This window comes from Anaeromyxobacter sp. K, from assembly GCF_000020805.1.
Taxonomy (GTDB): Bacteria; Myxococcota; Myxococcia; order Myxococcales; family Anaeromyxobacteraceae; genus Anaeromyxobacter; species Anaeromyxobacter dehalogenans.
In genome coordinates this window covers 3,859,193-3,970,693 of the sequence record NC_011145.1, presented here as the reverse complement: position 1 = coordinate 3,970,693, position 111,501 = coordinate 3,859,193, and the positions used below count along the sequence as shown (strand labels likewise).

Here is a 111,501-nt window from a genome sequence, read left to right as displayed (position 1 = left end):
CGCCCGCGCGGCGCAGGGCGGCATCGGCGCGTCCAAGGCGGCCGCGAACTACGTGGCCAGCCTGCTCGCGGGCGAGGAGGCGAAGGCGCACGGGTACGACCAGGTGCTCTGGCTCGACGCCGCCCGGCACGCCGATCTCGAGGAGATCGGGACCATGAACGTGTTCGCGAAGCTCGGGGCGACCGTGGTCACCCCCGCGCTCGAGGGCACCATCCTCGCCGGCATCACCCGCGACTGCGTCATCACCCTGCTGCGCGACTGGAACGTGCCGGTCGAGGAGCGCCGGGTCTCGCTGGCGGAGCTGGAGCGCGCGCACGCCGCCGGGGCGCTGGAGGAGCTGTTCGGCACCGGCACCGCGGCGGTGGTGGCGCCCATCGGCGAGCTCGCCTGGGACGGCCGGCAGCTCGTCCTCCCCGCGCCCGGCCCGCAGTCGGTCGGCGAGCGGCTGCGCGCGGCCGTGCACGCCATCCAGCGCGGCGAGGCGCCGGATCCGCACGGCTGGCTCGAGCCGGTGTAGCGGGGAGGCGCGGCTAGATCGCGACTGGCGCCCGATCGACGAGCGTGCTCGCCTCCACCGCGCGCCCGCCGCGCAGGTAGAGGCGCGGCACGCGGGCGGAGATGCCGGCCAGGATCTCCCAGGAGATCGTGTCGGCGATGGTGGCGAGGTCGTCCGCGTCCACCCGCTCGTCGCCGTCGCGGCCGATGAGCGTCACCACGTCGCCGGCGGCCACGCCGGGCACCGCGGTGACGTCCACCATGCACATGTCCATGGCGACGCGGCCCACCACCGGCGCGCGGCGGCCGTGCACCAGCACCTGCGTCCGGTTGCCGAAGCTGCGCCGGTACCCGTCGGCGTAGCCGCACATCACCAGCGCCACGCGGGTGGGGCGGTTCGCGGCCCAGGTCCGGCCGTAGCCGACGGTGGCGCCGCGGTCCACGTCCGAGACGCGCGCCACCCGGGCGCGGAGCGACATCACCGGGCGCAGGTCGGCGTCGGTGCCGCACCAGGGCGCGGGGCGGTAGCCGTACAGCGAGAGCCCGCCCCGGACCGCCTCGAGCGCCATCTCGTGGTCGAGCAGGATGCTGGCCGAGGCGGCGCAGTGGCGCTCGGGCACCCACGGCAGCCGGCGCGAGGTCTCGCGCAGCACCTCGAACTGGGCGCGGGTGAAGCGCTGGTCGCCCTCCTCGGCCGCGGCGAAGTGGGTGAACAGGCCCTCGACCCGGAGGCCGGGGAGCGCGCGCGCCCGCTCGGCCAGGGCGACCAGCGCGTCGGGCGAAAGGCCGTGGCGGTTCAGCCCGCTCTCCAGCTCGAGGTGGATGGGGACCTCCGCGCCGCGGCGGCGGGCCTCGGCCGAGAGCGCCTCCACCAGGTCCATGGCGCCGACGGCGGGCCGGAGGCGGAGCGCGACCACCCGCGCCGCGTCGCTCGCCGGGGTGTTCCCGATGACGAGCAGCGGCGCCTCCACCCCGGCGCGGCGCAGCTCCTCGGCCTCGTCCACGCACACCACCGCGAGGCCGTGGGCGCCCGCCTCGAGCGCTGCCCGCCCGCACGCCACCGCGCCGTGCCCGTAGGCGTTCGCCTTCACCACGGCATAGAGGCGGGCCGGCGAGGCACGCGCGGCGAGGAGGCGAACGTTGTGGGCGAGGGCGTCGAGGTCGATCTCGGCCCACACGGGCCGGCCACCCCAGGTAGAGGGGACGATGGACATGGCGCGCATCTTAGCCCCCGCCGGAATTCTGGACAGGAGAAGGCGGCGCGCTGCGTCGGGTGGCGCCGCGCCGGGACGCGCGCGCGGGCGCCCGCGCGTGTTACCCTGCCGGCCCTTCGACCGGGCGTTCGGCCGCCCAAGCACGGGAGGAAGCGCATGAGCCGCAGCCGCTACCAGGATCTGTGTGAGTCGCTCGAGCAGGCGCGCGCCGGGTTCGCCGGCTACCGCTCCGAGTGCGTGCTGTTCGCCGCGACGCTCTCGCGCGGGCTCATCGAGTACTCGGGCTGGCCGCGGGAGCTGGTCGGCTACGAGCCGGTGTCGCCCGGCGCGAACGGCGAGCCCACGCAGAAGATCGAGGACGCCATCCACCTCGGCGAGGACGGCTTCTGGCACGTCGGGCTCCGGCTCGCGCTGGAGGAGCCGAAGGGGCGCGACTCGATCCTGCTCGAGATCCGCTTCAAGAAGCTCGAGACCCGCTACATCATCTCGCTGTTCGGGATGGAGGACTTCGAGATGGCGGAGCCGACGCCCGAGGCGCTCCAGCCGCTCCACGAGTCGATCCTGAACGCGGTGAAGCGCCACTACGACTACGGGCTGCGCCTGTTCCTCGAGAACGGCGGCCGCGGCCTGAAGATCCCGATCTCCACGCAGCGCCTGCTGGAGATGGCGCGCGGCGCCGGCGGCGCGGCGTAGCCCGTCCGCGCCGCACCCCTGAGCGTCTCCCGCGAAGCGCAGGCGGACGCGACGGCGGTGGCGTGACCCGTGGGCGGGTGCTAGCGTGCCGGGGTTCCGGTTCCACGCGCAGTGCACCCGTCCCACGGAGAGTCCCGCCATGCGCCTCATGCTCGCAGCCGCCGTCGCAGCCCTCGCCCTCGCCGGCACCGCCCGCGCGCAGGTCCCGTCCATGCCGTCCAGCGCCGACGTCGACGCCGCCAGGGCGAAGGCCGACGCGCACGCCACCGAGCACGCCACCGCCGCCGCCGCGAAGGCGGACGGCGAGGTGAAGCAGGCCGAGGCCAAGGCCGGCGCGAAGAAGGACGCCGCCGCCGCGAAGGTGAGATCGCACCGGACCGCCGCCGAGGCGAAGGCGCTCGAGGCGAAGTCCGCCGCGGAGGCCATGCAGCAGGAGCAGGCGGCGGGCGGCGAGGCCATGGCGCCGGTCGGCGAGCCGAAGGGGGTCGCCGAGGGCAAGGCGAAGGCCGAGGCCGCCGCCGCGAAGGGCCAGGAGAAGGCCGCCGCCGCGTCCGCGCACGGCAAGAAGAAGGGCCACCAGGCGGCCGCGAAGGCGAAGGCCGCCGGCGTGAAGGCGGGGCAGAAGGCCGACGAGAAGGCGTCCGACGCGGCCGTGAAGGCGAAGGCGGCCGCCGCCAGGGGCGACGAGAAGGCCGCCGAGGCGGCCGAGAAGGCCGAGGAGACCCGGAAGGCCGTCGAGGGGAAGTAGCCCGTCCGGCGCCACCGCTCGCGGCCGTCCGGCGGCCGCGGGCGGGCGCGCGCCGCCGGTCAGCCGCGCAGCGCGCCGTCCCAGGCGCGCGCCAGGTACGCGTCGATCCCGCCGCCGCCGGGCGTGAGCACGGTCTCGAGGTAGGCGTCGCGCTCCGCGGCCACGATCGCCAGATCCCACACGCAGAGCGACTCGCCCTCGCGCGCCGGCCGCCAGCCGGCGTCGTCGCCCACGATCACGCGCAGCGGCAGCTCGCGCTCGCGGTCCCACCACGCGATCGTGACCCGGTCCAGCTCCGGGAGCTGGTGCTCGAGGACGAGCCCCACGCCCGGCCGGTCGTGCTGCACCGCCGGCTCGGGGAGCGCCGACAGCGCCAGGCCGCGGCCGCTCCGGAAGCGCTCCTCCGCGAACGGCTCCCCGGCCTCGACCGACGCGTAGCGCTTCAGGCGGAAGCCGAGGTGCTCGACGAGGCCGCGGTAGCGGGTGACCGGCGGCGTGGGCGGGCGGGCGACGCGGAAGGGCATGGCGGGGCACCATAGCGGATGCGCGCCGCCGGGGGGAGGGGCGCCGCGTCAGCCGACGAAGCTCTCCTGGTAGCCGGGGTCCTCGATGCCGAGCGCGATCGCCGTGGGCTGCAGCGGCAGGTAGCAGTCGAGCATCACCGCCAGCTCGTTCGTGCTGCGCGTGCCGATCGACGCCTCGTAGGCGCCGGGGTGGGGGCCGTGCATGGTGCCGGCGGGGTGGTGGGAGATCGAGCCCGGGCCGACGCCGCGGCGGCTGGTGAACTCCCCCCGCACGTAGAACAGGATCTCGTCCACGTCCACCGAGGCGTGCGGGTACGGGCAGGGCACGGCCTCCGGGTGGAAGTCGGTCATCCGCGGCACGAACGAGCAGACCAGCGCGCCGCGCGCCGCGAAGGTGCCGTGCCACGTCGGCGGCAGGTGCACCAGCCCGGCCCGCGGCTGGAAGTTCAGGATGGGGAAGGCGAACGGGTAGAGCGCGCCGTCCCAGCCGACGACGTCGAGCGGCGACGCGTCGTAGCGGAACCCGTGGAACGCCCCGGCCCGCTTCACCACCAGCTCGCGGAGGCCCTCGTCCACCGGGCCCTTCAGCTCCACCCGCCGGAAGTCGCGGTGGGAGTAGGGGGCGTCCATGCGGAGCTGGCCGGTCTCGTTCCGCCACTGCGCCGGCAGGTGCATGCCGCCGGGGAACTCGAGCGACAGCCAGCGCTGCGGCCCGGCGTCGGGCACGAACCGGTGCAGCAGGCCCCTCGGCACGTAGACGTAGTCGTGCTGCCCGAAGCGCAGGTCGCCCATGGGCGAGCGCAGCAGGCCGCCGCCCTCCGCGACGAAGTAGAGGTCGTCGCCGTCGCCGTTCGCGAAGTAGACCGGGTCCTCGGAGGTGGGCGTCACCAGGCCGACCACCACGTCGGCGTTGAACAGGAGCGGGCGCCGCGCGTCCACCGGCGGCCCGCCGCGCGCCGCGAGGTCCTGGGTGCGGTAGTGGCGCTTCAGCAGCGCCCGCGCCGGCGCGGGCTGCGGCAGCGGGAAGCCGTTCCGGGCCTGGGCGGCGTGGACCGCGTGCGGCCGGTTGCGGTGGTAGAGCAGGGCGTACGGACCGTCGAAGCCGGCGCGGGTGTACGCCTCCTCGTGGAGGAGCCGGCCCTCCGCGTCGCGGAACGCGAGGTGGTGCTTGCGCGGCACCTCTCCCTGGACGATCCGGTCGAGCATCCGCTCAGGCCCGCCCTTCCTTCACCTGCTCGCGCTCGATGGACTCGAACAGCGCGCGGAAGTTGCCCGCGCCGAAGCCCTGGTCGCCCTTGCGCTGGATGATCTCGAAGAAGAACGGCCCGGCGTCGGGCTCGTGGTACAGGCCGGCCGCGTCGCGCAGGAAGATCTGCAGCAGGTAGGAGTGGTCGCCGGCGCCGTCCACCAGGATCTCGAGCTCCTGCAGCACGCGCGGGTCCTCGTCGATCCGGCCGATGCCGGTGCTGCGGATCCGCTCCGGCAGCGCCTCGTAGTACGTCGCCGGGGTGGGCATGAACTCCACGCCGCGGCCGCGCAGGCCGCGCACCGAGGAGAGGATGTCCTGCACCGTCAGCGCCGCGTGCTGCACGCCGTCGCCGCGGTGGTCCTCGTTGAAGACGTTGATCTGCGAGGACTTGAACGCGGGGCGCCACGGCTCGTTGTTCGCGAACTTCACGCCGGAGCGCGGCTCGCGCATCACCACCGAGCGCAGGCCCGAGCCCTTCTGCGCCTCGAGCGCGGCCCGGCGCGCGCCGGCCGCGTCCTTGGTGTGGAACTCGACCTCCCAGAACTCCTCCATGCCCATGACGTGCTCCATCCACAGGAGCGCCGGCTTCATGGTCTGGAAGTTGTTGGTGAGGTGGTCCACGTGGCCGAAGCCGAACGCGTTGCGCCCGCCCTCCGGCGCGGCGAGCGGCTCGATGCCCGGGTAGACGGCGCGGTAGCCGCGGCGCTCCACGAAGCGGAAGGTGGTGTCGCCGAGCGGGGTGGTGATGTTGAACGTGCGCAGCGTCCCCCCGTCGTCGCGGTGCTCCTGCACGTCGGTGATGGGCGTCGCCCCGCGCTCCTCCAGCAGCCGGAAGCAGCGGTCCGCGTCCTCCACCTGGAACACCACCGTGCCCACGCCGTCGGGGTGCTTGCGCAGCCAGCGCCAGGCGCGGCCGCCCTCGCCCACCGGCTCCGAGCACACCACCCGGACGTCGCCCGCCTCGAACACCGCCGAGCGCTGCCGGCCCTCCCGCTCCAGCGCGGGCGCGCTGCGGGCCACCTCCGCGAAGTCCATCTTCTGCGTGTAGAAGCGGCGGCTGCGCTCGAGGTCGTGCACGTAGTAGTGCAGCCCCTCGATGCGGACGATGCCGAGCGGCTCGAGCTGCGTCTTCTGCGAGGTCATGGGGTCCTCCGGTCGGGCGGCGGCGCGTCGGGCTGGCGGTCGGGGTGGGCGGCCTGGAACGGCGCGAGCGCCGCGCAGGCCTCGTCCACGCGGCGCAGCGTGGGGTAGGGCTCGAGGTCGAGCCCGAAGCGGCGCGCGTTGTAGAGCTGGGGCACGAGGTAGCAGTCGGCGAGGGTGGGCGCGTCGCCGTGCGAGAAGCGGCCGGCGCCGTCCCGGACCGCGGTCTCCAGGGCCGCGAGCCCGCGCGCGATGAAGAACCGGGCCCACTCGCGGTCCCACCCCGGCACCTTCTCGCGCAGCATCCGCAGCACGAGCGCGTTCTGCATCGGCTGCGTCCCGGAGTTCACGTGCTCGGCGAGCGCGCGCACACGGGCGCGGCCCCACAGGTCGGGCGGCAGCAGGGCCGGCTCGGGGTGGCGCTCCTCCAGCCACTCCAGGATGGCCATGGACTGCACCAGCAGGTGCGTCCGCCCGTCCTCCTCCACCTCCAGCACCGGCACCTGCGACATGGGGTTCCGGGCCTGGTGCGGCGCCTGGAACTGCTCCTGCGCGAGCAGGTCCACGGCGCGATACTCGTACGCGAGGCCCTTCAGCGCGAGGCCGAGGCGCACGCGCCAGGCGGAGGAGGAGCGCCAGTAGGAGTAGAGGCGGAGGGTCATGGCGCGCGCACCCGCTGCGAGATGGTGCCGAACACGTTCCGGCCCTCGCCGTCGCGGACCTCGATCCCGACGGTGTCGCCGGCGGCGAGGAAGCGCGTGCGCGGCGCGCCGCCGTCGATCATCTCGAGGGCGCGCTGCTCGGCGATGCAGGACCAGCCGCGGGCGCGATCGGCGTTCGAGACGGTGCCGCTCCCGAGGATCGTGCCCGCGGTGAACCCGCGGGTCCGGGCCACGTGCTCTAGGAGCTGGAAGAAGGAGAAGTGCATCTCCGGGCCGGCGTCCACCGTGCCCACCACCTGGCCGTTCCACCGCACCGTCATGCGCAGGTGCAGCCGGCCGTCGCGCCAGGCCGGGCCGACCTCGTCCGGCGTGACCGCGAACGGCGAGAACGCGGTGGCGGGCTTCGACTGGAAGAAGCCGAAGCCCTTCGCGAGCTCGCCCGGCACGAGGTTGCGCAGCGTGACGTCGTTCGCGAGGCAGAGCAGCCGGACGTGGCGGCCCGCGTCGGCGGCGCGGGTGCCGCGGGGCACGTCGCCGAGGATGCAGCAGACCTCGCCCTCGAGGTCGAGGCCCCAGGCCGGATCCGGGAGCGGGAGGTCGTCGGTGGGCCCGAGGAGGACGCCCGAGCCGCCCTGGTACACGAGCGGGTCGGTCTCGAGCGTGGGGGGCGGCTCGGCGCCGCGCGCCTTGCGCACCAGGCGCACGTGGTTGAGGTACGCGGAGCCGTCCACCCACTCGTAGGCCCGCGGCAGCGGCGAGTGGAGCGCGCGCGGATCGAGCGGGACGCCGGCGGCGCGCCCCGCGTCCAGCGACTCGGCGAGGGCCCGGAGCTTCGGCTCCGCCTCCTCCCACCGGTCGAGCGCGTCCTGCAACGTCCTCGCGGCGGGGCCGGCGTCGAGGAGGGCCTCGCCATCCCGGCGGACCACCATGAGCCGCCCATCGCGGCTGCCGTCACGTAGCGTCGCGAAGCGCATTATGGGTGCAACCTAGTAATGGGCGGCTCGACGGGTTGCGACCCGAGGATCGGGGCGCGGGCGGGCCCTGTCGGGGCGAACCGCGGGGCGTGGCGCATTGCGCCGTCGGCGCCGCGGCGGCTATGAACGGTCGGTGTCTGGCCTGACCCTGTCCGTCCACGGCTCCATCTCCGAGCTCCGCCCCGAGGACTGGGACGCGCTCCTCGAGCACGAGCCCGAGCGCGCCAGCCCGTTCGCCCGCCACGCGTTCCTGGCCGCGTGCGAGGAGAGCGGCTGCGCGACCCCTCGGACCGGCTGGGCGCCGCGGCACCTGGTGGCCCGGCGCGACGGCCGGATGGTGGCGGCCGCGTTCGCGTACGTGCGCGAGAGCTCGGACGGCGACTTCGGGCGCGACTGGGAGTGGGCGGCGGCGGCGGCGCGGGCGCGCCTCCCCTGGTACCCGAAGCTCGTCCTCGGGGTGCCGTTCACGCCCGCCACCGGGCGCCGCTTCCTGGTGGCCGCCGGCGAGGACCGCGCCGCCCTGGTGCGGGCCCTGCTGGAGCGGGCGCGGCGGCTCTGCGCGGAGGAGGGGCTCCACGGGCTCCACGTGCTGTTCCCGGGCGCGGACGAGGCGCGCGAGCTGGAGGAGGCCGGCCTCGCGCTCCGCGTGGACTTCCAGTACCACTGGCGCAACGCCGGATACGCCGACCCGGAGGCGTTCCTGGCGGCGTTTCCCTCCAAGCGCCGGAACGCCATCCGCCGCGAGAAGGCCGCGCCGGAGCGCCAGGGGATCGCGATCCGCACCGTGCGCGGCGACGAGCTGTCGCGGGATCCGGAGGGCTGGGCGCGCGACTGCTTCGCGCTGCACCGCGCCTCCACCGACCAGATGGCCTGGGGCATGCGCTTCGTGAACCGCGCGTTCTACGCGCGCGTGTTCGGCGGGCTGCCGGACGCGGTCGAGGTGGTCGAGGCGCGGCGGGAGGGGCGGCTGGTGGGGATGGCGTTCAACCTGGCCAGCGCCGAGGCGCTCTACGGCCGCTACTGGGGCTGCGTCGAGCAGCACCCGTTCCTGCACTTCAACGTGGCGCTGTACCACTCGATCGACGAGTGCATCCGCCGCGGCGTGCGCCGCTTCGAGGGGGGCGCGGGCGGCGAGCACAAGCTGGCCCGCGGCTTCGAGCCGGCCGAGACCTGGAGCGCGCACCTGCTGCTCGATCGCCGGCTGGACGCGCCCATCCGGCGCCACCTCGAGCTGGAGCGACCGCAGCGGCTGGAGGCGGTGGCGCGCTGGCGCGAGGAGCACCCGCGCCTGGGCGGGTGACCCCTCGAACCCGGCCGCTCATCCCGAGCCTCCGCTCATCGCGCGCGCAGCGCGGCCACCGGGCCGCGCGGAGTCGAGGGACGCTCAGGGCGAGCGGGGATCACGGGCCCACGCCAGCGTGATCTCGCGCCGCCAGGCGGCGCCGCCGTGCCCCGCGGCGAGGGCGCGGGCGTCCGCCAGCAGCGCCTCGAGCGCCGCCGGGCCGAGCGCCGGGCCCACGTAGGAGAGCGAGCGCAGCACCGCGTCGAGCGCGTCGGGCTCGAGCCGAACCTCGTCCTCGAACGGCTCGACCGCGGGGGCGGGGAGCCCGGCCACCGAGAAGAACAGCCCCACCGGCGGCGGGCGCGGGCGGGCCTTGAAGTTCGCCTGCGCGATGCGCTCCCCGAGCGCGCGGAGGAACGGCGTGTCCGCGAGGCGCGGCGTGACCACCGCCAGCGCGCCGCCCGGCGCGAGCAGGCGCGCGGCCTCGCGAGCGCCGCGGTCCGGGTCGATCCAGTGGAGCGCGTCGGCGATGACCACGAGCGCGAACGCGCCCGCCGCGAGGCCGGTCTGCTCGGCGGCGGCGTGCACCGGCTCGACGGCCGGGCCGGCCGGCGCCGGCGCGGCCGCGAGCGCGTCCAGCATGGCGCGGGCGGGCTCGACCGCCGAGACGCGCAGGCCGCGGGCGGCGAGCGCGCAGGCGAGGTGCCCGGTGCCGGCGCCGAGGTCCGCCACCCGCGCGCCGGGCGCGCCGGCGAGCGCCGCCAGCCGGTCCGTCAGCGACGCCGGGTAGCCGGGCCGGACGGCATAGTCCTCCGCCAGGCGGTTGAACACCCAGCGGCGCGGATCGTCGGGGGAGGCGCCTCGCCGGGACACGCCGGCCACGGTACCACGGGGAACGGGCGGGGCCGCGCGGCAAGGCCCGGGGGGAGGCCCGGACCGCGCGGCCCGCCTCCGGGCGCTACAGCCGCCACTCCACGCCCGCGATGGCGCGGACGTTCTCGTAGTCGAACCGGATGTCGTAGCCGGCGTCGGTGGCCGGGTCGGGCACGTAGTCCGGGTAGTTCGTGTCGCGCTTCACCCACTCCGCCTCGGCGACCGCGGACACGGCCGGCGTGAGCGCGTAGCGCGCGCCGGCGCGGAGCGCCACCCGGCGGTCGTACCGGCGGGAGCCGGAGTCGAGGCGGGCGGGGCTGGTGCCGTTCGCGCCGTACTCGAGCAGCCACGCCTCCACCCGGCCCTCCAGCGTGAGCCGGCCGGTCGCCGTCCAGTCCAGGTCGAGGCGGGGGTGCTGGCCGGAGTACGAGTAGTAGCCCTGGAACGGATCGTCCTGCACCACGTAGCCCCAGCGCAGCGAGGCGTCCAGCTGGCCACCGAGCCGCTTCAGCTCCACCTCCACCGACGGCTCCAGCTTGCTCAGCTTCTGGTCGGGGTTGGTGTAGCCGCTCGTCCCGCCGGTCCCGGCGTTGCGGGCCAGCAGGTCGAGGTCGTGACGGTGGGTGTAGTCGAGCCGGAACGCGGCCGCCCAGGACTCGCCGCCGAGGTAGCGCCAGGAGAGGTCCACCTGGTGCTGGACGTTGTCGCGGGGCGTGAGGTGCATCGGGTTCACGTCCGGCTGGAAGGCCGCCTCGCCCCGGTACGCGTACGAGACGTAGCGGTAGTGGAGCCGCAGGTGGCTGCGCGGCAGCGGGCGCGCCCAGAGCTGGCCGCCGACGTGCCACGCGAGGTAGCCGAACCGGTCGGTGGAGGCGAGCGCGCCGCCCGGCGCGCGCTGGTACAGGTCGGGCCAGCCGGGCCGGTACGCCCCGGACACGCCGACCTCGGGTCCAGCGCGGAAGCTGCGGGTGAGGCGGCGCTCCGCGGTCAGGTCCAGCGCGCCGGTGGTCTCGGACAGGTCCGCGCCGAACGTCTGGCGGTGCGCGAGCCGGAGGGGGACGCCGACGGTCCAGTCGCCGCCGCGCCACTCGGGCGCGAGCGCGCCCTCCACGATGCCGAGGCCGCCGGAGTCGCGCCGCACGCCCATGCCGTCGAACGCGCCGGCGTAGGCGCCGAGGCGGGCGTCGAGGGTCCAGCCGGACGCGTCGCGGCGGGCGGCGCGGCGGGTGCGGGGGGCGTCGGTCCCGTCCGGCGCGTCGGGGGCCGGGGCGGCGCCCTGGGCGGCGAGGACGAGGCCGGCGGCGAGCGAGAGGAGCAGGTTCATGGCTTCACCTCAGGGGCAGGCGCAGCCGGCGGCGGACAGCGCCGACGCGGCGAGCGCGGGGTAGGTGCTGGCGGCGAAGGCCGGGTCGCTCGCGACCAGCGTGGAGAGCGCGCCGGACGCGGCGCAGGCGCTCGCCGGCGACGCGTCGCCCGGGCGCAGGGCGGAGCAGTACGGGCCGGGCGCGGGCCAGGCCAGGTACGCCTTCAGCACGTGGTAGAGCGCGTTGTCGCGCCAGCTGCTCGCGCCGGCGATCACCGCGTGGAAGTCCGCCGAGGCCGCGCCCAGCTCGGGCGCCGGGTCGGCGGCGTAGACCGCGAGCGACTGGTGCGCGCGTCCGCGCCAGTACTGCGCCGCGTCGCGGTAGAAGCTGCCCGGGATCCCGAGGACCTGGCCGAACGCCGCGACGGCGGCGTCGAGCGAGGCGGTCCGGAGCGCCTGCCAGCCGGCGGCGGTCGAGTCGGACGGCTCCTCGAAGTGGCTGCGGCCCAGGTAGTAGCGGGCGTTGTCGAAGTAGCTGGAGGCGGCGGGGACCGCGGCGAGCTCCGCCTCGGCGCGGTCGAAGCTCGCCACCGCGGCGGCCTGCTCCGGCGTGCCGTCCGCCGGCGCGACCGCGCCGGTCTCGAGCGGGTGGACGGCGAGGTAGCCGAGCTCGTAGTCGGCGCGGCCCAGGTAGTAGGCGGCGTTGTCGGCCCAGGTGCCGGCGGCGCTGGCCTGCCGGGAGCGCCGGAACTCGTCCCACGCGGCCGCGTAGCCGGCCTGCACCGCGGCGGTGGAGGCGCCGGCCGACGCCTGCGCGATGGCCGCGAGCTGGAAGCGGGCGCGCCCCTCGAAGTAGGCGACCGCGTCCAGCAGCGGCGACGCGGGGAACGCCGCCTCGGCGGCGTCGAGCCGGTCGCGCGCGTCGGCGAAGTCGGCGGGGTCCGCGGAGAGCGTCCCCACCTCGTAGCTGCAGCGACCGTCGAGGTAGGCCGCGTTGTCGAGCCGGATGGACTGCGGGAACTCCACCGGGAGGCGCCGCAGGTCCGCCTGCGCCAGGCGGTACTCGGCGATGGCGTCCGCCGCCTTCGCGGCGGCGACCGCCGGATCGGTGGCGGCGCGGGAGGCGGCGGCCAGCGCGTTGGCGGCGTCGTAGTGGCCGAGCGCGGAGATGAGCAGCGCGTCGCCGGGGCGGGACGCGTCGAGCGGCACGCCGCCGGGGCCGCTGGCGCCACCCCCTCCGCCTCCGCCGCAGGCGGCGGTGGCGAGCAGGGCGGCGACGGCGAGGCGGGCGGCGAGTGCGGCGGGGCGTGGCATCGGGGCTCCGGGGGAACGCGGGGGAGGGAGGCTCAGCGGGCGGCGGCGCGCGGGGCGAGGGTGGTGCAGCGCGCGAGGAGCGGCGCCACGGCGGCATCCTTCGGCGCCTCGGCGAGCAGCGCCCGCGCGCGGGCCTCGCACCCGGCGCGGTCGCCCTCGCGGGCGGCGATCTCGGCGAGCGCGGCGCGGGCCGGGACGTCGCCGGGCACGAGGTCGAGCAGCTCCTCGAAGCGGGCCCGGGCCTCGGCGACGCGGCCGGAGGCGAGCTCCAGCTCGGCCGTCCTGCGCCGCGACGGCACGTGGTCCGGGTCGATGGAGGCCGCCTGGCGGAACGCGTCGCCCGCCTGGCGCGGGTCGCCGGCGTCGAGCAGCGCCAGGCCGAGGTCGTACCAGGCGGTGGCCGACCGCGGCGAGCGGGCCAGCACGCGGCGGTAGGCGGCGATGGCCTCGGCGGTGCGCCCGGCGCGCGCGGCGGTGACGCCCAGCGACAGCTCGGCGGCGTCGTAGCCGGGGCGCGCCTCCAGCGCGCGGCGGAGCGAGGCGACGGCCTCGTCGAGGCGGCGCGCGTCGGACTGGAGCTGGCCGAGCGCGAGCCAGCCCGGCGCGTGCCGCGGATCGAGCTCCACCGCCCGGCGGTAGGCGGCCTCCGCCGCCGCGGCGTCGCCGGCGGCCTCCTCCAGCTTGCCCAGGTTGACGAGCGCGGCGCCGTAGCCGGGTCGCAGCTCCAGCGCCCGCTGGTACGCGGCGCGGGCCGCGGCGAGGTCGCCCTCGCCCTTCTCCAGCACGCCCAGGTTCAGCCAGGCCTCCGGGTACTCGCCCTTCGCGACCTCGATGGCCCGCCGGTAGGCGCGGCGCGCGTCGGCCGGGCGGCCGTCGCGGTCCGCCACCAGGGCGGCGAGGAAGTGGTGCTCCGCCACCTCCGGCCCGTCGGCCACCAGCCGGTCGGCCTCGTGCCGGGCCCGCGCGAAGTCGCGGGCCGCGAGCGCGAGGCGCAGCACGCGGCGCCGCGCGTAGCGGTTCGAGGGGTCGAGGCGGAGCGCGCGCTCGTAGGCCTCGGCCGCGCCGGCGTCGTCGCCGGTGCGCTCGCGGGCGCGCCCGAGCGCGGCGTGCACCGCCGGCACGTCGGGCGCGAGATCGGCGGCGCGCGCCAGCACCGACAGCGCGCGCTCGGCGTCGCCGGCGTCGCCGCCGAGCCAGGCGCGGGCCACGCCCAGGCGGATCTCGACCCGCGCCGGCGCGTACAGCACCGCCTGCTCGAAGGCGCGGCCCGCCTCGGCGCGGCGGCCGGCCGCGAGGTGCGCGGCCCCGAGCGCCACCAGCGCCCGCGCGCGCTCCTCGTTGGAGCCCGCCGCGGCGGCGGGCTCGAGCAGCGCCACCGCCTCGGCGATCGCGCCGCGCCGGCGCAGCAGCGTCCCGAGCGCGATGCGGACCGCGCCCGACGAGGGCCGCTGGGCCAGCGCGCGGCGGAGGTCCCGCTCGGCGCCTTCGCGATCGCCCAGGCGGGCCCGGGCCAGCCCGAGGCGGAGCGCCGTGGCCGGCTCCGGGTGGAGCTGGTCGGCGCGGGCGAGGTGCGGCAGCGCGCGCTCCGGCTGGCCGGCGGCGAGCAGCCACGCGCCCAGCTCCGCCTCGAGCGCGGGGGCGTCGGGGCGATCGCGCAGCGCCTGCTCGTAAAGCGGGATCGCGTCCGCGTAGAGCGCCCGGCGCGCCGCGGTGCGGGCGCGGGCGTGCGCCTCGGAGACCGGCGGCGCCTCCGGTCCGTCGGGCGCGTCGCCGGAGGCCTCCTCGTCCTCGCCGGCGGGGACCGCCTCGTCGGCCACCGCGATGCGGAGCGGCTCGTTGCCGCGCCGGCCGGCCCAGGCCTCCAGCGCGAGCGCGCCCGCCACCAGGGCGGCGAGCCCGAGCAGCATCGGCCAGAGCCGGTCCAGCGCCAGGCGATCACCGGGGCTCACGCCGCCCTCCCGTCGAGCGCGGCCGCCAGCGCGGGCCCCAGCCCGCGGCCGTTCACGTTCTGGATCTCCAGTCCGGGCCGCGCGTTGATCTCGAGGACCAGCGGGCGCGCCCCGGCGTCCACCACCACGTCCACCCCCAGGTAGCCGAGCGGCACCGCCGCGGCGGCGCGGCGCGCGACGTCCAGCACCGCCGGCCAGGCCGGGACCTCCAGCCCGAGCAGCGGCGCGCCGGACTCGGGGTGGCGCTCCACCGCGCGGCCGCGGTGGAGGGCGCGGAAGGTCCGGCCGGTGGCGAGGTCCACCGCGATGCCGAGCCCGCCCTGGTGCAGGTTCGCGCGCCCGCCGGACTCGGCGGTGGGGACGCGGATCATCGCCATCACCGGCGACGTCCGGAGCGTGATGACGCGCAGGTCGCACAGGCCGTCGCCCCACAGGCCGGCGAACAGCGGGTGCGGCGCCACGCGGCGCTCCACGAACGCGCGGTCCTCGAGCTGGCTGGAGTGGACCCCGAACACCACGTCGGCGAGGTGGCGCCCGAGCCTGCCCGGCGAGAGCGGCTCGCCGCCGGCCCTCCGCCAGCTGCCGGCCGAAGCGTCCCACTCGCCGACCACCAGGATGCCGCCGCCCCCGGCGCCGTTCGCGGGCTTCACCACGAACTGCGAGCGCCCGCGCAGCGCCTCCACCACGCCGGGCACGGCGTACAGCCCCTCGCACACCGCCAGCGTCTCCGGCGCCGGCACGCCGGCGGCCTGGAACCGCTCCTTCGCGAGCAGCTTGTCGTCGGCGAGCGGGTAGTGGCGCCGCGCGTTGTTCGGGTAGACCAGCGCCAGGTTGCGCCGGTTGATCCCGTACACCTCGGCGCGCCGGGCCACCACGCCCCGGACCCGCGCGGCCGCCCGCGACAGCGCGCTCACGCCGCGCCCCCGAGCAGCCCGCGGAAGCGGCGGTACTCGCTGAGCCGCATCCCCACCCAGCGCCCCAGGTACACGTTCGCCGCCACCACCAGCAGCAGCACCTCGGGGAAGCCGATCACCAGCACCTGCAGCGCCAGCGAGCTCATCACCGCGTGGCACGCCAGCATCACCACCAGCGTCCCGGCCAGCTCCTTGCCGGCGGCGCGCGCCCCGTGCTCGGTGAGCGACAGGTAGAAGCGCTCGGCGCAGATGGCGAGCACGGCGATCGGGAACATGGTGACGCGGGTGAGCTGCGCGATGCCGGCGCGCTCCGCGATCATCGAGGTGGTGAGCAGCGTCAGCACCACCGCCGCCAGCAGGATCGCGAGCGTGGGCGAGTGGAGCAGCTCGAGCCGGGTGAGCCCCCAGCGCACCGCCGCGACCGCCGCCACCACCAGCAGCACCGCCAGCACGCCGTACCCGGCGCCGGTCTCGCCCGCCGAGGCGGCGAGCAGCGCCGGCAGGAAGGTGCCGAACGTCGGCATCCCCACCACGTTCCGGAACAGCACCACCAGCAGCGCGCCCACCGGCAGCATCAGCACGGTGCGGAGCAGCGCGAACGGGAGCCGCAGGCGGTCGAACAGCCCCCACACGTCGAACAGCGTGAACGTCGCCTTCGCCTGCGGCGACGGCACCAGCGCGCCGTGCGTCTCGAAGCGGTAGTCGAAGTTCACGTCGGCGGTGTGGCGGAACAGCGCCTCGTCGCCGACGTAGAGCGTGAGGTAGCGCTCGGGCAGCTCGGCGAAGTGGCCGTTCGTCGGGCAGAACGGCACCCAGTGCCCGGCCACCCAGGCCTCCACCCACTGGTGCGAGGTCCGCTTCGCGCCGGGCTCGAGGATGAGGCCACCCACCAGCCGCGCCGGGATCCCGCCCGCGCGGGCCAGCGCCACGAACAGCCGGCTCTTGCCGTTGCAGCTCGACTCGCCCAGGCGCAGCGCGGTGAGCGCGTCGGTGGTCCCCTTGAACGGCCGCGGCTGCAGCGAGGCGGCCAGCGCGTGGATGCGCCGGAGCCGCTCCACCACGCCGCCCTGATCGGCGCCGATGCGCTGCAGCGTGGCGCGGATCTCCGGCGCGTCCACCTGGATGTCCTTCTCCGGCCGGAGCCAGGCGGCCGCCGAGGGTGGGTAGGCGGCGGGCACCTCGAGCCCGGCGGGCAGGTCGTAGGACACGCGGCGCGGGAGCACCTTGAACGCGTGGCGGATGCGCGCGCCGTTGGGCACGTCGGCGCCGCTCCAGGTGGCCACCCGGTTCGGCCCATCCATCGACTGCGAGAGGTGCAGGCCGGAGGTCTGGTCGCGCTCCTCGGAGATGGTCTGGTGCGCGTCGCTCGACGGCAGGAAGCTGCGGACGCGCACGTCGCCGCCGTGGCCGTCGAGCTCGAGCGCGTAGGTGACCTCGTACTGGCGCACCGGCAGGATGTCCGCGAGCCGGTAGCCGAGCGCGCGCACCTTGTACGCCATCAGGCCGGCGGTGCCGAGGACGAGCGCGAGGACGGTGAGGCCGAGCCTGTGCGGGTGGGGGAGCGCCATGGTGGTGTGACGACTCGACCCGGCGGCCGGCCGATCGGCCACTCGCCGAGCGCGTCCGTCTCGGGGCGTGGGGCGCTCCCGCGGTGGCGGGTGCGGGGATGTCGCGGCGGGTGGCATCGCCCTCGCGGCGCTGGCCGCGCGCCCGGAGCCGGTGTAGCAATGCGCATGCAGGCAAGCCGCCCACGCGTGCCCGCGCCGAGCCGAGGCTGCGGATGGAGCGCCCGGAGATGACCGTCCCCGAGGCGCTGCGGGCCGAGGCCCGCCGGGCGCTCGCGCTCTCCGACGAGGCGCTGCTCGCCGAGTGCGACGAGAGCTTCTTCGTGGGCGGCGGGCCCGGCGGCCAGCACCGCAACAAGACCGAGAGCGGCGTGCGGCTGGTGCACCGGCCCACCGCCATCACGGTGACCGCCACCGAGCGGCGCAGCCAGCTTCAGAACCGCGGCGCCGCGCTGGAGCGGCTGCGCGCGCGCCTCCAGCCGCTCGCGCACCGGCCCAAGCCGCGCCGGCCCACCAAGCCGACGCGCGGCGCGAAGGAGCGGCGCCTCTCCGAGAAGAAGCGGCGCGGCGAGCGGAAGGCCTCGCGGCGCGGGTGGGAGTGAGGCGCCGCGCTACCAGCGCCCGGTGACGGGCGGAGGCGCGCGCTGCGCCTCGAGCTGCGACGCGAGCGGGACCAGCTCGGCGAGGCCGGCGCGGACCAGCCGGTCGAGCGCGGCCCGCACCTCGGCGCCGGGGATCCCGGCGTCCTCGAGCGCGCGGCCCAGGTCGGAGAGCCCGCGCGGCTTGCCCTTCAGCTCGCCCAGCAGCACGCCGTCACCCGGCTCCACCGCGCGCGGCGAGGCCCAGCCGGCCAGCGCCGTGTCCAGCACCGCACGCCCGGCGCCACGCGCGTCGAGCACCGCCGCGCGGTACGCCTCCTCGGCGTCGCGCCCGGCGAGCGACAGCGTGAACTTCTGCCCGCGCGCCCAGCGCGGACCTTCCCGAGGCTTCGGTTGCATGGTCGGAGGACGGGTATCGGCCCTCGGGCCGGTCCTTGTCAACCGCAAGGGCTGGGAAGCGTCAAGCGCCGCCGCGCCCCGGGGCCGCCGACCTCAGCAGGCGCCGCCCTCCCAGGCCGCGTTCCAGGCGACCAGGCCCTCGCGCCCGAACACCTTCTGCACCTCGATGCGGAGCCCCGGGATGAGGTGCTTCTGGCGGTGCTCCGCGAGGAAGGTGATCCCGTCCTGCTCGATGAGCGCGTCGCGCTCGGGGTCGGCCGACTCGTCCAGAGTCAGTTGGTAGCTGATGCCACCTCAACCATGGCCGACGTGGATGCGCACGTAGCGGCTGTGCGGGTCGCGGGAGAGGTGCTCGAGGAGCGCGGTGCGCGCTGCGTCGGTCACCTCGATCGTGGGAGTCGTCTCGGTGGAGGCACTCATGGTGGGGTGGGAGCCGGGACCGGGCGGAAGGGTTCCGGCCGGGACGCGGCCGCCGGGGCCGTGCGCCGGCGCCGCCGCGGCGGCATGCAACCGTCCGTGGCCTCACGGGGATCGGCCGGGTCGGCGGACGCGCCGCGCCGCAGGGCGGCGCCGGGCTGGGGCGGGCTTCGCGTGCTCGCGCTCGGGCACTCCACCCGGCCCATCGAGGCGTTCCTCGACCTGCTGCGCTCGGTCGGCGCCGTCACCGTGGCCGACATCCGGACCATCCCGCGCTCGCGCGCGAACCCGCAGTACGAGGGGCCCGGGCTCCGGGCCGCGCTCGCGGCGGCCGGGATCGGCTACGCGCACCTCCCGCGGCTCGGCGGCCTGCGCCACGCGCGGCGCGACTCGCCGAACGGCGCCTGGCGCAACGCCAGCTTCCGCGGCTACGCCGACTACATGGGCACGCCGGAGTTCGAGGAGGGGCTGCTGGAGCTGCGCGAGCTGGCGCGCCGCGGGCCGGTGGCGCTGGTCTGCGCCGAGGCGGTGCCCTGGCGCTGCCACCGCTCGCTGGTGGCCGACGCGCTCCTGGCGCGCGGCGTGGTGGTGGAGCACGTCACCGGCCCCGGGCGGACGCGCCCGCACCGGCTCACGCCCTTCGCGCGGGTGGAGGGGCGGCGCGTCACGTACCCTGCGGACGGGCCCGCCGCTGCCGCACCGTGATGGCCACCCCCGCGATCGCGCTCGCCAGGATGAGCGCGTTCGTCACCACGAACACCCAGTTGCCGACGAGCAGGCTGTAGAGGGTGAACCCGGCCGACGCGGTGGTCTGCCCTGCGAACAGCCAGCGCGACACGCCCGCGCCGGTGCCCTCCCGCCACTGCTTGTGCACCTGCCGGGCGAGCGTGGCGAGCAGCACCGCGGAGCTGAGCCAGCCGAGGAGCTCGGTCACGCCGGATCACGGTGGCCCCGGTGCGCCGCGCGGGCACGCCGCGGTTGCCTTCCGCCCGTCCAGCCACGACACTGGCGGCCGCCCCGCCGTCCGACCCGGAGGTCTCCCGTGCCCACCGCAGCGCTCGCGCTCGCCGCGCTCGTCCTCGCCGCCGCCCCCTCCCTGCCTGCCGCCGGCGCGCCCGCCGCCCCGGCCGGCGCGCGGCCGGACGCCGAGGCGCGGGCGGAGGGCCGGGCGGGGGTCCACGCGCTGGTGGAGCGCTGCGTGGCGGCGTACGGCGGGAAGAAGGCGGTGGTCCGGCTCGCCCGCCTCCGCGAGGAGGGCACCGTCACCTCGCTGCTGCACCCCGGGCAGCCCGGGCGCATCACCCGCGTCTACCAGCGCTCGGGCAAGCTGCGGGTCGAGATCGCGTTCCCCGGCGCGCCGGTGGAGGTGCGGGTGCTGGACGGCGGCCGCGGCTGGCGCTTCGGCGAGGAGGTGGGCGGCCCGTTCCTCATGTCGATGATCCTGCAGGCCTCCCGCCTCGACCTGCCGGCGCTGCTCGCCGCCTGGGAGAACAAGCTCGAGGACCGCGGGGCGTGGGAGGTGGACGGGGCGACGCTGCGCGTCCTGGCGCTGGAGGTCGCGCCGGGCGTGGTGGTGGAGGCCGGCATCGACCCGGCCACCGGCCGGATCCTCCGCTCGCGCGGCGCCTCGCGCGGCGGCGGGCCGGTCGAGTTCGTCACCACCTACTCGGACTTCCGCGCCGTGGACGGCGTGCTGGTGGCGTTCCGCGAGGGCAACTGGGCGAACGGCCAGACCACCGGCGAGACCGTGCTCGAGAAGGTGGAGCTGCCGGCCCGGATCGATCCGGCGGCGTTCCAGCCCTAGCCCGCGCGACGCCCTAGGTGCCGACGCGGACCAGCGCGAGCAGCGGCTGGTCGGGATCGCGGGGCGGCTCGGTGAGGTCGATCTCGCAGGTGACGGCCCAGTCCACCTCGCCGGCCTCGTCCACGATCCGCTGCACCGCCTCCCACCGCCGCGGCCCCAGCTCCTTCACGAAGGTGTTGTGCGGCCGGCGCGCGGCGGGGGTCACGTCGATGCGCGGGTGCGCCTCCCAGTAGGGCGCCATGGCCGCCTCCAGCGTGGCCGGCGTCCACTCCGCGCCGGGCGCGAGCGCCGCCACCGCCGCGGCGTGGTCCTTCCGCGCGAGCGCCACGAGCAGCGCGTGCAGCTCGTTGCGGATCCGGGCCGCGAACGCGCGCGGGTCGGCCCAGACCGGCGGCGGACCGAGCGTGCCGGCCACGGCCGCGCGGGCGTCCACCGCCACGGCCTGGTACGACGGGTCGCGCATGCGCTCCCACTCGTCGATGAGCGAGGAGTCCACCCCGCGCACGGTCGCGCGCAGGAACGCGATCACGTCGAGGAGCGCGTCGTCGCGGTAGGTCTCCGGGACGGTCTGGACCAGCGTCTTGTACGTCTCCGACAGGTAGCGCAGCACCACGCCCTCGGAGCGCTGCAGCTCGTACTCGCGCACGTAGTCCGCGAACGTCATGAACCGCTCGACCATCTCGCGCGCCACCGACTTCGGGCGGATGTTCTCGGCGCCGACCCACGGGTGCTTCGCGGCGAACTCGTTGAAGGTGGCGTAGACGAAGTCGCGGTTCGGCTTCGGGTACTCGACCTTCTCCAGCTCGGCCATGCGCTCGTCGTACTCCATGCCGCGCGCCTTCATCTCGGCGACGGCCTCGCCGCGGGCGCGGTCGAGCTGCTTCCAGAGGATGACGTCCGGGTCCTCCAGGATCGACTCCACCATGGAGAGGACGTCGAGCGCGTAGGTCTCGCGCTCGCGCGGGATGGCGGGCAGCGTGTCGAGCAGGTACAGCGCGAGCGTGTGGAACAGCGAGAAGTCGCGCTGCAGGCCGGGCGCGGGGCGCAGGTAGGCGCCGCGGTAGCCCTCGATCCGCCGCACCTCCACCAGGCCGGCCGCGCGGAGCGTCCGGAAGCGCTGGGCCGCGGCGCGCCGGTGGCGCGCGCGCACGTAGCCGTTGCCGTGGGAGCGGGCGATGATCTCGACGAGCCGCCCGTAGCCGCCGCCCCGCCGCGTGGTCTCGCTCTGCAGCAGGTTCACGAGCAGGCCGAACGTCGGCTCGAACCGGCTCTCCAGCGGCTCGGGCTCCTTCTCCTGCAGCCGCTGGAACGTGTTCCGGTCGAAGTGCACGTAGCCCTTGGTGGGCGGCTGCTTCTTGACGACCTTCTTCCCGGCCGCGGCCTTCTCCGCGAGCTTCTTGTTCTCGACCACGTGCTCGGGCGCCTGCGCCACGACGTAGCCGCGCTCGTCGAAGCCCTTCCGGCCGGCGCGCCCGGAGATCTGGTGGAAGTCGCGCGAGGTCAGGATGGCGGTCTTCGTCCCGTCGAACTTGCAGAGCTGGGTGAACAGCACCGTGCGTATGGGGATGTTGACGCCCATGCCCAGCGTGTCGGTCCCGGAGACCACCTTCAGCAGCCCGCCCTGCGCGAGCTTCTCGACGAGCAGCCGGTACCGGGGGAGCAGGCCGGCGTGGTGCAGCCCGATCCCGTGGCGCAGGAAGCGCTGCAGGTCCTTGCCGTAGGGCGAGTCGAAGCGGGCCCCGGCCAGCGCCTCGGCGATGCGCGCCTTCTCCTCCTTCGAGGAGAAGTTCGCGCTCATGAGGTTCTGCGCCTGCTCGGCGGCGGCGCGCTGGGTGAAGTTCACGAGGTAGATGGGCGCCCGGCTCGACGAGACCAGCTCCTCGATGGTCTCGTGCAGCGGCGTCTCGCGCCACTCGTGCTCGAGCGGCACCGGCCGCGCCGCGTTCCGGACCGCGGCCACCTCCCGGCCCGTCACCTCGCGCAGCGAGGCCTCGATGGCGCGCGTGTCGCCGAGCGTGGCGGACATGAGCAGGAAGCGGGCCCGCTCCAGCACCAGCAGCGGCACCTGCCAGGCCACGCCGCGCTCGCGGTCGCCGTAGTAGTGGAACTCGTCCATCACCACCGCGTCCACCGACGACTCCGCCTCGCGGACCGCCAGGTTCATCAGGATCTCGGCGGTGCAGCAGACGATGGGCGCGTCGCGGTTCACCGCGCCGTCGCCGGTCATCATGCCCACGTTCTCGGGGCCGAACAGCCGGCACAGGTCGAAGAACTTCTCGTTGACGAGCGCCTTGATCGGGCAGGTGTAGAAGGACCGCTGCCCGGCGGCCATGGCCTGGAAGTGGAGGAACGTCGCCACCAGCGACTTGCCCGAGCCGGTCGGGGTCGAGAGCACCAGGTGGTTGCCGTCCAGGAGCGCCAGGATGCCCTCCTCCTGGTGCGGGTAGAGCTCGAGCCCGGTGGACGCGACCCAGGACACGAAGCGATCGAGCACCGCGTCGGGCGCGAGCGGCGGCGCGCCCTCGGGCGGGAGCAGCGCGGCGAGCGGGGCGCGCAGGGGCTCGGAGCCGGACGCGGGCGAGGGGCTGGGCGTGGACATGCGTCGGCCTTCGTACCGCGTGCGCGCCCGCGGCGCCAGCCGCGCGGGCGTCGCGAACGGTCGCGCGGTCTCGCGGTGCGCCGCGGCGCTGCGACCGGTTGCCCGGACCGCCGCCCGCCGGGTATCACGGTGCGACGAGGAGGAACGCATGAGGCTGACACCGTGGGTGGCGCTGCTCGCGCCGGCGCTGGCCGTCGCGGACGCGCCGGCGAAGCCGGGGCCGGAGTGGTCGGGCGTGGTGGGCGCGGGGGTGATCGTCCTCACCGGCAACGCCGAGACCACGACGATGAACGGCGCGGCGAGCGCGCAGCGCGAGGCGGGCGGGTGGATCCTGGCCGGGAAGGCGACCGGCGTGTACGGGCGGACGCGCCCGGCCAGCCGCGACGAGCCGGCGCAGACCGTGGCGCTCGGCGCCACCGGCCAGCTCCGTGCCGACCGCAAGGTGGCCGAGCACGTCACCGTCTTCGCGCTGGGCGGCGCGGAGACCGACCACGTGGCCAGCCTGGAGTACCGGGCGTACGGCGAGGGCGGCGCCGGCTGGCTGTGGCTGGACCGGAAGCCGGACGCCGGGGGCGAGCTGTTCCTCCGCACCGACCTGGGCGTGCGCTACACGTACGACGCGCGCTGGCAGTACTACGCGACGGACGTCGCGCCCGAGGGCGACCTGCCCGACGTCGAGGCGGTGGCGCCGCGCGCCGGCCTCGCGTTCCGCTACGGCTTCTCCGAGCAGGTGAAGCTGGTGCAGGAGGCCGAGGTGCTCGCGAACGTCACCGACGGCGAGCGCTGGCAGGCGCGGTCGCTCACGAAGCTCACCAGCCGCCTGTTCGAGGCGGTGAGCTTCGGCGTGTCGTACCAGGTGGCCTACGACTCGGCGCCGGCGCCGGGCAAGGTGCGCACCGACACCGCGCTGGGCGCCACGCTCGAGGTCGGGTTCTGAGCGGCCGTCCGTGATCCGCGATCGCCCGCGGGGTCGCGGCGCACGCGGTCGTTCAGACGGGGCTGCGCCCCGCCCCACGGAGCGGAGCTCCGCGGGGCCGCGCCTTGCTCGCCGGGTCCCGTGCACCGCCGCGGGCGGCGCCGCGGCGGTCGCGGCGGCGCCCCGGCGGGCTCGCCTCGCTCGCCGCTAGAGCCACAGGAAGCAGGCGAGCACGACGGCGGTGGGCGCGAGCGCCGCGGCCGCGAGCGAGGCGGGCTTCACGCCGTCCGGGAAGTAGCGCGCCAGCGCGGCCTGGCCGGCCGGGTTGGGCGCGTTCGCGATCACGGTGAGGCCGCCGCCCGCGACCGCGCCGGCCACCACCGCGTAGCGCGCCGCCGCGTCGAACGTCGGCACCAGCGAGGCCAGGTAGGTGATGGCGGCGTTGTCGTTGAACGCGGTCAGGCCCGCCGCGCCGAACAGCAGCGAGAGCGGGTCGAGGCGCCCCAGCACCGGCGCGATCCACCACTGCTGCAGCGCCCCGTGCACCACCAGGCCGGCCAGGAAGAAGCCGACCAGGATGGGCGCGCGCAGGTCGAGCGGCTGCTGGTGCGGGGCGGTGGCGGTGTGGAACGCCATGAAGAACAGGAACAGCCCCACGAACACCGGCGGCGTGTGCGCCGCCTTCACGACCAGCGCGAGCAGGAGGAGGTGCGCCACCACGATCCAGGCCGGGGATCGCGGGGCGGGCTCGTCCGGCCGCGCCCCCGCGTCGCGCGCGGCGGCCTGGGCCTCGGCGCGGGCCGCGAGCGCCTGCAGGTCCTTCCGGAACACCGCCGCGTAGAGCAGGTTGGAGACGGCGATGGCGACCGCCGCCTTCCAGCCGAAGTTCGCGAGCATGTGCGGCGTGTCCCAGCCGAAGCGGCCCGCGACCATCAGCACCGGCGGCGCGGCGAAGTGCGTCAGCGTCCCGCCCACCGAGACGTTCACGAACAGCAGGCCCAGCGTGGCGTAGCGGAGCCGGCGGGTGGGATCGAGGTCGAGCACGCGCCGGCCGAGCAGGAGCGCGCAGATGATCATGGCGGCGGGCTCGGTGATGAGCGAGCCGAGCAGCGGGCCGAGCGTGAGCGTCGAGAGCCACCACGCGAACGGGGTCCCGCCGCCGAGCTGCGCGACCCGCCCCATCAGCGCCTCGGCGAACGACAGCACCGGCCGGGTGGAGGAGAGGGCCATCACCACCACCACGAACAGCGGCTCGGTGAAGTTCACGCCGCCGAGGAACGCCTCGGCCGTCCTCGAGCCCTTCGCGACGGTGATGGCGATCATGAGCGGCAGCACCCAGATCCCGAACACCGCCTCGACCTCGCCCAGGAAGTGGAGCACCTCCACCTTGCCGCTGTGCGCGCCGGGACCCTGGGCCGCCTCCACCCGCTCGCGCAGCCGGTGCGAGGCGGCGAGGAACCGCGGGGCCAGGAACGTGTGGACGATGGCGAGCAGGAACAGCGCCGTCGCGACCGCGTTGAGCGGCTCGGCCTGCGCGCGGTGGAGCAGCACCCCCCACAGCGACAGCCCCTCCTCGCCCGTGTAGCTGTCCAGCGGCGGCGGGAAGGGGGCCCCGGCCGGCGGGGCGGCGGTGGCCGCGAGCGCGGCGAGGACGGCGGGCATGTTCACGTCGAGTGCTCCTCCGGACGGGGTCGCGAGGAGCGGAGCCTACCACCCGGGGCGCCGCGCCGCGCCCGGGATCGGCCGCCGCACCCCCGCCGCGGCGCGCGCACCGCGGTGGTGGCGGCCGGGCCGCCGCGGGGGCAGAATCCCCGCGTCCCGCGGCGGCGAGGTGGAGGCGAGGTGGAGCGGATGGAGCGGAAGTTCCGGTACGACTGGTACGGTGCGCTGGCGGGCGTGGGCCTGCCGCTGGTCGCCACGGTGATCGAGGCGCTGACGCACCTGGGGAGCCTGGCGCCGGGGGCGCTGCTGCGCGCGCACCTCGGGCAGCCGCTCCTGTGGATCATGGACACCACCCCGTTCGTGCTGGGCGGCCTCGGACGGGTGATCGTCCGCCAGCACGAGGAGCTGGTCCGGCAGAGCGACGAGCTGGTGCTCCGGAGCCGCGAGATCGTGCGGCTCGAGCAGGGGCGCCGCGAGAGCTTCGAGCGGACCGCGTCGGAGCTGGCCCACGCCGCGCAGGCGCTGCTGGCCGACGTCCGGGACATCACGCGCACCACCACCGAGACCGCGGCGTCGGTCCGCGCCACCACCACCGCCATCAACCAGCTCTCGCAGACCGCCTCCTCGGCGGCGCTCACCGCCGAGGCCGTGATCGGCCTGGCGCTGCGCTCGGAGCGCGCCGGCGAGGAGGGGCTGCGGCAGGCGGAGGCGCCGGGCGTCGAGCTGCGCGGGCTCGTCGAGGAGGTGCGCGGGCTCTCCGCCACGCTGCACGAGTCGGCGCGCGCGGCCCGGGAGATCGCGCGGGTGGCGCAGCAGCAGGAGGGCGGCATCGAGCTGGCCCTCAAGGCCATGAACCAGATCGCGCTCGCGACCGACGAGACCGTGACGTCCACGCAGCACGTGGCGCGCGAGGCGCGCGAGCTGGAGGCGCTGGCCGCGTCGCTGCGGGCCGCCACCCGCGGCTAGGCCGCCGGGCGGCGCGGCGATCTGGCGGGCGCCTCCCGCCTGGTGCACAATCGCGCGGATCCGGGAGGGATTCCGCCGATGCGCACCCGCAGCCACGCCACCACCTATGCCCTGTGGGGCGCGCTGTTCGGCGTCCTGTTCCCCGTCGCCGGCACGGTGGTCGAGGCGGCCAGCCGGCCCGAGTACGGGCTCAGCGCCGCCGGGATGGTCCGCGCCATCGGCGGCACCCCGCTGCTCTGGATCATCTTCACCGCGCCGTTCTTCCTGGGCGTGCTCGCGAGCTTCGCCGGCCAGCGGCAGGACCAGCTCGTCGCCATCGAGTCGGTGCGCCGCGACGGCTTCCTGAAGACCGCCTCCGAGCTGTTCACCGCCGCGCAGTCGCTGCTCTCGACCGTCTCGTCCTTCTCGTCCATGACGGCCGAGACCGCCGCCTCGGTGCGGGAGACCACCGCCACCATGGGCCAGCTCGGCCAGACCGCCACCCGCGCGGCGCTCACCGCCGAGACGGTGATCGGCCTGGCGCGCCAGGGCGAGCGCGCCTCCTCCGACGGGCTGCAGGCGGTGGAGACGGGCATCGGCGAGCTGGCGAAGCTGGCGGACGAGGTGCGCGGGCTCTCGCAGCGCATCGAGGCGCTGAACGGGCGCATGCGCGACGTGTTCGAGATCTCGTCGGTGGTCGGGTTCGTGGCCGAGCGCTCGCAGCGGCTCGCCGATCAGGCCGGGCAGGTGGCGCAGCGGGCCGGCGCGGGCGCCGACGGGTTCCGCGAGGTCGCCGGCGAGATGCGGCAGCACGCCGAGGACGCGAAGCGCGCCTCGGGCCAGGTGCGCGCCATCCTGGCCGAGGTGCACAAGGCGATGCTGGCCGCCATGACCGCTGCCGAGGTGGGGATCCGGCGCGCCGAGCAGGGGGCGCAGGTGGCGAGCGGCACCGGGGACACCATCCGGCGCCTCGCCTCGGCGCTGCGCGACTCGTCGCAGGCCGCGCAGGAGATCGCGGCGGTGGCGCAGCAGCAGGACCACGGGATCGACCAGGTGCTGAAGGCGATGAACGAGATCTACCTGGCCACCCAGGAGACCATGAGCACCACGCACGCCGTGGCGACCGAGGCCAAGGCGCTCAACGACCTCGCGTCCGGGCTGAAGCGGGCCGTCGAGGCGTAGCCGCGCGGCCGACGCCGCTAGCCGCCCTTGCCGCGGGCGGGCGCGCGCTTGCGCGGCGGCGCGGTGAACAGCACCTGCAGCCGTCCGGTCGTGCCGTCGTGCCGCTCGACGTGCTCCGGGATCACGCGCAGCAGCGCCACCTCGCGCGGATCCGGGCCGGCCGGGAACCAGCGCGTCCACGAGGGATCCCACAGCTCGGTCATGAGCTTGCGGTCGCGGATCACCTCGCCGGCGCCCGACACGGTGACGGTGGTGCCGTCCTGCGGGTCGAAGAAGACGAGCGCGCAGCGCGGGTCGTGCTCGAGGTCGCGGCACTTGGTCGAGTCCGGCGCGGTGGCGAACCAGATCTCCTCCCCGCGCACCTCGTGGCGCATGGCCATGGGTCGGCAGCGCAGGTGCCCGTCCTCGCCACGGGTGGCGAGCAGGGCGGTGCGGAAGCGGGCGAGCAGGGTGGCGGTGGCGCGGGGATCGTCGGACATGGAGGCCCTCCCGCCGCCCATGGTGCCACGGCGGGCGGGCGGCGGGGAGGGCGAAGCCGGGGCCGGGGCCCCCGCTACCGGTCGCGCCAGGCGGTCTGCTTCAGCCACTCGCGCACGGACGGGCGCTGGAACACCCGCTGCGCGTAGACCGCGAGCCGCTCCGGACAGGGGTCGCCGTTGTGGACCAGCCGCTGCAGCAGCAGCGCGAGGTCCGCGTCCGCGATGGTGAACTCGCCGGCCACGTGCTCCGCGCCGGGCGCCAGGAACCGGCCGGCCACCGCCACGAGCCGCTCGGCCGCGGCCCGGCCGGCGGGGGTGAGCGGCTTCGCCGCCGCGCCCTCGAACAGCGTCGCCGTGGAGCGCTCCATCCTCACCTCGAGGACGTCGCTGCGCACGAACGCCTGCACCATGCGGACGCGGGCGCGCTGCCGCGGGTCGGCGGGGTAGAGCCGCGCATGGGCGGGCGGGGGGAAGACCTCCTCCAGGTACTCGTCGATGGCGGAGGACTCCGCCACCCAGAAGTCGCCGTGGCGGAGCGCCGGGACGCGCCCGGTGGAGGAGGGCTCGGTGTACTCGGGCCGGCGGTGCTGCCCCGCCTGCAGGTCGAGCACCTCCATGCGGAAGGGGAGCCCCTTCTCCTTCAGCGTGACGAAGGCGGAGAAGACGTAGGGGCTGGTCCAGCCCTTGTTGCCGTACAGGACGAGGTCGTCGGTCATGCCGCGCTGTGTATGCGCCGCCGGGCCGGGTCGCAAGCCCGCCTGCGCGGCCGCCGCCCGCCCGCGAGGGGACGGGCGGCGCCGCGAGGACGCTACTTCACGATGTCGAGCAGCTCGACGTCGAACGTCAGGACGGCGTTGCCGGGGATGACCGGCGGGCGGCCCTGCTCGCCGTAGGCGATGGCGGCCGGGCAGACCACCTTGGCCTTGCCGCCGACCTTCATCTTCTGCAGCGCCTCGGTCCAGCACTTGATGACGCCGTTCAGCGGGAACTCGGCCGGCTCGTTGCGCTTGCGGGAGGAGTCGAACACCGTCCCGTCCACCAGCTTGCCCTCGTAGTGCACCTTCACCTTGTCGGTGGCGGTGGGGGTGGCGCCGGTGCCCTGCTTCTCCGGGATCACGACCGCGCCGGAGGCGGTCTTGATGGCGCCCTTCTCCTTCGCCATCTTGTCGAGGTAGCCGGCGCCCTTGGTCTTCTCGCGCTCGGCGGTGACCGACATGCGCGAGCGCGCCAGCTCGTTCACCTGCTGCTGCGACTTCTCGTCGAGCTGGAACTTCGGCTTGCCGGCGGCGCCGTCGCGGATGCCCTGGATCACCTTCTCGAGCTCGCCCGGCTGCAGCGAGAACACGTCCAGGCTCTTGGCCACCGCCAGGCCGACCGAGTACAGCGCGCGGTCGGTGTCGGCCGGCGCCTTCGCGGCCGGGGCCGGCTTGGCCGCGGGCGCGGCCGGCTTCTTGTCCTCGGCGCGCGCCGCGGTGGCCAGCACCAGGGCGGCGAGGAGGGCGATGCGGATCGGCTTCATGTGGGGCTCCCTTTCTGGTCCGGCGTTGACGGGGCCGGTCCCGGCGCTGCGGAGACGCTCTGGACGACCGGGACGGCGGCGCGCTCGTCCAGCTCGACCTGCTTCCGGTGCAGGAAGCGGAAGACCGCGACCACCACGCTCGCCACCGGCACCGCCAGCAGCGCGCCCACGATCCCGAAGCTGCGCTCGCCCACCACCAGCGCCAGCACGATGAGCACCGGGTGGATCCGGGCCGCGTCGCCCATGATCTTCGGGTTGAGGACGTACGCCTCGAGCGCGTGGACCACCGTGATCCAGCCGAGCGCGAGCAGCGCCTTGGTGGGCCCGCCGCCGGTGAGCGCCAGGAGCACGATGGGGACGGAGGACAGGATCGTGCCGAAGATGGGCACGATGTAGAGGACGAAGGCGAGGAAGCCGAGCGCGAACGCGAACGGCACCTTCAGCACCAGCAGGCCGATGAGCGTGAGGACGCCGTTCACCACCATGATGGTGAGCTGCCCGCGCACCACGCCGGAGAGGCCGGCGTCGATCCCGGCGCGCAGCCGGCGCAGGTCGGCGCGCCAGTGCGAGGGGACCACCGTCTCGAACCAGCGCAGGATGCGGGGCGCGTCCATCGAGATGAACGCGGTCAGCATGAACAGCAGCACCACGAAGAACAGCGTCTGGATCGTGCCGGCCAGGATGGCGCGCGAGAACGCCACCACGTCGCTGACGCGGCCCCGCAGCGCGAGCGTCAGGTCGTGCAGCGCGCTCGCCATCCCCGCGGCGAGGTCCACCGAGAACCGCCCGCCGGGCGTGTCGAGCCCGCCGGTCGAGGGCGTGACGTCGAGCGGGATCCCGTAGCGCTGCAGGAACGCGTCGATGGCGCGCGTCCACTCCTGCACCCGCTCCGGCGTGATCGAGGCGAGGAAGTCCCGGAGCTCGAGCAGGGCGCGGATCGCCTCGCGGTAGACCGCCGGGAGGATCGAGACCGCGGCGATCCAGACGAGCGTGGCCAGCACCGCGTACACGACCAGCACCGCCGCCACGCGCGGGACGGGCCGCCCGGCCACGCGCTGGCGCGCGATCCCGGCGATGACCGGGTCGATGACGTAGGCGGCGAGCCCGGCCAGCGTGAACGGGAGCAGCACCGGCCAGGCCAGCGCCACCACCCCCAGCATCATCACCCACAGCAGCGCGGTGAGCGCGTAGAGGCGGGTGCGCGGTCGCCTCCAGAGGGGCAGGTCGGTCTGCATCGGGCGGCGAGTATCGCCGAAAGCGCGCCGCCCCGCCCGTTCCCTTTTCGCGCGGGGAGCGGGCGGGGAGGAGGCGATCACTCCTCCAGCGTGGAGACGTCGCCCTCGGGGAGCCCCTGGGCGCGCGCCTTGAGCACGCGCCGCATGATCTTGCCGGAGCGCGTCTTGGGCAGCGAGTCCACGAACGTCACCTTCTCCGGCCGCACGATGGGCCCGAGGTGCTGCGCCACGTGCTGCTTCACCTCGTCCTCCAGCTCGGGGCTGGGCTTGAAGCCCTGGCGCAGCAGGCAGTAGCAGTGGATGGCCTGCCCCTTCACCTCGTGCGGCAGCCCGATCACCGCCGCCTCGGCGATGGCCGGGTGCGACACCAGCGCGCTCTCGATCTCGGCGGTGCCGAGGCGGTAGCCGGAGACCTTGATGACGTCGTCGGTGCGGCCGATGACCCAGTAGTAGCCGTCGGCGTCGCGCTTGGCGGCGTCCCCGGCCATGTAGCGGCCCGGGTACTTCTCCCAGTAGGTCTTCACGAACCGTTCAGGGTCCTTGTAGACGGTCATGGCCATCGCCGGCCAGGGCCGCTCCAGCACCAGGAACCCCTCCTCGCCGTCGGGCACCGCCTTGCCGTTGTCGTCGAGGATCGAGACCTGCTGGCCGAAGAACGGCTTCGCCGCCGAGCCGGGCTTCAGCGGGAGCGTCGGGACCGGCGTGATCATGAACATGCCGGTCTCGGTCTGCCACCACGTGTCCATCACCGGGCAGCGGCCCTTGCCGATGACGCGGTGGTACCACTTCCACGCCTCGGGGTTGATGGGCTCGCCCACCGAGCCGAGCAGCCGGAGCGTGGAGAGGTCGTGGCGGTTCGGCCACGACTCGCCGAAGCGCATCAGCCCGCGGATGGCGGTGGGCGCGGTGTAGAGGATGGTGATGCCGTACTTCTCGACCAGCGACCACCAGCGGTTCGGGTACGGGTAGGTCGGCGCGCCCTCGTACATGAACGTGGTCGCGCCCATGAGCAGCGGCCCGTACACGATGTAGCTGTGGCCGGTGACCCAGCCCGGATCCGCCGCGCACCAGTAGCGGTCCTCGTCCTTGATGTCGAAGACGTACTTGAGCGTGGAGTAGATGCCGACCTGGTAGCCGCCGTGGCCGTGGATGAGCCCCTTCGGCTTCCCGGTGGTGCCGGAGGTGTAGAGGATGTAGAGCGGGTCGGTGGCGTCCATCACCTCGGTCGGGCAGACGCCCGCGGCGAGGGGGAGCTTCATCAGCTCGTGGTACCAGTAGTCGCGGCCCGCCTCCATGCGGACCTCGTGCGCGGTGCGCTGGACCACGATCACGGTCTCGACCGTCGGGCAGCGCCGGACGGCGTCGTCCACCGTCTTCTTCAGCTCGACGATCTTCCCGTTCATGAACCCGCCGTCGGCGGTGATCACGACCTTCGACTCCGAGTCCTCGATGCGGCCCTGCAGCGCGTCCACCGAGAACCCGCCGTACACCACCGAGTGGATCGCGCCGATCTTCGCGGCCGCCAGCATGGCGATCACGATCTCGGGGATGCGGGGCATGTAGATGGTGACGCGGTCGCCCTTCTTCACGCCCATGGCCTTCAGGACGTTCGCGAACTTGGACACGTCGCGGTTCAGCGCGAAGTACGAGTAGGTGCGGACCTCGCCCTTCTCGCCCACCCACACCAGCGAGAGCTTGTTCTTGCGCCAGGTGCGCTGGTGGCGGTCCAGGCAGTTGTGGACGATGTTGGTCTGCGCGCCCTTGAACCACCGGTAGAACGGCTTCTCGGAGGCGTCGAGGACCTTGTCCCACTTCCGGTACCACTCGAGCTCCTCGGCCTCGGCGGCCCAGAAGCCCTCCAGGTCCTCGTCGGCGCGCTTCGCCAGCGCGGCCCAGTCCGGCACGCGCGCCTGCGTGGCCACCTCGGCGGAGGGGTAGAAGACCTCACCTTCGAGCTGCGTCTTCTTCGAGCTCATCACGGGCTCCTTTTCGCCGGTCGGGCCGGACGTCGCGCGCCGGGAGGGGGGCCCGGCGCGGCGTGGGGGCTTCGGAGATCGAGTCGGACCCTCGACATTAGCAGACGGACAGGCGAGCCCCGCGGGTTTTCGTCGCAGCCCCCGGCGCCGGGCGCCGGTGGCCGAACGAAGGATCATGCTTCCAGGGCGCTCCGGCAGCGTGTCCCCCGGTGGGTCCCACGCCGCGAGGCGGCCCGCCCGACTGCACGGACGGTGACACGGGGGCCGCCGCCGGCGAGCGCCTCCCGCCTTGGCGGGGACGCCGCCTCGACCCCCACCGGCCGCGCGGTTATCCTCCGCGCCGTGCGCCTCCCCCCGCTGCTGCGCCGCGGCGACCTCGTCCGCGTCATCGCGCCGTCGAGCCCCTTCGAGCCGGAGCTGCTCGCCCGCGGCGTGGCCGTCCTCCGCGACCGGCTCGGGCTCGAGCCGCGCATGCGCGCCGACCTGGGGGCGCGGGCGCGCTACCTGGCCGGCGACGACGCCCGGCGGCTGGAGGAGTGGCGCGAGGCGGTCGCGGACCCGGACGCGCGGGCGATCTTCTGCGCGCGCGGCGGGTTCGGCGCGAGCCGGCTGCTGCCCGAGGTGGACCCGGCGCCGCTGCTCGAGCGGCCCAAGGTGCTGGTGGGCTTCTCCGACGTGTGCGCGCTCCACGCGGCGCTCAACCGCGCCGGCCTCGCCACCGTCCACGGCCCGGTGCTGACGCAGCTCGGCCGGGCGCCGGAGGCCGCGGTCGCGCAGCTCGAGGCCCTGTTGCTGGGAGGGGCGCCGCGCCCGGATCCGTGGGCGCCACCGGCGGCGGGCGCCGGGCTGCCCGGGACGGCCACGGTGAGGGCGGGCCGCGCGGCGGGGCCGCTGCTCGGCGGCTCGCTGACCCTGCTGGCGCACCTGTGCGGCACGCCGTTCGCGCCGCGGCTGGACGGCGCGCTGCTCCTGCTCGAGGACGTCGGCGAGAAGCCGTACCGCCTGGATCGCTACCTGACGCAGCTCCGGCTGGCCGGCGCGCTGGACGGGGTGGCGGGGGTGGCGCTCGGCCATTTCACGGAATGTGACGCCGCGGGGGTGCGCGGCGCCGACGTGGTCCGGGAGCTGGTCGCGGGCCTGGGGGTGCCGGTGGCGGAGGGCTTCCCGGTGGGGCACGAGGACGCGAACTTCTCGGTCCCGCTCGGCGCGCGGGCGACGCTGGTCGCGCCCGGTCCCGGCGAGGAGGGCGCGCCGCGGCTGCTGTTCGACGGCTGGTGGGCCCGCGAAGGCGAGGGCGCCGCCCGGTGAGCGCCGCGCTCCCGCCGGTCGCGGCCGTGCTGGACGCGGGCGCGCGCGAGCGCGTCGCGCCGGCGCTCTCTGCGGCGGTGCTCCGCGACGGGCGGCTGGTCCACGCGAGCTGGCACGGCGAGCTGCCCGGGCCGGCCCCGCGCGCGCTGCGCCGCGACGACCTGTTCGACGTGGCCTCGCTCACCAAGGTCATCGCGACCGCCACGCTCGCCGCGCAGCTCGTGGAGGAGGGCGCGCTCGACCTCGACGCGCCGGTGGCCGCCCGGCTCCCGGGGTTCGAGGCCGGCGGGAAGGCCGCGGTCACCGCGCGCCACCTGCTCGCGCACTCGAGCGGCCTGCCCAGCTGGCGGCCGTACTTCGAGCGCGCCGCCGGGGATCCGCTGGCGGGCGCCGCGTTCCTGCCTCCGGGGCGCCGCCCCCCGCCGGCCGCGCTGACCGGCCCGCTCGCGCGCGGGCGCGCGCTCGTCCGCGCGGCGGTGCTGGCGGAGCCGCTCGAGGCCGCGCCCGGCGCGCGCGCCGTCTACTGCGACCCCGGGTTCATCGCGCTCGGGCTGCTCGTCGAGGCGCTCGGGGGCGCGCCGCTCGCCGCGCTCGCCGAGCGCCGGGTGTTCCGGCCGCTCGGGCTCGGCGCCACGTTCTTCCTCGACGGCCTCGATCCGGCCGCCGCGGCCGCCCGGTCCGCCGGGCGCGCCTTCGTCCCGACCGGCGCGTGCCCGCGGCGCGGCGCGGCGGCGCTGCAGGGCGAGGTGAACGACGACAACGCCTGGGCCATGGGCGGCGCCGCCGGCCACGCGGGCGTGTTCTCCACCGCGCCCGAGGTGGCGGCGCTGGGCCAGGCCTGGCTGGACGCGCTGGAGGGCCGCCCCTCGGTGGTGCCGGCGGGCGCCGCCGCCGCCTTCGCCGAGCGGGATCCGACCCCCGGCAGCGAGCGGGCCCTGGGCTGGGACACGCCCAGCCGCGGCGCCTCGTCCCTGGGCGGCCGGCTCGGGCGAGGGCCGCGCGGCGCGCTCGGCCACCTCGGGTTCACCGGGACCTCGCTCTGGATCGACCGCGACGCCCGCCTGGTGTGCGCGCTGCTCACGAACCACGTCCACCCCTCCGGCCAGAGCGACCGGCCGCGGATCCGCGCCTTCCGGCAGCGCTTCCACGACGCGGTGGCGGAGGCGCTGGGGATCGGGTAGGCCCTGCATCTCGCCGCCGCCCCGCGCCCGCGCGCGCGGCCGAAGCGGCACCGGAGCGAACGTGATCGACTGGAAGAGCGTGAAGCGCATCCACCTCATCGGCGTGGCGGGCACCGGCATGGGCTCGTTCGCGGGCATGCTGAAGGCCGCCGGCTACCAGGTCACGGGCTCGGACGAGAACGTCTACCCGCCCATGTCCACCCAGCTCGAGCGCTGGGGCATCGAGGCGATGACGCCGTACGCGGCCGCGAACCTCGACCGCGCCCGGCCCGACCTGGTGGTGGTGGGCAACGTGGTGCGCTCGGTGAACGCGGAGGCGGCGGCGGTGCGCGAGCGGGGCCTGCCGCACGTCTCCTTCCCGGCGGCGCTGGGCGAGCTGTTCATCGGGCCCCGCCACGGCGTGGTGGTGGTGGGCACGCACGGCAAGACCACCACCTCCGCCATGATGGGCTTCGTGCTGCACCACGCCGGCCGCGATCCGTCGTTCCTGGTCGGCGGCGTGACCCGCGACTTCGACTCGAACTTCCGCCTGGGGAGCGGCCCGCACTTCGTGGTCGAGGGCGACGAGTACGACACCGCCTACTTCGACAAGGGCCCGAAGTTCCTCCACTACCGCCCGCGCACCGCGATCTTCACGAGCTGCGAGCTGGACCACGCCGACATCTACCGGGACGAGGCGCACTACGAGTCGGCGTTCGAGCGGTTCGCCGACCTGCTCCCGCCGGACGGCTTCCTGGCGGCCTGCGCCGCGTACGAGAGCGTGCGCCGCATCTCCGCCCGGGCGCGGTGCCGGATCGAGACGTACGGCGTGGACGTCGCCGGCGCCGACTGGGAGGCGCGCGGCCTGTCGCTCGGGCCCGACGGCGCCCGCTTCACGCTGGTGCGCAGGGGCGCGCCGCTCGCCGAGGTCCACCTGCCGGTGGGCGGGGCGCACAACGTGGAGAACGCGCTCGGGGTGGCCGCCGCGGCCACCGCGCTCGGGCTCTCCCCCGCCGAGATCGCCGCCGGGCTGGGCGCGTTCCACGGCGTGCGCCGCCGCCAGGAGGTGCGCGGCACGGCGGGCGGGGTGACGGTGATCGACGACTTCGCGCACCACCCGCGCGCGGTGAGGAAGACGCTGGCGGCGGTGCGGGGGAGCTTCCCCGGGGCCCGCATGCTGGCCGCGTTCGAGCCGCGCTCGAACACCAGCCGCCGCAACCTGCACCAGGCCGACTACTCCGATCCGGCCACCTGGTCCGGCGCGGCCGAGGTGTTCGTCCTGCGCCCGGCCCCGACCGACCGCGTCCCGGAGGCGGAGCGGCTGGACGTGGACGCGGTGGTGCGCGCGCTCGCGGCGCACGGGCTGCCCGCGCGCGTGTTCGACGCGGTGGATCCCCTGGTCGAGGCCATCGCGGCCGACGCGCGCCCCGGCGACGTCGCGGTCGCCATGTCGAACGGCGCCTTCGGCGGCATCTGGGGCAAGCTGCTCGCGCGCCTCGGGCGCTGAGCCCGCTCGATGCTCGCGACCAGGCGAGCGAAGCGAGCCCGCCGGGGCGACGCCGCGCTTGCGGCGAAGCCGCTCGCGGCGGCGCAAGGGGCCCGGCGAGCAGGGGTGGGGCCCCGCCGAGCTTCGCTCGGCGGGGCGGGGGCGCAGCCCCCGCGAGAAGAAAAGGGCCCGGCCGCTCGCGCGACCGGGCCCTTCGAGTCTCGTCCTGCGCCGCCGGCTACGCCCCGTGGTGGCAGGCCGCGCACATCGCGTTCGACCGGCGGTCGCCGGCGTCGTGCTTGCGCGCGAACGACTTCGGGTGCGGGCTCTTCGCCGCGAGGCCGCCCACCTGGTGGCAGGCGACGCACACCGCGGAGGCGCCGTTGTCGTGGCAGCCGGCGCAGGAGGTGATGTCGCGCCGGGCCGCGTCGCCGTGGAAGTGGCCGCTGGCCTTGTCGTTGGCCCAGCCGGCCGGGTGCACCGGGAACGGCGTGAGCGACTTCATGGTCAGGTTCTGCTGCGTGTGGCAGGAGTCGCAGAACGGGCTGCCGTGGCAGCGGCGGCAGCTGGCCGGGTTCGCGCCCGCCTCGATCATGTGGCGCGAGACGTAGTCGCCGCGGTGGATGAAGTCGCGCTTCACCTCCTCCGGGAAGATCGAGGAGGGGAGGGCCGGCGTGGTCTGCGACGCGTGGCACGTCGCGCAGTAGGTCTGGTCGTGGCAGGCGGCGCAGCTCTGCGCGCTGGTCCGCGAGTAGTTGCCGTGCGTCCGGAGCCAGTCGCCCGTGTGCGCGAACGCCGACTCGGGCACGAAGCCCTTCAGGTCGGTGTGGCAGGGCGTGCACTTCGCCTGCGCGAAGTCCATCTGGTGGTTGTGGCAGGAGGTGCAGGCGGCCATGGGCGGCGCCTTGATCTCCTTGTCGCCGGGCTCGGGCAGCGCCTGGTGGCAGGTCTTGCAGTCCTTCACCTTCGCCAGGTGGTCCTGGTGCGAGAACGTGAACCGCACCTGCTTCACCCGCTCAGGCACCTTCACCTGGCCGCGCGCGTCGTCGTGGCAGTCCGAGCAGCTCACGCTGACGTGGCGCTTGGGCTCGAGCCGCGTGGCCTTGTCGATGCCGGAGTGGCAGTCGAGGCAGGCCACCTCGGCCATGATGTGCGCCTCGTGCGTGAACTCGACGGCCGGCTGCTCCGCCGCCGCCGCGGTCACCGTCTTGCTGCTCTTCGCGCCGCAGGCCGCCAGCAGCGCGGCCGCGATCACCGGGACGATCCGGTTCATCACCGCACCTCCCGCACCGTGTAGGTCTGGTTGTAGACGAGCTTCGCCATGACGTCGTAGGTCTGCTCCATGTACGGGGTGACGCCGGCGCGGCCCGACAGCACCGCGCTGAAGCCGCGGGCCAGCTCGATGCCGCCGCTGAGGGAGCCGGTGACGGCGAAGGACTCGCCGTTCACGTCCTCCTTGAAGAAGTAGCTCATCACGTCGGCCGCGGCGAACACCTTGCCGAAGCCCTGCTTGCCGTAGAGCCGCCCGGCCCAGTAGCCGTTCTCGAGCGCGTCGAGGTAGGTGACCTCGGCGCCGGCGTCTGTGGCGCCGCGGGTCCAGTCGGCGCGCATCACCAGGTCGTGCCCGAGGTAGCTGTCATCCTCGGTGGTCTCGCCCGGCTCCACCGAGAGGTGGTAGTCGGCGCCCACCGAGAGGCCGCGCCCGAGCTCGTAGTCGAGGCCCACGCCGTACTCCTTGCGCGTGGAGGCCGAGAACACCGAGAGGATCGAGTTCCGCGCCAGGAACAGGTCCGGCGCCAGGAACCGCCAGTCGGCGCTCACCTCCAGCCGGTGCACCGGCTTCCAGCGCGCCGCCACGCTCGCCTCGCTGAAGCGCTCGTCGTAGACGCTGAACGCGCCGAAGCCGGTGAAGGACACGGTCTGCAGCGGCTGCAGCCGGAAGTCCGCGCCCACCTCCTGGCGGACGGGGTCGCCCGCGTCCTCGACCACGTTCGCCGACGCGCCCACGTCCAGGCCGCGCCCGGCGTGGCCGGGGATCGCCAGCGACCAGCCGACCCGGCCGCCGTAGGCGAAGTCGCCGCCGGCCGGGTTCCAGCTCTTCACGCCGGAGCGCGAGGCGAACCGCTGCGCCACCGGCGAGCCGACATAGCCGGAGAGCCGGAAGCCGCCGGGCAGCACCAGGATGGCCTCGCCGCCGTCGATCTGGATCATGCGCGCGACGCCGCTCATGACGTGCTCGCGGCCCAGCCGCAGCGTGAGGCGCCGGTCGAGGAACTTCGCCTGCACCTGGGCGCTCATCAGGTCGCCGGTGAGCGACTCGCTGGTGCCGTTGTCCCAGCGCAGGCTGTCGAAGTCGTAGGAGCCCCAGCCCGAGAGCTGGAGCTGCAGGTCGTCGGCGACGGAGGTGCGGATGTCCCGCGCCGTGATGCTGACGATCTCGTAGGCGGGGACCACGGTGACGAGGTCGGGCGCCTCGCCCAGGCGCCGGTCGCGGGCCTGCTGGCCGGCGGAGACGAGGGTGGTCGAGGTGACCTCGACCGTGTCGGCGCCGGCGCCGGTGGCTGCGAGCAGCGCCACGGCGGCGACGATGTGTCTCGGAGTGCGCATCAGGATCTCACTCGACGGCGGGTCAAGATTCACCCGGCGGCGCGGTGTCCGCCGCCCGGGTCGGCGCGGAAGATCGCACAGGCAGGCGAGCGCAATCTTGCGCTAGATCACGCGTAAGCGGGAGGCACGATCCCACCTGGGACCGGGGGGCCGGGGCGGGCGGTCACCTTGCGTGAACCACGCGGAGCGCAAGGGCGCGTTCACGGCCCGCGCGGCGGTTCCGGGCGGGCCCTGATCGTCGCGCTTACAATCGGGGGATGCGCCGCCCCCCGCTCGCCGCCGCCCTGCTCGCGCTCGTCGCCGCCTGCGCCGCCCCGCGCACTCCGCAGCGCCCGACCCCGCGCCCGTCGCGCCTGCTGGGCACGGAGGTGTCGTTCTCGGCGCCGGATCTCGCCGGCCGGGACGTCCAGGTGGGCGGCGCGGCGGCGCGCGGGCGGGTGCAGGTGGTGGACTTCTGGGCGAGCTGGTGCGAGCCCTGCAAGGAACAGCTCCCGCACCTCGACCGGCTGGCGCGGGAGCACGGCGAGGACGGCCTTCGGGTCACCGGCGTGGCGTTCGACGAGGACCGGGCCGCGGTGGAGGCCTTCCTCGCGCCCGCCCCGGTCGCGTTCGAGATCCTCTGGGATCCGGGCGGGGCCGCCCTCGGCGACCGGCTCGACGTGCAGCGGCTGCCCACGACGCTCGTGATCGACCGTCGCGGGCTGGTGCGCCACGTCCACCGCGGCTACGACCGCGCCGAGGGGGAGAAGCTGGAGGAGGAGGTCAGGCTGCTCCTGGCGGAGCCGGCGCCCTGACCGCCGGCGGGGGCGCCTCCGGCAGCAGCGTGAAGCGGACCCGCTCGCGCTCGCGCTCCGCCTCCCCCGGCTCGGACGGCGACTCGCGCAGCCAGTACGCCATCTCGTCCGCCTCCCACGCGTAGGGGCGCCCGTCGAGGAGCACCCGGCCCTCGGAGACCGCGCGCGTCGCCTCGAGCAGCGGCACCGTCGCGAGGTCCCGCACCAGCGCCTCGAAGCGCCCCTGCCGCTCCGGGTCGATGAACGCGAACGCGTGGCGGGCGGCGTAGGCGGTGTGGAAGTGCGCCGGCCGGAACGCGACGCCGCCCAGCCCGAGGCGGATGGCCATGCGCGCCAGCATCGACCCGGCCTCGCGCGCCAGGCCGAGCCCCGGCACCTCCTGCCCCGGGAGGCGCGGGCGGCGGTCGCTGAACTGCGCCCGCGGGTTGCGCAGCGACAGCCAGTGCACGAACAGCACCTCGACGCCGAGCACGTGCCGCCGCTCCAGGATCAGCTCGACGAGCAGGTGCTCCTGCCCCTCCGCCTCGCCGTGGAGCCGCACCCGATCGCCCAGCCCGGCGGAGTCGAACCCGACCCGGAACTGCCGGTAGCCCATGCGCTCGAGCTGCTCCAGCACGCCGTAGCGGAACAGCGCGTGCTCGATGCCGGAGGCGGTGTAGAAGCCGAGCAGCAGCCGCTGGCGCCGCGGCCGCATGCCGAGCGCCTCCTCGAGATCCTCGGCGGTGATGTCGCCGGTGTCGCCGAGATCGCCGGGCAGGAGCTTCTGCGAGACCATCTCGAAGCGGGCGGAGAGCGGGTCGTACTCGTCGGGGATGGGCGCGAGCGAGCCGGCCGCGACCGCCATGCCCGTGCCGGCCAGCGCGCGCCAGGATCGCCGCGAGTAGCCGCCCGCCGAGAGCCACACGGTGGGCACGAAGTCCAGCTCGGCGGCGACGAGCAGGTCGCGCTCGCGCGCGCCGTCGAGCGACAGCCCGAGCTGGCCGAAGCGATCGCCGGCCAGCACGTCGCCCCCGGCCAGCACGAACGCGAGCTGCGGCCGCGGCATCCGCGAGAGCAGCGCGCCGAGCGCCTCGAGGTAGGCGTCGTCGCCGCTGCCCGGCGGGAGCACCGTCTCGTCCACGCCCTCGAGCGGCCCCCAGTCCGACCCGGAGATGGAGCCGATCCAGTGATCGGGATCCTGCGCCAGGCAGGCGGCGATGCCGTCGGGCGGGTGCGCGTCGAGGTCGATGACCGCCACGCGGCCCGAGAACCCCTCCGCGCGGACCGCGGCGATCGCGACGGCGACGTCGTTGACCGGGCAGAAGCCGCCGGCGGCGCCGGGGAACGCGTGGTGGAAGCCGCCCAGGAGGTTGATCGCGGGCGCGCGCGTGCGGAGCGTCTCGCGGGCCGCGCCCAGGGTGCCGCCGCAGGCCAGCCGGACGGTGGTCATGACCTCGTCCACCGGGACGTCGGACGGGTCCACCGCGAACACCCGCGCCAGCGTGTCGGGGTGGCCCAGCGACTCGAGCAGCTCCGCGTCGTGCACGCGCGCCAGGTCCTCGAACGAGATCCGCCGCGGCGTGCGGCGCCGCGAGCGCGGCACGGCGCCGGAGTCGGCGAGCCACCAGGCCACGAAGTCGGCGCGGCGCGGCTCCATGCCGGCGCCGGACTCGAGGCCGGAGAGCGGCAGGCGGTAGCGCGGGTCGTACCAGAGCGTCACGTCCCGGCGGTAGAACCAGGAGCGGAGCCGGTAGAGGAGGGCGCGCGGGCGCATCACGCGGCGCCCGGGCTCACCCGCGCGGCGGCGGCGCGAACGGCGGCTCGCCGCTCGAAGGAGGCGGCACGCGGGCGGCGCCCTTCCGGCGGCCGGACCAGGCCGACATCATCCAGCCGACGACCGTCTCGAACGCGATCCAGGCGACGGCGATCCAGACGGCGCCGCTCATCCGGCTGAGGCTGGCGGAGCAGTGGCGGTACTGGACCTCGATCGGATCGGCGACGTAGGTGGACCAGGGCATCGCCCAGGCGACCACGTACACCACCAGGCCGAGGAGGAAGATGGTCCGGAGCACGGCGAGCGCCTTGAGCATCCGGGCATTCTACCAAGCGCGGGGGTCGGGCGCTCCGTCCGCGTGGCCGCTGCGGCGAGGGCCGCGGCGGGCTATCCTCCGCGGGCGGAAAGGAGCCGGGGCGGATGAGCGAGGCGACGGAGCTGCGGGAGGCCTGCGCCGAGGCGGCGCGGCGGGGCGGGGCGGTGCTGCGCGAGCGGTGGGGCCAGGCGCGCTCGGTGGAGCTGAAGGGCGAGATCGACCTCGTCACCGACGCGGACCGGGCGAGCGAGGCGGCGGTGCTGGGCTTCCTGCGCGGCCGCTTCCCCGGCGCCGGGATCCTGGCGGAGGAGTCGGGCGCGAGCGGCGGCCGGGGTGGCGAGGGCGGCGGGCTCCGCTTCGTGGTGGACCCGCTCGACGGGACGACCAACTACGCGCACGGGCTGCCCCAGTTCGCGGTGAACGTGGCCGCGCTCGACGGGGCCGGGATCGCCGCCGGCGCGACCTACGACCCGCTCCGCGACGAGCTGTTCACGGCGGCACGAGGCGGCGGGGCGCACCTGAACGGCGCGCCCCTGAGGGCGTCCGCCCGGGGCGAGCTGGTGCAGGCGCTGCTCGTCACCGGCTTCCCCTACGACGTGCACCGGCGCCACGAGCGGCCGCTCCGGCTGTTCGGCGCGTTCGTGCGCCGCGCGCGCGGCGTGCGGCGCCTCGGGAGCGCGGCGCTCGACCTCGCCTACGTGGCGGCCGGGCGCTTCGACGGGTTCTGGGAGGAGCGGCTGAAGCCGTGGGACGTCGCGCCGGGGATCCTGATCGCGCGCGAGGCGGGGGCCCTGGTCACCGACCTCGACGGCGGCGACCGGATGCTGGAGACCGGCGACATCCTGGCCGCGGCGCCGGCGCTCCACGCGCCGATGCTGGAGGTCATCCGGCGCGAGGGGTAGCGGGTCAAGGCTGCGCGGCGGGCGTGGCGGGCGCGACCGGTGCCGCCGGCGCGGCGACCGCGGCCGGGGCCGGCGTCGGGGGCGGGACGGTGGCGGGGGAGGCGACCGCGGGCGAGGGCGCCGGCGCGCGGGCGGGCGCGACGCCGCGCGCGAAGTCGATGGCGACCAGCGACTCCGGATCCACGAGCAGCCCGTCCACCCGCACGCTCCAGTGCAGGTGCGGGCCGGTGGAGCGGCCGGTCGAGCCGAGCCGCCCGATGCGCTGACCGCGGCGCACCACCTGGCCGGCGCGCACGTCCACGCGGTCGAGGTGGAAGTAGAGCGTGTAGATGCCCGCCCCGTGCCACAGCACCACGCTCCGGCCGGACAGGTAGGCGTCGCGCACCAGCACCACCCGCCCGGCGTTCGCGGCCGCCACCGGCGCGCCGCGCGGGCCGGTCAGGTCGAGCCCGTAGTGCACGCTGGGCTTCTCGCCGTTCAGCACCCGCTGGTCGCCGTAGCGGCCCGAGGTGGGCGCGCGGCGGGGCAGCGCGAACGGCCGCGCGAACGCGGGCGGCTCGAACGGGCGCGCGTAGGCGTCCGCGAACGCCTTGCGGTCGGCCGCGATGCGCGCCTTCACCGCCTCGGGCGGCTCCACGTACTTCGGCGCGAGCGTGAGCGTGCGCGACGCGAACCCGGGCTCGACGATCCGCAGCGTGGCCCGCAGCGCGGCGCCGCCGGCCTCGGCCTCCGCGGGGAGCTCGCCGGCCGGCGTCTCGATGGGGAGCGCCGCCAGCGCGCGCCACTCCGCGCCGGCGCGCCAGAACGTGAGCGGGCGTCCGCCCAGCGTGCCGCGCGGCGCCTCCCGCCCGGCGCCCGCCACGCGCACCAGCACCGCGTCGCCCGGGCGCGCCGCCTCGGGCGCGAGGGTCAGCGACGGGGCGGCGGCGGCGGCGAGCAGGGCGAGGAGCGGGGCGAGCGGCACGCGACGGTGATACCCCCGGGCCGCCCGCGACGCCACCGCCCGGGCGGCGCGCCGTGCGCCCGCCCGCCGCCAGCCGCGCTCCGCGTCAGCCGCGATCCACGGAGAGCCGGCCCGCCTCGAGCCGCGCCCGCCCGTCCACCGCGCCGGGCAGCTCGTCGGCGTGGTGGGACACGGCCACGATGGCGGTGCCGCCCGCGCCCAGATCGTCGAGCACCCGGAGCACCCAGGCGCGCGCGGCGGGATCGAGCCCGGCGAGCGGCTCGTCGAGCAGCAGCGCCCGCGGGGCCGGGGCGAGCGCGCGGGCGATGAGCACCTTGCGCAGCTCGCCGTAGGAGAGCGACAGCACGTGGCGCTCGAGCAGCGGCGTCACGCCGAGCCGCGCCGCGGCGGCGGCGGCCAGCGCCCGCTCGCGCGCGGTGGGCTCCACGGCGAGGCCGATCGTGCCCGCGAAGCCGGAGAGCACCACGTCGCCGGCGCGCGCGTCGAGGCGGTGGCGCGCCTGCAGCTCCGGCGAGACCAGGCCCACGCGGCCGCGCAGGTCCTCGGCCGACGCGCGGGGCCCGAGGCCGAGCCGCTCCACCGTGCCGCGCGCCGGCTGCTCCTCGCCCGCCAGCAGCCGGAGCAGGGTGGACTTCCCCGCGCCGTTCGGGCCGGTCACCGACCAGCGCTCGCCGGCGCCGACGGTCCAGTCCACGCCGTCGAGCACCGCGCGCCCGTCCACGAGCACGGTGGCGCCGCGGAGCGCGAAGAGCGCCGCGCGCGGGCCGGCGTCGCGCCGCGGCGCGCGGGGCGGCGCCGCGGCCTCGCGCGCGCCCGCCAGCGCGGCGGCGCGGTCGCCCTCCCAGGCGATCCGCCCGCCCTCCAGCCGGATGACGCGGCCCAGCTCGGGCACGAGCTCCTCGGTCCGGTGCGTGGCCATCACCACCGCGACGCCGCCGCGCGCGATGCCCGACACGGTCTCGAGCAGCCCGGCCCGCGCCGGCGCGTCGAGCCCGTCGCAGGCCTCGTCGAGGAACAGCGCCTCGGGCCGCGGCGCGAGCGCGCGCGCCAGCAGCACGCGCCGCCCCTCGCCGCGCGACAGCTCCAGCACCGAGCGCCGCAGCAGCGCCTCCACGCCCAGCGCGGCGGCCACCTCGCGCACCCGCCGCGCCTGCTCCGGCGTCGCCGCCTCGGCGGGCCACAGCGCGTCGAAGAAGCCGGAGCGGATCACCGCCTCGACCGGCAGGTCCCAGTCGTTGCGCAGGTACGCGTCCTGCGCCTCGGGCGCCACCCGCGCGAACCGCTCGCGCGCGCCGATCGGGCTCTCGAACGCTCCGTCGGGCCCGTGGAACAGGCGTCGCCCGCCGCGCGGATCCGGCCACAGCTCCCCGCGCAGGACCCGCAGGAGCGTGGACTTCCCCGCGCCGTTCCCGCCCAGCACCGCCAGCCCCTCGCCGGCGTGGAGCGCGAGCGTGACGTCGGCGAGGACGGGGACCCCGCCCAGGCGGACGTCCACCCGGTCGAGCGTGACGAGCGGCCGGCGCATCCGGGGATGCTAATGCGGACGTGCCCGCCAGGGGGTGAAATGCGCCGGCCGGACGCCTGTTCTGGATCACGTGCGGGATCGCTCCGAGGCTCCGGTGGTGATCGTGCGCCGCGGCGCCAGCCCGAGGCGGCTCGCGGCGGTCCTGCGCTGGGTGCGCGCGCTCGTGCCGGCCGCGGTGCTGGTGGTGGATCCCGGCGCCGGGCCGCTGCCGTCGCGCGAGTCGCGCTGGGACGGCGACGACGAGGTGATCGTGATCGACGCCGACGACATCGCCTCCGGCCCGCTCTCGCTCGCCGCCGCGCTCCTGCGCGGCGCGCAGCGGGGCGGGTGAGCCGCCGCCCGCGACCTGATCAGCCCTGCGCGCGCGCCGGCGCGGCGGCCGGGTCGGCCGGGGTCGGCGGGGCCGGCGGCTCCGCGGTCCGCTCCGCCGGGACCGCCGGCAGCCGGAAGGTGAAGGTGGTGCCCTCGCCCTCGGTGCTGTCCACCGCGATGCTTCCACCGTGGCGCTGCACGATGCCGTACACCACCGAGAGGCCCAGCCCGGTGCCCTTCTCCTTGGTGGTGAAGAACGGGTCGAAGATGTGGCCCACCCGCTCCGGCGGCATGCCCGGCCCGTCGTCCTGGAACGCGATCTCCACCGCCCCCTCCGGCGCGCGCGCGATGACCCGCAGCTTGCCGCCCTTCGCGCCCATCGCCTCGCAGGCGTTCATCGCCACGTTCACGAACGCCTGGCGGAGCTGGCCGAAGTCGGCGAGCACCTGCGGGAGCGGGGGCAGGTGGCGCTCCAGCTTCACGCCCTGGATGGCGATCTGGTTCGCGATGAGGGACAGCGCCTCCTCCACCGCCGCGCGCGGATCCACCGGCTTCTTCGCCATGGGGCGCTCGCGCGCGAAGTCGAGCAGGTTGCGCACGATGGCGCTGCAGCGCTGGGCCTCGCGCTCGACCAGCCCCAGGTTCCGCTGCAGCACCGCGCGCCGCGCGTCGTCGGGCGGGCCCTCGGCCAGGGTGCGCGACACCAGCTTCGCGAACGTGAGGATGCCGGCGAGCGGGTTGTTGATCTCGTGGGCGATGGAGGCCGAGAGCTTGCCCAGGGACGAGAGCTTCTCGGTCCGCACCAGCTGCTCCTGCGCGTTGCGCAGATCGGCCGTGCGCGCCTCCACCTGCTCCTCGAGGCCGGCGAGCAGCCCGTTCAGCTCGTCCTCCAGGCGCCGGAGCGAGCGGGTCATGTCGTTGAACGACGCGGCCAGGTTGCCGAGCTCGCCGCGCGAGCGGACCCGCACCTCCACGTCGAGCTGGTCCTTCGCCACGCGCCGCGTGCCCTCGACCAGCGCGGCCACCGGCCCGAGCACCTCCGAGCGGAGGAACAGGTACATGAGCGCCGAGGTCGCGACGATCGCGATCACGAGCAGCGAGACGAAGCCGCGCCGGAACGACGCCACGCCGGAGAGGATCGGCTCCAGGGCCACGTCGGTCTCGAGCAGGCCCAGCACCTGCCGGCCGGGCGGGTGGACGTGGCACTCGGCGGTGGCGCAGGTCCGGTCGTTGTAGACGGGCGTGGTGACCACCAGGCGGCGGCCGGACGGCCCGCGCTCCTCGCGCCAGCGCTGCTCCGCCGGCGCCCGCGAGAGCGGCAGCTCGTGCCCGGCGTGGCAGGGCACGCAGGAGGCGTGCGCCTTGTCGCGGGTCTGCCCGATCTCCTCGGGCCGGCTGGCGAAGCGAACCGTGCCCCGGGGGTCGAGGACGCGCATCCGGTCCACGCCCTCCAGCGCGGCGAGCCGGCCGATGGTCCGGTACTCGTGGCGCTCGGTCGCGCCGAGCAGCGTCGCCTGGCCCACCGTGGTCACCGCCTCGCCGACCAGCGCGGTGGAGCGGACGATCTCGTCCTGGAGGTGCCGCTCGAAGCGGCGCTCCGCGAGCACCACGGCCGCGAGCGCGAGCAGGGCGAGCAGCACCACCGCGGCCAGCAGCTTGGTGGAGAGGCGGCGCCAGAACGGCACTGCGCGGCCGGACGCACTCCCTCCCGGGACGCCACCGGCCGGCGCCGGGGCGCCGGTGCCACGCTCCTCGGCTTCGCGCGGTTCCGCCATGATCCCCTTGGCCGATTCCCTCCGGCCCAGGCGCAGGATGCGCCCGCGGGATCCCTGCGGCCTTGCCTCGGGTCAACCCTGGCGGCCGGTGGACGATGGGTCGCGCGGCAACTCGTCGCGGCTCGGGAACAGCGCGCGGCCCAGCAGCACCTCGAGCCGGCCGATCTCGTCGTCGGTGAGCTCGACCACCCGCCCCGGCGGAAGCTGGCGCAGGGCCGCCTCGCGCTCGAGCCGGCGCTCCAGCCGGCGCAGCCGGGCGAACACCGCGTAGTGCAGCATCGCGGCGAGGATCGCGGCCAGCACCGCGCCGACGCCGATCAGCACCATGAACGAGCGGAGCATGGCGGCGCGGGCCGCGCCGTGCTCGGCGGTGAAGTCGTGCAGCACGAACAGGCCGCCCACCTTGCGCCCGCCCGCGTCCCGCAGCGGGAAGATGCCGCGCATGTACGCGCGGTCGTCGCGGACCACCTCGCCGAGCGCGACGCCCTCGTCGGGCAGCACCTCGAGGTCGCCCTCGTAGTCGATGATGCCCTCGGTGAAGGTGGTGGTGTCGACCACCACCACGTCGGCCCGGTCGTTCCAGGTGTTCGAGCGCTCGCCGAGCACCTCGGCCCAGCGCCGCTGGTCGAGGAACCGCTTCTTCACCAGGATCCCGTAGTCGTCGCCGGTGCGCGACTTCATCGCGCCCAGGAAGTGGTCGATCTCCTCGGCCAGCTCGAGGTAGCCGACCACCTTCCCGTCCTGGAGCCAGGGCCGGACCACCCGCAGCGCGAACGCGGTGCGCCCCAGCTCCTTGCCGGCGCCCATGTCGCCCGTCTCCACCGCGCGCCGGAACGTCACCCGCTCGACCTTGTCGCCGCGCAGCTCGGGCCGGTGGACGCGCAGGAACACGGTCGCGTCGGGCTCGGGCGCGATGAAGTACCAGTGGGTGATCCGGTCCCGGTCGCGCATCGTCTCGAACAGCGGCGCGGAGAGCGCCAGCAGGCGCTCCCGGTCGCGCGCCACGAACGCCTGGCGCAGGTCGTCCCGCGACAGCAGCGCGTCGAGCGTGGCCGAGAGCTTCTCGATCTCGGCGCGCTCCTGCGACGCGAACGCCTCCTCCGCGCCGCGCAGCCGCTCGGTGCCGGCCTGCTCCACCTGCTGCTCGACGATCCCGCCGCTCAGGCGGGCGCCGAGGAAGGCGGCCCCGGCGCAGAGGGCGAAGAGGGCGACGAGGAGCCGGAGCTCGAGGGAGACGGAGCGCATGGTGGGCGGGCGGGGAGGGTCGGCTGGGGGAAAACGGCGGGTTGCCGTCGCCCCGGAACGCTATCATGCGCGGCGGGTGCGCGGTGACCGACCGGCGAACGCCTGCGCGGACGGTGCGTTCGTGTGCGCGGCCCGGGTGCGCGACATCGCACACCCCCGGCCGGGTCCGGGAGGGCGGGCAGCCGTCACGTCTCCCGGATCCTGGCCTCTGCGACCGAACGGAGCCCACATGCCCACACGCACCCTCGCCTCCCTCGCCCTCGCCGGCATCGCAGCCCTGGCCGCCATGCCCGCGCCGGTCGCCGCCGCCCCCGCCGCGGCCGCCGCGCGCCTGCCCGAGATCCCGGATCTGCCGTACGTGAAGAGCGTGCTGCCGAACGGCCTCACGCTCATCGTCCACGAGGACCACAAGGCGCCCATCGTGGCGGTGAACGTCTGGTACCACGTCGGCTCCAAGAACGAGCGGCCGGGCAAGACCGGGTTCGCGCACCTCTTCGAGCACCTGATGTTCAACGGCTCGGAGCACTTCGACGACGACTGGTTCAAGGTGCTGGAGCGCGTCGGCGCCACCGACCTGAACGGCACCACCAACAACGACCGGACCAACTACTTCCAGAACGTGCCGGTGTCGGCGCTCGACACCGTGCTCTGGATGGAGTCCGACCGCATGGGCCACCTGCTCGGCGCCATCACGCAGGCGCGCCTCGACGAGCAGCGCGGGGTCGTCCAGAACGAGAAGCGGCAGGGCGAGAACCAGCCGTACGGGCGCGTGTACGACGTGATGACGCCCTCGCTCTACCCGAAGGCGCACCCGTACTCCTGGACGGTGATCGGCTCCATGGAGGACCTGGGGGCCGCCTCGCTCGACGACGTGAAGGAGTGGTTCCGCGGCTACTACGGCGCGAGCAACGCGGTGCTGGTGGTGGCGGGCGACGTGAAGCCGGACGAGGTGCGCAAGAAGGTCGAGCACTACTTCGGCGACGTGCCGCCGGGCGAGCCCATCGCCAAGCAGCAGGCCTGGATCGCGAAGCGCACCGGCGAGCAGCGCCAGGTGATGCAGGACCGCGTGCCGCAGGCGCGCGCCTACCTGGTGTGGAACACGCCGGAGTGGGGCCACCCGGACGACGACCTGCTCACGGTGGCGGCCCGGGTGCTCGCGTCGGGCAAGAGCTCGCGGCTCTACAAGCGGCTCGTGTACGACGAGCGGATCGCCACCGACGTGAGCGCCGATCCGGGCACCAGCGAGATCGGCTCGACGTTCTTCATCGAGGCGACCGCGAAGCCCGGCGGCGACCTCGCCAGGGTCGAGCGCGCGGTGCGCGAGGAGGTGGCGCGGCTCGTGGCGCAGGGCCCGACCGCCGAGGAGCTGGTGCGGGCGAAGACCGGCATCCTCTCCGAGTTCGTGCGCGGCGTGGAGCGCATCGGCGGCTTCGGCGGCGTCTCCGACGTGCTCGCCGAGAACCAGGTGTACGGCGGGACGCCGGACGCCTACCGCACCCGGCTCGGGCGCATCCGCTCGGCCACCGCCGCCCAGGTGCGGGACGCCTGCCGCCGCTGGCTGTCCGACGGCGTCTACGTGCTGTCGGTGCTGCCGTTCCCCGAGCTGCAGGCCGCCGCCACCGGCGCGGATCGCAAGGTGCGGCCCGAGCCCGGACCGGCGCCGGCGCCCCGGTTCCCGGCGTTCACGCGGCACCAGCTCTCCAACGGCCTGAAGGTCGTGGTGGCCGAGCGCCACGCGGTCCCGGACGTGCAGCTCGACCTGCTGGTGGACGCGGGCTACGCCTCCGACCAGCACGGCGCGCCCGGGCTCGCGAAGCTGGCGACGGCCATGCTGGACGAGGGCACCCGCTCGCGCTCGGCGCTGGAGATCTCCGACACGCTGCAGCGGCTGGGGGCGCGCCTCGACACCGGCGCGGACCTCGACACCTCGCTGGTCAGCATGGCGGCGCTGCGCGCGAACCTCGACGCGTCGCTGGCGCTGTTCGCCGACGTGGTGGTGAACCCGGTGTTCCCGGAGGCCGACTTCGAGCGGCTGAAGGCGCAGCAGCTCGCCGGCCTCGGCCAGGAGGCGGTGCAGCCGGTGACGGCGGCGTTCCGCATCCTGCCGCGCCTGCTCTACGGCGAGGGGCACGCCTACTCGAACCCGCTCACCGGCTCCGGCACCGCGGCCACCGTCGGCAAGCTCTCCCGCGCGGACGCGGCCCGCTGGCACGCGACCTGGGTGAAGCCGAACAACGCCACGCTGGTGGTGGTGGGCGACACCACCGCCGCGGAGATCGTGCCGAAGCTGGAGCGGCTGCTGGGCGGCTGGAAGGCGGGCGAGGTCCCGAAGAAGAACCTGGCGCAGGTGGCGCTGCCGGCCGGGCAGCGGGTGTTCCTCCTCGATCGGCCCGGGTCGATCCAGTCGGTGGTGATCGCCGGCCAGGTCGCCCCGCCGCGGGCGAACCCCGCGGAGATCGCGCAGACCGCCATGAACACCGTGCTGGGCGGCGCGTTCACCTCCCGGCTCAACATGAACCTGCGCGAGGACAAGCACTGGTCCTACGGCGCCCGCGCGCTGCTCACCGACGCCCGCGGCCAGCGGCCGTTCTTCGCGCTCGCCCCGGTGCAGGCCGACAAGACCAAGGAGACGGTGCTGGAGATCCGCAAGGAGCTGGCCGGCATCCGCGGGGCGAAGCCGGTCACCGCCGAGGAGGCCGCGGTGGCGCGGGGCACGCTGACCCTGTCGCTGCCGGGCCGCTGGGAGACGTCGCGGGCGGTGGCGCGGTCCATCGCGCAGATCGTCCGCTTCGGCTTCGACGATCGCTACTTCGACGGCTTCGCGCAGAAGGTGGCCGCGCTCGGCCCGAAGGACCTCACCGACGCGGCCCGCATGGTGGAGCCGGACCGCGTCACCTGGGTCATCATCGGCGACCGCGCCAAGATCGAGCCCGGCCTGCGCGAAGTCGGCCTCGGCGAGGTCCAGCTCGTGGACGCCGACGGCAACGTGAAGCCCACGGCCGCGGCGGCGGCGCGCTGAGCATCCAGCGCGGGGCTGCGCCCCGCCCCACGGAGCGGAGCTCCGCGGGGCCCCACCCTGCTGCGCGGGTCCCGTGACCTCGCGCGCCCGCGTTCGCGGGCTCGCGCGAGGTCCCCGCGGGCGCGGCTGCGCCGCGCGGAGCTCGCCGTGCACGAATCAGTCGGCGATGGCCCGCTTCCAGGCGGGCCGCGCCTTCACGCCGGCGAGCCAGGCCGCCAGCGCCGGCATCCCGTCGATGCCGCCCACCAGCGCCTTGCCCCAGGAGGCCACCGCGCCGGTGACGAGATCGGCCACGCCGAACGCGTCGCCGGCGAGGAACGGGCGGTCCCGGAGCGCCAGGTCGAGGACGCGCGCGCCCTCCAGGAACCTGGCCTTCTGGGCCTCGATGGCCGCCGCGTCGCGCTCGCCCTCGGGCGGGCGGAGCAGCCCGTGCAGCGCCTCGACCGGCGGCTCCAGCTCGTCCATGGCGAAGAACAGCCACTGGTAGGTGAGCGCGCGGCCCGGCGTGCCGGCCGGCGGGAGCATGCCCTTCTCCGGGAAGCGCTCGGCGAGCCACAGGCAGATCGCGGCCGACTCGAAGAGGCGGGCGTCGCCGTCCTCCAGCACCGGCACGCGGCCCATCGGATGGCGGGCGAGGTGCTCGGGCGTGCGCAGCGCCCCGGCGGCGCGATCGAGCCGGACCAGCTCGTAGGGAACGCCCAGCTCCTCGAGCAGCCAGCGGGGGCGGGTGGCCCGCGTGCGCGGCGCGTAGTAGAGCTTCATCCCGGTGTCCTCCGTGAAGGGTTCGGATCGTTCTAGACCGGGTCGCGGCCCCGCGGGGCCCGGAAGAAGGGGGCCGTTCACGGTGGGTACACCCGCCGCGCCGGAGCTCCTCCGCGTGCCGCGCGAGGCGGCCGGCGCCAGGCTGGACCGCTGGCTGGCCGGCGCGATCGGCGCGACCGCGGAGCGCACCCGCTGGCTGGTGGAGACGGGCCGGGTGCGCATCCGCGGGAAGACCTGCTCCCCGCACCGCAAGCTGTTCGGGGGCGAGGAGGTCGCCCTGGAGCGGCCCGCGCCGCGCGCGGCCGAGGCGTCGGGCCCGGCGCTGGCGGTGCTGTACGACGACGCGGACTGCCTGGTGGTCGCGAAGCCGCCCGGGCTCGCGGTGGAGGCGTCGGCGCCCGGCGGCGCGTCGGCGGTCGCGGCGGCGAGCCGGCTGGGCGCGTTCGACGTGGACGGCCGCGCCATGCCGGGGCTGCCGCACCGGCTCGACCGCGACACGAGCGGCGCGCTGCTGCTGGCGCGCCACGACCGGGCGCTGGCCGCGCTGCGCGCCGCGTTCGAGGCCGGCGCGGTCGAGAAGGAGTACCTGGCGCTCGTGGCGGGCGCCCCGCCGCCGGAGGGGCGGCTCGACACGCCGTACGGGCGCGACCCGGCCGATCCGCGCCGCTTCACCACGCGCTTCCCCTCCGCCCGCCGCGCGCGGCTGTCCTGGACGGTGGAGCGCGCACTGCGCGGCGCCGCGCTCCTGCGGGTCCGGCTCGAGACCGGGCGCACCCACCAGATCCGGGTCCAGCTCGCCGAGGCGGGCTTCCCGGTGCTCGGCGACGCCGTCTACGGCGTGCGCGCCGAGGCGATCGCGCGCCAGGCGCTCCACGCCGCGCGGCTCGCGTTCCCGCGGCCGTCGGACGGCGCGCCGGTGGAGGTGCGCGCGCCGCTGCCCGAGGACCTGGAGCGGGCCATCGCCGCGCACGCGGGCTGATGCGGCCGGGGTTCACCGGTCGCGCGGCGCCGCCCGGAGCCCCGCCGGCCTCCAGGCGAGCCCCGCCAGCGCGAGCAGGCAGAACACCGCCCCCGCGCGGAACGTGAAGGGCGCGCCGAGCCGCTCCCAGAGGAGCCCCGCGACCGCGCTCGCCACCAGCGTGGCGATCCCGGCGAGCAGGTTGAAGACACCGAACGCGGTGCCGCGCAGGTCCGGCGGGGCGGTGTCCGCCACCAGCGTCGCGAACAGGCCCTGCGTGATGCCCATGTGCACGCCCCACAGCGCCACGCCCGCGAGCACCACCGGCCAGCCGCCCTCCATCGCCAGCACGAGATCCGCGGCGACCAGGACGCCGAGGCCCGTCGCCAGGAGGCCCCTGCGGCTCACGCGATCCGACAGGCGCCCCGAGGGATAGGCGGTCAGCGCGTACACCACGTTCATCGCGACCATCACGAGCGGCACGAGCGCGAGCGGGACGCCGCCCTGCTGCGCGCGCAGCACGAGGAACGCCTCGCTGAAGCGGGCGAGCGTGAACGTCGCGCCGATGCCCACCACCCACCAGTACCGGGGACCGAGGCGCCGCAGGCTCTCGCGCCGGATCGGGTTCGTGCGCCGGCCGTCCCCGCGGTGCTCGGGCTCGCGCAGCCCGAGCCAGAGCAGCGCCACCGACAGCGCGCCCGGGATCACCGCCACCCAGAACACGCGGCGGAAGTCGTTCGCCCACAGCAGCATCAGGCCCGTGGCGAGGAGCGGGCCCGCGAACGCGCCCACCGTGTCGAGCGCCTGGCGCAGGCCGAACGCGGCGCCCCGGAGCGCCGGCGGCGTCATGTCGGCCACCAGCGCGTCGCGCGGCGCGCCGCGGATGCCCTTGCCGACCCGATCCAGCAGGCGCGCCCCGAGCACCACCGCCGGCGTCGGCGCCAGGGCGAAGAGCGGCTTCGTGGCGGCGCCCAGCGCGTACCCGGCGACGGCGAGCGCCTTGCGCCGGCCGAGCGCGTCGCTCAGCACGCCCGAGAACACCTTCACCCCCAGCGCGGTGGACTCGGCCAGCCCCTCGATCACGCCCACCGTCAGCGCGCCCGCGCCGAGCGCGGTCACCATGAACAGCGGCAGCAGCGCGTGGATCATCTCGGAGGAGACGTCCATGAGCAGGCTCACGCCGCCCAGCACCCACACGCCGGTGGGGATCCGCGCCGGCGCGCCCCGCCGCTCGTCCTGCTGCGCCTGCACGGCCCGTCCCTCCGCGCCGGTCCGCTCGCCCGGCGCGCGCCCACACTACAGCGCCTCCCCTTCGCGTGGGGCCGTCGCGGGGCACGCGACGGCGCCGCGGGGCCCGGCGGACGGGTCCGCACCGCCGCGCCGCGAGATCCCCGCCCGGGAGCGGCCGGCGGGCGCCCCGCGCGCCATAGACCCGCGAACGTGAACCCCGCCCTCCTGCTGAAGCTCGGCGCCGTCGGTGCGCTGGTCGGCTCCGCCGCGTACGTGCACCGCCGCGGCCGCGTCCGCCACCCCTTCTTCCGGCAGCTCACCGACCACTCGACCTTCTTCGCGCCGCTGAACGCGCTCGTGTACCTCGCCTCCGCGGTCCCGAGCCGCCCGTTCCTCGACCTCGCCGACTTCCCCGCGCTCGCGCCGCTCCGGGCGCACTGGCAGGAGATCCGCGACGAGGCGCTGCGCCTCCAGTCGGAGGAGCGCATCCGCGCCGCCGACGGGCACGTGGACGCGGGGTTCAACTCGTTCTTCCGCCGCGGCTGGAAGCGCTTCTACCTCAAGTGGTACGGCGAGCCGCTCCCGTCGGCGCGCGCCCGCTGCCCGCGCACGGTCGAGCTGGTCGAGGCGATCCCCGGGGTCCGTGCGGCCATGTTCGCGCTGCTGCCGCCGGGCGGGACGCTCATGGCGCACCGGGATCCGTTCGCGGGCTCGATCCGCTATCACCTCGGCCTGGTCACGCCGGGCTCGGACGCGTGCCGCATCGTGGTGGACGGCGAGCCCTATGCCTGGCGCGACGGGGAGGCGGTGCTGTTCGACGAGACCTACGTCCACCACGCCGTGAACCAGACCGACACGGCGCGGATCATCCTGTTCTGCGACGTGGAGCGACCCATGCGCTGGCGCGCCGCCGGCCGGCTCAACCGCTGGGTCGGCGACCACCTGATGCGCGCCAGCCGGACCCGGAACGAGGACGGCGAGGAGATCGGCTGGGTGAACCGCGCCTTCGCGCGCGTGTACCAGGTGCGGCTCGTGGGCAAGCGGCTCAAGGCCTGGAACCGGCCCGCCTACTACGCCGTGAAGTTCGCGCTGCTGGGCGGCCTGGCCTGGCTGCTGCTCGCGTGACGGTGACGGTCCGCTAGGCCTGCCGCTGCTCGCGGGAGCGGCGGTGGTGGCGCCGCGCCTTGGCCTTGTTGCCGCAGTCCTGCATCGAGCACCAGCGCCGGGTGCCGGCGCGGGTCTCGTCCACGAACAGCCAGCTGCACTCGTGCGTCTCGTAGAGCCCGCAGACGCGCACCCGGTCGGCCTCGGCGCCGGAGGTGAGCAGCTCGGCGGCGGAGAGCACCACCGGCCAGAGCGGCGCGTCGAGCGCGCCGGCGTCCACGTCCCAGGCCAGCGCGAACGCGTCGCCGCGGCGCTCCAGGCGCCGGTGCGCGAGCGCCGCGCCCAGCGCCGTCGAGAGCCGCTCCACGTCCTCGGCCGCGGGCGCGCGCCGCTCCGCCCGCGCCAGGAAGGTCCGGTACAGCGTCTCGCGCAGCGCGAGCGCGTCCGCGAAGGCGCGCTCCGCCACGGCAGGGCGCCGGGCCGCCTCGGCGAGCAGGCTCCGCGCGCTCACGTCGTCCACCGCGCCCGCCTGGCGCGCGAACTCGACCAGGTCCGGATAGCCGGCCAGGCGCTCCTTCGGCGTCACGCCGCGCATGCCGCCGACGGTGTTCGCGAAGTCGAGGCACAGGCGGCCGCCGGAGAGGTCGAACCGGAAGGGGGGCTGGGTCACGGTCGCTCCTTTAACCCGCATGATGCCACTTGACAGGTTAGATGGCCAGGGCCAAGCTGTAACCATCTAAACGCGACTTGCCGGTTATACACCCGGCTTGCCGGTTACAAGGAGAGAGGCCATGGCCCGTCTCGCGAACCCGACCGCCCCCCGCGCCGCGAAGGCCGAGGGCTGGCGAAGGCTGATGGACCTGCTGGGGAGCCTGCTGATCCTGGCGGTGTGGCTCTCGCTCTGGGCCTGGGTGGCGGTGGGCGTGGCCGCGCCGCTCGGACGGATCGGCGCCGGCGCGCCGGGGACCGCCGCGAGCGCGTCGCTGCGGACCCCGGGCGCCTGACGGGCGGGACTAGCCCTCCGCCGGGAGCGCCGAGGGGGCGCGCCCGGCGGAGCGGCGAAGGACCAGCGCGCGGTCCAGCGAGAGGCGGCCGCCGCCGGCCACGACCAGCGGGAGCGCCAGCCCCAGCGCGAGCAGGTGGTACTCGAAGCCGTCGGGCGCGAAGAACCCGTGCTGCCCGTGGACGGTGACGATGGCGCCCACCATCACCGACGCGATGCCGAGCGCGGCGAGGCGCGAGAGCACGCCGAGCACGAGCATGACCGACCCGACCGACTCGGCGAGGATCACCAGCACCGCCAGCAGCCAGGGCAGCCCCATGCCGGCGGTGAAGCCGGTCAGGGTGGCCTCCAGGCCGCGGCCGCCGAACCAGCCGAGGAGCTTCTGCGCGCCGTGCGGGAACATCACCAGGCCCAGCACGACGCGCTGGAAGAGGCGGGTGGTGGAGTCGTCGGTCTCGAGGAAACGCATCATGGTGGGGGACCTCCGGGTGTGTGGAGGGGCGTGTTCCTAACCGCGGCGGCGCGCGCCGGTGCGGCAAAACGGGGAACGGACGGTTGCGCGCCGCGCGACGGCGCGGGCGCGCGGCCGCGCCGGGATTTTCAAGTCTTGCGGGCGGCCGGCCGGCGTGCCAGATACGCGGCCCCCGCGCCATGCTCGACCTGTCCACCCTCAACCCGCCGCAGCGCGAGGCGGTGATGACCACCGAGGGCCCGCTGCTGGTGCTCGCGGGCGCGGGCTCGGGCAAGACCCGCGTCATCGCGCACCGCGTCGCCTACCTGCTGGTGCAGGGCGTGGACCCGGAGCAGGTGCTCGCGGTCACGTTCACCAACAAGGCCGCGGGCGAGATGCGCGAGCGGGTGGCCGCGCTGGCGGGCCCGCCCGGCGTGGACGTGTTCGTCTCCACGTTCCACAGCTTCGGCCTGTGGCTGCTGCAGCAGGAGCACGAGGCGGCCGGGCTGCCGCGCCGCTTCGCCATCTGCGACGCCGGGGACCAGCTCGCGCTCGTGAAGCGGTGCATGCGCGAGGTGAGCGTGGACGACCGCAAGTTCGACGCGCACCGGGTGCTCTCGCTCCTCTCGCGCGCCAAGAACGCCGGCAAGAAGCGGATCGTGCCGCGGGAGGCGGGGCAGGGCGACGACTACGACCTCGTCGCCGCCGAGGTGTACCCGCGCTACGAGAAGGCGCTCCGCGCCATGCGCTCGGTGGACTTCGACGACCTCATCGCCCGGCCGGTGGCGATGCTGGCGCACGACCCGGCGCTGCGCGCCCGCTGCCAGGAGCGCTTCCGCTACCTGCTGGTGGACGAGTACCAGGACACGAACGCCGCCCAGCTCGAGCTCTTGAAGCTGCTCGCCGGCGAGCGGCGGAACGTGTGCGCGGTCGGCGACGACGACCAGGCCATCTACGGCTGGCGCGGCGCCGAGGTGAAGAACATCCTGCGGTTCGAGCGGCACTTCCCCGGGGCGAAGGAGGTCCGGCTCGAGCAGAACTACCGCTCCACCGGCCACATCCTCGCCTGCGCCAACGCGGTGATCGCGAAGAACGCGGCGCGCAAGGCGAAGGCGCTGTTCACCGCGGGCGAGGCGGGCGAGCCGGTGCGGGTGGTGGCCATGTCCGAGGAGGAGGACGAGGCGCGCTTCGTGGCCGAGGAGATCGCCCGGCAGCGCGGCGAGGGCCGGCCCTGGAGCCACTTCGCGGTGCTGTTCCGCCTGAACGCGCTCTCGCGCCCGTTCGAGGAGGCGTTCCGCGAGGCCTCCATGCCGTACAAGGTGCACGGCGGCCCCGCCTTCTTCGACCGCTCCGAGGTGCGCGACCTGCTCGCGTACCTGAAGCTCTGCGTCCAGCCCGAGGACGACGTGTCGCTCTCGCGCGTCGTGAACGTGCCGCCGCGCGGGATCGGGGACACGTCGATGGAGCGGGTGCACGACTGGGCCATCCCGCGGAAGCTCCACCTGCTCGAGGCGATGCGCCGGGCGGCGGAGATCCCCGACCTCCCGCGCGGCGCCGCGGAGAAGATCGGCGCGTTCGTCGCGCTGGTGGACCGCTTCCAGGCCCGCTTCCGCGAGGGGCCGGTGTCGGAGGCCGCGCGCGCGCTGGTGGCGGAGGTGGACCTGTTCAGCCACGTGCGCGCCGGGGTGCAGTCGCTCGAGGCGGGATCCCGCCGCGTGGACGCGCTGGAGGGGCTGCTGCGCTCGCTCGACGGCTACGTCCAGCGCACCGCGCGCCCGTCGCTCGCCACCTGGCTGCAGCGCCTCGCGCTCGACTCGCGCGAGGAGGAGGATCCGTCGGGCGAGGGCGGGATCACGCTCATGACGCTGCACGCGGCGAAGGGGCTCGAGTTCCCGGTGGTGTTCCTGGTGGGCGTCGAGGAGGACTACCTCCCCTGCGCCGGGATCCAGGGCGAGGCCCGCGACCTCGACGAGGAGCGGCGGCTGGCCTACGTGGGCATCACCCGCGCGCGCGAGCGGCTGTACCTGACGCGCGTCGCGGCGCGATCGAAGCGCGGCAAGCTCCTGCCCCGCACCCCGTCGCGCTTCCTCGACGACCTGCCGCCGGCGGCCCACGAGAAGGTGGACCCGGCCGCGCTCGCCGCGCCGCCGCAGGACGTGGCGGCGCACACCGAGAGCGTCATGGCCGCGCTGCGCGCGCGGCTGGGCGGCCGCTGACCGTCGGGGCGCGCCCGCTCACGCGCCCTCAGGGCCCGGCCGAGGGCGCGAGCAGCACGTACCCCGCGCCGCCGGGCCCGAAGCCCTCGCAGTTCAGGACGTCCACCACCACCTCGCCGCTCGCGAGCTGCCAGTTCGCGTCGGCGCGCGCCGTGGCGTCCGGCGAGAGGCGCGCGCAGGCGAACACCTCGTCGAACGCGGCGCCGTCGGCGGACGCGAACAGGTGGGCCGACACGTCGCCGTCCGGGTACACGTCGCCGGCCGGCTCCCGGGCCGCGCCGACCAGGTAGCCGCCGCCGCGCAGCGCGAGCGCCGAGTAGCTCGGGCCGGGCAGCCGGAACCCCGCCTCGTACGCGCCGCCGAACGACAGCGTGATCACGTGGGGGACCACCAGCGTGAACGGGGAGTCGATCCCCCCGAGCAGCCCCTCGGGCGTCGCCACCGCGCGGACCAGCACGCCGCCCTCGAGCGGCCCTCGCACCAGGGCCTGGGTGCGGCCGCCGTCGAAGGAGAGGTACGTGCCGCCGACCCGGTCGCCGTAGAACAGCCAGAGCGCGCCCGTGGCCGGGTCGGCGAGCAGCCCGTGCCCGTGCCGGTGCTCGGAGGTCTCGGCGCGCACCGACCAGGTGACGCCGCCGTCGGCGCTCGCCCACAGGCGGATGGGCACGCTGTCGCCGGTGAAGGACTGGTACTCGAGCAGGAACGTCTCGCCACCCAGCTCCGCCACGCTCCCGGGGGTGAGCATCCGGTACCCGCCGAGCGACAGGACGTCGGTCCAGGTCCGGCCGCCGTCGCCGGAGCGCGCGATCACGTGGCCGGTCGCGTCGGCCGTGTCGGCGAGCAGCGCACCGCCGGAGAGGGCGGCGAGGACGCGCACGCCGCGCCCGCCCGGCGTCGGACCGCGCGGCGTCCAGGTGCGCCCGTCGGCGCTGGCGTGGATCTGCCGCGGCCCGGAGAGGTTCGTGGCGTACGCGGTCCCGTCGGCCCCGATCCCGAGGAACCGGAAGTCGGTCCCGGTGAACGACACCGCGAGCCGCGCCGGGGGCGCGCTCGATCCGCCGGTCGGGGGAGGGTTGCTCGCCGGCGGCGTCTCCGGCGGCGGCGCCGGTCCCCGATCGGCCATCCCCCCGCTCCGCCCGCTGCCCCCGCACGCGGCGAGCAGCAACACCGCGCCCAGCGCCCCGATCCGCCGATCGGCCATACGCTCCTCCCCCCAGGCCAACGTGCGCCGCGCGGCCGCGCGCGGCGCCCGCCGGCCGGGACGGCGAGCGAGGTCTTGTGGGGAAGCCCCGAAGCCGCTAGATTGCGCGGCGCTTTCCGCTCCCCTCCGGCTGGAGGCACGGCTCGCGTGCCGGGTGCCAGGACAGGGGTCCGATCACGCTTGACAACGGGGCACGCGTCCTCTAAAAGGCGCGTTTCCAAACTCGGGATTCCGCAGGTTTATCCATGTCCAAAGGCACCACGCACAGCGCCACCCGCGCAGAGGCCCTGAACGGTCGGAAGTGGTGGGTCGTCGACGCCACCGATCTCACCGTCGGCCGCGCCGCCACCCGCATCGCCTCGATCCTCAAGGGCAAGCACAAGCCGGCGTACACCCCCTCGATGGACACCGGCGACTTCGTGGTCGTGGTGAACGCCGGGAAGGTCCGCTTCACCGGCAACAAGGAGACCGACAAGGTCTTCTTCACGCACACCATGCACCCGGGCGGCGCCAAGCAGACGCCGATGAACAAGCTCCGCGAGCGGCACCCCGAGCAGATCATCGAGAACGCCGTCCGCCGCATGCTGCCCCGCAACAACCTCGGCCGGCAGATGCTCGCCAAGCTCAAGGTCTACGCGGGCGACACGCACCCGCACGCGGCGCAGAAGCCCGAGGCGCTGAGCCTCGCTCAGTAAGGACGATCGCACATGGCTATCCAGGCGAACATGACCGTCGGCCGTCGCAAGGAGGCGGTCGCGCGCGTGCGGCTCGTCCCCGGCACGGGCAACATCACCATCAACGGCCGCTCGATGGACGAGTACTTCGGCCGCGAGACCTCGAAGATGATCCTGGTCGAGCCGCTGAAGCTCGTCGACCAGATGGGCAAGCTCGACGTCTTCGTGAACGCGGCCGGCGGCGGCCTCTCCGGCCAGGCCGGCGCGATCCGCCACGGCATCAGCCGCGCGCTGGTCGAGCTGAACCCCGAGTACCGCCCGGTGCTCAAGAAGGCCGGCTTCATGACCCGCGACGCGCGCGCCGTCGAGCGCAAGAAGTACGGCCGTCCGGGCGCCCGCAAGCGCTTCCAGTTCTCCAAGCGCTAGCCGCTCCGTCCTCCGGGACCTCCACGGCCGGCCCGCGGCGACGCGGCGCCGGCCGTCGTGCGTCCGGGGCCCGCCGCGCAGCTCAGAGCCAGGGCTCGGCCACCGCGGCGCCGGCCTCGCGGAGGCGCATGGCCCTCGGCCGCCGCCGCCAGGCGCCGGGCTCGATCTCGTACGAGCGGGTCAGGTCCAGGCCGAACCGCCGCGCGAGCCCGGCGGCCGCCTCGGGCGCGTCGGTCACGATCGACGTCTCCCACAGGAACGAGAGGCTCTGCGAGTCCATGTTGGTGGAGCCGATCGCGCAGGCGCCGTCCGCGAGGATCGTCTTCGCGTGCATCATCGACGCGTCGTACTCGAACACGCGCACGCCGCCCGCGAGCAGCCGCCGGTAGGTCCGGCGCTGCCCGGCCTGCACGAGCGGCACGTCGTGCCACGGTCCCGGCGCGAGCACCCGCACGTCCACCCCGGCCCGGGCACGGGCGATCAGCACGTCCTGGAGCGAGCGATCCGGCACGAAGTAGGAGTTCGCGATCCACAGCCGGCGCCGGGCCGACGCCAGCAGCGCGTAGCTCATCCGCGCGGCCAGCGTGGCGCGCGCCCAGGCGGGCGTGGACGCGACCACCGCCACGCGGTGCGGCCCGGCCGGCGCGAGGCGCGGGTAGGCGGAGGCCGGGAGCGGCTGGCCGCCCGCCGCCTGGAAGCTCTCGTCGAAGGCGCGCTGCAGGTCGCCCACCGCCGGGCCGCGCACCCGGGCGGCCGTGTCGCGCCAGCCCTCCTCGCCCACCCCGTTCCCGAGCCAGCTCTTCCAGATCCCGAAGCCGCCCACGAACGCGGTCCGCCCGTCGAACACCAGCACCCGCCGGTGGTTGCAGCGGAACGGGTCGGGCAGCGGCGCGTGGCGCCGGATGGCGCAGCCGCTCGCCACCAGCCGCCGCTCCAGCGCCGGGTCGAAGTGCTGCGAGCCGAACCAGTCGAGCACGATCCGGCAGACGACGCCGGGGCGCCGCTCCAGCACCGCGCGGCCGATCCGCTCGGAGGGGTCGCCGGTGCCGCGCCACATGAACTCGCAGATGTGGATCGACTCGCGCGCGGTCCGGATCTCGCGCTCCAGCACGTCGAAGATCGACCCGTCCTCGAGCAGCGAGACCTCGTTCGCCTCCCGCACCGGCACGCCCACCTCGCGCTCCAGCAGCACGTCGAGCGGCACGTCGTCTGCCAGGCGGATGAACCGCCGGGCGAGCTGCTGCCGGCGCAGCCGGCGGGAGAGGTGGCCGCCCAGGGCCACCCCGAGCGCCAGCGGGAAGGCGCTCGCCAGCACTCCGTCCGTCCTCAGGCGCATGCCCGAAGGTTGGGCACGGGGCCGCGGTCCGGGCCCGCGCTCGCGCGATGACGACCTTGCCGGCATGTCGCAGCGGGGCGGCGCCGGACGGGGAGTGGTGCTCGCGGCCGCCGCCGCGGGCGGGGCGGTGCTCGTCGGGCTGGTGTTCTTCCGGCCCGAGTGGCGCGGCGGCGCGCCCGCGCTGGTCCCGCGCTTCGACCTGGCCGGGTTCGCCCGCGAGCTCCCCGCCCAGGCCCGCTGGCTCGTCCCGTTCGCGGCGATCACCGCCGCGCTGCCGGCGCTGCGCGCGCTGGTGTGGCGGGCGGCGCTCGCGCCGGCGCGGGTCCGCTGGCCGGACGCCTACCACGCCACCGCGCTCGGGGCGCTCGTGCACAACGCCGTGCCGGGCAAGCTGGGGCCGGCGGCGGCGGCGGCGCTGCTGGCCCGGTTCACCGGGCGGCCGTTCGGCGCGGCGCTGTCCTCGCAGCTCGTGGCGAAGCTGCTCGAGCTCGCGGCGGTGGTGGCGCTCGGCGCCGCGGCCGCGGCGGCGCGCGGAGGCGGGGCGGGCCGGGCCGCGCTCGCGGGCGCGGCGGCGGTGGCGGCGCTGGCCTCCGCCGCGGTGGCGCTGGCGCGACTCGGCCCGGGCGCGGCCCGCCGGCTGTCACCGCGCCACGCGCGCTGGGCCGGCCTGGTCGCGGCCGGGGCCGAGGGGATCCGCGGCCTGGCGGCGCCGGCCCGGCTGTCCCGCGCGCTCGCGCTCGGCGCGCTCCCGCCGGTGGCCGCGGCGGCGGCCTACGCGCTCCCGCTCGCCGCGTTCGGGGTCGCCGATCCGCTCGCCGGCGGCGCGGTGATCCTCGCGCTCGTCACCTTCGGCCAGCTCACCCCGGGGCTGCCGGTGGGCACCGGCGTGTACTACGCGCTCGCGGCCCTGGGCGCGCGCCGGCTCGGGGCCGGTCCGGCGGACGCGGCCGCGCTCGCGGTGCTCACGCACGCCGCCACGGTGCTGACGCTGCTCGCGGTCGGCGCCGCGTCGGCGGCCGTCCGCCGCGACGCGCTCCGCGAGGTGCTGCGGCGGGCGCGGGCGGCGCGCCGGGGCGCCGGGCCGGGCGGGGACGCCGGCGGCGAACCGGTGGCCGGGCGCCGCTCACGCGCGCCTACATAGGCGCCGCGCGCCGGGGTCCGTCCGATTGGATCCGCCGGATCACGAATGTTACCCTCGGCACCGCGATGGAACTCAACGAGATCCTGCAGGTCGCGCTCCGCGCCGGCGCCTCGGACATCCACCTGAAGGCGGGCCTCCCGCCGATGTTCCGCGTCGACGGCTCGCTGGTGCCGCTGAAGGACGCCCGCCGCCTGCCGCCCGAGGAGATCGCGCGGATGGGCTTCGGGATCATGAACGAGTACCAGAAGGAGAAGTTCAAGCAGACGAACGAGGTGGACCTCGCCTACGGCGTGCCCGGCCTCGGCCGCTTCCGCGTGAACGTCTTCCAGCAGCGCGGCACGCTCGGCGTGGTGCTCCGCGTCATCCCGTTCCGCATCCAGAGCATCGAGCAGCTCATGCTGCCCAAGATCCTGGAGAAGGTGGCGGGCGAGCAGCGCGGCCTGGTGCTCGTCACCGGCACGACCGGCTCCGGCAAGTCCACCACGCTCGCGGCGATGATCGACCACATCAACGCGACCGAGACCTGCCACATCATGACCATCGAGGATCCCATCGAGTTCCTCATCCGCGACAAGCGCTCGATCGTGAACCAGCGCGAGGTCGGGGTGGACACGATGAGCTTCGGGCAGGCGCTGAAGAGCGCGCTCCGGCAGGACCCCGACGTCATCCTGGTGGGCGAGATGCGCGACCTCGAGACCATCGAGACCGCGCTCACCGCGGCCGAGACCGGCCACCTGGTGATGTCCACCCTGCACACGCTCGACGCGACCGAGACCATCAACCGCATCATCTCCGCGTTCCCGCCGTACCAGCAGAAGCAGGTCCGCCTGCAGCTCGGCTCGGTGCTGAAGGCGGTGATCTCGCAGCGCCTGGTGCCGCGCGCCGACGGGAAGGGGCGCGTGCCGGCCATCGAGGTGCTGCTCGCGACGGGGCGCGTCCGCGAGCTCATCGAGGACAAGGACCGGACGAAGGAGATCACCGACGCCATCTCGCAGGGCCACACCACCTACGGGATGCAGACCTTCGATCAGTCGCTCATGGCGCTGCTCCGCTCGAGCCTCATCAGCTACGAGGAGGCGCTCCGGCAGGCCACCAACCCGGACGACTTCGCGCTGCGCGTCTCGGGCGTGAGCGGCACCTCCGACTCGAAGTGGGACTCCTTCGAGAAGCCGGCCGAGGCGGGCCCCGCGGCCCGCGCGCCGGCGCCCGGCCAGCCCGCCGCGCCGCGCCCCGCGCCCGGCGCGCCGCTCGGGCGGCTCGCGTCCGGCGCCGCCCCCCGGCCCCCCGCCGCGCCCCGCGCCGGCGGCCAGGGCGGGCCGGACGACGACTTCCAGATCGAGCGCTTCTAGCGCCGCGCCCCGTGCCGCCCCCCGGGCAGACCCCGCTCGCGCGCGCCAAGGCGATCGCGCTCCGCCAGCTCGCGTCCCGCATGCGCACCGAGGCGCAGGTCCGCGCGCGCCTGGCGCGCGACGGCCTGGAGGCCGAGGCGGACGAGACCGTGGCCTGGCTGCGCCGGCTGGGCTACCTCGACGACGCCGCCTACGCCCGGGCCCGGGCGCGCTCGCTGGTCGCGGGCGGCAGGCTCGGGCCGCGGATGGCGGAGCGCCGGCTGGTGGGGGAGGGGATCGGGGCGGGCGAGGCGCGGGCGGCCGTGGCCGCGGCGCTGGCCGGCGAGGCGGGGGAGGATCCCCGCGCCGCCGAGCTGGCCCTGTGCCGCGCGCTGGCGGAGCGCCGGGCGCGGGGGCGGCCGCTCGCGGACCTCGACGCGGCCGCGCGGCGCCGCCTGTCGCGCTTCCTGCTCGGGCGGGGCTTCTCCGGGGCGGTGGTGGCCCGGGCCCTGGGGATCTACGAGGACCAGGACTGAGCCCGGGGCCGCCCCGGAACGACTGCGCGCCGGCCGGGCCTCTGCTATCTTCCGGGCCCCATGCGCCGGAACCTCGCCCTCGCCGCCGCCCTGTCCGCCGCCGTGGCCCTCGCGGCGTGCGGCACCAAGCACACCACCTTCACCGGCGGCCTGAAGCTCGGGAAGACGCCCGAGGAGAACTACCAGGCCGGCATGGACGAGCTGAAGGCGGACAACTTCACCGAGGCGGTGAAGTTCTTCGAGTTCGTGAAGACGAAGTACCCGTTCTCGAAGTTCGCGGCGCTCTCCGAGCTGCGCCTCGCCGACGTGAAGTTCAAGCAGGACCGGTACCTGGAGGCCGCCGAGGCCTACAAGCAGTTCGTCCAGCTCCACCCCACCCACGAGGACGTGGACTACGCGGAGTACCGCTCCGGCCTCGCCTACTTCAAGGACGCGCCCGGCGACTTCGCGCTGTTCCCGCCGGCGTCGGAGAAGGACCAGCGGCAGGCGGAGAAGGCGGTGCAGGTGCTGACCGACTTCGTCCAGACCCGGACCCAGTCGAAGTACCTGGCGGACGCGAAGAAGGTGCTGGCCGAGGCCCAGACCCGGCTGGCGGCGCGCGAGTGGTACGTGGCCGAGTACTACTACAAGCGCTCGCGCTGGGCGGGCGCCGCGGGCCGGTACGAGACGCTCGTGGACAAGTACCCGGGCTCGGCCCATGAGCCCGAGGCGCTCTGGAAGCTCGCCAGCGCCTGCCTGAAGATGGACGAGAAGCACCGCGCCCGGAAGGCGCTCCAGACGCTCATCGTGAAGCACCCGGGCGACGCGCGCCGGGCCGAGGCCGAGAAGCTCCTTGCCTCGATCCGCTGAGCCGCCCGCGCCGCCGCCGGCGCGCCCCCCGCCGTTCTCCCCCGGCTCCCGCGCCGCCCGCCGGCGCGCCCGCGCCGCGAAGGTCGGCGCCCCCTACCTCGTCCCGCTGGCGCTCGCCGCCGCCGCGGCGCTGCTGCTGTGGCGCTACTGGGACCGGATCGCCGGCGCCGACCTCGCCATCTCCGCCGCCAGCCCCGAGACGCAGGTGCGCGAGGCGCTCCGTCACCAGGAGCGCGCGCACCTGAACGACGTCTACGGCTTCAAGTCCGGCGGCACCGCCGAGCTGGTCCCGGTCCGCTTCGCCGAGGTCGCGGTCCAGGTGGACGGCGATCGCGCCTCGGTGCTGGCCATCGTGGAGGCGGACGGCCGGGTGACCTGGCGCGACGAGCACGCCGAGGTCTCCTACGTCGGCCGCGAGGCGTTCGCGATGACCCGCTGCTCGATCGCGCTCTGGTGCGGCGACGGGCAGCAGTTCGCCGGCCTGCGCGGCGTGCTCACGGCGCTGTTCCGCCGCGAGGACGCCTGGAACGCGGGGGACGCGGCCGCGCTGGAGCGGCTGGTCGCCGAGGGCCACGCCGGCGACCCCGCGGCGCTGGGGGCGCGGCTCCGCGCCGAGCTCGCCGCCGCGGCGGGCGGGCGGGTCCGGATCTCCGCCTGGCAGATCCGGGTGGAGCGCGACCGCGCCGAGGTGGGCGAGGACTACGAGCTGGTCCGGGAGGGTCGCGCCGCGGAGCGCCGCCGCGCGCGCTACGTGCTCGCGCGCGAGGGCGAGCGCTGGCGGTTCGTGGACGGGCTGTGAGCGTCCGCGCGGCGCGCGCGGCCGGTGAACGGCCGCTCGGGGCGGGCCGCGGTCTGGTGTAGACTCGCGCGCCGGGAGGCCCCGACCATGGAAGACACCTTGAAGCAGGCCCTCGCGCTCGGACGCGGCTACTACCTCAAGAAGGATTACGGGCTCGCCGAGCAGTACCTGACCGAGGTCGTCGAGCAGAACCAGTCGTTCGCCGACGTGTACAACATGCTCGGCGTCATCTACCACGACCAGGGGCAGTACCAGAAAGCGCTGCGCGCCTTCGAGGCGGCGCTCCGGATCAACCCCGGCTACACCGACGCGGCGCTGAACCTCGCCGTCACGTACAACGACACCGGCAAGTACCGCGAGGCGCAGGAGACGTACCGCCACGCGCTGTCGCGCTCGGGCGCGCAGCACGGCAAGCTCGATCGCTTCGTGCAGGGCAAGCTCGCGAACATGTACGCCGACATCGGCGACGTGTACCTCTCCTCCGGCCTGTACGCCGAGGCGATCGCCGAGTACCGACGGGCGCTCGCGCTCGGGCCGGCGTTCGTGGACGTCCGCGCGAAGCTCGCCGGCGCGCTGCGCGACGCCGGGGAGCGCGAGGCGGCCATCGCCGAGTACGAGGAGGCGGTCCGGCAGGCCCCGAGCTACGTGCTCGCGCGCCTCAACCTGGGCCTCTCGCTGTTCACGGTGGGTCGCAAGGACGAGGCGGTGGGGCACTGGCAGCGGGTGCTGGAGATCTCGCCCGGCAACCGCAACGCCGAGATGTACCTCCAACTCGCGGCGGGGCAATCGTAACGGGGCTGCGCCCCGCCCCACGGAGCGGAGCTCCGCGGGGCCCCCACCCTGCTGCGCGGGTCCCGTGACCTCGCGCGCCCGCTGACGCGGGTGCGCGCGAGGTCCCCGCGGGCGCGGCTGCGCCGCGCGTACGGGGCTGCGCCCCGCGCCACGGAGCGGAGCTTCGCGGGGCCCCACGGGCCTTCGCTCGGCAGCGTTGCCGCGGGACGGCGGGGACGATATGTCCGGGGCATGAGCGAGGCCGACAAGACGGTGCGGCTGACCAGCCTGAGCCACGGGGCGGGTTGAGCCTGCAAGATCCGCCCAGCGGATCTGGCGCAGGTCCTGCGCCGCCTCCCGGCCGTCGACGATCCCAGGGTGCTGGTCGGCCACTCGACCCGCGACGACGCGGCCGTGTACGCGCTCGACGCCGAGCGCGCGGTGGTCGAGACGGTGGACTTCTTCACGCCGGTGGTGGACGACCCGTACTGGTTCGGCCGCATCGGCGCGGCCAACGCGTTCTCCGACATCTGGGCCATGGGCGCGCGGCCGCTGTTCGCGCTCAACCTGGTCGCCTGGCCGGTGAAGACGCTGCCCATGGAGATGCTGGGCGAGGTGCTGCGCGGCGGCGCCGAGACGGCCCGGCTCGCGGGCGCGCCGGTGGTCGGGGGCCACAGCATCGACGATCCCGAGCCCAAGTACGGCATGGCCGTGACCGGCCTCGTCCACCCGGACCGCGTCCTCCGCAACGTGGGCGCGCGGCCGGGAGACCGCCTGCTCCTCACCAAGCCGCTCGGCTCCGGCATCATCACGACCGCCATCAAGCGCGGCATCGCGCCGGCCCCGATGATCGACGCGGCCGTCGAGGTCATGTCCGCGCTGAACCGCGCCGCCGGCGAGGCGCTGGCGGAGAGCGGCGCGGTCCGCGCGCTCACCGACGTCACCGGCTTCGGCCTGCTCGGCCACGCCTGGGAGATGGCGGAGGGCTCGGGCGTCGCGCTGCGCCTCCACGCCGGCGCGGTGCCGGTGCTCCCGGGCGTGCTCGACCTCGCCGCCAAGGACGTGCTGCCGGGCGGCTCGAAGGCGAACCTGGCCTGGGTGATGCCCGCGCTGCGGGTGGCGCCCGGGGTGGCGGAGGCGCTCCCGGCGGTGCTCGCCGACGCGCAGACCAACGGCGGCCTGCTCGCGGCGGTGGACGGCGCCCGGGCCGGGGCGGTGCTCGAGGCGCTCCGGGCGGCCGGCGTCGCGGCCGTCGAGGTGGGAGAGGTGCTCCCCGGCGACCCGCCGCGGATCGAGCTCGTCCCCTAGCCTCTGCTACAATCCGCGGCCGTGCTCGCGCACCTCGCCGCCGCGCTGATCGCGCTCTCCGCCACCCGCGGGCCGAGCTTCGTCGCCGTGATCGATCCCGGCCACGGCGGCGAGCAGGAGGGGGCCGTCTCGCCGCGCGGGGACCGCGAGAAGGAGCTGACGCTCCAGATCGCCCGGCGCGTGGCGGCCCGGCTGAAGCGCCTCGGCGCGAAGGCCGTGCTCACCCGCGCCGCCGACGCGTCGGTGCCGCTCGCCGCGCGCGCCGCGCTCGCGAACGCGATCCGCGCCGACCTGTTCGTCTCCATCCACCTGAACTCGATGCCCACCGCCGAGGCGCGCCGCGCCTCCCACGGCATCGAGACGTACTTCCTGTCGGCCGACGCGAGCGACGCCTCCGCCACGGCGGTGGCGGCCCGCGAGAACGCCGACCGGCTGGCCGGCGAGCCCGAGCTGGACCCGTCGGATCCGGTCGCCGCCATCCTGAGCGACCTCGAGGACACCGCGGCGCTGCAGCAATCGTCCCGCCTCGCGTACGCGGTGCAGGAGCGGCTGGTCCAGGCGCTCGGGGCGGAGGACCGCGGGGTGAAGCAGGCCCCGTTCTACGTGCTCGCCGGGGCGCGCATGCCGGCGGTGCTGCTGGAGGTCGGGTTCATCTCGCACCCGGCCGAGGGCGACCGGCTGCGCAGCGCGGCCTACCAGGAGCAGGTGGCGGGCGCGATCGTCGAGGGGATCGCCGCCTACCGCGCCCAGACGGTCCGGGCGAGCCGCTAGCCCCCGCCGTCCGGGACGCCCCGTGGGCGTGGCGCGCCCGGCGCGCCCGTGCTAATCCCGCCGCCATGCGAAAGAACGGCCGCGGCGAGCTCGACCTCCGCCCCATCCTCCTCGAGCCCCGCGTCTCCAAGCACGCGGAGGGCTCCTGCCTGGTGCGCTTCGGCGACACCCACGTGCTGTGCACCGCCTCGGTGGACGAGAAGGTCCCGCCGCACGTGTACGGCACCGGCGCAGGCTGGGTGACCGCCGAGTACGGCATGCTGCCGCGCTCCACGCACGAGCGCATGCAGCGCGAGGCGGCCCGCGGGAAGCAGACCGGGCGCACCCTCGAGATCCAGCGGCTGGTCGGGCGGGCGCTGCGCGCCGCGGTGGACCTGCGCGCCATCGGGCCGCGCACCGTGACGCTCGACTGCGACGTGATCCAGGCCGACGGCGGCACCCGCACCGCCGCCATCACCGGCGCCTACGTGGCGCTCGTGCAGGCGGTGCGCGGGATCCAGAAGCGCCGGCAGCTCGCGCAGGACCCCGTGAAGCGCAGCGTGGCGGCGGTGTCGGTGGGGATCGTCGCGGGGCAGGTGCACCTCGACCTCGACTACGACGAGGACTCCACCGCCGAGGTGGACATGAACGTGGTCGCGACCGGCGACGGCGCGCTGGTCGAGGTCCAGGGCACCGCCGAGGGCAAGCCGTTCCCGCGCGCCGAGCTGGACCGGATGCTCGACGCCGCGCTGGCCGGCCTGTCGCGCCTGAAGGAGCTCCAGGAGGCGGCGCTTCGCACGCCGTGAGCCCCGTGGACCTGCTGTTCGGCACCACGAACCCCGGGAAGCTGCGCGAGCTGCGCCGGCTGGTGGCGGGCCTGGCGGTGCGGGTGGTCTCGCCCGACGACCTCGGCCGGCCGCTGCCGGAGGTGGTGGAGGACGGGGCGACGTTCCAGGCGAACGCCGAGAAGAAGGCGATCGCCTGGGCGCGCTGGTCGGGGCTGCACGCGCTCGCCGACGACTCCGGCCTGTGCGTGGACGCGCTGGGCGGGGCGCCGGGGGTGCACTCCGCCCGCTGGTCCGATCTCGAGCCGGAGGGGCCGGCCAGCCCGGTGTGCGAGCTGGCGGGCGTGGCCGAGGTGGAGCTGGGGCCGGTGGCGGGGCGGGCGGCGCGGGACGAGCGGAACAACGACAAGCTGCTGGCAGCGCTCTCCGGGCTCCCCGACCCGCGCCGTGGCGCGCGGTACGAGGCGGTGCTGGCGCTCGCCCGGCCGGACGGGACGCTGGTCGGGACCGTCACCGGGACGTGCTCGGGGCGCATCGGCCGAGCGCGCCGGGGGGAGGGCGGCTTCGGGTACGACCCGCTGTTCATTCCGGCCGCGGAGCTCCAGGCCGGGGAGGGGACCCGCGGGCGGACCATGGCCGAGCTCACGCCGGAGGAGAAGGACGCCCTCTCCCACCGAGGTGAGGCTTTCCGCAGGCTGCTCCCGCTGCTCGCCACGCTCGCCGCTCGCGGCGCTTGACGGGACGGCGGCGGGTCGGCTAGAGACGGGCGTTCTCGGATCGGCTCAGGGGCGCTCGGCGCCACCGCAGGTGTTCCGGGGCGTAGCGCAGCCTGGTAGCGCGCCTGCCTTGGGCGCAGGAGGTCGCCGGTCCGAATCCGGCCGCCCCGACTCTTTGACAGCAATGGTGATGGCCGGGTGCGGCTCCTTCATGCGCCCGTAGCTCAGTTGGCCGGGGGCCCGGGGGCCAACACTGGCCCCCGGAGATCCTCCGGGTCGCGGGCAAGGTCGCGTTTCGAAGTTTCGCGCCCGTAGCTCAGTTGGATAGAGCGTCGGCCTTCGAAGCCGCAGGTCGGGGGTTCGATTCCCTCCGGGCGCGCTGATGATGATTTACGGTGAGTATAGCTCAATCGGTAGAGCACTGGACTGTGGATCCGGGGGTTAAGGGTTCGAGCCCCTTTACTCACCCACTTTTTCACCCGAGGCGCCGGACCGTTCCGCGCTCCTTCGGCCCGCGGGCAAGTAACCTTCGACGTACGCGCCCGTAGCTCAGTTGGCCGGGGGCCCGGGGGCCGTCACTGGCCCCCGTAGATCCTCGGTCCGCGGGCAAGGCAACCCTCGACGTACGCGCCCGTAGCTCAGTTGGCCGGGGGCCCGGGGGCCGTCACTGGCCCCCGTAGATCCTCGGTCCGCGGGCAAGGCGACCTTCGACGTACGCGCCCGTAGCTCAGTTGGATAGAGCAGCGGCCTTCTAAGCCGCGGGTCGGGGGTTCGAATCCCTCCGGGCGCGCTGACTGCGAGACCTTCGGCGCGCAGACGATGAGGCGCCGGAGGTCGTTGACAGCCCACCGGGACGCTGCTAATACGGCGCCCCTCGGCCATCCCGAGATGCATCGGGCGCGTAGCTCAACTGGCAGAGCAATGGACTCTTAATCCATAGGTTGAAGGTTCGATTCCTTCCGCGCTCACTCGAAACCCCTGGCGACCCCAGGGGTTTTCGTCTATCCGGGGCCTGCCTCGCAGCGGCCCCCGGGCCGCCGGGCCCCGGGCCCCGCCGACGTGGATCCGGGCAGGGGGCCGACGTAGTATCCGGCGCGCTGCGGCAGGGCGGCGCGCCCGCCCCTCACCCTCGCAGCAGGATTCGCACGTGGACACCGACACGCGTCACCCCCTGGAGCTCGCCGTCTACGTCCTCGTCGCCGTGGGCCTGCTGGTCGGCCTGGCGGCGGCGATCGTGGACGTGCACTGGTTCGAGCAGGTCTACGCCGTGGAGGACGGCCCCATCGAGTGGGCCACCGCCATCGCGCTGCTGGTCGGCGCCGCCGTCGCAGCGGTCACCGCGCGGCGTCCGGGCGCGGGCAACCCGGGCCTCCACCGCCTCACCTGGATCGGCCTCACGCTGCTCTGCTTCTTCGCGGCGGGCGAGGAGATCAGCTGGGGCCAGCGCCTCCTCGGCATCCAGAGCCCCGAGTTCTTCCAGAGCCACAACGCGCAGCACGAGACGAACCTCCACAACCTGGTGGTCGGCAGCGTGAAGGTGAACAAGCTGGTCTTCTCCCAGCTCTTCACGGTCGCCGCCGCGCTGTTCCTGCTGGTGCTCCCCTGGGCGTACCGGCGCCGGGCGGCGTTCGCGCGGCTGGTGGACGCGTGGGCCGTGCCCGTTCCCCGCGTCCGCCAGGTGATCGCCGTGGTGGCGACGTTCGCGTTCATCGCGCTGGTGCCGTCGCGCGAGCGGGACGAGCTGCTCGAGTTCGGCGCCACCTGGCTGTTCGCGATGATCCTGCTCTTCCCCCTCAACGCCGCCGCCATCCGCGGCCCGGCCGCCCGCCCCGGCGAGGCCGCCGCACCCGGGGGCGAGCCGGGCGCGCGCGCCTCGGCCGATCGCCGGTAGCCCGCCCCGTCCCCGGAAGCCGAGGCCCATGGATCCCACGCTCACCGTCATCGTCCCTGTCTTCGACGAGGAGGACAACCTCGAGCGCGTCGGCCGCGAGCTGACCGCGTACCTCGACCGCACCTCCACGCCGGCGCAGATCCTGTTCGTGAACGACGGCTCGCGCGACCGCAGCGGCCAGATGATCGAGGCGCTCTGCGCCGCGGACCCGCGCTTCCACTTCGTCCACCTGGCGCGCAACTCCGGCCTGAGCGCCGCGCTCAAGGCCGGCTTCGACCACGTGGAGACGCGCTGGGCCGGCTACATCGACTCCGACCTGCAGACCTCGCCCGACGACTTCGACCTGCTCATGCCGTTCGCGGCCGACCACGAGCTCGTCACCGGGGTCCGGGTGAAGCGCAAGGACACGCTGGTGAAGAAGCTGTCCTCGCGCATCGCCAACGCCATCCGGCGCTCGTTCACCCACGACGGCGCCAGCGACACCGGGTGCCCGCTCAAGGTGATCCGCGCCGACGTGGCCCGCCGCATCCCGTTCTTCAAGGGGATGCACCGCTTCCTCCCGGCGCTCGTGCAGCTCGACGGCGGCAAGGTGAAGGAGGTGCCGGTGCGCCACTTCCCGCGCGTCGCCGGCGAGTCGAAGTACCACCTCTGGAACCGGCTGCTCGGCCCCACCGCCGACCTGTTCGCCTACCGCTGGATGCGGAGCCGCTACATCCGCTACGAGATCGCGAAAAAGGGATGACCGCGAGCCACCTCTGGATCTTCGCCGTCGGGTTCACCGCCCAGCTCCTGTTCGCCGCCAGGATGCTGGTGCAGTGGTTCCACTCCGAGAAGGCCGGCAAGCCCATCTCGCCGGTGGTCTTCTGGCAGCTCAGCCTGCTCGGCGGGATCCTGTTCTTCGTCTACGGGATCCTGCGCAAGGACTTCGCCATCGTCCTCGGGCAGCTCATCGTCTACTTCATCTACATCCGGAACCTGCACCTGCAGCAGCGGTGGATGACCGTGAGCGCGCCGTTCCGGTGGGCCGCCTACCTGGTCCCGGTGCTGAGCGTCGCGTACCTCGTCTCCAGCGCCCCCGGCAACCTGCGCGACATCCTCGGCAACGTGGAGATCCCGCTCTGGCTCAAGGTGTGGGGCTCGGTGGGCCAGGTGGTGTTCACGTTCCGCTTCGTGATGCAGTGGATCGACTCGGAGTCGCGCAAGGAGTCGGTGTTCTCGAACGGCTTCTGGGTGGTGAGCCTGGTCGGCTCCACCATGATCCTCGTGTACTCGGTGTTCCGTCGCGATCCGGTGCTGTTCTTCGGGCAGGCCGGCGGCGCGGTGGCCTACTCCCGCAACCTGGTGCTGGGCCTGCGCACCCGGCGCCACCCCGCCGCATGAGCGCCGCGCCCGGTCGCGCCGGCCCGCCCGGCCTGGGCGGGCGGGCCCAGCTCCTGCTGCTCGCCGCGCTCTGCGCCTGCACGTTCGTGGTGAACGCCGGCGCGCTCACCGCGAACATCATGGAGTCGCGCAACCTCACCACCGCGCGCGAGATGCTCGAGAAGGGCAACTGGCTGCTGCCCACCATGAACGGCGAGCCGCGGCTGGAGAAGCCACCGCTGCCGACCTGGGCCACCGCCGTCGCCATGGACGCGTTCGGCGAGGAGGACCTCGGGCGGCTGCGCCTGCCCGCCGCGCTGGCCGGCGCGCTGCTGGTCGCGTTCGCGTGGCTGCTGGCGCGCGAGCTCACCGGCGACCGGCTCGCGCCGTTCCTCGCCGCCGGCACCGCCGCCACCTCGTTCTACGTGTTCTTCATGGCCCGGGACATCACCTGGGACATCTTCTGCCACGCGTTCATGCTGGGCGCGATCTGGCAGCTGCACCGCGGCCTGGCGCGCCCCGCCGGCCGGCTCCCGAGCTTCGCCGCCGCCGGCCTGCTCATGGGCCTCTCCTTCCTCTCGAAGGGCCCGGTCTCCTTCTTCTCGCTCCTGCTCCCGTACCTGGTGGCGCGGACGCTCTCGTCCGGCGTGGCGCCGTACCGCGCCGCCTGGCGCCCGCTGCTCCTCACGATCGTCGTCGCGCTCGCCGCGAGCGCGGCGTGGCCGGCCTACGCCTGGCTGACCCGGCCCGAGGCCTCCGCGCACGTCGCGCAGAAGGAGTCCACCGCCTGGATCAACCGGAACGTGCGGCCGTTCTGGCAGTACTGGAGCTTCACCGCCCAGTCCGGCGTGTGGGCGGTGCTCGCCACCGCGGCGCTGGTGTTCCCGTACGCGCGCCGCCGCGTGGCGCGCCTCGCCGACTACCGGCTGCTCGCCGCCTGGATCTGGACCGGCGTGGTGCTCCTGTCGCTCTTCCCGGAGAAGAAGGAGCGCTACCTGCTCCCGGTGCTGGTGCCCATGGCGCTCCTCACCGCGGTCTACGTGCGCGCGCTCGCCGACGCGTTCCGGGCCGGCGTCGAGACCCGCGCCGATCGCGCCATCGTCCGGGCGAACGCCTGGCTCATGGCCGCCATCGCCGCCGCGGTCCCGCCTGCGCTCTGGCTCGCGCTCCGCGCCCGCGGCGCCAGCCCCGGCTGGCCGCTGCTCGTCGCGGTGGCGGCGGTGTTCTGGGCGCTCGCCGCGCTGCTCGCGCACGCCGGGCTCCGCCTCCGGCCGCTGGCGATGTGGGGCGGGATGGTGGGGATGGTGGCCGCCGCCTGCGTGCTGGTGCTCGGCCAGGTCCCGGCCATCATCACGCGCAACCCCGGCTACCGGCCCTACGGCGAGCTCCGCCAGCGGGCCGACCTCGCCGGCGTGCCGTTCTTCCGCGCCGGCGACGTCACCGGCAAGTTCATCGAGGTGATCTGGGCGAGCGGGCGGGAGATCCACGCCTGGGATCCGCGCGAGCGGCCCGAGCCGCCGGTGGCGCCGCCGCTGCTGCTCATGACCTCGGAGCCGCCGGACCGGGTGCTCGCGCCGGAGCTGGCGCGGCGCTTCCGGGTCGAGGACCTGGGCGTGTACGACGGCGCGGTGGACGCCCGCTGGGGCGGCGGCGCGCTCCGCAACCACGTGGTGGTGCTCCGGCCGAGGGAGGCCGGGGGGCGCTAGTCCTTCTTGCCGCCCTGGATCACGCCGAAGCGGGGCCGCTTCCGCTCGGGTGGCTTGAGGATCCCCGCCAGCACCGAGGGCCACGGGAACGCGCAGTCGAAGCGGCGCCCGCGGAACGTCAGGTTGCAGCGGATCCCCCATTCGTCGAGGAGCACCTCCGGCGTGTCCCGGCCGACGACCAGGTTCACGCGGACCAGCTCCTCCTCGTGGAGGTACTCGGGGATCTCCACCGCGGGCGCGGCCGGCGCCACGATCACGCACTCGATGGCCGAGGCGTTGCGGCAGGCCTCGAGCATCTCGCCGTAGCGCCGCTGCAGCGCGAACAGCTCGAGCGCGCCCTGCGCCCAGCCCGGGCAGGCGGGCAGGCAGGGGTCGTCGGGGGCGTGGTCGTGGTGCGACTCCACGCGTTTCTGTGTACTACAGGACGCGGCTCCCCGTCCTCGCGAGCATGGTAAAGAGGCGCCCGGGGGCGGGTGGCGGAACTGGCAGACGCGCTGGACTTAGGATCCAGTGCCGCAAGGCATGAGGGTTCGAGCCCCTCCCCGCCCACTTCACCCTTGACCCGCCACCGGCGGGCACGTAGCACTAGCCGATTTCCCCGCCCACACACCCGCAAAGGTCGAACAGGACATGAAGATCCAGGTCGAAACGGTCTCCCCCGTCGAGCGGAAGGTCACCATCGAGGTGGACCCCGATCGCGTCGCGAAGGAGCTCGATCGCGCGTACGCCAGCCTGTCGCGCCGGGTGAAGCTGCGCGGCTTCCGGCCCGGCAAGGCGCCGCGCAAGGTCCTGGAGCGCCAGTTCAAGGCCGAGGTGGAGGGCGAGGTCGCCGAGCGGATCGTCACCGAGACGTTCACCGAGGCGGTCCGGGTCGAGTCGCTGCCGGTGGTGGCGCCGCCCAGCGTCTCCATCACCGACGGTGTGGCCGAGGGGAAGCCCATGCGCTACTCGGCGCGCGTCGAGGTGAAGCCGAAGCTCGAGCCCAAGGACTACAAGGGCCTCGAGGTGACGCGGAAGCCGCCCGAGGTCACCGACGAGGCGGTCTCCGGCGAGCTGACGAAGATCCAGGACTCGATGGCCCAGCTCGTGCCCGTCGAGGGGCGCTTCGAGGCCCAGGAGGGCGACTGGGCGGTGATCGATCACGAGGGCACCATCGACGGGAAGCCGTTCGACGGCAGCACGGCCGAGGGAGTGACCGTCAAGGTGGCGCCGGGTCCGATCACCGAAGGCAACGTCGAGGCCCTGAAGGGCAAGAAGATCGGCGACGTCGTCGAGCTGGACGAGCCGTTCCCGGCCGACCACCGCGACGAGGCGCTGCGCGGCAAGACGGCGCACATGAAGGTCACGCTGAAGGCGCTGAAGGCCCGCCAGGCGCCGTCGCTCGACGACGCGCTCGCCAAGGACCTGGGCATCGAGGGCGTCGAGACCCTGGACGCGCTGCGCGCCCGGATCCGGTCCGACCTGGAGAAGCGCGAGAAGCGGCGCGCCGAGTCGGAGCTGAAGGACGCGCTGGTGAAGGCGGCGCTGGCCCGGAACGAGTTCGAGGTGCCGCCGGCGCTGGTGGAGCGCGCCATCGACACCATGCTCGAGGGCGCGGCCGAGCGGTTCGCCCGCCAGGGGATCGACATCCGCCAGCTCCAGCTCGACGTGTCGCGCATGCGCGCCGACCTGCGCGAGCAGGCGCTCCTCCAGGTGCGCGGCGCCCTGCTGCTCGAGGCCATCGCGGACGCCGAGAAGATCGAGGTCACCGAGGAGGACCTGGAGGCCGAGGCGGCCCGCATCGCGGACGAGCTGGGGATGCCCCTGGCGAAGGTCCAGCAGCAGACGCGCGGCAAGGACGCGCGCGAGGCGCTAAAGAACAGGATCAGGGAGGAGAAGGCGCTGTCGCTGCTCTCCTCCGCCGCAACCATCCAGCAGTAGCGAACGCCGGAGACCCGCGATGCCCTACATCCCCATGCCGTACGTGGTCGAGCAGACCCACCGCGGCGAGCGCAGCTACGACATCTACTCGCGGCTGCTGAAGGACCGGATCATCTTCCTGGGGACGCCGGTCGACGACGACGTCGCGAACGTCATCATCGCCCAGCTCCTGTTCCTCGAGTCCGAGGACCCGGACAAGGACATCAACCTCTACATCAACAGCCCGGGCGGCTCGGTGACCTCGGGCCTCGCCATCTACGACACCATGCAGTACGTGAAGCCCCAGGTGTCCACCATCTGCCTCGGGCAGGCCGCCAGCATGGGCGCGTTCCTGCTCGCGGGCGGCGCGGCCGGCAAGCGCTTCGCGGTGCCGAACGCGCGCATCATGATCCACCAGCTCTCCGGCGGCTTCCAGGGGCAGGCCACCGACATCGAGATCCAGGCCAAGGAGGCGCTCCGCCTCAAGGCCAAGCTGAACGAGATCATGGCCCGGCACACCCGCCAGCCGATCGAGCGGATCGAGCGGGACACCGAGCGGGACTACTTCATGAGCGCCGGAGAGGCGAAGGAATACGGGCTGATCGACGACGTCTTCCTGCACAAGAAGGCGGCGGAGAAGAAGCCACAGTAAGATGAAGGAAGAGGCGAGGCGCCGGAGGGCATCCTCACCAGGGGAAGCAGCCGAGGAAGCGGGCTCGCGAACCGGAGGTGGCACGTGGAGAAGCGCGAGACGCTGAGCTGCAGCTTCTGCGGCAAGTCGCAGAAGGAAGTGAAGAAGCTCATCGCGGGGCCGACCGTCTACATCTGCGACGAGTGCATCGGGCTCTGCAACGACATCATCGCCGAGGAGATCGCCGGCGAGGAGAAGCGCGAGCAGAAGCTGCGGGTGCCGCGCCCGTCGGAGATCAAGACCATCCTCGACGAGTACGTGGTGGGCCAGGAGCGGGCCAAGAAGACGCTCGCGGTCGCGGTCCACAACCACTACAAGCGCATCGAGAGCCGCGTCTCGATCGACGACGTCGAGCTGCAGAAGTCGAACATCCTCCTGCTCGGCCCCACCGGCTCCGGCAAGACGCTGCTCGCGCAGACGCTCGCCAAGATCCTCAACGTCCCGTTCACCATCGCCGACGCCACCACCCTCACCGAGGCGGGCTACGTCGGCGAGGACGTCGAGAACATCATCGTCAACCTGCTGCAGGCCGCCGACCACGACATCGAGCGGGCGCAGAAGGGCATCGTCTACATCGACGAGATCGACAAGATCGCCCGCAAGAGCGAGAACCCGTCGATCACGCGCGACGTGTCCGGCGAGGGCGTGCAGCAGGCGCTGCTCAAGATCATCGAGGGCACGGTCGCGAACGTCCCGCCGAAGGGCGGCCGCAAGCATCCCCAGCAGGAGTTCCTGCAGGTCGACACGACCAACATCCTGTTCATCTGCGGCGGCGCGTTCTGCGGGCTGGAGCAGATCATCGAGCGGCGCTCCGGCGGGCGCAGCCTCGGCTTCGGCACCGACGTGAAGTCGAAGACCGAGAAGAACGTGGGCGAGCTGCTCGCCATGGTCGAGCCGGACGACCTGCTCAAGTTCGGGATGATCCCCGAGTTCGTGGGCCGCCTGCCGGTCATCACCAGCCTGGAGGAGCTCGACCAGCCGGCGCTGGTGGACATCCTCACGCGGCCGCGCAACGCGCTGGTGAAGCAGTACAAGAAGCTGCTCGAGATGGACGGGGTGAACCTCAAGTTCACCGACGGCGCGCTGGTGGCCATCGCCCGCGCCGCCATGAAGAACAAGGCCGGCGCCCGCGGCCTGCGCGCCATCCTCGAGAACGCGATGCTCGACATCATGTACGACGTGCCGAGTCGCCGGAACGTCCGGGAGATCGTCATCTCCGAGGACGTCGTCGACAAGCACGAGGCGCCGCTGGTGGTGATGCAGAAGGAGGCGGAGTCGGCCTAGGCGCTCCGTCGCGGCGGTGCAGCACGCGCGGGTCCGGCCTCGGCCGGGCCCGTTCGCGTTCCGGCCCGCCGGCGAGGGTCAGCGCTCCGCGTGCACGTAGCGGAACCAGACCAGCCGGTCCACGAACGCGTCGCCGGTGGGCGGGTTCCACCGCAGCGGCTGGCCGGCGTGGCGGGCCTCGAGCTCCGTCGCGAGCCGCCGCGCCTCGTCCAGGTAGTCGCGGCGGAGCGCCGCCGCCTGCGCCTCGGTCACCGGCTCCTCCGCCGGCGGCGCCGGCGGCTCCTCGCGCAGGAGCGCCGCGCGCACCGCCTCCACCGTCAGCTCCACCGCGACGGGGTCCGCCGGCGCAGCGTCCAGCGGCCGCCACATCCCGTCGCCCCAGCCCAGCCGGTAGAGCGGCAGGAACGCCTCGCCGTGGTCCGCCACCAGCTCCACCGCCTCGAGCAGGAACTCGATCTCGTCCTCGGTGGCGGTGTAGGGCAGGGAGATCCGGACCCAGCCCGGCTTCAGCGCCAGCACGCCGAGCGCGATGGCGCGGCGGAGCTCGGACGAGCGCTCCGGGCCGATGCCCAGCAGCCGGTGCCCGTACGGTCCGGCGCACGAGCAGCCGGCGCGGTTCTGGATGCCGAACAGGTGGTCGAGCAGCGCCGACACGAAGTCGTGGTGCAGCCCCTCCACGTTGAACGAGAGGATGGGCAGGCGGGGCCCGTGCGCCGGGCCGTAGAGCCGGATGCGGGGGTGCCGGCGCAGGCGCGCCATGGCGCGCTCGGCGAGCGCGGTCTCGTGGGCGAGGATCGCCTCGGGGCCGAGCGCCTCCTTCACGAGGAACGCGAGCCCCGCGCGCACGTCGCCGAGGATGTCGGGCGTGCCGCCCTCCTCGCGCTCCGCGAGCCGCTCGGTGTAGTCCACCGAGAGCCGGTCGAACGCCGCCACGTACTCGACGGTGCCGCCGCCGGGCCGCTCGGGCGTGCGGCTGCGGAACAGCTCGCGGTGCGCCACCAGGATCCCGGAGCCCTCCGGCCCGCCCGCGAACTTGTGGGTGGACACGACGATGGCGTCGAGCCGCTCGTCCGCGTCGGCCGGGTGCATGTCGATGGGGACGTACGGGCCGGCCGCGGCGTAGTCGGCGCAGGCCAGGAACCCGCGGCGGTGGAGCACGCGCGCGACCGCGCGCACGTCGGTGAGCGCGCCGGTCACGTTGGAGCCCGCCGAGAACGCGCCCACGCGCAGCGGGCGCCCGGCGTACCGGGCCGCCTTCCGGTCGAGGTCGGCCAGGTCCACCTGGCCGTCGGCGTCCAGGTCCACCTCCACCACCTCGGCCACCGACTCGAGCCAGGGGAGCTGGTTCGAGTGGTGCTCGTAGGGCGAGACCAGCACGACCGGCCGCTCGTCCGGCGGGACGTGCCGCGAGAGGCCGTACGCGCGCTCCAGCGGCTCGGAGATGCGCAGGCCCAGCAGGCCGACGAGCTTGTTGACGGCGGACGTGGCGCCGCTCCCCACGAACAGCACCACGTCGTCCGGGCCCGCGTTGACCGCGCGTGCGATCGCCTCCCGCGCCGACTCGCGTAGCCGGGTGGTCACTCGCCCGGTGGTGGAGATGGCCGTGTGGGTGTTCGCGTAGAGGGGCCGCGCCGCGGCGACCAGCGCCTCCACTGGCGCGAGCGCCCGCCCGGTGGCGGTCAGGTCCGCGTAGGTCACGAGCCTGCGCCCGAAGGGGGTGCAGACGAAGGTACGCCGGCCGATCTCGCCGCGGCGCACGCGCGCGGCCACCTGTTCGAAGGGCATGGGTCCCGGCTTGTAGCGGGGTGCGGGACGCCCGACAAGAGCGCGGGCGGGCGGGGGAGCCCCGCCGGTGCGAAACCTGAGTGCGGTCCCGAAGAACGGGGGCGGCCCGGATGTTAAGTGTTAGTCTCTCACCGGCCTCGACGGGCTGCTCCGGGGCCACCAAGGAGCCTGACCACCGTGCCCATTTTCTCGCGCAACGACGACGGGAAGAAGGACGGGAAGAAGAGCCGCACGCTGCCGCTCCTCCCGCTCCGCGACATCATCGTGTTTCCCCACATGGTGGTGCCGCTGTTCGTCGGCCGTCAGAAGTCGATCGCCGCACTCGAGGAGGCCATGGCGCACGACAAGGCCATCCTCCTCTGCGCGCAGAAGAAGGCGAAGACGAACGAGCCCGCCGCCGACGACATCTTCGCGGTCGGGACCGTCGGCTCGATCATCCAGCTGCTCCGCCTGCCCGACGGCACCGTGAAGGTGCTGGTCGAGGGCAAGCAGCGCGCCCGCGTCCGCCGCTTCCTCGAGTCCGACAAGTTCCTGGTGGTCGAGGCGGAGGACATCGAGGAGGAGAGCGAGCGCACCGTCGAGCTCGAGGCGCTGATGCGCTCCGTGCACTCGACGTTCGAGGCCTACGTCAAGCTCAACAAGCGCATCCCGCCGGAGATGCTGACCTCGGTGTCGTCCATCGACGATCCGGCGCGGCTCGCCGACACCATCGTCGCGCACCTCTCGCTCAAGCTGAACGACAAGCAGTCGATCCTCGAGACCGAGTCCCCGGCCAAGCGGCTGGAGAAGCTCTACGAGCTGATGCAGGGCGAGATCGAGATCCTGCAGGTCGAGAAGAAGATCCGGACGCGCGTCAAGAAGCAGATGGAGAAGACGCAGAAGGAGTACTACCTCAACGAGCAGATGCAGGCGATCCAGAAGGAGCTCGGGGAGCGCGACGAGTTCAAGAACGAGATCCAGGAGCTCGAGGAGAAGATCAAGAACAAGAAGATGTCGAAGGAGGCCACCCTCAAGGCCAAGAAGGAGCTCAAGAAGCTCAAGATGATGAGCCCGATGAGCGCCGAGGCCACGGTGGTCCGCAACTACATCGACTGGATCCTCTCGCTCCCCTGGTACGACTACACCGAGGACAAGCTCGAGATCCCCGAGGCCGAGAAGGTCCTCGACGAGGATCACTACGGGTTGAAGAAGCCCAAGGAGCGGATCATCGAGTACCTCGCGGTCCAGAAGCTGGTGGACCGGATCCGCGGCCCCATCCTCTGCTTCGTCGGCCCGCCGGGCGTGGGCAAGACCTCGCTCGCGAAGTCGATCGCCCGCTCCATGAACCGCCGCTTCGTGCGCATCAGCCTCGGCGGCGTGCGCGACGAGGCCGAGATCCGCGGCCACCGCCGCACGTACATCGGCGCGCTGCCCGGCAAGATCATCCAGTCGCTGAAGAAGGCGGGCTCCGGCAACCCGGTGTTCCTGCTCGACGAGGTGGACAAGATGTCCACCGACTTCCGCGGCGACCCGTCGGCCGCGCTGCTCGAGGTGCTCGACCCCGAGCAGAACTTCAACTTCAACGACCACTACCTCGATCTCGACTACGACCTCTCCAAGGTCATGTTCATCTGCACGGCGAACACCATGGCGGGCATCCCGCTGCCGCTGCAGGACCGCATGGAGGTGATCCGGCTCGCCGGCTACACCGACCTGGAGAAGCTCTCCATCGCCCAGCGGTACCTGATCCCGAAGCAGAAGGAGGTCAACGGGCTCGAGCACGTGCCGGTGGAGTTCAAGCGCAGCGCCATGCGGGCCCTGGTGCACAAGTACACCAAGGAGTCCGGCGTCCGCTCGCTCGAGCGCGAGATCGGCGCGATCTGCCGGAAGATCGCGAAGGACGTGCTGAAGACCGGGCAGGTGGACGGCAAGACGTACGTGGTGACCGAGCGGATGGTGCAGAAGTACCTGGGCCCGCCGCGCTACCGCTACGGCACCGCCGAGGAGCAGGACCAGGTCGGCCTCACCACCGGCCTCGCCTGGACCGAGCTCGGCGGCGAGCTGCTCACCGTCGAGGCGCAGGTCATGCCCGGCAAGGGCAAGCTCACCATCACCGGCAAGGGCAAGCTCACCATCACCGGCAAGCTCGGCGAGGTGATGCAGGAGTCCGCGCAGGCCGCCATGAGCTACGTGCGCTCGCGCGCCGAGCTGCTCGGCCTCGACAAGCGGTTCCTCGAGAACGTGGACATCCACGTCCACGTGCCCGAGGGCGCCATCCCCAAGGACGGCCCGTCCGCCGGCATCACCATGGCGACGACGCTCGTCTCCGCGCTCTGCCGGATCCCCGTCCGCAAGGACGTGGCCATGACCGGCGAGATCACCCTGCGCGGCCGCGTGCTCCCCATCGGCGGCCTGAAGGAGAAGGTCCTCGCCGCCCACCGCGGCGGCATCAAGAAGGTCCTCATCCCGAAGGAGAACCAGAAGGACATCCGCGAGATCCCGCGCCGCGTCCGCGAGAAGCTGCAGATCGTGCCCGTGGACCACGCCGACGAGGTGCTGCGCGAGGCGCTGGTGCTCGAGCACCCCGAGGAGTTCCTCGCCAAGCCCGGCGGCCCCAAGCCCGAGGCGCCGTCCGCCGGCGCCGCCGCGCAGGCCTAGCCTCCGCCGCTCGGAAGACTCCGGGGCCGGTCGCGCACCCGCGCGGCCGGCCTCGCCGTTCATGGGCTAGGGCAGGTGTCCGCTGCGCTCCGGGGTCGGCGTGGCGAGTAGCGCGCGGAGCGTCTCCTCGTCCGCGAGGAGCGGGCGCACGAACCGCTCGAGATCGCTCAGAAGCAGGTCGAAGTTCGTCAGCGGGTCGTCGCCGAAGCCTGGAAACATCGCCTCCCGCTCGACCCCGAGGCGCGCGACGACGTCGCGGTGGCGCACGGGAACGTAGGGCGTGCCGTCCAGGCCGTACTCGACGATGCCGAGCGCCCCACGGACGTGGAGCCCGACGAAGCACCGCCCGCGGCGAAACTCGCCCCGCGCGGCGACGCCCCCCGATCCCTCGACCGTCTCCAGGAAGGCGTACCGGAACCCGAGCCCGTCGAAGAACGGGCGCAACCGCTCCACGCCGCGCTCGAGCAGTTCCTCCGGGTGCATGGCGCCAGTGTACAGCGCCTATGGCGGCCTATGGCGCTGCGGCTTGCCTCGGCGCGTACCCGTCCATCAGCGCGTCCCCGAAGACCCGGCGCGCCTCCGCGAGGTTGTGGCCCCGGCAACGGATCCTGAGGTTGTCCGCCGTCGAGCCCCCGCCGCGCGCTCGTGGCACGATGTGGTCGAGCTCGAGCCGGTGCGGGGACTCGCAGCGTTCCCCCGACGCAAGCACGAAGGTGCACCGCCCGCCGTCCCGCGCCCAGACCTCCCGGCGGACGTGGGCCGGGATGTGGTCCGGCTTCGAGGGGCGAGCCTTCTTCTGCGGCCGGGCGGTGAGCCCCTTGCGCCGGGCGCGGTCGGCGAGGAGCACGTCGAGCGCGGCCTCGAGGACGTTCTCGCGGGAGGCGCCGGGCATCGCGTGGGAGAGCGCATCGCGGGCAGCGTCGAGCTTCTTCAGGAAGGCCTTGGAGACGGTGAGGTGCATCCGCGCGGAATCCCCGTCGAGCCAGTCCACCGAGCTGGGCCTGGCGGCAGCGGGCAGGCCGGGAGTGAGCGCAACCGGGCACGTCCCCGCGGCTCGCGGTTCGACAGGCTCACCGCGAGCGGAATCAGACGGATCCGCGGGCGCGACCGAGTCGGTGGCCGGGGAGGCCGGCTCCGTTTCATGCGCATGAAGTAAAACGACCCGCGCGGGTTCCGGCGACTCGGCATCGCGCGATGCCGCCACCGGGAGCACCGCAGGAACAGCGGCCCGGAGCGGAACCACGACCTCGCGTCGAGGCGGGTTCTCGACCGGCCGGATGGAAGCGACGACGGCGGCGGCGTCGCGGCTCGACAGCCCGAAGAAGCGGGGCAGGACGTCGGCGCAGTTCTCCGGCGTCACCACCTTCGCCAGCTCGCAGACGGAGGACAGGCAGAGCTTGCCGTCCCGGAGCGCGCGCTCGACCCCGGGGTACCGGTTGATGAGCTCCGCGGCAGTCTTGCGGAGCTGGGCCGACCCCGCCGAGAGCTTCAGCTCCCGATGGAGGAACGAGAACAGCGACGTGTGCCCGCGCTCCCTCCACAGCCCCCTGCGGTCGAACTCCGCGAGGGCGACCAGGAACTCCGCCATGGCGTGGCGCTCGGAGCGAAGGAGAACGACGAGACGCTTCGTGAACTCGAGTGCGATGTCCATGACACAAGCATCGCACGCGAATTTCGCGCATCGTAAAACGCGCGAGAACGGCCCGGCACGCGCGAACGCAAGCAGGGGCCCGCGCCCCCTCGGCTCACGTCCGCGCGCCGCAGCGTCGCCTCAGGAGCGCGCGAGAGGGCTGCGCACACGCACGTCCGCGCGCGCGGGCCACTCCGAGCGCAAACGCGGTCAAGCGTTCATCGTAGAAAAACGGGTTCACTCTCGGTTCGGTGCCCGCCCGCCCACGCGGCCGCCTCGTCATCGCTCGCCCGTGCCCGCCCTCGCGGTCGACGCCTCCGCTCGCCCGAGCCGCGCGACGCCGCCATCCGTGCCCGCCCTCGCGCGCGTCCCCGCGTGCCGCGCCCCGCCCCTCAGGCCTCTCGCGAGCCGATCCCGCCGCCCCCGGTTCCGGCCAAGCAGCCCCGGTCCCGAACGCCGCCGGACCTTCGTAGCCCAGCCCCCCGGCCCTCACCCCGCCGCGACCCTCGCATAATACCGATGCGCCCCCCGCGCGCTCGGCAGCGGCACCAGCCCGAGCCGCGCCAGATCCCACCCCGGCGCGCCGTCCTTCACCAGCACCCACCGCCGCGCCACCCGCCGCGCCTCGACCAGCGCCTCCGGCGCGAGCGGCCGCGCGTCCGCGAGCCGCCGGACCACGTCGAACCCGCCCGGCTCCGCCCGCGCGTGCCGGAACATCGGGTCGAACACCACCACGTCGAAGGACCGATCCGCCGCCCCGGCGAGGAACGCCGCGTGGTCCGCGCAGCGGATCTCCACCCGCCGCGCCGGCTCGTGCTCGAGCCGCCGCATCCCTTCACCGGTCCAGGCGGCGAGCGCGCGCGACGACTCGATCCCCAGCACCTCGCCGCGCGGGCCGACCGCTGCCGCGGCGACCAGCGCATCCGCGCCAAGCCCGGCCGTGCAGTCGAGCACGCGGTCGCCGGGCTCGAGGCCTGCGGCCTCGGTGAACGGATCGCGATCGGGCGGCGGCGCCGGCCGACCCGAGGCCCGCGCCGCCAGCACCCGCTTCATCCTGAGGATGCCCATGCCCGGCGACCAGGCGTGCTCGGCCCCGCCGGCCACCAGCACGGCACGCGTCGCGGAGAGCACCAGCGCGGCCTCGCCGCCGGCCGCCGCGACCACGCGGGTGAGCGCCCGTCCGCCGCGTGCGGCGTAGGGCAGGTCGTAGCGCCCGGCCGCGAGCACGGCGGCGCGCTCCTCCTCGGGGGACGGGCGGAGCGGGGTGGTGACGACGAGGCGCACGCCGGCAGGGATGCCCGGTCCCGCCCCTCCGCGCAAGGCCCGGCGCACGGGGGACCGGCCCGGGTTGCGCCGGGGCGCGCAGGCATCGTAGGATGCGTAGCTCTTCGCGAACGTTTATATAACTTTTCGACCATGCCGGAAGCGCGACGCATGAACCGCAAGAACGGCGAGCGACCGGGCGGCCGGGCCGCCAAGGTCCGCAGCTTCTCGGCCACCGACGAGGACGTGACGATGCTCGACGCGGTGGCCCGATACCACGGGTTCTCCAAGTCGGCCACCCTGGTCGGCCTCGTGCGCCGCGAGTTCTGGCGCCTCTTTCCCGCCGGCACGGGCGACATCAAGCCCGCGCGCGGCGCCCGGGTGAAGCCATGACCCTGCCCGTCGTCCCCATCCACGACCCCGTCGCGCACCCCGTCAGCGGCAGCGACCTCCCCGCCGCCGAGGTGGCCGGGCTCGAGGCGGAGATCCGCGCCCTGGCGAAGGAGAAGGACGCGGTCATCCTGGCGCACAACTACCAGCTACCGGAGGTACAGAACGTCGCCGACCACGTGGGCGACTCGCTGCAGCTCGCCATCGTGGGCCAGAAGGTGCCGCAGTCCACCATCGTGTTCTGCGGCGTGCACTTCATGGCCGAGTCCGCGAAGGTGCTGGCGCCGGACAAGCGCGTGCTCCTGCCGAACCTGTCGGCGGGCTGCTCGCTGGCGGACTCGATCACGGCCGAGTCGCTGGAGGACTGGAAGGCGCGCTACCCGGATCACGCGGTGGTGACCTACGTGAACTCCACCGCCGAGGTGAAGGCGCTCTCGGACGTCTGCTGCACCAGTGCGAACGCCGCCTCGGTGGTGCGCTCGTTGCCGCAGCAGAAGATCCTGTTCACGCCGGATCGGAACCTGGGGCGGTGGGTGGCGGCGAAGGTGCCGGAGAAGGAGGTGGTGGTCTACGACGGCTGCTGCCCCGTGCACGACGTGCTGCGCTCGGCCAACGTGGAGAAGGTGCGCGCCAGCCGCCCCGAGGCGGTGGTCATCGCGCACCCGGAGTGCCGCGCCGACGTGATCGACGTCGCCGACGTGGTCTGCTCCACCACCGCCATGATCTCCGCGGTGGAGAAGTTCCCGTCGGCCCGGACGTTCATCGTCGCCACCGAGCACGGCATCGTGCACCAGATGAAGAAGCGCTGGCCGGATCGCGAGTTCATCGTGGCCGACGGCTGCATCGGCTGCCGGATGCACTGTCCGTACATGAAGATGATCGACCTGCTCATGATCCGCGACGCGCTGGTGCGCGGGAAGCACGAGGTCAGGGTCGAGCCGGACGTGGCGGCAGGCGCGCGCCGCGCGCTGGAGCGGATGATCGCGGTGCCGCGGGACGCGTGAGCGGCCAGGGCCGGCCCGGCGCCCCCCGGGGCCGGGCCGCCGGCCCGCCGCCTACCCGCCGATCGCGAAGTAGACCACGAACGCGATCGAGGCCGCGATCATGAGCGGGTGGACCTGGCGCGCCTTGCCGCCGGCGAGCTTCAGGAGCACGTAGGAGACGAACCCGGCGCCGATGCCGTTCGTGATGGAGTAGGTGAACGGCATCACCGTCACCGTCAGGAACGCGGGGATCGACTCGGTGGGATCGTCCCAGGCGATGGCGCCGACGTCGCGCATCATCATGTAGCCGACCAGCACCAGCACCGCCCCGGTGGCCTGCGGCGGGACGATGCCGGCGAGCGGTGAGATGAACAGGCACAGCGCGAACAGCGCCGCCGTGGTCACCGAGGTGAGCCCGGTGCGGCCGCCGGAGGCCGCGCCGGCGGCGCTCTCCACGTACGTCGTCGCCGAGCTGGCGCCGGCGAGCCCACCCGCGACCGCGGCGAGGGAGTCCACCATCAGCACCGTGCTGGCGCGGGGGAAGTTGCCGTTCTCGTCCAGGTACTTCGCCTCCTGGCCCACCGCGACCACGGTCCCGACGGTGTCGAAGAAGTCGGAGAGCATGATCGAGAAGACCGCCAGGGAGGCCGCGAGCCAGCCGAGGACCGTCACGAACGAGAAGTCCACCTGGCCGAGCATGGAGAAGTCGGGCAGGCCGAAGATCGAGCTGGGCAGGTTCGCGACGTGCGGGGCGAAGCCCGCGCCGCCGAACGCCGCCTTCGCGGCCACCGCCACCGCGGTGGAGACCGCGATGCCGATGAGCAGGGCGCCGCGCACGCCGCGCGACACGAGCCAGGCGGTGAACACGAGCGTGAGCGCGAACAGCACCACCGGGAACCCGGCCAGGCGGCCCGCGGCGCCCTCGGGTCCGAGCTGCAGCAGCGCGCCGCCCGCCGAGATGAAGCCGGCGCCCTTGAAGCCGATGATGGCGAGGAACAGGCCGATGCCGATGCCGATGGCGCGCTTCAGCGTCATCGGCACCGCGCGCACCACCGCCTGCCGCAGGCCGGTGGCGACCAGCAGCGTGATGAGCAGGCCCTCCGCCACGATGACGCCCATGGCCTGCGGGTAGGTGAGCTTCTTGCCCAGCACCAGCCCGAACGCCACCACCGCGTTCAGCCCCATGCCCGAGGCGAGCGCGAGCGGCAGGTTCGCGAACAGCCCCATGGCCGCGGTCATGACCGCGGCCACCAGCGCCGTCGAGGTGAGGATGGCCGCGAAGTGGCCCGCGCCCGCCGCGTTCCCGAGGATCTCCGGGTTCACGAACAGGATGTACGCCATCGTCATGAACGTGGTGGTGCCGGCCAGGATCTCGCGCCGCACGGTGGTGCCGCGGGCGCGGAGGCCGAAGAAGCGATCGAGGGCGGAGGCGGGAGCGGTCACGGCGATCTCCTTGAGGCGGCGGAGGATATCAGGGGCCCTGGGCGGGGCGGCGCGGCAAAATGGACGGGCCCGGGCGCCTCGGCGGCACCCGGGCCCGCGGCGATCCGTCCGGCTACTTCGTGCTGCGGGTGGCGCCCGGCGGGGGGGCCGCCCCGGCGGTCCCGGCCGGCGCGGCGCCGAGCTCGGACACCAGCCGGTCGGCGCCGTAGATGCGCGCCAGCGCGTGGACGATGGCGGACGAGTGGACCGCCACGGCGCGGTTCGCCGAATCGTCGAACCCGTAGTCGCCGCCGAGCGAGGCCAGGTTCCCGTCGAAGGCCAGCCCCACGATGCGGAGGTCGCGGTCGAACACCGGGGAGCCCGAGTTCCCGCCGATGATGTCGTTGTCGGTGACGAAGTCGAGCGGCGTGGCCAGGTCGAGGCGGGGCTTCGCGTCGAGCCAGCTCTTCGGGAGCGCGTACGGCTCGCTGCCGGTGTGGCGCTCGAACGCGCCCGCGAACGTGGTGAACGGCGCCACCTCGCGGCCGTCCTGCTTCCAGCCCTTCACCTGGCCGTAGGAGAGCCGCGGCGAGAAGGTGGCGTCCGGGTAGATGCTCCGGCCGTACACCGCGAAGCGGGCCTGGGCGATGAGCGCCTGGTTCTGGATCTCGACCGAGTCGACCTCGTCCTCCCACTGCTTGCGGACCGCGCGCGCGTCGGCGTCCGCGGCGCGCGCGAGCGCGAGGAGCGGGTCCTTGCTGGCATCGACCGCCGCCGCGCCGCCTTCCCAGAGCGCCTTGCGGACTGCCGGGTCGCGCAGCGTCGTGCCGGCGACCACCTTGCGCGCGACCTCGGCGGGCGAGGCGGTCCCGAGCGCGTGCTTCACCGCGGGGTGATCCGTCCCGAGCCGCTCGCGCACCTTCTCCAGCCAGAACCCGAGGCGGACCGTCTCGTACGCCGCGTCGATGGGCGCCGTGCTGGTGACGCTGTCCGCGAGGGAGGGGAGGGCGGTGTCGCGGTACTCCTTCAGCCGCTCGCCGTCCGGCTTCCTGCGCTCGTCCGCCGCGCGCACCAGGTGGCGCGCCATCCAGAACAGGTCGCCGCCGATCCGGCTGCGCCCGGAGGGCAGGAGCTCGAGCCAGTCGTAGGGGATCTCCAGCGAGAGCGCCCGCACCTGCGCGGCCGCGATGCGGTCCCAGGCCGGAAGGTACTTCCGGGCCTTCGCCGGGTCGCGGCGGAGCGCGGCGCGGAGCTTGTTCTCCTCCGCCACCTTCGTCGCGAAGAACGCCGGATCGCGGAGCGCGGCGAGCTGGCCGCGGCGCGCCTTGACGCTGTTCTCGTTGTAGAAGAGCCGCGAGGTGGAGACGCGCTTCGCCTCCGGGCCGGTGAGCTGGAACCCGGTGAGCAGGCCGCGCTCCTCCGCCAGCCGCTCCAGCGCGTCCGGCAGCGCGTGGTCGCGCACGTACTCGAGCTGCGCCACGGTCAGCAGCCGCTCGGTCTTGCCGGGGTTCCCGGAGACGAACGTGAGCGCGCCGGCAGGGGCCCCGGCGGGCGACCAGGTGAAGTGGTCCGGGGTCCGCGCCGGCTTGCCGCCCTGGTACACGCGGATGAACGCGACGTCGAGGTCGTACCGCGGGAACATGAAGTTGTCGGGATCGCCGCCGAAGAACGCGATGGCGAACTCGGGCGCGAACACCAGGCGCACGTCGTCGTAGCGGCGGTACTGGTACAGGCTGTAGACGCCGCCGTGGTACAGCTCCACCAGCTCGCAGCGCAGGCCAGGGTCGGTGCCCTGGCACTCCTTCTCGATCGCGGCCTTCTGCGCGTAGAGCGCGGCGTTGAAGCGCGCGCCCTGGAGGCCCGCCAGCGCGCCGTGCACCCGCTTCGTCACGTCGGTGATCCGGAGCAGCTGGTCCACCTGCATCGCGGGGCACCGCAGCTCGTCCGCGCCCGTGCGCGCCAGGAACCCGGTCGCCACCAGGTCCTTGCCGGCGCTGGAGAGCTCCTCCACGCACTCGTGCACGCAGTGGTGGTTCGTCATCACCAGGCCGCCGTCCGACACGAACGACGCCGAGCAGCCGCGGGCGAGGCGGGCGGAGGCGAGGCGGGCGCGGTCCAGCCACGCGGTGGACGGATCGAAGCCGTACTTGCGGGCCACGCGGTCCGACGGGAACGCGTCGTAGGTCCACATGCCCTCGTCGGCGCGGCCGGCGAGCGGGGAGGCGAGGAGGAGCGCGAGGAGGAGTCGCTTCACGAGGTGGGTCTCCGGGGAGACGGACGGGCGGGACGGGCGGCCCGATCCAGGTTGAAACATCAGCGTACGGAGGAAAGGTGTACTCGGACGTGACAGGTCGCGAGCGGGTGGCGCCCCGTCCCGGCCCGGGCGCAGCGCCCGCACCCGCGCCGTCCCGGTCCGGGGGCTATGTCCACTGAGCGTGAACCCGGGCCGGCCGTCGAACTGCCCGGGAACACGGAAGAAAAGGGGCGCTCGCTCGGTCGGCGGTCGGTTTGACACCCCCTCGGCAGCCGCCTATAAGGGCGGACGATGAACCGGCTCAAGCTCTGGCTCTATGCGCTCATCGTGGTCGGGGCCGGTGCGGCCTCGCTCCACCTCCTCACCTCGGACCTCCGGGCGAGCGCCCTGCGCCAGCTCGACGGGCGGTTGCAGGCCGGCGCGGCCCGCCTCGCCGCGGCGCAGCACGCGCTGCAGGCCGAGGCGAACGGCGCCGCAGCGCTCGCCGCCCGCGACGGCGCGCTGCTCCAGGCGCTCGCCCCGGCAGCCGCCGCGGGGAAGGCGCGGGGCGTCGCCGCCGCGGAGCCGGACGCGGTCGCGCGCGGGACCGCGCTCGATGCGGCGGCCGCGGCCGCGCTGGCCGCCGCGCAGTCCGAGCTGGGAACCGCGCTGGCGGGCGCCCGCGCGGTGGCGGTGGACGCGGCCGAGCTGGATCGCCGCGCGGCCCAGCCGGCGGCGGACGCCGACGTGGTGGCCGCGCTGCGCGAGGCGCTCGCCGGGAAGGCGCGGCGCGTGTACGCCCGGGCGCAGGGCGGGCTCGCGGTCGCCGTGGCCGTCCCGGCCGGCGCGTCCGGCGCGCTCGCGGTCGTGGTCCCGCTCGACGCCGCGTGGCTGCGCGGCGTCGCCGCGGGCACCGGCGTGGACCTGACCCTGGCCGTGCCGGGCGCGAAGGTGGCGTCCTCGGCGCCGGCCGGCGCGGACGCGCTCGCGGCCTCCGCGCGCGGGGGCGCCGGACGCGAGCGCGACGCGGGCCGGCTCGCGCCGGTGAAGGTGGACGTGCTCGGCGTCTCCATCGGCGCGCACGGGTTCCTGACCGGCGCCGCCCCGGCGCACCGGGTGCTGGCGGTGCCGGTCGCCGGCGTGCAGGACGCGGCGCTGGTGGTGTCCGCGCAGGCCGCGCCGGCGCTCGCGCCGGTGGTGCGGCTGCAGTGGAACGGCGCGGCGCTCCTCGCGGTCCTGCTGGTGCTCGGGCTGCTGTTCGGCGTGCTGGTGCGCAGCGCCGAGCCGGCGCCGGACGTGCCGGCCGACCTCCTCGCCGCCGCGGACCGGATCGGCCGCGGCGACTTCGGCGCCCGCGCGCCGGCCATGGCCGGCAAGATGGGCACGCTCTCGGCCGCGCTGAACCGGGCCACCGAGGCGGCCGGCGCCGCGGCGCACGGCCCGGCCCCGTCGCTGACGCAGGAGTTCTTCGCCGCGCCGGCGCCCGCCCCCGAGCCGGAGAGCTTCCAGCTCCCGCCGCGCCCGCCGCCCGCCCCGGTGCCCCCGCCGCCCGCCGCCGGCGCGACGCAGCGGCTCGACGTCAGCGCGCTCCAGGGCGGCGCGTTCGCGGCGGCGGCGGTGCCCGCCCCGCCGGCTCGCCCGCCGCCGGCGATCGTGCCCGACCCGCCGCAGGCAGCGCCCGCAGACCTGCTGCAGGCCGCCGCGCGCGCCACCGCGCCGGAGCCGCCGACCGACGAGGAGCACTGGCGCGAGGTCTTCCGCGACTTCCTCCGGGTGCGCGGCGAGTGCGGCGAGCCGGTCGAGGGGCTCACCTACGAGCGCTTCCGTCAGAAGCTCGAGCAGAACCGCGCCACGCTGGTGGCGAAGTACGGCTGCCGCACGGTCCGCTTCCAGGTCTACGTGAAGGAAGGCAAGACCGCCCTCAAGGCGACGCCGGTGCGGTAGGGCCTTGCGCGCGGGCGCGGCTTCGCCGCGCGGTCACGCGCCCGGCGCTTGCCGCACCGCCGGCGCGGCGACCGGCAGCCTGAGCGTGAACGTCGCGCCGGCGCCGGGCGTGGACGCCGCCTCCAGCGCGCCGCCGTGCTCCTCGGCGATGCGGCGCGCGATGGCGAGCCCGAGCCCGGTGCCGCCGGGCTTGGTGGTGAAGTAGGGCTCGAACACCCGCTCCAGGTCGGCGGGCGCGATCCCCGCGCCGGAGTCGGACACCTCGAACGCGACCGCATCCCCGTCACGGCGCGCCACCAGGCGCAGCCGGCCTCCGGACGGCATGGCGTCGAGCGCGTTCCGGACCAGGTTGAGCAGCACCTGCATGATCTGGTCGCGGTCGGCCAGCACCGCCGGGAGGTCCGGCGCGACGGCCCGCTCGACCTCGACGCCCGGGGGCGCCGCCGGGAACAGCGCCAGCACCGCGGAGGCCAGCTCCTCCGCCGGCACCTCGCTGCGCTCCGGCGCGGGCAGGCGGGCGAAGCGGCTGAACTCGTCCACGATCCGCTTCAGGCGCCGGACCTCCTCGCCGATGGCCTGCGTGCCCTCGTCGAAGATCTCGGGGAAGTCGGCGCGCCCCTGCGCGTGCGCCTCGCGGAGCGTCTCCACGCTCATGGCGATGGGCGTGAGCGGGTTCTTGATCTCGTGCGCCAGCCGGCGGGCCACCTCGCGCCAGGCGGCGATGCGCTCCGCCTGCGCCAGGCGGGCGCGCCCCTGCGCCAGGTCCTGCGTCATGGCGTTGAACGCCCGGACCAGCTCGCCCACCTCGCCACCGGCGCGGACCTCGACGCGCGCGGCCAGGTCTCCGCCGGCGACCCGCGCCGCCGCGGCCCGCAGCCCCTCCAGCGGCCGGGTGATGCGCGCCGCCACCACCGCGCCCAGCGCCGCCGCGGCCGCCACCCCCGCCGCGAGCGCCCCCAGGAACGCGAGCAGGACCGTGGTCTCGGCGCGGGCCAGCCCCTCGGACGCGAGCGACACCTCGACGCGCGCGACCGGGGCGTCGGCCGGGCCGAGCGGGATCGTGCGGCGCGGCGCGGCGGAGAGGCCGCCGAACAGCAGGCGCAGCCGCCGCCAGCCGCGCGCCGGCCCGGGCGCCTCCGCCGACGCGGCCGCCACGACCTCGCCGTCCGCCGAGCGGATCACCACCGCGCCGCCGGTCAGCGCGGCCAGGCGGGCCGCGCGCGCCTCGGTGAGCGCCACGCCGCCGGCGACCCGCAGCGGCGGATCGCCCGGCCCCGGCGCCCAGGCCACCAGCGCCAGCACCGGCTCCACGCCCTCCGGCCCGGCCCGCGAGACGACCCGCGGCAGCGCGCGCCCGGGGCGCACCGCGTCGGCGAGGTCGCCCAGCTCCGGGTCGGGATCGCCGGCGCGGCCGGGCAGGTGGCCCGACGAGACCACCCGCCCGTCCGGCTCCAGCACCGCGAGCACGTCCAGGCCGCGCGGCCCCATCCACTCGCCGGCGCGCGCCGCCGCCTCCGCGAGCTCGGCGCCGTCCGCCGACCGGTCCCGCGCGAGCGCCTCCAGCTCCGGCGCCCGGGCCAGGTCGGCCACCGCCCCGGCGGCGTGCTCGCCGAGGCGCGCCAGCTCCTTCTGCACGGCGGTCGCGGCGCCGTCCAGGCGGGCGGCGTGCTCGGTGGTGAGCGCGCGCCCGAGCGCCCGCGACACGGGCACGAGCGTGGCGGCGAGCGGCACCGCCGCGAACAGCGAGAACGCGAGCGCGAGCTTTCCGCGGAGCGTCATGGCGCGCCTCCCCCCAGCAGCCACAGATCGCCCGGGTCGATCCCGCCGTCGGCGCGCGGCGCCGCGCCCTGGAGCGCCGGCGCCGGCGAGGCGCGCTGGCCGGACGCGAACAGCGGCACGAGGTCCAGCGACCGCTCCAGCTCGGCGGCGCGCGCCAGCGCGGCCGGGCCCTCCAGCCCGGCGAGCGCGGCCATGGCCTGGCGCGCGGCGGCCGGGCCGCGGGTCGCGAGCGCCACCTGGCCGGCGGCGAGCGCCGGGCGCAGCCCGAGCACCGGGACGGAGCGGATCGCCGCCTCGCAGTCGCCGGCGGCGAGGCGCGCCGCGAGGCGCTCCGGCGGCGCGGTCTCCACCGACACGCGGATCCCGGCGTCGTGGAGCTTCACCTGAAGGCGATCCGCGGCGGCGAGGGCCTCGGGCGCGCCGGCCGGGACGAGCAGGGTGAGCTGCCGCGGCGCCGGCGCCGTCGCGAGCCGGCCCGGGCGCGGGCGCGGCCGCCCGGGCAGGATGGCCGGGGGCACCAGCGTCTCGAGCGGCACGGAGGGGCCGCGCACGAACCGGCGGGCCAGCTCGGCACGGTCCACCGCCTCCACCGCGCGCCGCACCGCCTCGGTGCCCGCGCCCAGGCGCGACCGCTGCAGCGCCAGCACCGTGACGGTGAGCGGCGCGGCGGGGACGGCGCCGTCCGAGACCGCCTCCGGCCGGATGGCGAGCTCCGCCTGCCCCCGCTCGAGCGCGCGCGCCGCGCCCCGCGCGTCGGCGGCGCCGAGCAGCAGGCGATCCGCGAACGGCAGGCCGCGGACCGCGTGCGGGTTGGGCGCGAGCCGGACGGCGCCCGCGTCGTGCCCGTCGAGCACGAACGGGCCGGCGCCCGCGCCGCGCGACGACACCACCGCCGACGGGAGCGCGGCGAGCGCCCAGGGGAGCTCCGGGAACGGGAACGCGAGCACGACGCGCAGCTCCAGCTCCGAGAGCACCTCGAGGCCAGCGGGCGCCGCGGCGCGCCCCTCCAGCACCGCGTCCGCGCCCAGCACCGGCAGCAGCACCCAGGCGTGCGGCGACGGCTCGCGCGCCGGGCCGCTCCGGGCGAGCAGGCGCGCCAGGCTGGCCGCCACGTCCGCGGCGCGGAGCGGCGTGCCGTCGCCGAAGCGCAGGCCGGGGCGCAGGCGGAGCCGGTAGGCGGTCCCGCCCGGCTCGGGCGCCGGGAGCTCGGCGAGCAGGCCCGGGGCGAGGCCGCCGCTCGCGTCGACCTCCACGAGCGTGGCCTGCAGCGCGCGCACCAGCGCGAGGTCCTGGGGTGCGGTGGCCTGTGCCGGATCGCCGACGCGCGGCGTCGCGGGGAGCAGCACGCGGAGCTCGCCGCCCGAGGCGGGCGGGATCGCGGCCGCCGCCGGGCCGGGGACGCCGGCGCCGAGCGCGACCACGAGCGCGAGGCCGGGCGCGGCGGCGCGCCGGATCACCGGGCCTCCCGCGCGTCCGCGCTCACCAGCAGCAGCGTCGTGACCGGCCGGCCGTCCGGGCCGGCCGCCACCGAGGCGAGGACCGCGTCGTCCACGCCGTCGCCGGTGAGGTCCCCGCCGGCGCCCGCCAGGATGCGCCCCGCGACCGGTCCGGACTCGAGCAGCGGCGGACCGCCGGAGGTGCGCAGGACCCGGACGCGATCCGGGGCGCCCGGGCCGGGCTCGGACGCCACCAGCTCCGGCGCGCCGTCGCCGTCGAGGTCCGCGAGCGCGAGGCCCGCGCCCACGCCCCGGAGCGGCGCGGCGGCGGGCGCGAGGTCGGGGCCGAGCAGGTCGAGCCGCCCGTCCACGCCCAGCGCCGCGACGGCCACGCGCCCGCCGTGCGGCGCCGCCGTCACGCGGTAGAGGCGCCGCGGCGCGGCCGGCGCGGCGCCCGCGGCGGCAGGCGGCGCGGCCGTCAGGCTCGCGGGATCGGCGGCGAGCCGGTCGAGCAGCTCGCCGCGCCCGGGCGCGAACGCGCCCCACACGCGCACGCCGTCGGCGGCGCAGACCGGCGTGCCGTCGAGCGCGCCCGCGGGCTGGAGGGCGCCGTCGCGGAGCGCGAGCACCTCCCCGCGCGCGGCGCCCGCCAGGCGCACCGCGATCCGCCCGCCGCCGAACTCGCCCAGCGCCAGCGCGGCGGCCGGGGCGCGCACCGGCGTCCGCTCCCCCGGCTCGAGCGCGCGCCGCGCCACCGGCGCACCGCCCGCCGAGAGCACCCAGGCCTCGGTCGAGGTGACGGCGACGATCGCGCGGACGCCGCCCTCGCCCGGCTCGCCCACCGCGAGCGCCAGGACCTCGTCCGGCACCTGGCCGAGCGCGCGCACGCTCGCGAAGCCGGCGCCGGCCGGCCGGTCCTCGCGGGCGAGCAGCAGCGTGTCCGGGTCGGCGGCCGCGCGGGCCTGCACGAGGCGCGGCGGGATGGCGCGCGCGCCCGGGCGGTGCTGCAGGAAGAAGGACGCCCAGGCCGGGATCACCTCGCCCACCAGCGACAGCTCGCGCCGCCCCGGCACCAGCCCGGCCTGCACCCGCACCAGCCAGTCCTGGCCGGAGGCGCGCGCCGCCGCCTCGGCCTCGGTGGCCGGGACGCGCGCCGGGGTCACCGCATAGCCGCGGCGGGCGAGCGCCGCCTCCAGCGCGGCCTCGAGCGGCGACGCCAGCGCCCGCGCGCGCGTCTCCACCGAGAGCGCCAGCGCGCGGCGGCCGTCCGGCGGCGGCCCGAGCGCGTCCGCGAGCGCCTCTGCGGCGGCGGCGAGCGCCGGCAGCGCGGCGCCGGGCGCCTGCGCGTGGGCGGGGAGGGCGGCGAGCGCGAGGGCGGCGAGCAGCGCGGGCGGGAGCACGGGGATGGCCGCCCGCGGCGTCAATGGTCGTCCATGAAGAAGTTCTGCGGCGCGGAGCCCGGGTGCGACGAGGCCTCCTGCGCCGGCGCGGTGCCGGACAGGAACGGCAGCGCGGGCGCGCCGGCCTGGTCGGGCGCGGCCAGCAGGCCGCTCTGCGGATCGACCCGCGCCACCTCGACGCCGGGCACCGGGTCGAAGTCGCTCGCGGGCCTGCCGCCCAGCGACGCCTGCATGAACGCGATCCAGGCCGGGAGCGCCGCCACCGCGCCGGTCTCGCGCGGGCCGAGCGGCGAGTGGTCGTCGAAGCCGACCCAGACGCCCGCGACCAGCTCCGGCGTGTAGCCGACGAACCAGGCGTCGCGGTGATCCTGGGCGGTGCCGGTCTTGCCGGCGGCGGGCCGTCCCAGCACGCGCGCGGCGGCGCCGGTCCCGCCCTCGATCACGCCGCGCAGCATCGAGGTCACGACGTACGAGACGTCGGGCCGCGTGCCGGAGGTCGGGACCGGGAACGGCGCCGGCGCGGCGGTGGCGCCCGCGCCCTCGACCGCCGGGGCCGCGGCCGCGAGCGCCCCGGCGGCGGCGTCGGCAGGGGCCGGGGCCGCGCCCGGGGCGGCGGCGGTGGGCGCGGCGGCGGGCGCCGCGGGGGCGCCGGCCGGCTCGACCGCGGAGGCCGTCACCACCACCGCGCCGTCGCGGGACGGCGCGGGCGGCGCGACCGGCCGCTGCTCCTCCAGCACCTTGCCGGTGCGGTCGCGCACGCGCAGCACCACCAGCGGCGGCGTCTGGAAGCCGTTCGCCGCGAGGCTCGCGTACGCGTTCACCAGCTCGATGGGCAGCACCTCGCCGGTCCCGAGCGCGAGCGTGAGGTTGCGCGGCAGCTCGGAGGCGATGCCCATCCGCTTCGAGAAGCCGATGACCGCATCCACGCCGAGCGCGTCCACCAGCTTCACCGAGACGGTGTTCTTGGAGTGGGCCAGCGCCGAGGCCAGCAGCATGGGGCCGTCGAACTGGTCCTTCTCGAAGTTGCGCGGCTTCCACTCCTTGCCGGTCCACGGGTCGCGGTAGAGGTCGGGCGTGTCGTAGACCACCGTGGCCGGGGTGAAGCGGCGCGACTCGATGGCGGCGCCCCACACGAACGGCTTCATGGCGCTGCCCGGCTGCCGGCGCGCCTGCGTGGCGCGGTTGAACTGCGACGCCTGGAAGTCGAGCCCGCCCACCAGCGCGCGCACGCCGCGGGTGGCCGGGTCGATGGCCACCAGCGCGCCCTGCACGAGCGGGGTCTGCTCCAGCGCGAGCGGCACCGGCTTGCCGGCGGCCGCGGTGCGCGCGGCCGGCACCTTCCCGGGAACCACGCGCACGTTCACCACGTCGCCCGGCTGCAGCACCGAGGACAGCTTCTTCGGGGCGGCGGTGGCGGAGGTCGGGTTCCACTTGCGGGCCCAGCCTGCCTGCGCCAGCGTCACCTCGCCGCGCGCGTTGCCCAGGTCCACCACCGCGGCGCGGTCGTCCACCTCCCGCACCAGCCCGGCGTAGATGCCGCCGTCCTCGAGCCGCCGCGCGCGCGCCATGCGCGCCACGTCGCGCTCCTGCTCCTCGTCCTCCCCCGGCTCGATCTGGTCGGGGTTCACGCGCCCGAGGTCCCACACGTACACCTCGCCCGGGCCGGGCTCGATCGCCTCGAGCCGCTTGCGCCAGAGCGGGAGCGCCGCGGCGGCGCGCGGCGGGTCGAGGTGGAGCAGCGGGCCGCGCCAGCCCTGGCGCTTGTCCACCGCGCGCAGCGCGCCCTCGAGCGCGGTCTCGGCGGCCGCCTGGAGCCGCGCGTCCATGGCCACGTCCACCTGCAGCCCCTGCGTCTCGACCGCCTCGGCGCCGTAGCGCTCGTCCAGGTACTTCCGGACGGCGTCCGCGTACCAGGCGCCGGGCGGATCCTCCGGCGGCGGGCGCGTGCGGATGGCCCGCGCCGCCTCGGCCTCCGCCTGCGCGCGCGTGATGAAGCCCTCCTCCATCATCCGGCGCAGCACGTACCGCTGCCGCTCCTTGGCGCGCGCGGGGTGGTTCACCGGGGACCACCGCATGGGCGACTGGATCACGCCGGCGAGCACGGCCGCCTCGCCGAGCGTGAGGTCCTTCACGCCCTTGCCGAAGTAGAAGCGGCTCGCCTCCTCGACGCCGTAGCGCCGGTGGCCGAAGTAGATCTGGTTCAGGTAGAGGTAGAGGATCTCGTCCTTGGTCAGGTTCTGCTCGAGCCGCGGCGCGAGCACGAGCTCCTTCACCTTCCGCTTCACGCGCCACTCGGTGGGGAGCAGGAACGTCTTCACCACCTGCTGCGTGATGGTCGAGCCGCCGCACTTCACGCCGCCGCCCAGCAGCCCCTTCGCCGCGCAGCGCGCGATGGCGAGGTAGTTCACGCCCTCGTGCTCGTAGAAGCGCGCGTCCTCCGCGGCGAGCACCGCCTTGCGCAGCACGTCGGGGATGCCGTCGATCGGCACCACGGTGCGGCGCTCGCGCGCGAACTGGAACACCTCCTCGCCGTCGGCGCCGAACACGCGGGTGGAGACGAGCGGCTCGTAGTCCTTCAGGCCGTCGAACGCGGGCAGCTCCCGGGTCCAGGCGAGGAGCAGGCCGCCGCCGAGCAGGCCGCCGGCGAGCACGGCCAGGGCGGCGGCGCGGAGGAGCCGCTTCGACTTGCGGGAGAGGCGACGGCGCACGCGCGGCGGCTCCTCGCCCTCGGCGGCGCGGACGGCGGCCGGGGGCGGTGTGGCGGGGTGGGAGGGGGTGTCCACGGCGAGGGCTCGAACGATAGCTCCCGGGGTGGCGTCCGGCAAAGCGCCGCGGCGATGAAAGGTCATGCCCCTGGGGGAGCAGTCGGCGTGCCAGGGGCCCCCACGTCCATGGAACGCACGGCGGCCCAGCGGATTCCTTGGCGCGCGTGTCCGCCGCGACACGGCCGCCGTGGCCGCGGCGACACGGCCGGGCGGGGGCGGGCGGGCGGCTACTCGGCGCCGCGCTTGATGCCGAGCGCGCGCATCTTCTTGTAGAGGTGGCTCCGCTCCAGGCCGAGGGCGCGGGCCGTGTCCGACACGTTGTCCTGGTGCGCCTCGAGGGCCGCGAGCACGATCTCGCGCTCCGCCTCCTCGACCAGCTCGTGGAACGCGGCGCCGGCGCGCAGGCGATCGCCCCGCGGGCGGCGGGCGCCGGGCAGCATCGCCACCACGTCCTCGGCGCCGATCTCCGGGCCGTCGCAGAGGATGGCGAGCCGCTCCACCAGGTTGCGCAGCTCGCGCACGTTGCCGGGCCAGTCGTGCGTCTGGAGCGCGGCGACCGCCTCGCGGCCGAGGCGCATGGCGCGGCGGCCGTTCCGCTCGCAGGCCTCGCCCAGGAAGCGCGCCGCCAGCTCGGGCACGTCCTCCTTGTGGTCGCGCAGCGCCGGGGTGTGGATGGGCACGACGTTGAGCCGGTAGTAGAGGTCCTCGCGGAACCGGCCCGCGGCCACCTCGGCCTGCAGGTCCTTGTTGGTGGCGGCCACCACGCGCACGTCGCAGCGCAGCGTCTGCTGGCCGCCCACCCGCTCCAGCTCGCCCTCCTGCAGCACGCGCAGCACCTTCGCCTGCATGGCGGCGGGCATGTCGCCCACCTCGTCGAGGAACAGCGTGCCCCCGTCGGCCTGCTCGAACCGGCCGCGCCGCGCCGCCACCGCGCCGGTGAACGCGCCGCGCTCGTGGCCGAACAGCTCGCTCTCGATCAGCTCGGCCGGCACCGCGGCGCAGTTCAGCTTCACGAAGGGGCGCTCGCGCCGCCGCGACTGCTCGTGGATGGCGCGGGCCACCAGCTCCTTGCCGGTGCCGTTCTCGCCGGTGATGAGCACGCGGCCCTCGGACGGCGCGGTGCGGCGCACCAGGTCGAACAGCCGCTGCATGGCCGGGCCGCCGCCGATCATCTCGAGCTGGCCCTGGCCCGCCGCACGGCGCAGCGCCGCGTTCTCGGCGCGGAGCGACTCGAGCGCGAGCGCGTTCTTCACCGCGACGAGCAGCTTCTCCTTCTCCGTGATGGGCTTCTCGAGGTAGTCGAACGCGCCGAGCTTGAAGGCGCTGCGCACGGTGTCGATCGAGCCGTGCCCGGACATGATCACGATGGGCAGCTCCGGGCGGGTCTCGCGTGCCCGCTGGAGGACTGCCAGTCCGTCCAGGTCGGGCATCCGCACATCCATGACCACCACGTCCACCGGGAGTGCGGCGATCTTCTCGAGCGCCTCGCGGCCGCCGGAGGCCGTCTCGACCGCGTAGCCCTCCATGGAGAGCGCGCGCGAGAGCGTGACCTGGATGTTGCGTTCGTCGTCCACGACGAGCACCGTCGCCGGCATGCGGGGATGTTAATCCCGGATGGTTCCGCGACGAGGAAATCCTTTGACAGGCGTTCCGAATGGAGCCAATAAGCGGGCGTCCCCAAGTTCCCAGACTTGTCATTTTCGAATGGAGGTCGTCATGCGTCGTGTTCTCCTTCTCGCCCTGACCGTGTCAGGTGCCCTCGTCCTCGGCGGCTGTCCGTCGAAGCCGAAGAACGGTGAGTGCAAGACCAGCCAGGACTGCGCCGAGCAGGAGGGGTACGGCAAGGTCTGCGTCGAGGGCCGCTGCCAGGAGTGCGGCGCCGACTCCGACTGCAAGGAGGGCTTCGTGTGCCGCGCGAACGCGTGCGTTCCGAAGCCCCAGTGCGCGGCCGACACCGACTGCCCCGCCGGCCAGACCTGCCAGGGCGAGCGCTGCGTGGCCCGCGAGCCCGGCTCCTGCGCGTCGGATCGCGACTGCGGCGCCGGTGAGAAGTGCCAGGCCGGCCGCTGCGCCGCCGCCGCCCCCGAGGCGTCCGTTCCGCCCGAGTGCGCCGACGTCACCGCGTTCAGCGTCCACTTCGCCTTCGACCGCTCGAACCTGACCCCCGAGTCGCAGCAGAACCTGCAGAAGCTGGCCGACTGCCTGAAGCAGGCCCCGGCGAAGCGCGTGCTCGTGCAGGGCAACTGCGACGAGCGCGGCACCGCGCAGTACAACGTCGCGCTCGGCAACCGCCGCGCGGAGTCGGCCAAGAAGTACCTGACCGACCTCGGCGTCAGCACCTCCGTCGACACGGTCAGCTACGGCGAGGAGAAGCCGGTCTGCTCCGAGGCGACCGAGGCCTGCTGGTCCAAGAACCGCCGCGACGACTTCCAGATCGAGCGGTGAGCCTCCGCACCTCCATCCTCCGGGCCGCCGCGCCGGCGCTCGCGCTCCTGCTGACCGCATGCTGGGTCCCGCTGGAGCGCGGGCGTCAGATGGAGGCGCGCCTCGACCGGCTCGAGGCGGACTCCGCCGAGCAGCAGCGGGTCGTCGCCGATCGCGTCGCCGCCGTCGATCGCAAGATCGTCGAGGTGCAGCAGAAGATCGACGAGCTGAACCGCGCCGCCCGGCGGAGCGGCGCCGATCTCGGGGTCTCCCTCCAGCGCCTGCAGGACGAGTTCACGCGCGTGAAGGGCGACCTCGAGGTCGAGCAGCACCGCCTCGGCCAGCTCGAGAAGTCCGTCGGCGCCCTGTCCGATCGCACCGACAAGCGCTTCGCGGCCCTCCGCGGCCGCGGCGCGCTCGACGAGCTCGAGGCGAAGGAGCGGATCGACACGCTCGAGCGGCCGGACGACAAGGTCTCCTTCCTCGCGCTCGCGCAGAAGGAGGAGGCGACCGGCGACAAGAGCGTCGCGCGGACGCTGTACGACGAGTACGTGCGCCGCTGGCCGGCGGACGCCATGGCGCCCGAGGCCGCCTTCCACTCCGCCGAGCTCTCGATGGAGCAGAAGCGCTGGCGCGAGGCCCTGGTCTCGTACGGCTGGATCTACGAGAAGGCGCCGCGCTCCGAGCGCGCGCCCGACGCGATGCTGGGCATCGCCCGGGCCATGCTCGAGGTGGACGAGCTGAAGAAGGACGCCCCCGGCGTGCTGAAGGAGCTCGTGGCGAAGTTCCCCAGGTCGGACGCCGCCGCGCAGGCCAGGAAGCTCCAGGCCGACCTCGCCCCGAAGAAGCCGCGCCGCAAGTAGGCGCGTTCCGCTCACATCCCCCCGAGGTAGGTGGTACACTCCGTCCCGTTCGGAGTGTGTGTTCCACCGTCCGTGGAGGGTGTTGCGATGGCGAGGATGCGGATCGGCGAGCTGCTCGTGGCGCAGGGCGCCATCGACGCGGTCCAGCTCGAGAGCGCGCTCGCGCACCAGCGCCGCTGGGGCGGGCGCCTCGGCCGCAGCATCGTCAGCCTCGGGTTCCTGGGCGAGCCGGTCGTGCTCGGCGCGGTGGGCGCGCAGCTCGGGGTGCCGTTCATGGAGATCGGCGACCGGCACGTGCCGCCGGCGGTCCTTCGCCTGCTGCCCGAGAAGCTCATCCGCACCCGGAACGTGCTGCCGCTCTCGCGCGTGAACGAGCCCCGCGGCGCGGCGGTGGTGGTCGCGCTGGCGGACCCGGGGGACCTCGGCATCCTGGACGAGATCACCTTCGCGACCGGCCTGCGGGTCAAGCCGGTGCTGGCCGCCGACGACGACCTCACCCGGGCCATCGCGCGCCTGCTGGACGGCGCGACGTTCCGGCCCGGCGGCTTCGCGTACCGCCCGGACGCGGTGGACCTGCCCGAGGACACGAGCCCGTTGACGCTGCTGCGTCGGGGCGACGGCTGGATGCATTGAGATCGACGAGGGCTGCTGCGCCCTCGCGTCAGGCCACCTCGGCCTCGTCGTCGGGCTCGGGATCCGGCGCCTCGCCCGGCGGCCGGCCCTCGTCGTGCAGGCCCCACTGGCCGATGCGCTTCATCACGGTGCTCTTGGCGATGCGCAGCTCCTTCACCACCGCGGCGCGCTTGCCGCGGTTGCGGCGCAGGGACAGGCGGATCGCCTCCCGCTCGATCTCCTCCAGCGTGAGGCCGCGCACGTAGAGCGTGTCGTCGTCGCCGCCGTCGGCGGGCGTGGCGCGCGTGTCCTCGAAGGTGACCGCCGCCGGCCCGATGGCCAGCCCCTCGCCCCGGAACAGGAGCGCGCGCTGCACCACGTTCCGGAGCTGCCGGACGTTCCCGGGCCAGTCGTACGCCTCGAGCTTCGCGAGCGCCTCCTCGCTCCAGCGCAGCGCCACGCCGCGCGGCGCCGCGCGCGCCAGGAACGTCTCCGCCAGCTCCCGCACGTCGCCGGCGCGCCGGCGCAGCGGCGGGACGGTGATGGGCACCACGCAGAGCCGGTAGAACAGGTCCTCGCGGAACCGCCCGGCGCGCACCTGCGCGCGCAGGTCGCGGTGGGTGGCGGCCACGATGCGCACGCTCACCTGGATCGGCCTGGACGCGCCCACCCGCTTCACCTCGCCCAGCTCGAGCACGCGGAGCAGCTTCGGCTGCAGGTCGAGCGGGAGCTCGCCGATCTCGTCCAGGAACAGCGTGCCGCGGTCGGCCTCCTCGAAGGCGCCCTTGCGCATGCGCTCCGCGCCGGAGAACGCGCCCTTCTCGTGGCCGAACAGCTCGGACTCGATGAGCGTCTCGGCGATGGCCGAGCAGTTCACCGGGATGAACGGCCCGTCGCGCCGCGCGGAGCGCGCGTGCAGCGCGCGGGCGAACAGCTCCTTGCCGGTGCCGGTCTCGCCGAGGATGGTCACCGCCGCCTCCGACGGGCCGACCCGCTCCACCAGCTCGAACGCCTGCCGCATGGCGGCGTCGCGCGAGATCATCCCCTCGAACGCCTCGGCGCGGGCGGGCTCGGGCGCCTCGCGCGGCTCGAGCACGATCTCCGCGTCCCCGAGCTGCACCGGCAGGCCGAACGGCAGCTCCGCGCGCGTCACCCGCGCGCCGCTGATGAACGTGCCGTTCGTCGAGCCGAGGTCCACGAGCGCCCACCGGACGCCGCGCGCCTCGACGCGCAGGTGGCGGGCCGAGACGAACGCATCGTCGAGCGGCGCGTCGCAGGTCGGGTCCTTGCCCACCACCACGCCCGCGGCGGTGACCGGGACGGTGCGCTCGCGGCCGCCGGCGCGGAGCCGGAGCCGCGCGGGCGGCGGCGCCCCGGCCGGCGGCTCGTCGTGCGCGCGCAGCCGCGTCTCGCCCGCGCCCGGCGCGACGCCCTCGGTCGCGCGGAAGAGCGCCCGCCAGGCGCCGAGCGCGAGGTCGGCGCCGTCGGCGAGCCGCGCCTCGCGCACCGGCGCCCCGCCCATCGCGGTGCCCGCGCCGGACCGGTCCACCAGCCACCACCCGTCGGCGCGCCGCTCCACCACCGCCTGCACGCGGGCGAGCGCGGGATCGGGCAGCGAGACGTCGCACTCGGGGCCGCTGCCCAGCGCGGTGCGATCGGTCAGGGTGACGCGCAGCAGCTCCTCGCCGTGGCGGAAGAAGGCAAGCTCGGGCATGCGCCCGAGGCTAGCCAACCCCGCGCCCCGGGTGAAGGTCCGCCCTCTGCCCCGGGTGCGGCCATACGGGGAGTGCGTGGCTGACCCGGGCAGCCGGAGCGCTACCCGCGGGCCAGCTCCTCGAACTCCGCGTTGCCCTTCAGGCCGTCGAACATCGGGTCGGTCCGGAGCCAGCCCCGCACCTTCTCGGCGTCCTGGGCCAGCGCCTTGCGCAGCGCCTCCAGCGCCGGGGCCGGCTTGCCCCAGAGCGCGTACAGCGCCGCCACGTCGTAGTTGAGGAGCAGGTCGTCCGGCTTCAGCGCCGCGGCCCGCGCGTAGGCGCGCTCGGCCTCGGCGTAGAAGCCCTTCTGCGCGTAGCAGATGCCCAGGTCCAGCTCGGCCTCGAAGTTGGACGGCTCGAGCCGCACGACCTCCTTGAGGTGGGCGATGGCGGCGCGGTAGTCGCCATCGTCCATGAGCAGGCCGGCCAGCTCGTGCCGCGGGAACGGGTCGGACGGCTCGAGCTCGATGGCGACGCCGAGCTCCTTCACCGCCTCCTCCGTCTTCCCCTGGTCGGCCAGCGTCAGCCCGAGGTTCAGGTGCGCGTCGGGGTGGTCGGGCTCGAGCTGGATCGCGTCCTGGTACTCGACGACCGCCATGTCCGGCCCGTGCGTGGCGAGGAAGCAGGCCAGGTTGTAGTGCGCGGTGGCGCTGTCCGGCTCGAGCCGGAGCGCGGTGAGGTACTCGTTCAGCGCCTCGCGGTAGAGCTTCTTCTCCGAGTACACCGTCGCGAGGTTGTCGTGCGCGTGCGCGGAGCTGGGGTCGAGCTCGATCGCCTTGTGGAACTCGTTGATGGCCTCGTCGAGCCAGCCGCGGTCGGCGAGCTCGATGCCGCGCGAGTTGTGCGCGTCGGACAGGGCGATGGGGTCCTTCTTGTCGCGGCTCACGGCGGCGGAGTGTACTTTCGTTTCGCCCGGAACAGGGGCGCGGAGGTCGGCTGGAGCGAATCTAACCGGCGCCGGCGCCCCGGGGCCAGGGACGGAGAGGGCGGACGGGCGGGCGCCCGGGAGGCGAGGGTGAGGCGAAGGAGCGCGTGGTGGATGGCGATCGCGCTGGCGATCGCGGCGGCCGGCGCCGCCTGGTGGTGGGGCCGCGGCGAGGAGGACGACGAGGCGCGCATCCGCCGCTTGGTGGACGGCTCCGCCGCGGCGGTCGCGTCCCGCGACGTGAACGCGGTGGTGGCGCCGCTGTCGGAGCGGTTCGGGGGGCACGGCCTCGATCGCGCCGGCGCGAAGCAGCTCGTCGCGTTCGAGGTGCTGCGCGGCGCCTGGGTCTCGGCCGCGGTGGCCGGCGCGACCGTGGCGGTGGACGGGGATCGCGCCGCGGCGCAGGTGGACGCGGTGCTGTCGCGCGCGGCGGGCCGGGGGAAGGCGCTCGCGGATCTCCTCCCCGGCGAGGGCACCGCGCACCGCTTCGCGCTGCGGCTCGAGCGCGAGGCGGACGGTTGGCGCGTGGTCGAGGCGGCGTGGCGGCCCATCACGCTCGCCGAGGCACTGGCGGGGCCGCCGCCGGCGACGCTCCCGCCGGCCCCGGACCGTTGACGGGGACGACCCTGGAGGGCATGCTCCGCCTCCCGGCTCCGGCCGGCCTCGACCCATGGCCCTCTACACCGTCCTCTCCAGCGAGCAGATCGCCGCCGCGGTCCGGAGCTTCGGGCTCCCCGCGCCGGACCGCGTCCAGCCGGAGCCGAAGGGCAGCGTCAACACGAACTACCACCTGTGGACCGGCGGCGAGCGCTGGTTCCTGCGGCTGAACGAGGGCAAGACCGACGCCGACGTGCGGTTCGAGGCCGAGGTCCAGCGCTACCTCCACGAGGCCCGGTTCCCGGTGGCCCGCCTGCGCCTCGCGGCGGACGGACGGCCCTGGGTGCCGGTCGAGGGCAAGCAGGCGATGCTGTTCGCCTACGCGGCCGGCGAGGAGATCTCGCGCGACGCCGCCGGCCCCGAGCGCTGCCGGCGCGTGGGCGAGCAGCTCGGGCGGCTGCACGAGCTGGCGTCGGGCTTCGTGCCGGAGCGCCGCAACCCGTACGCGCCGGAGCGCGTGCGCGGGTGGATCTCGGAGCTGCGGCCGGACGGCGGGGGCGACGCCGACGTGCGGGCGGCGCTGCCGATGCTGGAGGACGAGCTGGCGCGCGCGGAGCGGCTCCCCGGCGCGCCGCGCGGGCTGGTCCACGGCGACCTGTTCATCGACAACGTGCTCTGGATCGGCGACCGCGTCGGCGCGGTGCTCGACTGGGAGATGAGCTGCGTGGACCCGTTCGCCTACGACCTCGGGGTCGCGGTGAACGCCTGGTGCTACGTGGATCGCTACGACCCGGCGCGCGCCGCCGCGCTGCTCGCCGGCTACCGCGCGAGGCGCCGGCTCGAGCCGGAGACCGCGGACGCGCTCTACCCGTGGGCGCGCTACGCCGCGCTGCGCTTCACCGCCTCGCGCATCCACGCGTTCCACCGCGCCGCGCTCGGCGCCGACCGGCTGGCCTGGAAGGACTGGAGGCGCTACCGCGACCGGCTCGCCGCGCTGCGCGACCTGGGCGAGGGCGGGTTCCGGGCGCTGCTCGGCGTCTGACCGGCTACAGCCCGGCGGTGAACAGCCAGCGCCCGTCCACCTTGCGCAGGTGCATGCGGTGCACGTCGGAGTCGCGCCGCGGCACCACGCCGGACGCGGTCTTCACCCGGTACCACCCGTCGTAGAACACCTCGGCGATGGCGCGGTCGCCCTGGACCTCGATCTTGCGGACCTGGATCTCCAGCTTCAGCGCGTCCACCTTCGCGAGGTCCTCGGGCAGCGTGCGCGCGAGCGTGGCGCGGTCCACGTCGTCCTCCGGCGCGGGCGTGGCGGCGTCGTCGAAGTAGTCCGGCGCGGCGAGCGCGACCACCGCGGCCGCGTCGCGGCGGCCCATGGCCTGGACGTACTGCTGGATGGCCTCGAAGACCCCGCGGTTGTCCCGGGTGTCCTCGATGTTGGTGCCGGGGAGCTGGCGCGCTGCGCAGGCCGTGGCCAGGGCGAGCAGGAGGGCGAGGCGCTTCGTCATGCGCGCGACTTTGTCCCGCCCGAGGTGCCGCGTCAATCTTCTCGGGCCTTTCCGGGGCGCCGCGGCGGGCCGTTGCCGGCGCGCTTTCCCGCCGCATACATTCCCGGCGATGGCCGATCCTAGCCTCGCCTCGCTCCGCACGTTCTTCGAGACCGCCCCCGCCGCCCGCAAGGCCACCCG

101 protein-coding genes and 6 tRNA genes (2 of these 107 only partly in view) are annotated in these 111,501 nt (G+C 75.1%); 56 read left to right on the top strand and 51 right to left on the bottom strand.

The annotated features are described in order from the left end of the window. Positions 1 to 517, top strand: partial view of a branched-chain amino acid aminotransferase gene (locus ANAEK_RS17675; protein ID WP_012527491.1) — the 3' portion only. 545 nt of this gene lie to the left of the window's left edge; 517 of the gene's 1,062 nt are visible here — the last part of the coding sequence; its start codon lies off the left edge, out of view; its stop codon occupies positions 515 to 517. Positions 518 to 530: 13 nt separating this feature from the next. On the opposite strand, the gene alr is transcribed toward ANAEK_RS17675, so the two are convergent. Next, entirely contained in the window at positions 531 to 1,709 is a 1,179-nt protein-coding gene (gene alr, locus ANAEK_RS17670; protein WP_041454111.1) for an alanine racemase, read from the bottom strand. 156 nt (positions 1,710 to 1,865) lie between these two features. Here alr and ANAEK_RS17665 point away from each other — a divergent pair, with 156 nt between their 5' ends. After that, a complete protein-coding gene (locus ANAEK_RS17665) occupies positions 1,866 to 2,402 on the top strand; it encodes a hypothetical protein (protein ID WP_011422475.1) in 537 nt (178 codons plus the stop codon). A gap of 139 nt (positions 2,403 to 2,541) precedes the next feature. Then, on the top strand, positions 2,542 to 3,150 hold the full coding sequence (locus tag ANAEK_RS17660; RefSeq protein ID WP_012527489.1) for a hypothetical protein: 609 nt from the start codon (positions 2,542 to 2,544) through the stop codon (positions 3,148 to 3,150). Positions 3,151 to 3,209: 59 nt separating this feature from the next. Here ANAEK_RS17660 and ANAEK_RS17655 read toward each other — a convergent pair whose 3' ends face one another. From ANAEK_RS17655 to ANAEK_RS17635, 5 genes are read right to left on the bottom strand one after another with little or no spacing between them, the layout of a single operon-like run. Then, positions 3,210 to 3,674, bottom strand: a complete 465-nt coding sequence (locus ANAEK_RS17655; protein ID WP_012527488.1) for a hypothetical protein — start codon at positions 3,672 to 3,674, stop codon at positions 3,210 to 3,212. Between the two features lie 48 nt (positions 3,675 to 3,722). Beyond that, positions 3,723 to 4,880 carry a homogentisate 1,2-dioxygenase gene (locus tag ANAEK_RS17650; protein WP_012527487.1) on the bottom strand — a complete coding sequence of 386 codons (1,158 nt, stop codon included), beginning with the start codon at positions 4,878 to 4,880 and terminating at the stop codon, positions 3,723 to 3,725. A gap of 4 nt (positions 4,881 to 4,884) precedes the next feature. Beyond that, positions 4,885 to 6,066 carry a 4-hydroxyphenylpyruvate dioxygenase family protein gene (locus tag ANAEK_RS17645; RefSeq protein WP_012527486.1) on the bottom strand — a complete coding sequence of 394 codons (1,182 nt, stop codon included), beginning with the start codon at positions 6,064 to 6,066 and terminating at the stop codon, positions 4,885 to 4,887. Further along, positions 6,063 to 6,725, bottom strand: a complete 663-nt coding sequence (gene maiA / locus ANAEK_RS17640; protein WP_012527485.1) for a maleylacetoacetate isomerase — start codon at positions 6,723 to 6,725, stop codon at positions 6,063 to 6,065. The genes ANAEK_RS17645 and maiA overlap by 4 nt, the downstream gene beginning before the upstream one ends. After that, entirely contained in the window at positions 6,722 to 7,699 is a 978-nt protein-coding gene (locus tag ANAEK_RS17635; protein WP_012527484.1) for a fumarylacetoacetate hydrolase family protein, read from the bottom strand. Before ANAEK_RS17635 ends, maiA begins: the two co-directional genes overlap by 4 nt. Before the next feature lie 133 nt (positions 7,700 to 7,832). On the opposite strand from ANAEK_RS17635, the gene ANAEK_RS17630 reads away from it, so the two are divergent. Then, positions 7,833 to 8,999 carry a GNAT family N-acetyltransferase gene (locus ANAEK_RS17630; protein ID WP_012527483.1) on the top strand — a complete coding sequence of 389 codons (1,167 nt, stop codon included), beginning with the start codon at positions 7,833 to 7,835 and terminating at the stop codon, positions 8,997 to 8,999. An 84-nt stretch (positions 9,000 to 9,083) separates the two neighbouring features. Here ANAEK_RS17630 and ANAEK_RS17625 read toward each other — a convergent pair whose 3' ends face one another. The 6 genes from ANAEK_RS17625 to ANAEK_RS17600 all read right to left on the bottom strand — a co-directional run bounded on the left by ANAEK_RS17625 (position 9,084) and on the right by ANAEK_RS17600 (position 16,902). Next, entirely contained in the window at positions 9,084 to 9,854 is a 771-nt protein-coding gene (locus tag ANAEK_RS17625; RefSeq protein WP_012527482.1) for a class I SAM-dependent methyltransferase, read from the bottom strand. Between the two features lie 85 nt (positions 9,855 to 9,939). Next, positions 9,940 to 11,178 carry a hypothetical protein gene (locus tag ANAEK_RS17620; protein WP_012527481.1) on the bottom strand — a complete coding sequence of 413 codons (1,239 nt, stop codon included), beginning with the start codon at positions 11,176 to 11,178 and terminating at the stop codon, positions 9,940 to 9,942. Positions 11,179 to 11,187: 9 nt separating this feature from the next. Continuing rightward, the gene (locus ANAEK_RS17615; RefSeq protein ID WP_012527480.1) at positions 11,188 to 12,471 is read right to left on the bottom strand and encodes a hypothetical protein; all 1,284 of its coding nucleotides are present in this window, start codon (positions 12,469 to 12,471) and stop codon (positions 11,188 to 11,190) included. Between the two features lie 32 nt (positions 12,472 to 12,503). Then, positions 12,504 to 14,420, bottom strand: coding sequence for a tetratricopeptide repeat protein (locus tag ANAEK_RS17610; RefSeq protein WP_012527479.1), 1,917 nt, complete (start codon positions 14,418 to 14,420; stop codon positions 12,504 to 12,506). Next, entirely contained in the window at positions 14,417 to 15,334 is a 918-nt protein-coding gene (locus tag ANAEK_RS17605; protein ID WP_012527478.1) for a sugar-transfer associated ATP-grasp domain-containing protein, read from the bottom strand. The genes ANAEK_RS17610 and ANAEK_RS17605 overlap by 4 nt, the downstream gene beginning before the upstream one ends. Beyond that, the gene (locus ANAEK_RS17600) at positions 15,331 to 16,902 is read right to left on the bottom strand and encodes a 7TM domain-containing protein (RefSeq protein ID WP_012527477.1); all 1,572 of its coding nucleotides are present in this window, start codon (positions 16,900 to 16,902) and stop codon (positions 15,331 to 15,333) included. Before ANAEK_RS17600 ends, ANAEK_RS17605 begins: the two co-directional genes overlap by 4 nt. 227 nt (positions 16,903 to 17,129) lie before the next feature. On the opposite strand from ANAEK_RS17600, the gene ANAEK_RS17595 reads away from it, so the two are divergent. Then, positions 17,130 to 17,501 carry a peptide chain release factor-like protein gene (locus ANAEK_RS17595; RefSeq protein ID WP_041454262.1) on the top strand — a complete coding sequence of 124 codons (372 nt, stop codon included), beginning with the start codon at positions 17,130 to 17,132 and terminating at the stop codon, positions 17,499 to 17,501. Positions 17,502 to 17,510: 9 nt separating this feature from the next. On the opposite strand, the gene ANAEK_RS17590 is transcribed toward ANAEK_RS17595, so the two are convergent. Continuing rightward, positions 17,511 to 17,897: a hypothetical protein gene (locus ANAEK_RS17590; RefSeq protein ID WP_012527475.1), complete on the bottom strand. Its 387-nt coding sequence runs from the start codon at positions 17,895 to 17,897 to the stop codon at positions 17,511 to 17,513. 294 nt (positions 17,898 to 18,191) lie between these two features. Next, entirely contained in the window at positions 18,192 to 18,317 is a 126-nt protein-coding gene (locus ANAEK_RS23550) for a hypothetical protein (RefSeq protein ID WP_255344368.1), read from the bottom strand. A gap of 96 nt (positions 18,318 to 18,413) precedes the next feature. Here ANAEK_RS23550 and ANAEK_RS17585 point away from each other — a divergent pair, with 96 nt between their 5' ends. Further along, positions 18,414 to 19,019 (top strand): DUF488 family protein, encoded by a 606-nt coding sequence (locus ANAEK_RS17585; protein ID WP_232288263.1) that lies wholly within the window; start codon positions 18,414 to 18,416, stop codon positions 19,017 to 19,019. Here ANAEK_RS17585 and ANAEK_RS17580 read toward each other — a convergent pair. Next, positions 18,979 to 19,248, bottom strand: coding sequence for a hypothetical protein (locus ANAEK_RS17580; protein WP_011422456.1), 270 nt, complete (start codon positions 19,246 to 19,248; stop codon positions 18,979 to 18,981). The genes ANAEK_RS17585 and ANAEK_RS17580 overlap by 41 nt on opposite strands. A gap of 108 nt (positions 19,249 to 19,356) precedes the next feature. Here ANAEK_RS17580 and ANAEK_RS17575 point away from each other — a divergent pair, with 108 nt between their 5' ends. Beyond that, positions 19,357 to 20,118, top strand: a complete 762-nt coding sequence (locus ANAEK_RS17575) for a hypothetical protein (RefSeq protein ID WP_012527473.1) — start codon at positions 19,357 to 19,359, stop codon at positions 20,116 to 20,118. A gap of 13 nt (positions 20,119 to 20,131) precedes the next feature. On the opposite strand, the gene ANAEK_RS17570 is transcribed toward ANAEK_RS17575, so the two are convergent. Next, on the bottom strand, positions 20,132 to 22,717 hold the full coding sequence (locus ANAEK_RS17570; protein WP_012527472.1) for an RNA helicase: 2,586 nt from the start codon (positions 22,715 to 22,717) through the stop codon (positions 20,132 to 20,134). A 148-nt stretch (positions 22,718 to 22,865) separates the two neighbouring features. Between ANAEK_RS17570 and ANAEK_RS17565 the strand changes: the two genes are divergently transcribed. Beyond that, entirely contained in the window at positions 22,866 to 23,654 is a 789-nt protein-coding gene (locus tag ANAEK_RS17565; RefSeq protein WP_012527471.1) for a DUF481 domain-containing protein, read from the top strand. A gap of 186 nt (positions 23,655 to 23,840) precedes the next feature. On the opposite strand, the gene ANAEK_RS17560 is transcribed toward ANAEK_RS17565, so the two are convergent. Beyond that, positions 23,841 to 25,295, bottom strand: coding sequence for a putative Na+/H+ antiporter (locus ANAEK_RS17560; RefSeq protein ID WP_232288455.1), 1,455 nt, complete (start codon positions 25,293 to 25,295; stop codon positions 23,841 to 23,843). Between the two features lie 189 nt (positions 25,296 to 25,484). Here ANAEK_RS17560 and ANAEK_RS17555 point away from each other — a divergent pair, with 189 nt between their 5' ends. Both ANAEK_RS17555 and ANAEK_RS17550 read left to right on the top strand, forming a co-directional pair. Next, entirely contained in the window at positions 25,485 to 26,261 is a 777-nt protein-coding gene (locus ANAEK_RS17555; protein WP_012527469.1) for a methyl-accepting chemotaxis protein, read from the top strand. 78 nt (positions 26,262 to 26,339) lie between these two features. Continuing rightward, on the top strand, positions 26,340 to 27,422 hold the full coding sequence (locus ANAEK_RS17550; RefSeq protein WP_012527468.1) for a methyl-accepting chemotaxis protein: 1,083 nt from the start codon (positions 26,340 to 26,342) through the stop codon (positions 27,420 to 27,422). Between the two features lie 17 nt (positions 27,423 to 27,439). Here the strand turns inward: ANAEK_RS17550 and ANAEK_RS17545 are convergent, their stop codons facing one another. The 5 genes from ANAEK_RS17545 to acs form a co-directional block, all read right to left on the bottom strand. Continuing rightward, positions 27,440 to 27,901 carry a pyridoxamine 5'-phosphate oxidase family protein gene (locus tag ANAEK_RS17545; RefSeq protein WP_012527467.1) on the bottom strand — a complete coding sequence of 154 codons (462 nt, stop codon included), beginning with the start codon at positions 27,899 to 27,901 and terminating at the stop codon, positions 27,440 to 27,442. A 74-nt stretch (positions 27,902 to 27,975) separates the two neighbouring features. Next, a complete protein-coding gene (yfcF, locus tag ANAEK_RS17540) occupies positions 27,976 to 28,617 on the bottom strand; it encodes a glutathione transferase (RefSeq protein WP_012527466.1) in 642 nt (213 codons plus the stop codon). Between the two features lie 92 nt (positions 28,618 to 28,709). Further along, complete coding sequence (locus tag ANAEK_RS17535) at positions 28,710 to 29,420, bottom strand: FKBP-type peptidyl-prolyl cis-trans isomerase (RefSeq protein WP_012527465.1); 711 nt, start codon at positions 29,418 to 29,420, stop codon at positions 28,710 to 28,712. Further along, positions 29,417 to 30,655 (bottom strand): AI-2E family transporter, encoded by a 1,239-nt coding sequence (locus ANAEK_RS17530; protein WP_012527464.1) that lies wholly within the window; start codon positions 30,653 to 30,655, stop codon positions 29,417 to 29,419. Before ANAEK_RS17530 ends, ANAEK_RS17535 begins: the two co-directional genes overlap by 4 nt. A 77-nt stretch (positions 30,656 to 30,732) precedes the next feature. After that, positions 30,733 to 32,631: an acetate--CoA ligase gene (gene acs / locus ANAEK_RS17525; RefSeq protein WP_012527463.1), complete on the bottom strand. Its 1,899-nt coding sequence runs from the start codon at positions 32,629 to 32,631 to the stop codon at positions 30,733 to 30,735. 342 nt (positions 32,632 to 32,973) lie between these two features. Here acs and ANAEK_RS17520 point away from each other — a divergent pair, with 342 nt between their 5' ends. From ANAEK_RS17520 to murC, 3 genes are all read left to right on the top strand, one after another. After that, entirely contained in the window at positions 32,974 to 33,939 is a 966-nt protein-coding gene (locus tag ANAEK_RS17520; RefSeq protein WP_012527462.1) for an LD-carboxypeptidase, read from the top strand. Beyond that, a complete protein-coding gene (locus ANAEK_RS17515) occupies positions 33,936 to 35,120 on the top strand; it encodes a serine hydrolase (protein WP_012527461.1) in 1,185 nt (394 codons plus the stop codon). Before ANAEK_RS17520 ends, ANAEK_RS17515 begins: the two co-directional genes overlap by 4 nt. A 61-nt stretch (positions 35,121 to 35,181) precedes the next feature. Next, complete coding sequence (gene murC, locus ANAEK_RS17510; protein ID WP_012527460.1) at positions 35,182 to 36,606, top strand: UDP-N-acetylmuramate--L-alanine ligase; 1,425 nt, start codon at positions 35,182 to 35,184, stop codon at positions 36,604 to 36,606. A gap of 217 nt (positions 36,607 to 36,823) precedes the next feature. Here the strand turns inward: murC and ANAEK_RS17505 are convergent, their stop codons facing one another. Beyond that, positions 36,824 to 37,858: a cytochrome c3 family protein gene (locus tag ANAEK_RS17505; protein ID WP_012527459.1), complete on the bottom strand. Its 1,035-nt coding sequence runs from the start codon at positions 37,856 to 37,858 to the stop codon at positions 36,824 to 36,826. Continuing rightward, positions 37,858 to 39,192 carry a hypothetical protein gene (locus tag ANAEK_RS17500; RefSeq protein WP_012527458.1) on the bottom strand — a complete coding sequence of 445 codons (1,335 nt, stop codon included), beginning with the start codon at positions 39,190 to 39,192 and terminating at the stop codon, positions 37,858 to 37,860. The genes ANAEK_RS17505 and ANAEK_RS17500 overlap by 1 nt, the downstream gene beginning before the upstream one ends. 257 nt (positions 39,193 to 39,449) lie before the next feature. Between ANAEK_RS17500 and ANAEK_RS17495 the strand changes: the two genes are divergently transcribed. Beyond that, complete coding sequence (locus ANAEK_RS17495; protein WP_012527457.1) at positions 39,450 to 39,986, top strand: TlpA disulfide reductase family protein; 537 nt, start codon at positions 39,450 to 39,452, stop codon at positions 39,984 to 39,986. On the opposite strand, the gene ANAEK_RS17490 is transcribed toward ANAEK_RS17495, so the two are convergent. Together ANAEK_RS17490 and ANAEK_RS17485 are read right to left on the bottom strand one after the other, a co-directional pair. Next, entirely contained in the window at positions 39,955 to 41,739 is a 1,785-nt protein-coding gene (locus tag ANAEK_RS17490) for a histone deacetylase (RefSeq protein ID WP_012527456.1), read from the bottom strand. The genes ANAEK_RS17495 and ANAEK_RS17490 overlap by 32 nt on opposite strands. 16 nt (positions 41,740 to 41,755) lie before the next feature. Further along, positions 41,756 to 42,055, bottom strand: a complete 300-nt coding sequence (locus ANAEK_RS17485; protein ID WP_012527455.1) for a hypothetical protein — start codon at positions 42,053 to 42,055, stop codon at positions 41,756 to 41,758. Between the two features lie 104 nt (positions 42,056 to 42,159). Between ANAEK_RS17485 and ANAEK_RS17480 the strand changes: the two genes are divergently transcribed. Then, positions 42,160 to 42,957, top strand: a complete 798-nt coding sequence (locus ANAEK_RS17480) for an inositol monophosphatase family protein (RefSeq protein WP_012527454.1) — start codon at positions 42,160 to 42,162, stop codon at positions 42,955 to 42,957. Between the two features lie 4 nt (positions 42,958 to 42,961). Here the strand turns inward: ANAEK_RS17480 and ANAEK_RS17475 are convergent, their stop codons facing one another. Both ANAEK_RS17475 and ANAEK_RS17470 read right to left on the bottom strand, forming a co-directional pair. Continuing rightward, positions 42,962 to 43,921: a M23 family metallopeptidase gene (locus ANAEK_RS17475; protein WP_012527453.1), complete on the bottom strand. Its 960-nt coding sequence runs from the start codon at positions 43,919 to 43,921 to the stop codon at positions 42,962 to 42,964. A gap of 85 nt (positions 43,922 to 44,006) precedes the next feature. After that, complete coding sequence (locus ANAEK_RS17470; protein WP_012527452.1) at positions 44,007 to 45,446, bottom strand: ATP-binding cassette domain-containing protein; 1,440 nt, start codon at positions 45,444 to 45,446, stop codon at positions 44,007 to 44,009. Between the two features lie 70 nt (positions 45,447 to 45,516). Between ANAEK_RS17470 and ANAEK_RS17465 the strand changes: the two genes are divergently transcribed. Beyond that, on the top strand, positions 45,517 to 45,777 hold the full coding sequence (locus ANAEK_RS17465; protein ID WP_232288262.1) for a hypothetical protein: 261 nt from the start codon (positions 45,517 to 45,519) through the stop codon (positions 45,775 to 45,777). Between the two features lie 19 nt (positions 45,778 to 45,796). On the opposite strand, the gene ANAEK_RS17460 is transcribed toward ANAEK_RS17465, so the two are convergent. Both ANAEK_RS17460 and ANAEK_RS17455 read right to left on the bottom strand, forming a co-directional pair. Beyond that, complete coding sequence (locus ANAEK_RS17460) at positions 45,797 to 47,443, bottom strand: sensor histidine kinase (protein ID WP_012527450.1); 1,647 nt, start codon at positions 47,441 to 47,443, stop codon at positions 45,797 to 45,799. Positions 47,444 to 47,605: 162 nt separating this feature from the next. Then, entirely contained in the window at positions 47,606 to 48,778 is a 1,173-nt protein-coding gene (locus tag ANAEK_RS17455; RefSeq protein ID WP_012527449.1) for a cache domain-containing protein, read from the bottom strand. A 229-nt stretch (positions 48,779 to 49,007) separates the two neighbouring features. Here ANAEK_RS17455 and ANAEK_RS17450 point away from each other — a divergent pair, with 229 nt between their 5' ends. Next, entirely contained in the window at positions 49,008 to 51,797 is a 2,790-nt protein-coding gene (locus ANAEK_RS17450) for a pitrilysin family protein (RefSeq protein ID WP_012527448.1), read from the top strand. 156 nt (positions 51,798 to 51,953) lie between these two features. Here the strand turns inward: ANAEK_RS17450 and ANAEK_RS17445 are convergent, their stop codons facing one another. Next, positions 51,954 to 52,559, bottom strand: coding sequence for a glutathione S-transferase family protein (locus tag ANAEK_RS17445; protein WP_012527447.1), 606 nt, complete (start codon positions 52,557 to 52,559; stop codon positions 51,954 to 51,956). 82 nt (positions 52,560 to 52,641) lie between these two features. Between ANAEK_RS17445 and ANAEK_RS17440 the strand changes: the two genes are divergently transcribed. Beyond that, positions 52,642 to 53,538, top strand: a complete 897-nt coding sequence (locus ANAEK_RS17440) for an RluA family pseudouridine synthase (RefSeq protein ID WP_041454110.1) — start codon at positions 52,642 to 52,644, stop codon at positions 53,536 to 53,538. A gap of 12 nt (positions 53,539 to 53,550) precedes the next feature. Here the strand turns inward: ANAEK_RS17440 and ANAEK_RS17435 are convergent, their stop codons facing one another. Continuing rightward, the gene (locus ANAEK_RS17435; RefSeq protein WP_012527445.1) at positions 53,551 to 54,768 is read right to left on the bottom strand and encodes an MFS transporter; all 1,218 of its coding nucleotides are present in this window, start codon (positions 54,766 to 54,768) and stop codon (positions 53,551 to 53,553) included. Positions 54,769 to 54,957: 189 nt separating this feature from the next. On the opposite strand from ANAEK_RS17435, the gene ANAEK_RS17430 reads away from it, so the two are divergent. Beyond that, complete coding sequence (locus ANAEK_RS17430; RefSeq protein ID WP_012527444.1) at positions 54,958 to 55,872, top strand: aspartyl/asparaginyl beta-hydroxylase domain-containing protein; 915 nt, start codon at positions 54,958 to 54,960, stop codon at positions 55,870 to 55,872. Between the two features lie 13 nt (positions 55,873 to 55,885). Here the strand turns inward: ANAEK_RS17430 and ANAEK_RS17425 are convergent, their stop codons facing one another. Continuing rightward, on the bottom strand, positions 55,886 to 56,521 hold the full coding sequence (locus tag ANAEK_RS17425; RefSeq protein ID WP_012527443.1) for an ABATE domain-containing protein: 636 nt from the start codon (positions 56,519 to 56,521) through the stop codon (positions 55,886 to 55,888). Positions 56,522 to 56,642: 121 nt separating this feature from the next. Here ANAEK_RS17425 and ANAEK_RS17420 point away from each other — a divergent pair, with 121 nt between their 5' ends. Beyond that, positions 56,643 to 56,855, top strand: coding sequence for a hypothetical protein (locus ANAEK_RS17420; protein ID WP_012527442.1), 213 nt, complete (start codon positions 56,643 to 56,645; stop codon positions 56,853 to 56,855). Positions 56,856 to 56,864: 9 nt separating this feature from the next. Here the strand turns inward: ANAEK_RS17420 and ANAEK_RS17415 are convergent, their stop codons facing one another. After that, on the bottom strand, positions 56,865 to 57,326 hold the full coding sequence (locus ANAEK_RS17415; RefSeq protein ID WP_012527441.1) for a DoxX family protein: 462 nt from the start codon (positions 57,324 to 57,326) through the stop codon (positions 56,865 to 56,867). A 179-nt stretch (positions 57,327 to 57,505) separates the two neighbouring features. Between ANAEK_RS17415 and ANAEK_RS17410 the strand changes: the two genes are divergently transcribed. Then, a complete protein-coding gene (locus ANAEK_RS17410; RefSeq protein WP_012527440.1) occupies positions 57,506 to 59,521 on the top strand; it encodes an ATP-dependent helicase in 2,016 nt (671 codons plus the stop codon). A 28-nt stretch (positions 59,522 to 59,549) separates the two neighbouring features. Here the strand turns inward: ANAEK_RS17410 and ANAEK_RS17405 are convergent, their stop codons facing one another. Further along, a complete protein-coding gene (locus ANAEK_RS17405; protein ID WP_232288261.1) occupies positions 59,550 to 60,644 on the bottom strand; it encodes a sialidase family protein in 1,095 nt (364 codons plus the stop codon). 323 nt (positions 60,645 to 60,967) lie between these two features. Here ANAEK_RS17405 and rplM point away from each other — a divergent pair, with 323 nt between their 5' ends. Both rplM and rpsI read left to right on the top strand, forming a co-directional pair. After that, positions 60,968 to 61,417: a 50S ribosomal protein L13 gene (gene rplM, locus ANAEK_RS17400; RefSeq protein WP_011422421.1), complete on the top strand. Its 450-nt coding sequence runs from the start codon at positions 60,968 to 60,970 to the stop codon at positions 61,415 to 61,417. Between the two features lie 12 nt (positions 61,418 to 61,429). Further along, positions 61,430 to 61,822 carry a 30S ribosomal protein S9 gene (gene rpsI, locus ANAEK_RS17395; protein WP_011422420.1) on the top strand — a complete coding sequence of 131 codons (393 nt, stop codon included), beginning with the start codon at positions 61,430 to 61,432 and terminating at the stop codon, positions 61,820 to 61,822. Positions 61,823 to 61,904: 82 nt separating this feature from the next. Here rpsI and ANAEK_RS17390 read toward each other — a convergent pair whose 3' ends face one another. Further along, the gene (locus ANAEK_RS17390) at positions 61,905 to 63,158 is read right to left on the bottom strand and encodes a phosphatidylserine/phosphatidylglycerophosphate/cardiolipin synthase family protein (protein WP_012527438.1); all 1,254 of its coding nucleotides are present in this window, start codon (positions 63,156 to 63,158) and stop codon (positions 61,905 to 61,907) included. Between the two features lie 64 nt (positions 63,159 to 63,222). Between ANAEK_RS17390 and ANAEK_RS17385 the strand changes: the two genes are divergently transcribed. The 19 genes from ANAEK_RS17385 to ANAEK_RS17295 all read left to right on the top strand — a co-directional run bounded on the left by ANAEK_RS17385 (position 63,223) and on the right by ANAEK_RS17295 (position 77,097). Then, positions 63,223 to 64,299 (top strand): lysylphosphatidylglycerol synthase domain-containing protein, encoded by a 1,077-nt coding sequence (locus tag ANAEK_RS17385; protein ID WP_012527437.1) that lies wholly within the window; start codon positions 63,223 to 63,225, stop codon positions 64,297 to 64,299. Positions 64,300 to 64,364: 65 nt separating this feature from the next. After that, positions 64,365 to 65,648, top strand: coding sequence for a type IV pilus twitching motility protein PilT (locus ANAEK_RS17380; protein WP_012527436.1), 1,284 nt, complete (start codon positions 64,365 to 64,367; stop codon positions 65,646 to 65,648). Positions 65,649 to 65,659: 11 nt separating this feature from the next. Then, complete coding sequence (locus ANAEK_RS17375) at positions 65,660 to 66,163, top strand: regulatory protein RecX (RefSeq protein WP_012527435.1); 504 nt, start codon at positions 65,660 to 65,662, stop codon at positions 66,161 to 66,163. A gap of 60 nt (positions 66,164 to 66,223) precedes the next feature. Next, positions 66,224 to 67,012, top strand: a complete 789-nt coding sequence (locus ANAEK_RS17370; protein WP_012527434.1) for an outer membrane protein assembly factor BamD — start codon at positions 66,224 to 66,226, stop codon at positions 67,010 to 67,012. Beyond that, positions 66,996 to 67,811, top strand: a complete 816-nt coding sequence (locus tag ANAEK_RS17365) for a hypothetical protein (protein ID WP_012527433.1) — start codon at positions 66,996 to 66,998, stop codon at positions 67,809 to 67,811. Before ANAEK_RS17370 ends, ANAEK_RS17365 begins: the two co-directional genes overlap by 17 nt. An 87-nt stretch (positions 67,812 to 67,898) precedes the next feature. Continuing rightward, a complete protein-coding gene (locus tag ANAEK_RS17360; protein ID WP_012527432.1) occupies positions 67,899 to 68,603 on the top strand; it encodes a lipopolysaccharide assembly protein LapB in 705 nt (234 codons plus the stop codon). A gap of 231 nt (positions 68,604 to 68,834) precedes the next feature. Further along, a complete protein-coding gene (gene selD / locus ANAEK_RS17355; RefSeq protein ID WP_012527431.1) occupies positions 68,835 to 69,890 on the top strand; it encodes a selenide, water dikinase SelD in 1,056 nt (351 codons plus the stop codon). 21 nt (positions 69,891 to 69,911) lie between these two features. Further along, positions 69,912 to 70,661 (top strand): N-acetylmuramoyl-L-alanine amidase, encoded by a 750-nt coding sequence (locus ANAEK_RS17350; RefSeq protein WP_012527430.1) that lies wholly within the window; start codon positions 69,912 to 69,914, stop codon positions 70,659 to 70,661. A gap of 65 nt (positions 70,662 to 70,726) precedes the next feature. Continuing rightward, complete coding sequence (rph, locus tag ANAEK_RS17345) at positions 70,727 to 71,446, top strand: ribonuclease PH (protein WP_012527429.1); 720 nt, start codon at positions 70,727 to 70,729, stop codon at positions 71,444 to 71,446. Further along, entirely contained in the window at positions 71,443 to 72,162 is a 720-nt protein-coding gene (locus tag ANAEK_RS17340; protein WP_012527428.1) for a non-canonical purine NTP pyrophosphatase, read from the top strand. The genes rph and ANAEK_RS17340 overlap by 4 nt, the downstream gene beginning before the upstream one ends. Positions 72,163 to 72,238: 76 nt before the next feature. Continuing rightward, positions 72,239 to 72,312 (top strand) — tRNA-Pro (locus tag ANAEK_RS17335). 134 nt (positions 72,313 to 72,446) lie between these two features. Next, positions 72,447 to 72,520 (top strand) — tRNA-Arg (locus tag ANAEK_RS17330). 16 nt (positions 72,521 to 72,536) lie between these two features. Then, positions 72,537 to 72,609 (top strand) — tRNA-His (locus ANAEK_RS17325). A 248-nt stretch (positions 72,610 to 72,857) separates the two neighbouring features. Next, a tRNA-Arg gene (locus tag ANAEK_RS17320) sits at positions 72,858 to 72,931 on the top strand. A 105-nt stretch (positions 72,932 to 73,036) separates the two neighbouring features. Next, a tRNA-Lys gene (locus ANAEK_RS17315) sits at positions 73,037 to 73,109 on the top strand. Positions 73,110 to 73,288: 179 nt separating this feature from the next. Next, a complete protein-coding gene (locus ANAEK_RS17310) occupies positions 73,289 to 74,032 on the top strand; it encodes a hypothetical protein (protein ID WP_012527427.1) in 744 nt (247 codons plus the stop codon). Positions 74,033 to 74,060: 28 nt separating this feature from the next. Beyond that, the gene (locus ANAEK_RS17305; protein WP_012527426.1) at positions 74,061 to 74,774 is read left to right on the top strand and encodes a glycosyltransferase family 2 protein; all 714 of its coding nucleotides are present in this window, start codon (positions 74,061 to 74,063) and stop codon (positions 74,772 to 74,774) included. Beyond that, the gene (locus ANAEK_RS17300; RefSeq protein WP_012527425.1) at positions 74,771 to 75,412 is read left to right on the top strand and encodes a lipid-A-disaccharide synthase N-terminal domain-containing protein; all 642 of its coding nucleotides are present in this window, start codon (positions 74,771 to 74,773) and stop codon (positions 75,410 to 75,412) included. Before ANAEK_RS17305 ends, ANAEK_RS17300 begins: the two co-directional genes overlap by 4 nt. Beyond that, positions 75,409 to 77,097, top strand: coding sequence for a glycosyltransferase family 39 protein (locus ANAEK_RS17295; RefSeq protein WP_012527424.1), 1,689 nt, complete (start codon positions 75,409 to 75,411; stop codon positions 77,095 to 77,097). The genes ANAEK_RS17300 and ANAEK_RS17295 overlap by 4 nt, the downstream gene beginning before the upstream one ends. On the opposite strand, the gene ANAEK_RS17290 is transcribed toward ANAEK_RS17295, so the two are convergent. Further along, positions 77,094 to 77,501: a hypothetical protein gene (locus ANAEK_RS17290; RefSeq protein WP_012527423.1), complete on the bottom strand. Its 408-nt coding sequence runs from the start codon at positions 77,499 to 77,501 to the stop codon at positions 77,094 to 77,096. The two genes, ANAEK_RS17295 and ANAEK_RS17290, sit on opposite strands and share 4 nt — an antisense overlap. 63 nt (positions 77,502 to 77,564) lie before the next feature. Between ANAEK_RS17290 and ANAEK_RS17285 the strand changes: the two genes are divergently transcribed. The 4 genes from ANAEK_RS17285 to clpX all read left to right on the top strand — a co-directional run bounded on the left by ANAEK_RS17285 (position 77,565) and on the right by clpX (position 80,971). Continuing rightward, a tRNA-Leu gene (locus tag ANAEK_RS17285) sits at positions 77,565 to 77,646 on the top strand. An 81-nt stretch (positions 77,647 to 77,727) separates the two neighbouring features. After that, a complete protein-coding gene (tig, locus tag ANAEK_RS17280) occupies positions 77,728 to 79,017 on the top strand; it encodes a trigger factor (protein ID WP_012527422.1) in 1,290 nt (429 codons plus the stop codon). A gap of 19 nt (positions 79,018 to 79,036) precedes the next feature. Beyond that, on the top strand, positions 79,037 to 79,648 hold the full coding sequence (gene clpP / locus ANAEK_RS17275) for an ATP-dependent Clp endopeptidase proteolytic subunit ClpP (RefSeq protein ID WP_012527421.1): 612 nt from the start codon (positions 79,037 to 79,039) through the stop codon (positions 79,646 to 79,648). Between the two features lie 84 nt (positions 79,649 to 79,732). Beyond that, positions 79,733 to 80,971, top strand: coding sequence for an ATP-dependent Clp protease ATP-binding subunit ClpX (gene clpX / locus ANAEK_RS17270; RefSeq protein ID WP_011422401.1), 1,239 nt, complete (start codon positions 79,733 to 79,735; stop codon positions 80,969 to 80,971). A 78-nt stretch (positions 80,972 to 81,049) separates the two neighbouring features. Here the strand turns inward: clpX and ANAEK_RS17265 are convergent, their stop codons facing one another. Further along, the gene (locus tag ANAEK_RS17265) at positions 81,050 to 82,756 is read right to left on the bottom strand and encodes an aminotransferase class V-fold PLP-dependent enzyme (RefSeq protein WP_012527420.1); all 1,707 of its coding nucleotides are present in this window, start codon (positions 82,754 to 82,756) and stop codon (positions 81,050 to 81,052) included. A 183-nt stretch (positions 82,757 to 82,939) separates the two neighbouring features. Between ANAEK_RS17265 and lon the strand changes: the two genes are divergently transcribed. Beyond that, positions 82,940 to 85,393, top strand: a complete 2,454-nt coding sequence (lon, locus tag ANAEK_RS17260) for an endopeptidase La (protein ID WP_041454260.1) — start codon at positions 82,940 to 82,942, stop codon at positions 85,391 to 85,393. Between the two features lie 66 nt (positions 85,394 to 85,459). Here lon and ANAEK_RS17255 read toward each other — a convergent pair whose 3' ends face one another. The 3 genes from ANAEK_RS17255 to ANAEK_RS17245 all read right to left on the bottom strand — a co-directional run bounded on the left by ANAEK_RS17255 (position 85,460) and on the right by ANAEK_RS17245 (position 88,307). Next, positions 85,460 to 85,876, bottom strand: coding sequence for a hypothetical protein (locus ANAEK_RS17255; RefSeq protein WP_012527418.1), 417 nt, complete (start codon positions 85,874 to 85,876; stop codon positions 85,460 to 85,462). A 28-nt stretch (positions 85,877 to 85,904) separates the two neighbouring features. Continuing rightward, entirely contained in the window at positions 85,905 to 87,044 is a 1,140-nt protein-coding gene (locus ANAEK_RS17250) for an HNH endonuclease (protein WP_012527417.1), read from the bottom strand. A 468-nt stretch (positions 87,045 to 87,512) separates the two neighbouring features. Continuing rightward, positions 87,513 to 88,307: a class I SAM-dependent methyltransferase gene (locus ANAEK_RS17245; RefSeq protein ID WP_012527416.1), complete on the bottom strand. Its 795-nt coding sequence runs from the start codon at positions 88,305 to 88,307 to the stop codon at positions 87,513 to 87,515. Between the two features lie 132 nt (positions 88,308 to 88,439). Here ANAEK_RS17245 and ANAEK_RS17240 point away from each other — a divergent pair, with 132 nt between their 5' ends. Further along, positions 88,440 to 88,679, top strand: a complete 240-nt coding sequence (locus tag ANAEK_RS17240; protein WP_232288260.1) for a hypothetical protein — start codon at positions 88,440 to 88,442, stop codon at positions 88,677 to 88,679. After that, entirely contained in the window at positions 88,676 to 89,680 is a 1,005-nt protein-coding gene (gene nadA, locus ANAEK_RS17235; RefSeq protein ID WP_012527414.1) for a quinolinate synthase NadA, read from the top strand. The genes ANAEK_RS17240 and nadA overlap by 4 nt, the downstream gene beginning before the upstream one ends. Positions 89,681 to 89,731: 51 nt before the next feature. Here the strand turns inward: nadA and ANAEK_RS17230 are convergent, their stop codons facing one another. Next, positions 89,732 to 91,102 (bottom strand): NCS2 family permease, encoded by a 1,371-nt coding sequence (locus ANAEK_RS17230; protein ID WP_012527413.1) that lies wholly within the window; start codon positions 91,100 to 91,102, stop codon positions 89,732 to 89,734. Between the two features lie 112 nt (positions 91,103 to 91,214). Continuing rightward, positions 91,215 to 93,335: a S46 family peptidase gene (locus ANAEK_RS17225; protein WP_012527412.1), complete on the bottom strand. Its 2,121-nt coding sequence runs from the start codon at positions 93,333 to 93,335 to the stop codon at positions 91,215 to 91,217. A 291-nt stretch (positions 93,336 to 93,626) separates the two neighbouring features. Between ANAEK_RS17225 and ANAEK_RS17220 the strand changes: the two genes are divergently transcribed. Beyond that, positions 93,627 to 95,258 carry an MXAN_5187 family protein gene (locus ANAEK_RS17220; protein ID WP_012527411.1) on the top strand — a complete coding sequence of 544 codons (1,632 nt, stop codon included), beginning with the start codon at positions 93,627 to 93,629 and terminating at the stop codon, positions 95,256 to 95,258. Between the two features lie 33 nt (positions 95,259 to 95,291). Here the strand turns inward: ANAEK_RS17220 and ANAEK_RS17215 are convergent, their stop codons facing one another. The 5 genes from ANAEK_RS17215 to ANAEK_RS17195 all read right to left on the bottom strand — a co-directional run bounded on the left by ANAEK_RS17215 (position 95,292) and on the right by ANAEK_RS17195 (position 104,233). After that, entirely contained in the window at positions 95,292 to 97,037 is a 1,746-nt protein-coding gene (locus ANAEK_RS17215; RefSeq protein WP_012527410.1) for a PAS domain-containing sensor histidine kinase, read from the bottom strand. Further along, positions 97,034 to 98,494, bottom strand: coding sequence for an ABC transporter substrate-binding protein (locus ANAEK_RS17210; protein WP_012527409.1), 1,461 nt, complete (start codon positions 98,492 to 98,494; stop codon positions 97,034 to 97,036). Before ANAEK_RS17210 ends, ANAEK_RS17215 begins: the two co-directional genes overlap by 4 nt. Next, complete coding sequence (locus ANAEK_RS17205; protein WP_012527408.1) at positions 98,491 to 99,897, bottom strand: VCBS repeat-containing protein; 1,407 nt, start codon at positions 99,895 to 99,897, stop codon at positions 98,491 to 98,493. Before ANAEK_RS17205 ends, ANAEK_RS17210 begins: the two co-directional genes overlap by 4 nt. Beyond that, positions 99,894 to 102,656 carry a penicillin-binding protein 1A gene (locus tag ANAEK_RS17200; protein ID WP_012527407.1) on the bottom strand — a complete coding sequence of 921 codons (2,763 nt, stop codon included), beginning with the start codon at positions 102,654 to 102,656 and terminating at the stop codon, positions 99,894 to 99,896. Before ANAEK_RS17200 ends, ANAEK_RS17205 begins: the two co-directional genes overlap by 4 nt. A gap of 209 nt (positions 102,657 to 102,865) precedes the next feature. Next, a complete protein-coding gene (locus tag ANAEK_RS17195) occupies positions 102,866 to 104,233 on the bottom strand; it encodes a sigma-54 dependent transcriptional regulator (RefSeq protein ID WP_012527406.1) in 1,368 nt (455 codons plus the stop codon). Positions 104,234 to 104,384: 151 nt separating this feature from the next. Between ANAEK_RS17195 and ANAEK_RS17190 the strand changes: the two genes are divergently transcribed. The 3 genes from ANAEK_RS17190 to ANAEK_RS17180 all read left to right on the top strand — a co-directional run bounded on the left by ANAEK_RS17190 (position 104,385) and on the right by ANAEK_RS17180 (position 106,558). Beyond that, positions 104,385 to 105,083 carry an OmpA family protein gene (locus ANAEK_RS17190; RefSeq protein ID WP_232288258.1) on the top strand — a complete coding sequence of 233 codons (699 nt, stop codon included), beginning with the start codon at positions 104,385 to 104,387 and terminating at the stop codon, positions 105,081 to 105,083. Then, the gene (locus ANAEK_RS17185) at positions 105,080 to 105,925 is read left to right on the top strand and encodes a tol-pal system YbgF family protein (RefSeq protein WP_012527404.1); all 846 of its coding nucleotides are present in this window, start codon (positions 105,080 to 105,082) and stop codon (positions 105,923 to 105,925) included. Before ANAEK_RS17190 ends, ANAEK_RS17185 begins: the two co-directional genes overlap by 4 nt. Positions 105,926 to 106,012: 87 nt before the next feature. Further along, on the top strand, positions 106,013 to 106,558 hold the full coding sequence (locus tag ANAEK_RS17180; protein WP_012527403.1) for a general secretion pathway protein GspE: 546 nt from the start codon (positions 106,013 to 106,015) through the stop codon (positions 106,556 to 106,558). Between the two features lie 28 nt (positions 106,559 to 106,586). Here the strand turns inward: ANAEK_RS17180 and ANAEK_RS17175 are convergent, their stop codons facing one another. Both ANAEK_RS17175 and ANAEK_RS17170 read right to left on the bottom strand, forming a co-directional pair. After that, positions 106,587 to 108,251 carry a sigma 54-interacting transcriptional regulator gene (locus tag ANAEK_RS17175; RefSeq protein WP_012527402.1) on the bottom strand — a complete coding sequence of 555 codons (1,665 nt, stop codon included), beginning with the start codon at positions 108,249 to 108,251 and terminating at the stop codon, positions 106,587 to 106,589. Positions 108,252 to 108,352: 101 nt separating this feature from the next. Further along, positions 108,353 to 109,177 (bottom strand): lipopolysaccharide assembly protein LapB, encoded by an 825-nt coding sequence (locus ANAEK_RS17170; protein ID WP_012527401.1) that lies wholly within the window; start codon positions 109,175 to 109,177, stop codon positions 108,353 to 108,355. Between the two features lie 153 nt (positions 109,178 to 109,330). Between ANAEK_RS17170 and ANAEK_RS17165 the strand changes: the two genes are divergently transcribed. Further along, on the top strand, positions 109,331 to 109,831 hold the full coding sequence (locus tag ANAEK_RS17165; protein WP_012527400.1) for a hypothetical protein: 501 nt from the start codon (positions 109,331 to 109,333) through the stop codon (positions 109,829 to 109,831). A 55-nt stretch (positions 109,832 to 109,886) separates the two neighbouring features. Continuing rightward, positions 109,887 to 110,855 carry a homoserine kinase gene (locus ANAEK_RS17160; protein ID WP_012527399.1) on the top strand — a complete coding sequence of 323 codons (969 nt, stop codon included), beginning with the start codon at positions 109,887 to 109,889 and terminating at the stop codon, positions 110,853 to 110,855. Positions 110,856 to 110,859: 4 nt separating this feature from the next. Here the strand turns inward: ANAEK_RS17160 and ANAEK_RS17155 are convergent, their stop codons facing one another. After that, positions 110,860 to 111,321, bottom strand: coding sequence for a nuclear transport factor 2 family protein (locus tag ANAEK_RS17155; RefSeq protein ID WP_012527398.1), 462 nt, complete (start codon positions 111,319 to 111,321; stop codon positions 110,860 to 110,862). Between the two features lie 109 nt (positions 111,322 to 111,430). Here ANAEK_RS17155 and ANAEK_RS17150 point away from each other — a divergent pair, with 109 nt between their 5' ends. Continuing rightward, positions 111,431 to 111,501, top strand: partial view of a hypothetical protein gene (locus tag ANAEK_RS17150; protein ID WP_012527397.1) — the 5' end (the start) only. Its footprint extends 388 nt past the window's final position; 71 of the gene's 459 nt are visible here — the first part of the coding sequence; its start codon is at positions 111,431 to 111,433; its stop codon lies off the right edge, out of view.

Bases quoted from the DNA above. Each gene is read 5' to 3' on its own strand.
- alr (WP_041454111.1), bottom strand. From the start codon at position 1,709: ATGTCCATCGTCCCCTCTACCTGGGGTGGCCGGCCCGTGTGGGCCGAG.
- ANAEK_RS17665 (WP_011422475.1), top strand. From the start codon at position 1,866: ATGAGCCGCAGCCGCTACCAGGATCTGTGTGAGTCGCTCGAGCAGGCG.
- ANAEK_RS17660 (WP_012527489.1), top strand. From the start codon at position 2,542: ATGCGCCTCATGCTCGCAGCCGCCGTCGCAGCCCTCGCCCTCGCCGGC.
- ANAEK_RS17655 (WP_012527488.1), bottom strand. From the start codon at position 3,674: ATGCCCTTCCGCGTCGCCCGCCCGCCCACGCCGCCGGTCACCCGCTAC.
- ANAEK_RS17650 (WP_012527487.1), bottom strand. From the start codon at position 4,880: ATGCTCGACCGGATCGTCCAGGGAGAGGTGCCGCGCAAGCACCACCTC.
- ANAEK_RS17645 (WP_012527486.1), bottom strand. From the start codon at position 6,066: ATGACCTCGCAGAAGACGCAGCTCGAGCCGCTCGGCATCGTCCGCATC.
- maiA (WP_012527485.1), bottom strand. From the start codon at position 6,725: ATGACCCTCCGCCTCTACTCCTACTGGCGCTCCTCCTCCGCCTGGCGC.
- ANAEK_RS17635 (WP_012527484.1), bottom strand. From the start codon at position 7,699: ATGCGCTTCGCGACGCTACGTGACGGCAGCCGCGATGGGCGGCTCATG.
- ANAEK_RS17620 (WP_012527481.1), bottom strand. From the start codon at position 11,178: ATGAACCTGCTCCTCTCGCTCGCCGCCGGCCTCGTCCTCGCCGCCCAG.
- ANAEK_RS17615 (WP_012527480.1), bottom strand. From the start codon at position 12,471: ATGCCACGCCCCGCCGCACTCGCCGCCCGCCTCGCCGTCGCCGCCCTG.
- ANAEK_RS17600 (WP_012527477.1), bottom strand. From the start codon at position 16,902: ATGGCGCTCCCCCACCCGCACAGGCTCGGCCTCACCGTCCTCGCGCTC.
- ANAEK_RS17595 (WP_041454262.1), top strand. From the start codon at position 17,130: ATGACCGTCCCCGAGGCGCTGCGGGCCGAGGCCCGCCGGGCGCTCGCG.
- ANAEK_RS17590 (WP_012527475.1), bottom strand. From the start codon at position 17,897: ATGCAACCGAAGCCTCGGGAAGGTCCGCGCTGGGCGCGCGGGCAGAAG.
- ANAEK_RS23550 (WP_255344368.1), bottom strand. From the start codon at position 18,317: ATGAGTGCCTCCACCGAGACGACTCCCACGATCGAGGTGACCGACGCA.
- ANAEK_RS17570 (WP_012527472.1), bottom strand. From the start codon at position 22,717: ATGTCCACGCCCAGCCCCTCGCCCGCGTCCGGCTCCGAGCCCCTGCGC.
- ANAEK_RS17565 (WP_012527471.1), top strand. From the start codon at position 22,866: ATGAGGCTGACACCGTGGGTGGCGCTGCTCGCGCCGGCGCTGGCCGTC.
- ANAEK_RS17560 (WP_232288455.1), bottom strand. From the start codon at position 25,295: ATGCCCGCCGTCCTCGCCGCGCTCGCGGCCACCGCCGCCCCGCCGGCC.
- ANAEK_RS17555 (WP_012527469.1), top strand. From the start codon at position 25,485: ATGGAGCGGAAGTTCCGGTACGACTGGTACGGTGCGCTGGCGGGCGTG.
- ANAEK_RS17550 (WP_012527468.1), top strand. From the start codon at position 26,340: ATGCGCACCCGCAGCCACGCCACCACCTATGCCCTGTGGGGCGCGCTG.
- ANAEK_RS17545 (WP_012527467.1), bottom strand. From the start codon at position 27,901: ATGTCCGACGATCCCCGCGCCACCGCCACCCTGCTCGCCCGCTTCCGC.
- yfcF (WP_012527466.1), bottom strand. From the start codon at position 28,617: ATGACCGACGACCTCGTCCTGTACGGCAACAAGGGCTGGACCAGCCCC.
- ANAEK_RS17535 (WP_012527465.1), bottom strand. From the start codon at position 29,420: ATGAAGCCGATCCGCATCGCCCTCCTCGCCGCCCTGGTGCTGGCCACC.
- ANAEK_RS17530 (WP_012527464.1), bottom strand. From the start codon at position 30,655: ATGCAGACCGACCTGCCCCTCTGGAGGCGACCGCGCACCCGCCTCTAC.
- acs (WP_012527463.1), bottom strand. From the start codon at position 32,631: ATGAGCTCGAAGAAGACGCAGCTCGAAGGTGAGGTCTTCTACCCCTCC.
- ANAEK_RS17505 (WP_012527459.1), bottom strand. From the start codon at position 37,858: ATGAACCGGATCGTCCCGGTGATCGCGGCCGCGCTGCTGGCGGCCTGC.
- ANAEK_RS17500 (WP_012527458.1), bottom strand. From the start codon at position 39,192: ATGCGCACTCCGAGACACATCGTCGCCGCCGTGGCGCTGCTCGCAGCC.
- ANAEK_RS17495 (WP_012527457.1), top strand. From the start codon at position 39,450: ATGCGCCGCCCCCCGCTCGCCGCCGCCCTGCTCGCGCTCGTCGCCGCC.
- ANAEK_RS17490 (WP_012527456.1), bottom strand. From the start codon at position 41,739: ATGCGCCCGCGCGCCCTCCTCTACCGGCTCCGCTCCTGGTTCTACCGC.
- ANAEK_RS17485 (WP_012527455.1), bottom strand. From the start codon at position 42,055: ATGCTCAAGGCGCTCGCCGTGCTCCGGACCATCTTCCTCCTCGGCCTG.
- ANAEK_RS17480 (WP_012527454.1), top strand. From the start codon at position 42,160: ATGAGCGAGGCGACGGAGCTGCGGGAGGCCTGCGCCGAGGCGGCGCGG.
- ANAEK_RS17470 (WP_012527452.1), bottom strand. From the start codon at position 45,446: ATGCGCCGGCCGCTCGTCACGCTCGACCGGGTGGACGTCCGCCTGGGC.
- ANAEK_RS17455 (WP_012527449.1), bottom strand. From the start codon at position 48,778: ATGCGCTCCGTCTCCCTCGAGCTCCGGCTCCTCGTCGCCCTCTTCGCC.
- ANAEK_RS17450 (WP_012527448.1), top strand. From the start codon at position 49,008: ATGCCCACACGCACCCTCGCCTCCCTCGCCCTCGCCGGCATCGCAGCC.
- ANAEK_RS17445 (WP_012527447.1), bottom strand. From the start codon at position 52,559: ATGAAGCTCTACTACGCGCCGCGCACGCGGGCCACCCGCCCCCGCTGG.
- ANAEK_RS17420 (WP_012527442.1), top strand. From the start codon at position 56,643: ATGGCCCGTCTCGCGAACCCGACCGCCCCCCGCGCCGCGAAGGCCGAG.
- ANAEK_RS17415 (WP_012527441.1), bottom strand. From the start codon at position 57,326: ATGATGCGTTTCCTCGAGACCGACGACTCCACCACCCGCCTCTTCCAG.
- ANAEK_RS17410 (WP_012527440.1), top strand. From the start codon at position 57,506: ATGCTCGACCTGTCCACCCTCAACCCGCCGCAGCGCGAGGCGGTGATG.
- ANAEK_RS17405 (WP_232288261.1), bottom strand. From the start codon at position 60,644: ATGGCCGATCGGGGACCGGCGCCGCCGCCGGAGACGCCGCCGGCGAGC.
- rplM (WP_011422421.1), top strand. From the start codon at position 60,968: ATGTCCAAAGGCACCACGCACAGCGCCACCCGCGCAGAGGCCCTGAAC.
- rpsI (WP_011422420.1), top strand. From the start codon at position 61,430: ATGGCTATCCAGGCGAACATGACCGTCGGCCGTCGCAAGGAGGCGGTC.
- ANAEK_RS17390 (WP_012527438.1), bottom strand. From the start codon at position 63,158: ATGCGCCTGAGGACGGACGGAGTGCTGGCGAGCGCCTTCCCGCTGGCG.
- ANAEK_RS17385 (WP_012527437.1), top strand. From the start codon at position 63,223: ATGTCGCAGCGGGGCGGCGCCGGACGGGGAGTGGTGCTCGCGGCCGCC.
- ANAEK_RS17380 (WP_012527436.1), top strand. From the start codon at position 64,365: ATGGAACTCAACGAGATCCTGCAGGTCGCGCTCCGCGCCGGCGCCTCG.
- ANAEK_RS17370 (WP_012527434.1), top strand. From the start codon at position 66,224: ATGCGCCGGAACCTCGCCCTCGCCGCCGCCCTGTCCGCCGCCGTGGCC.
- ANAEK_RS17360 (WP_012527432.1), top strand. From the start codon at position 67,899: ATGGAAGACACCTTGAAGCAGGCCCTCGCGCTCGGACGCGGCTACTAC.
- rph (WP_012527429.1), top strand. From the start codon at position 70,727: ATGCGAAAGAACGGCCGCGGCGAGCTCGACCTCCGCCCCATCCTCCTC.
- ANAEK_RS17305 (WP_012527426.1), top strand. From the start codon at position 74,061: ATGGATCCCACGCTCACCGTCATCGTCCCTGTCTTCGACGAGGAGGAC.
- ANAEK_RS17300 (WP_012527425.1), top strand. From the start codon at position 74,771: ATGACCGCGAGCCACCTCTGGATCTTCGCCGTCGGGTTCACCGCCCAG.
- ANAEK_RS17295 (WP_012527424.1), top strand. From the start codon at position 75,409: ATGAGCGCCGCGCCCGGTCGCGCCGGCCCGCCCGGCCTGGGCGGGCGG.
- tig (WP_012527422.1), top strand. From the start codon at position 77,728: ATGAAGATCCAGGTCGAAACGGTCTCCCCCGTCGAGCGGAAGGTCACC.
- clpP (WP_012527421.1), top strand. From the start codon at position 79,037: ATGCCCTACATCCCCATGCCGTACGTGGTCGAGCAGACCCACCGCGGC.
- ANAEK_RS17265 (WP_012527420.1), bottom strand. From the start codon at position 82,756: ATGCCCTTCGAACAGGTGGCCGCGCGCGTGCGCCGCGGCGAGATCGGC.
- ANAEK_RS17255 (WP_012527418.1), bottom strand. From the start codon at position 85,876: ATGCACCCGGAGGAACTGCTCGAGCGCGGCGTGGAGCGGTTGCGCCCG.
- ANAEK_RS17250 (WP_012527417.1), bottom strand. From the start codon at position 87,044: ATGGACATCGCACTCGAGTTCACGAAGCGTCTCGTCGTTCTCCTTCGC.
- ANAEK_RS17240 (WP_232288260.1), top strand. From the start codon at position 88,440: ATGCCGGAAGCGCGACGCATGAACCGCAAGAACGGCGAGCGACCGGGC.
- nadA (WP_012527414.1), top strand. From the start codon at position 88,676: ATGACCCTGCCCGTCGTCCCCATCCACGACCCCGTCGCGCACCCCGTC.
- ANAEK_RS17220 (WP_012527411.1), top strand. From the start codon at position 93,627: ATGAACCGGCTCAAGCTCTGGCTCTATGCGCTCATCGTGGTCGGGGCC.
- ANAEK_RS17215 (WP_012527410.1), bottom strand. From the start codon at position 97,037: ATGACGCTCCGCGGAAAGCTCGCGCTCGCGTTCTCGCTGTTCGCGGCG.
- ANAEK_RS17195 (WP_012527406.1), bottom strand. From the start codon at position 104,233: ATGCCGGCGACGGTGCTCGTCGTGGACGACGAACGCAACATCCAGGTC.
- ANAEK_RS17180 (WP_012527403.1), top strand. From the start codon at position 106,013: ATGGCGAGGATGCGGATCGGCGAGCTGCTCGTGGCGCAGGGCGCCATC.
- ANAEK_RS17175 (WP_012527402.1), bottom strand. From the start codon at position 108,251: ATGCCCGAGCTTGCCTTCTTCCGCCACGGCGAGGAGCTGCTGCGCGTC.
- ANAEK_RS17165 (WP_012527400.1), top strand. From the start codon at position 109,331: ATGGCGATCGCGCTGGCGATCGCGGCGGCCGGCGCCGCCTGGTGGTGG.
- ANAEK_RS17160 (WP_012527399.1), top strand. From the start codon at position 109,887: ATGGCCCTCTACACCGTCCTCTCCAGCGAGCAGATCGCCGCCGCGGTC.
- ANAEK_RS17155 (WP_012527398.1), bottom strand. From the start codon at position 111,321: ATGACGAAGCGCCTCGCCCTCCTGCTCGCCCTGGCCACGGCCTGCGCA.